At 63.3% G+C, this 87,505-nt stretch carries 95 protein-coding genes, 1 tRNA gene and 1 other RNA gene; 47 read left to right on the forward strand and 50 right to left on the reverse strand.

Going from position 1 to position 87,505, the window contains the following annotated elements; all coding sequences use genetic code 11:
• The coding region (locus ACGYK7_RS12020) for a hypothetical protein (RefSeq protein ID WP_394402465.1) at nt 1-191 on the forward strand (191 nt) is incomplete at its 5' end.
• Nucleotides 192-239: 48 nt separating this feature from the next.
• Here the strand turns inward: ACGYK7_RS12020 and ACGYK7_RS12025 are convergent.
• A complete protein-coding gene (locus tag ACGYK7_RS12025) occupies nt 240-818 on the reverse strand; it encodes a hypothetical protein (protein WP_394402467.1) in 579 nt (192 codons plus the stop codon).
• A gap of 127 nt (nt 819-945) precedes the next feature.
• Here ACGYK7_RS12025 and ACGYK7_RS12030 point away from each other — a divergent pair, with 127 nt between their 5' ends.
• A complete protein-coding gene (locus ACGYK7_RS12030; RefSeq protein WP_394402469.1) occupies nt 946-2,304 on the forward strand; it encodes a cytochrome P450 in 1,359 nt (452 codons plus the stop codon).
• A gap of 25 nt (nt 2,305-2,329) precedes the next feature.
• Here the strand turns inward: ACGYK7_RS12030 and ACGYK7_RS12035 are convergent, their stop codons facing one another.
• The gene (locus tag ACGYK7_RS12035) at nt 2,330-4,771 is read right to left on the reverse strand and encodes a DNA topoisomerase IV subunit A (RefSeq protein WP_394402472.1); all 2,442 of its coding nucleotides are present in this window, start codon (nt 4,769-4,771) and stop codon (nt 2,330-2,332) included.
• 212 nt (nt 4,772-4,983) lie between these two features.
• On the opposite strand from ACGYK7_RS12035, the gene ACGYK7_RS12040 reads away from it, so the two are divergent.
• The 6 genes from ACGYK7_RS12040 to ACGYK7_RS12065 all read left to right on the forward strand — a co-directional run bounded on the left by ACGYK7_RS12040 (nt 4,984) and on the right by ACGYK7_RS12065 (nt 9,252).
• Nucleotides 4,984-5,676, forward strand: coding sequence for an SH3 domain-containing protein (locus ACGYK7_RS12040; RefSeq protein ID WP_394402474.1), 693 nt, complete (start codon nt 4,984-4,986; stop codon nt 5,674-5,676).
• A gap of 57 nt (nt 5,677-5,733) precedes the next feature.
• Complete coding sequence (locus ACGYK7_RS12045; protein ID WP_394402476.1) at nt 5,734-6,567, forward strand: SDR family oxidoreductase; 834 nt, start codon at nt 5,734-5,736, stop codon at nt 6,565-6,567.
• 57 nt (nt 6,568-6,624) lie between these two features.
• Complete coding sequence (locus tag ACGYK7_RS12050) at nt 6,625-6,831, forward strand: twin transmembrane helix small protein (RefSeq protein ID WP_394402479.1); 207 nt, start codon at nt 6,625-6,627, stop codon at nt 6,829-6,831.
• A complete protein-coding gene (locus ACGYK7_RS12055) occupies nt 6,831-7,406 on the forward strand; it encodes a cob(I)yrinic acid a,c-diamide adenosyltransferase (protein ID WP_394402482.1) in 576 nt (191 codons plus the stop codon). The genes ACGYK7_RS12050 and ACGYK7_RS12055 overlap by 1 nt, the downstream gene beginning before the upstream one ends.
• Before the next feature lie 161 nt (nt 7,407-7,567).
• The gene (locus ACGYK7_RS12060; RefSeq protein ID WP_394402484.1) at nt 7,568-8,326 is read left to right on the forward strand and encodes an electron transfer flavoprotein subunit beta/FixA family protein; all 759 of its coding nucleotides are present in this window, start codon (nt 7,568-7,570) and stop codon (nt 8,324-8,326) included.
• The gene (locus ACGYK7_RS12065) at nt 8,326-9,252 is read left to right on the forward strand and encodes an electron transfer flavoprotein subunit alpha/FixB family protein (RefSeq protein ID WP_394402486.1); all 927 of its coding nucleotides are present in this window, start codon (nt 8,326-8,328) and stop codon (nt 9,250-9,252) included. Before ACGYK7_RS12060 ends, ACGYK7_RS12065 begins: the two co-directional genes overlap by 1 nt.
• A 72-nt stretch (nt 9,253-9,324) precedes the next feature.
• Here the strand turns inward: ACGYK7_RS12065 and ACGYK7_RS12070 are convergent, their stop codons facing one another.
• On the reverse strand, nt 9,325-10,158 hold the full coding sequence (locus ACGYK7_RS12070) for a DUF6473 family protein (protein ID WP_394402488.1): 834 nt from the start codon (nt 10,156-10,158) through the stop codon (nt 9,325-9,327).
• 156 nt (nt 10,159-10,314) lie between these two features.
• Here ACGYK7_RS12070 and ACGYK7_RS12075 point away from each other — a divergent pair, with 156 nt between their 5' ends.
• Nucleotides 10,315-11,190, forward strand: a complete 876-nt coding sequence (locus ACGYK7_RS12075; RefSeq protein WP_168612495.1) for a 3-hydroxybutyryl-CoA dehydrogenase — start codon at nt 10,315-10,317, stop codon at nt 11,188-11,190.
• A 79-nt stretch (nt 11,191-11,269) separates the two neighbouring features.
• Here the strand turns inward: ACGYK7_RS12075 and ACGYK7_RS12080 are convergent, their stop codons facing one another.
• From ACGYK7_RS12080 to ACGYK7_RS12110, 7 genes are read right to left on the reverse strand one after another with little or no spacing between them, the layout of a single operon-like run.
• Entirely contained in the window at nt 11,270-12,154 is an 885-nt protein-coding gene (locus tag ACGYK7_RS12080; RefSeq protein WP_394402490.1) for a lysophospholipid acyltransferase family protein, read from the reverse strand.
• 34 nt (nt 12,155-12,188) lie between these two features.
• Nucleotides 12,189-12,458 carry an HPr family phosphocarrier protein gene (locus tag ACGYK7_RS12085; RefSeq protein WP_067260603.1) on the reverse strand — a complete coding sequence of 90 codons (270 nt, stop codon included), beginning with the start codon at nt 12,456-12,458 and terminating at the stop codon, nt 12,189-12,191.
• 16 nt (nt 12,459-12,474) lie between these two features.
• Nucleotides 12,475-12,867 carry a PTS sugar transporter subunit IIA gene (locus ACGYK7_RS12090; RefSeq protein ID WP_271692396.1) on the reverse strand — a complete coding sequence of 131 codons (393 nt, stop codon included), beginning with the start codon at nt 12,865-12,867 and terminating at the stop codon, nt 12,475-12,477.
• Nucleotides 12,864-13,727 carry an RNase adapter RapZ gene (gene rapZ / locus ACGYK7_RS12095; protein ID WP_394402491.1) on the reverse strand — a complete coding sequence of 288 codons (864 nt, stop codon included), beginning with the start codon at nt 13,725-13,727 and terminating at the stop codon, nt 12,864-12,866. Before rapZ ends, ACGYK7_RS12090 begins: the two co-directional genes overlap by 4 nt.
• Nucleotides 13,728-13,765: 38 nt before the next feature.
• A complete protein-coding gene (locus tag ACGYK7_RS12100) occupies nt 13,766-14,194 on the reverse strand; it encodes an HPr kinase/phosphorylase (RefSeq protein ID WP_394402493.1) in 429 nt (142 codons plus the stop codon).
• A 21-nt stretch (nt 14,195-14,215) separates the two neighbouring features.
• On the reverse strand, nt 14,216-15,904 hold the full coding sequence (locus ACGYK7_RS12105) for a sensor N-terminal transmembrane domain-containing protein (RefSeq protein ID WP_394402495.1): 1,689 nt from the start codon (nt 15,902-15,904) through the stop codon (nt 14,216-14,218).
• Between the two features lie 42 nt (nt 15,905-15,946).
• Nucleotides 15,947-16,648, reverse strand: a complete 702-nt coding sequence (locus ACGYK7_RS12110; RefSeq protein ID WP_067260621.1) for a response regulator transcription factor — start codon at nt 16,646-16,648, stop codon at nt 15,947-15,949.
• 379 nt (nt 16,649-17,027) lie between these two features.
• Between ACGYK7_RS12110 and ACGYK7_RS12115 the strand changes: the two genes are divergently transcribed.
• Nucleotides 17,028-18,626, forward strand: coding sequence for a phosphoenolpyruvate carboxykinase (locus tag ACGYK7_RS12115; RefSeq protein WP_394402496.1), 1,599 nt, complete (start codon nt 17,028-17,030; stop codon nt 18,624-18,626).
• A 76-nt stretch (nt 18,627-18,702) separates the two neighbouring features.
• Here ACGYK7_RS12115 and ACGYK7_RS12120 read toward each other — a convergent pair whose 3' ends face one another.
• On the reverse strand, nt 18,703-19,611 hold the full coding sequence (locus ACGYK7_RS12120) for a LysR family transcriptional regulator (protein ID WP_394402498.1): 909 nt from the start codon (nt 19,609-19,611) through the stop codon (nt 18,703-18,705).
• Nucleotides 19,612-19,775: 164 nt separating this feature from the next.
• On the opposite strand from ACGYK7_RS12120, the gene ACGYK7_RS12125 reads away from it, so the two are divergent.
• Complete coding sequence (locus tag ACGYK7_RS12125; protein WP_394402500.1) at nt 19,776-20,132, forward strand: helix-turn-helix domain-containing protein; 357 nt, start codon at nt 19,776-19,778, stop codon at nt 20,130-20,132.
• A gap of 136 nt (nt 20,133-20,268) precedes the next feature.
• On the opposite strand, the gene smc is transcribed toward ACGYK7_RS12125, so the two are convergent.
• From smc to ACGYK7_RS12160, 7 genes are all read right to left on the reverse strand, one after another.
• Entirely contained in the window at nt 20,269-23,724 is a 3,456-nt protein-coding gene (smc, locus tag ACGYK7_RS12130) for a chromosome segregation protein SMC (RefSeq protein ID WP_394402502.1), read from the reverse strand.
• 235 nt (nt 23,725-23,959) lie between these two features.
• Complete coding sequence (locus ACGYK7_RS12135) at nt 23,960-24,250, reverse strand: hypothetical protein (protein ID WP_394402503.1); 291 nt, start codon at nt 24,248-24,250, stop codon at nt 23,960-23,962.
• Nucleotides 24,251-24,345: 95 nt separating this feature from the next.
• Nucleotides 24,346-24,906 carry a F0F1 ATP synthase subunit B gene (locus ACGYK7_RS12140; RefSeq protein ID WP_168613456.1) on the reverse strand — a complete coding sequence of 187 codons (561 nt, stop codon included), beginning with the start codon at nt 24,904-24,906 and terminating at the stop codon, nt 24,346-24,348.
• 15 nt (nt 24,907-24,921) lie between these two features.
• Complete coding sequence (locus ACGYK7_RS12145) at nt 24,922-25,479, reverse strand: F0F1 ATP synthase subunit B' (protein WP_136720208.1); 558 nt, start codon at nt 25,477-25,479, stop codon at nt 24,922-24,924.
• 90 nt (nt 25,480-25,569) lie between these two features.
• Complete coding sequence (locus tag ACGYK7_RS12150) at nt 25,570-25,794, reverse strand: F0F1 ATP synthase subunit C (protein WP_007118046.1); 225 nt, start codon at nt 25,792-25,794, stop codon at nt 25,570-25,572.
• 64 nt (nt 25,795-25,858) lie between these two features.
• Nucleotides 25,859-26,620, reverse strand: coding sequence for a F0F1 ATP synthase subunit A (locus ACGYK7_RS12155; protein WP_394402505.1), 762 nt, complete (start codon nt 26,618-26,620; stop codon nt 25,859-25,861).
• Nucleotide 26,621: 1 nt separating this feature from the next.
• Nucleotides 26,622-26,972, reverse strand: coding sequence for an AtpZ/AtpI family protein (locus tag ACGYK7_RS12160; RefSeq protein WP_394402507.1), 351 nt, complete (start codon nt 26,970-26,972; stop codon nt 26,622-26,624).
• Between the two features lie 240 nt (nt 26,973-27,212).
• On the opposite strand from ACGYK7_RS12160, the gene ACGYK7_RS12165 reads away from it, so the two are divergent.
• A complete protein-coding gene (locus ACGYK7_RS12165; protein WP_394402509.1) occupies nt 27,213-27,569 on the forward strand; it encodes an ArsR/SmtB family transcription factor in 357 nt (118 codons plus the stop codon).
• A gap of 58 nt (nt 27,570-27,627) precedes the next feature.
• On the opposite strand, the gene ACGYK7_RS12170 is transcribed toward ACGYK7_RS12165, so the two are convergent.
• Genes ACGYK7_RS12170 through ACGYK7_RS12180 form a run of 3 tightly spaced genes read right to left on the reverse strand, consistent with a single transcriptional unit; the run spans nt 27,628 to nt 29,565 of the window.
• Complete coding sequence (locus ACGYK7_RS12170) at nt 27,628-27,807, reverse strand: hypothetical protein (RefSeq protein ID WP_394402511.1); 180 nt, start codon at nt 27,805-27,807, stop codon at nt 27,628-27,630.
• Nucleotides 27,788-28,690 carry a DMT family transporter gene (locus ACGYK7_RS12175; protein WP_394402512.1) on the reverse strand — a complete coding sequence of 301 codons (903 nt, stop codon included), beginning with the start codon at nt 28,688-28,690 and terminating at the stop codon, nt 27,788-27,790. The genes ACGYK7_RS12170 and ACGYK7_RS12175 overlap by 20 nt, the downstream gene beginning before the upstream one ends.
• Entirely contained in the window at nt 28,678-29,565 is an 888-nt protein-coding gene (locus tag ACGYK7_RS12180; protein WP_394402514.1) for a LysR family transcriptional regulator, read from the reverse strand. Before ACGYK7_RS12180 ends, ACGYK7_RS12175 begins: the two co-directional genes overlap by 13 nt.
• A 126-nt stretch (nt 29,566-29,691) precedes the next feature.
• Here ACGYK7_RS12180 and ACGYK7_RS12185 point away from each other — a divergent pair, with 126 nt between their 5' ends.
• The 12 genes from ACGYK7_RS12185 to rpmE all read left to right on the forward strand — a co-directional run bounded on the left by ACGYK7_RS12185 (nt 29,692) and on the right by rpmE (nt 36,839).
• Nucleotides 29,692-30,276, forward strand: coding sequence for an FMN-dependent NADH-azoreductase (locus ACGYK7_RS12185; RefSeq protein WP_394402515.1), 585 nt, complete (start codon nt 29,692-29,694; stop codon nt 30,274-30,276).
• Between the two features lie 269 nt (nt 30,277-30,545).
• On the forward strand, nt 30,546-32,066 hold the full coding sequence (gene ffh, locus ACGYK7_RS12190) for a signal recognition particle protein (protein WP_394402517.1): 1,521 nt from the start codon (nt 30,546-30,548) through the stop codon (nt 32,064-32,066).
• The gene (locus ACGYK7_RS12195) at nt 32,063-32,374 is read left to right on the forward strand and encodes a chorismate mutase (RefSeq protein WP_339819109.1); all 312 of its coding nucleotides are present in this window, start codon (nt 32,063-32,065) and stop codon (nt 32,372-32,374) included. The genes ffh and ACGYK7_RS12195 overlap by 4 nt, the downstream gene beginning before the upstream one ends.
• A 44-nt stretch (nt 32,375-32,418) precedes the next feature.
• A complete protein-coding gene (gene rpsP / locus ACGYK7_RS12200; RefSeq protein WP_394402518.1) occupies nt 32,419-32,805 on the forward strand; it encodes a 30S ribosomal protein S16 in 387 nt (128 codons plus the stop codon).
• Nucleotides 32,806-32,821: 16 nt separating this feature from the next.
• Nucleotides 32,822-33,451: a 5,6-dimethylbenzimidazole synthase gene (gene bluB, locus ACGYK7_RS12205; RefSeq protein WP_394402519.1), complete on the forward strand. Its 630-nt coding sequence runs from the start codon at nt 32,822-32,824 to the stop codon at nt 33,449-33,451.
• On the forward strand, nt 33,451-33,600 hold the full coding sequence (locus ACGYK7_RS12210) for a hypothetical protein (protein ID WP_169306052.1): 150 nt from the start codon (nt 33,451-33,453) through the stop codon (nt 33,598-33,600). Before bluB ends, ACGYK7_RS12210 begins: the two co-directional genes overlap by 1 nt.
• On the forward strand, nt 33,597-34,124 hold the full coding sequence (gene rimM, locus ACGYK7_RS12215) for a ribosome maturation factor RimM (protein WP_394402520.1): 528 nt from the start codon (nt 33,597-33,599) through the stop codon (nt 34,122-34,124). Before ACGYK7_RS12210 ends, rimM begins: the two co-directional genes overlap by 4 nt.
• A 15-nt stretch (nt 34,125-34,139) precedes the next feature.
• On the forward strand, nt 34,140-34,931 hold the full coding sequence (locus tag ACGYK7_RS12220) for a hypothetical protein (protein WP_394402522.1): 792 nt from the start codon (nt 34,140-34,142) through the stop codon (nt 34,929-34,931).
• Nucleotides 34,928-35,716 carry a tRNA (guanosine(37)-N1)-methyltransferase TrmD gene (trmD, locus tag ACGYK7_RS12225; protein WP_394402524.1) on the forward strand — a complete coding sequence of 263 codons (789 nt, stop codon included), beginning with the start codon at nt 34,928-34,930 and terminating at the stop codon, nt 35,714-35,716. Before ACGYK7_RS12220 ends, trmD begins: the two co-directional genes overlap by 4 nt.
• 70 nt (nt 35,717-35,786) lie before the next feature.
• Nucleotides 35,787-35,948, forward strand: coding sequence for a DUF1328 family protein (locus ACGYK7_RS12230; protein ID WP_082849512.1), 162 nt, complete (start codon nt 35,787-35,789; stop codon nt 35,946-35,948).
• Between the two features lie 274 nt (nt 35,949-36,222).
• Nucleotides 36,223-36,606 (forward strand): 50S ribosomal protein L19, encoded by a 384-nt coding sequence (rplS, locus tag ACGYK7_RS12235; protein ID WP_067262249.1) that lies wholly within the window; start codon nt 36,223-36,225, stop codon nt 36,604-36,606.
• 11 nt (nt 36,607-36,617) lie between these two features.
• Nucleotides 36,618-36,839, forward strand: a complete 222-nt coding sequence (gene rpmE / locus ACGYK7_RS12240; RefSeq protein WP_067262252.1) for a 50S ribosomal protein L31 — start codon at nt 36,618-36,620, stop codon at nt 36,837-36,839.
• Between the two features lie 184 nt (nt 36,840-37,023).
• Here the strand turns inward: rpmE and ACGYK7_RS12245 are convergent, their stop codons facing one another.
• Nucleotides 37,024-37,698 carry a hypothetical protein gene (locus ACGYK7_RS12245; protein WP_394402526.1) on the reverse strand — a complete coding sequence of 225 codons (675 nt, stop codon included), beginning with the start codon at nt 37,696-37,698 and terminating at the stop codon, nt 37,024-37,026.
• Nucleotides 37,699-37,933: 235 nt separating this feature from the next.
• On the opposite strand from ACGYK7_RS12245, the gene ACGYK7_RS12250 reads away from it, so the two are divergent.
• Nucleotides 37,934-38,743: a division plane positioning ATPase MipZ gene (locus ACGYK7_RS12250; RefSeq protein ID WP_271688345.1), complete on the forward strand. Its 810-nt coding sequence runs from the start codon at nt 37,934-37,936 to the stop codon at nt 38,741-38,743.
• Nucleotides 38,744-38,745: 2 nt separating this feature from the next.
• On the opposite strand, the gene ACGYK7_RS12255 is transcribed toward ACGYK7_RS12250, so the two are convergent.
• Both ACGYK7_RS12255 and ACGYK7_RS12260 read right to left on the reverse strand, forming a co-directional pair.
• Nucleotides 38,746-39,630 carry a DMT family transporter gene (locus ACGYK7_RS12255; protein ID WP_394402527.1) on the reverse strand — a complete coding sequence of 295 codons (885 nt, stop codon included), beginning with the start codon at nt 39,628-39,630 and terminating at the stop codon, nt 38,746-38,748.
• Nucleotides 39,631-39,656: 26 nt separating this feature from the next.
• Nucleotides 39,657-40,106, reverse strand: a complete 450-nt coding sequence (locus tag ACGYK7_RS12260) for a MarR family winged helix-turn-helix transcriptional regulator (RefSeq protein WP_394402529.1) — start codon at nt 40,104-40,106, stop codon at nt 39,657-39,659.
• Between the two features lie 66 nt (nt 40,107-40,172).
• On the opposite strand from ACGYK7_RS12260, the gene hmgA reads away from it, so the two are divergent.
• The 7 genes from hmgA (at nt 40,173) to ACGYK7_RS12295 (ending at nt 47,777) form a co-directional block, all read left to right on the forward strand.
• Nucleotides 40,173-41,534: a homogentisate 1,2-dioxygenase gene (gene hmgA / locus ACGYK7_RS12265; protein WP_394402530.1), complete on the forward strand. Its 1,362-nt coding sequence runs from the start codon at nt 40,173-40,175 to the stop codon at nt 41,532-41,534.
• Nucleotides 41,535-41,554: 20 nt separating this feature from the next.
• Entirely contained in the window at nt 41,555-42,808 is a 1,254-nt protein-coding gene (gene fahA / locus ACGYK7_RS12270; RefSeq protein WP_394402532.1) for a fumarylacetoacetase, read from the forward strand.
• Between the two features lie 46 nt (nt 42,809-42,854).
• Entirely contained in the window at nt 42,855-43,805 is a 951-nt protein-coding gene (locus ACGYK7_RS12275; protein ID WP_394402533.1) for an MBL fold metallo-hydrolase, read from the forward strand.
• Nucleotides 43,805-44,059: a hypothetical protein gene (locus tag ACGYK7_RS12280; protein ID WP_394402535.1), complete on the forward strand. Its 255-nt coding sequence runs from the start codon at nt 43,805-43,807 to the stop codon at nt 44,057-44,059. Before ACGYK7_RS12275 ends, ACGYK7_RS12280 begins: the two co-directional genes overlap by 1 nt.
• A gap of 10 nt (nt 44,060-44,069) precedes the next feature.
• Entirely contained in the window at nt 44,070-45,677 is a 1,608-nt protein-coding gene (locus tag ACGYK7_RS12285) for an FAD-dependent oxidoreductase (protein WP_394402537.1), read from the forward strand.
• Nucleotides 45,674-45,862 (forward strand): DUF2783 domain-containing protein, encoded by a 189-nt coding sequence (locus ACGYK7_RS12290; RefSeq protein ID WP_394402539.1) that lies wholly within the window; start codon nt 45,674-45,676, stop codon nt 45,860-45,862. The genes ACGYK7_RS12285 and ACGYK7_RS12290 overlap by 4 nt, the downstream gene beginning before the upstream one ends.
• Before the next feature lie 235 nt (nt 45,863-46,097).
• Nucleotides 46,098-47,777, forward strand: a complete 1,680-nt coding sequence (locus ACGYK7_RS12295; protein WP_394402540.1) for an ABC transporter substrate-binding protein — start codon at nt 46,098-46,100, stop codon at nt 47,775-47,777.
• A gap of 68 nt (nt 47,778-47,845) precedes the next feature.
• Here the strand turns inward: ACGYK7_RS12295 and ACGYK7_RS12300 are convergent, their stop codons facing one another.
• The 7 genes from ACGYK7_RS12300 to clpS all read right to left on the reverse strand — a co-directional run bounded on the left by ACGYK7_RS12300 (nt 47,846) and on the right by clpS (nt 52,702).
• Nucleotides 47,846-48,781, reverse strand: a complete 936-nt coding sequence (locus ACGYK7_RS12300; RefSeq protein WP_394402542.1) for an acetamidase/formamidase family protein — start codon at nt 48,779-48,781, stop codon at nt 47,846-47,848.
• Nucleotides 48,778-49,746 carry a Gfo/Idh/MocA family protein gene (locus tag ACGYK7_RS12305; RefSeq protein WP_394402543.1) on the reverse strand — a complete coding sequence of 323 codons (969 nt, stop codon included), beginning with the start codon at nt 49,744-49,746 and terminating at the stop codon, nt 48,778-48,780. The genes ACGYK7_RS12300 and ACGYK7_RS12305 overlap by 4 nt, the downstream gene beginning before the upstream one ends.
• A gap of 75 nt (nt 49,747-49,821) precedes the next feature.
• Nucleotides 49,822-50,253, reverse strand: a complete 432-nt coding sequence (locus ACGYK7_RS12310; protein WP_067268618.1) for a thioesterase family protein — start codon at nt 50,251-50,253, stop codon at nt 49,822-49,824.
• Nucleotides 50,254-50,396: 143 nt separating this feature from the next.
• Nucleotides 50,397-50,473, reverse strand: a tRNA-Met gene (locus ACGYK7_RS12315).
• Nucleotides 50,474-50,562: 89 nt separating this feature from the next.
• Nucleotides 50,563-51,363: an SDR family NAD(P)-dependent oxidoreductase gene (locus tag ACGYK7_RS12320; protein ID WP_394402545.1), complete on the reverse strand. Its 801-nt coding sequence runs from the start codon at nt 51,361-51,363 to the stop codon at nt 50,563-50,565.
• 19 nt (nt 51,364-51,382) lie between these two features.
• A complete protein-coding gene (locus ACGYK7_RS12325) occupies nt 51,383-52,375 on the reverse strand; it encodes a class I SAM-dependent methyltransferase (protein ID WP_394402546.1) in 993 nt (330 codons plus the stop codon).
• A 3-nt stretch (nt 52,376-52,378) separates the two neighbouring features.
• Entirely contained in the window at nt 52,379-52,702 is a 324-nt protein-coding gene (gene clpS / locus ACGYK7_RS12330) for an ATP-dependent Clp protease adapter ClpS (RefSeq protein ID WP_394402596.1), read from the reverse strand.
• 156 nt (nt 52,703-52,858) lie between these two features.
• Between clpS and ACGYK7_RS12335 the strand changes: the two genes are divergently transcribed.
• On the forward strand, nt 52,859-53,566 hold the full coding sequence (locus tag ACGYK7_RS12335; protein ID WP_394402548.1) for an HAD family hydrolase: 708 nt from the start codon (nt 52,859-52,861) through the stop codon (nt 53,564-53,566).
• A 263-nt stretch (nt 53,567-53,829) separates the two neighbouring features.
• Nucleotides 53,830-55,299 carry a serine hydrolase gene (locus tag ACGYK7_RS12340; protein WP_394402550.1) on the forward strand — a complete coding sequence of 490 codons (1,470 nt, stop codon included), beginning with the start codon at nt 53,830-53,832 and terminating at the stop codon, nt 55,297-55,299.
• 126 nt (nt 55,300-55,425) lie between these two features.
• Here ACGYK7_RS12340 and ACGYK7_RS12345 read toward each other — a convergent pair whose 3' ends face one another.
• The 4 genes from ACGYK7_RS12345 to ACGYK7_RS12360 are packed head-to-tail and all read right to left on the reverse strand — an operon-like array spanning nt 55,426 to nt 61,141.
• Nucleotides 55,426-57,006: an ABC transporter ATP-binding protein gene (locus tag ACGYK7_RS12345; RefSeq protein ID WP_394402552.1), complete on the reverse strand. Its 1,581-nt coding sequence runs from the start codon at nt 57,004-57,006 to the stop codon at nt 55,426-55,428.
• The gene (locus ACGYK7_RS12350; protein WP_394402554.1) at nt 57,003-58,109 is read right to left on the reverse strand and encodes an ABC transporter permease; all 1,107 of its coding nucleotides are present in this window, start codon (nt 58,107-58,109) and stop codon (nt 57,003-57,005) included. The genes ACGYK7_RS12345 and ACGYK7_RS12350 overlap by 4 nt, the downstream gene beginning before the upstream one ends.
• A complete protein-coding gene (locus tag ACGYK7_RS12355; protein ID WP_067268603.1) occupies nt 58,109-59,200 on the reverse strand; it encodes a microcin C ABC transporter permease YejB in 1,092 nt (363 codons plus the stop codon). The genes ACGYK7_RS12350 and ACGYK7_RS12355 overlap by 1 nt, the downstream gene beginning before the upstream one ends.
• 9 nt (nt 59,201-59,209) lie before the next feature.
• A complete protein-coding gene (locus tag ACGYK7_RS12360) occupies nt 59,210-61,141 on the reverse strand; it encodes an extracellular solute-binding protein (protein ID WP_394402556.1) in 1,932 nt (643 codons plus the stop codon).
• A gap of 267 nt (nt 61,142-61,408) precedes the next feature.
• Here ACGYK7_RS12360 and ACGYK7_RS12365 point away from each other — a divergent pair, with 267 nt between their 5' ends.
• Nucleotides 61,409-62,662, forward strand: a complete 1,254-nt coding sequence (locus ACGYK7_RS12365) for a GAF domain-containing protein (protein ID WP_394402558.1) — start codon at nt 61,409-61,411, stop codon at nt 62,660-62,662.
• Nucleotides 62,663-63,319: 657 nt separating this feature from the next.
• Here ACGYK7_RS12365 and ACGYK7_RS12370 read toward each other — a convergent pair.
• Complete coding sequence (locus tag ACGYK7_RS12370; RefSeq protein ID WP_394402560.1) at nt 63,320-63,820, reverse strand: c-type cytochrome; 501 nt, start codon at nt 63,818-63,820, stop codon at nt 63,320-63,322.
• Nucleotides 63,821-63,974: 154 nt separating this feature from the next.
• Between ACGYK7_RS12370 and ACGYK7_RS12375 the strand changes: the two genes are divergently transcribed.
• Nucleotides 63,975-64,832, forward strand: coding sequence for a prephenate dehydratase (locus tag ACGYK7_RS12375; protein WP_209216552.1), 858 nt, complete (start codon nt 63,975-63,977; stop codon nt 64,830-64,832).
• 16 nt (nt 64,833-64,848) lie between these two features.
• On the opposite strand, the gene ACGYK7_RS12380 is transcribed toward ACGYK7_RS12375, so the two are convergent.
• Entirely contained in the window at nt 64,849-65,322 is a 474-nt protein-coding gene (locus ACGYK7_RS12380; RefSeq protein ID WP_394402562.1) for an SRPBCC family protein, read from the reverse strand.
• A 72-nt stretch (nt 65,323-65,394) separates the two neighbouring features.
• Complete coding sequence (gene nudC / locus ACGYK7_RS12385) at nt 65,395-66,363, reverse strand: NAD(+) diphosphatase (protein ID WP_394402564.1); 969 nt, start codon at nt 66,361-66,363, stop codon at nt 65,395-65,397.
• Between the two features lie 164 nt (nt 66,364-66,527).
• On the opposite strand from nudC, the gene ACGYK7_RS12390 reads away from it, so the two are divergent.
• Together ACGYK7_RS12390 and ffs are read left to right on the forward strand one after the other, a co-directional pair.
• Entirely contained in the window at nt 66,528-68,372 is a 1,845-nt protein-coding gene (locus tag ACGYK7_RS12390) for a 5'-nucleotidase C-terminal domain-containing protein (protein WP_394402566.1), read from the forward strand.
• 37 nt (nt 68,373-68,409) lie between these two features.
• Nucleotides 68,410-68,507, forward strand: an RNA gene (ffs, locus tag ACGYK7_RS12395) — signal recognition particle sRNA small type.
• A 283-nt stretch (nt 68,508-68,790) separates the two neighbouring features.
• On the opposite strand, the gene ACGYK7_RS12400 is transcribed toward ffs, so the two are convergent.
• Complete coding sequence (locus ACGYK7_RS12400) at nt 68,791-69,624, reverse strand: neutral zinc metallopeptidase (protein ID WP_394402568.1); 834 nt, start codon at nt 69,622-69,624, stop codon at nt 68,791-68,793.
• A 63-nt stretch (nt 69,625-69,687) separates the two neighbouring features.
• On the opposite strand from ACGYK7_RS12400, the gene ACGYK7_RS12405 reads away from it, so the two are divergent.
• The 4 genes from ACGYK7_RS12405 (at nt 69,688) to recR (ending at nt 72,930) form a co-directional block, all read left to right on the forward strand.
• A complete protein-coding gene (locus ACGYK7_RS12405; RefSeq protein ID WP_394402570.1) occupies nt 69,688-70,050 on the forward strand; it encodes a YidH family protein in 363 nt (120 codons plus the stop codon).
• Nucleotides 70,051-70,127: 77 nt separating this feature from the next.
• A complete protein-coding gene (locus ACGYK7_RS12410; protein WP_394402571.1) occupies nt 70,128-71,885 on the forward strand; it encodes a DNA polymerase III subunit gamma/tau in 1,758 nt (585 codons plus the stop codon).
• A 51-nt stretch (nt 71,886-71,936) separates the two neighbouring features.
• Nucleotides 71,937-72,281 (forward strand): YbaB/EbfC family nucleoid-associated protein, encoded by a 345-nt coding sequence (locus tag ACGYK7_RS12415; RefSeq protein ID WP_007118099.1) that lies wholly within the window; start codon nt 71,937-71,939, stop codon nt 72,279-72,281.
• 55 nt (nt 72,282-72,336) lie between these two features.
• Nucleotides 72,337-72,930 (forward strand): recombination mediator RecR, encoded by a 594-nt coding sequence (recR, locus tag ACGYK7_RS12420; protein WP_174860611.1) that lies wholly within the window; start codon nt 72,337-72,339, stop codon nt 72,928-72,930.
• A gap of 78 nt (nt 72,931-73,008) precedes the next feature.
• Here recR and ACGYK7_RS12425 read toward each other — a convergent pair whose 3' ends face one another.
• The 3 genes from ACGYK7_RS12425 to ACGYK7_RS12435 all read right to left on the reverse strand — a co-directional run bounded on the left by ACGYK7_RS12425 (nt 73,009) and on the right by ACGYK7_RS12435 (nt 76,406).
• The gene (locus ACGYK7_RS12425) at nt 73,009-74,187 is read right to left on the reverse strand and encodes a type III PLP-dependent enzyme (protein ID WP_394402574.1); all 1,179 of its coding nucleotides are present in this window, start codon (nt 74,185-74,187) and stop codon (nt 73,009-73,011) included.
• A 186-nt stretch (nt 74,188-74,373) separates the two neighbouring features.
• On the reverse strand, nt 74,374-75,495 hold the full coding sequence (locus tag ACGYK7_RS12430) for an endonuclease/exonuclease/phosphatase family protein (RefSeq protein ID WP_394402575.1): 1,122 nt from the start codon (nt 75,493-75,495) through the stop codon (nt 74,374-74,376).
• Between the two features lie 131 nt (nt 75,496-75,626).
• Nucleotides 75,627-76,406, reverse strand: coding sequence for a DUF1013 domain-containing protein (locus ACGYK7_RS12435; protein ID WP_394402576.1), 780 nt, complete (start codon nt 76,404-76,406; stop codon nt 75,627-75,629).
• Between the two features lie 123 nt (nt 76,407-76,529).
• Here ACGYK7_RS12435 and ACGYK7_RS12440 point away from each other — a divergent pair, with 123 nt between their 5' ends.
• Entirely contained in the window at nt 76,530-77,174 is a 645-nt protein-coding gene (locus tag ACGYK7_RS12440) for a ribonuclease T (protein WP_394402578.1), read from the forward strand.
• A 162-nt stretch (nt 77,175-77,336) separates the two neighbouring features.
• Here ACGYK7_RS12440 and ACGYK7_RS12445 read toward each other — a convergent pair whose 3' ends face one another.
• Nucleotides 77,337-78,347 carry an NAD(P)H-quinone oxidoreductase gene (locus ACGYK7_RS12445; protein ID WP_394402579.1) on the reverse strand — a complete coding sequence of 337 codons (1,011 nt, stop codon included), beginning with the start codon at nt 78,345-78,347 and terminating at the stop codon, nt 77,337-77,339.
• Nucleotides 78,348-78,444: 97 nt separating this feature from the next.
• Here ACGYK7_RS12445 and ACGYK7_RS12450 point away from each other — a divergent pair, with 97 nt between their 5' ends.
• Both ACGYK7_RS12450 and ACGYK7_RS12455 read left to right on the forward strand, forming a co-directional pair.
• Nucleotides 78,445-79,674, forward strand: a complete 1,230-nt coding sequence (locus ACGYK7_RS12450; protein ID WP_394402581.1) for a class I adenylate-forming enzyme family protein — start codon at nt 78,445-78,447, stop codon at nt 79,672-79,674.
• Complete coding sequence (locus ACGYK7_RS12455; RefSeq protein WP_394402583.1) at nt 79,671-80,777, forward strand: acetyl-CoA C-acyltransferase; 1,107 nt, start codon at nt 79,671-79,673, stop codon at nt 80,775-80,777. The genes ACGYK7_RS12450 and ACGYK7_RS12455 overlap by 4 nt, the downstream gene beginning before the upstream one ends.
• A 32-nt stretch (nt 80,778-80,809) precedes the next feature.
• On the opposite strand, the gene ACGYK7_RS12460 is transcribed toward ACGYK7_RS12455, so the two are convergent.
• The 4 genes from ACGYK7_RS12460 to ACGYK7_RS12475 form a co-directional block, all read right to left on the reverse strand.
• Nucleotides 80,810-81,355, reverse strand: coding sequence for a biotin transporter BioY (locus ACGYK7_RS12460; protein ID WP_394402585.1), 546 nt, complete (start codon nt 81,353-81,355; stop codon nt 80,810-80,812).
• Nucleotides 81,356-81,416: 61 nt separating this feature from the next.
• Nucleotides 81,417-82,013: an energy-coupling factor transporter transmembrane protein EcfT gene (locus ACGYK7_RS12465; protein WP_394402586.1), complete on the reverse strand. Its 597-nt coding sequence runs from the start codon at nt 82,011-82,013 to the stop codon at nt 81,417-81,419.
• Nucleotides 81,988-82,722 carry an energy-coupling factor ABC transporter ATP-binding protein gene (locus tag ACGYK7_RS12470; RefSeq protein ID WP_394402587.1) on the reverse strand — a complete coding sequence of 245 codons (735 nt, stop codon included), beginning with the start codon at nt 82,720-82,722 and terminating at the stop codon, nt 81,988-81,990. Before ACGYK7_RS12470 ends, ACGYK7_RS12465 begins: the two co-directional genes overlap by 26 nt.
• 72 nt (nt 82,723-82,794) lie before the next feature.
• Nucleotides 82,795-83,487, reverse strand: coding sequence for a COQ9 family protein (locus ACGYK7_RS12475; protein WP_394402590.1), 693 nt, complete (start codon nt 83,485-83,487; stop codon nt 82,795-82,797).
• A 110-nt stretch (nt 83,488-83,597) separates the two neighbouring features.
• On the opposite strand from ACGYK7_RS12475, the gene rpsU reads away from it, so the two are divergent.
• On the forward strand, nt 83,598-83,804 hold the full coding sequence (gene rpsU, locus ACGYK7_RS12480; RefSeq protein WP_007118112.1) for a 30S ribosomal protein S21: 207 nt from the start codon (nt 83,598-83,600) through the stop codon (nt 83,802-83,804).
• Between the two features lie 255 nt (nt 83,805-84,059).
• Here the strand turns inward: rpsU and ACGYK7_RS12485 are convergent, their stop codons facing one another.
• Nucleotides 84,060-84,518 (reverse strand): Lrp/AsnC family transcriptional regulator, encoded by a 459-nt coding sequence (locus ACGYK7_RS12485; protein ID WP_394402591.1) that lies wholly within the window; start codon nt 84,516-84,518, stop codon nt 84,060-84,062.
• A 138-nt stretch (nt 84,519-84,656) separates the two neighbouring features.
• Here ACGYK7_RS12485 and ald point away from each other — a divergent pair, with 138 nt between their 5' ends.
• The gene (ald, locus tag ACGYK7_RS12490) at nt 84,657-85,775 is read left to right on the forward strand and encodes an alanine dehydrogenase (protein WP_394402593.1); all 1,119 of its coding nucleotides are present in this window, start codon (nt 84,657-84,659) and stop codon (nt 85,773-85,775) included.
• A gap of 62 nt (nt 85,776-85,837) precedes the next feature.
• Here ald and mscL read toward each other — a convergent pair whose 3' ends face one another.
• On the reverse strand, nt 85,838-86,269 hold the full coding sequence (gene mscL, locus ACGYK7_RS12495; RefSeq protein WP_394402595.1) for a large conductance mechanosensitive channel protein MscL: 432 nt from the start codon (nt 86,267-86,269) through the stop codon (nt 85,838-85,840).
• Nucleotides 86,270-86,374: 105 nt separating this feature from the next.
• Nucleotides 86,375-87,424 (reverse strand): histidine kinase dimerization/phosphoacceptor domain -containing protein, encoded by a 1,050-nt coding sequence (locus ACGYK7_RS12500; protein ID WP_394402598.1) that lies wholly within the window; start codon nt 87,422-87,424, stop codon nt 86,375-86,377.
• Nucleotides 87,425-87,505: the final 81 nt, after the last annotated feature.

Genomic DNA, 87,505 nt, shown 5'->3' on the forward strand with positions numbered 1-87,505 from the left:
GTTTTACCGTGGTCAACGTGGCCGATCGTGCCGATATTGACGTGCGGTTTGGTGCGTTCAAACTTTGCCTTTGCCATGGTGGCGCCCTTTTAATTGAGGGGCCCCAACGGGGACCCGAACCCTATCTGGCGGGCGATGTATTGGGTTCGGGCGGTAAAATCAAGCGGGACTTGCGTCTTGGCGCCACTTAAAGCCCGACGTGGGCTTGTGGCATCGGTTGGGGTCGCCCCGGCTGAGGGCTATTTATCCTCCGGCTCCCCGGCGGGGGACAGGGCCGTGCCGCCGTTGAACCAACCCTCTTCGCGGTTTTGCTTTACCAGATAGGTCTCGATCGCCTTGGCGGCGTTCTGGCTGAGGTTCTTGAGTTGCTCTTCGGCGGATTTGGTATAGCCCGAGCCCACCACCGGCCCCTGATCGAAGGATTCGAAGACGGTGACCTGATGCGGCTCGGGGTTCAGCTTCTTGTTCTTGGCGTCGTCCCAAACCGTGAGGTTGAGGATCAAGATTGATTTCGGTGCAAAGACCAGCGGGATGCCCGGCTGCGCCAGCACATAGCCCTCGACGCTGATTCCAAAGTGGTAGAGGCGCTCGCCCTCGTAGCGGTCAAAGCGTTCGGCGGTGGCGGCGCGCACGGCCTCGGCCAGTTCGTCCTTGCTGACCTCGCGGCTCAGCGGCCCCTTCTGGGCTTTGGGCGCCACCACGATATTGTGGTGCAGGTTGAAATCCCCCAGCGGGGTCGGCGCCTTGTCGAGGTCGGATGCCCCGTTGCAGGCGGCCAGCGTCGCGACGAAGGTCAACAGGGCAAGAACTCTCAGCATGGGCGATCCCTCAGGGGTGTTAAGGTTTCGAAAAGGGGTAGCCGATGGGCCCAAGGGGCGCAATCATTTGCCGCAGTTGCGCAGCCCCCCGGCCGGTCTATCTTGGACTGTGAGTGAGGAGAGCAACATGACCCAAGCCCGCCCCCTGCCCGTTCGCGTGCCACTCGTTACCGAGCCTGTCGGCATGCTCGGCAGTCTTCAGATGGCGCGGCGCAATGTGCTCAGCATCATCCCCAAGATCGCCACGACCCAGCCCATGGTCTCGGGCAAGACCGGCAAGCGCTGGCATATGGTGATGGACCCCGGCGCGATCCGGCAGATCCTGCTCGACCGGCTGGAGGATTACCCAAAGTCCGACGTCACCAAGAACCTGCTGCGCCCCGCGATCGGCGAGTCGCTCTTTATCGCCGAAGGCGCGCATTGGCGCTGGCAGCGCCGCACCGCCGCGCCCGTATTTTCGCAACGCAATGTGCGCAACCTCGCCCCGGTGATGAGCGCCGCCGCCACCCGCTCGGCCGAGCGCATCGCCGCCGCCGGGCCACGCGCGGTCAACATGCTCGACGAGATGGTGACCACGACCTTCGAGGTGATCGGCGACGTGACTTTCTCGGGCGACAGCACCTTCGACCGTGACAAGGTGCATGGCGCCATCGACGATTATATTGCCGAGGCCGGCAAGATCAGCCTGTTCGACATTCTCGGCCTGCCCGACTGGCTGCCGCGCCCGGGGCGGATGATGTCCGGCCAAGCGCTCAAGCAGATGAAGGCGATGGCCGATCAGGCGATCGAGGCGCGGGTGGCGCGCGGCCATGACGGCACGCCCGATCTCTTGGACCTGCTTTTGGAAGGCGAAGACCCCAAGACCAAGCGCCAGATGAACACCGGCGAGTTGCGCGACAACCTGTTGACCTTCATTGTCGCGGGCCATGAGACCACGGCCCTGACGCTGGCGTGGTCGATGTATCTGATGGGCTTCGACCCCGAGATGCAGACCCGGGCTCGGGCGGAAGTGCGCGATGTGCTGCAAGGCCGTGCCTGCACCGGCGAGGACGTGGACAAGCTGCCGCTGGTGCGGATGATCATCGACGAGGCGCTGCGCCTCTACCCCGCCGCCGGGATCATTTCGCGCACGGCGCAGAAACACGACAGGCTCTGCGACCGCGAAATACGCCCCGGCGACACGGTGATGATCCCGATCTACGCGCTTGGCCGCAACGAAATGCTCTGGGAGGAACCCGATGCCTTCCGGCCTGAGCGTTTCGCCGACCGCAAGGCGATCGACCGCTACGCCTATCTGCCCTTCGGGGACGGGCCGCGCATCTGCATCGGGGCGAGTTTCGCCTTGCAGGAGGCGGTGATCATTCTCGCCACGCTGCTGGGACGGTTCAAGTTCACCCCGGTGCCAGGGCGCGACCCCAGGCCGGTAATGATCCTGACCCTGCGCCCCGAAGGCGGCGTCTGGATGACCGCCGAGCCGCTGGACTGACCGCGCCCCGAGGGGCGCGGGTGTTTCACGTGAACTTGTTGTCGCGCGGGAAGCCGCGGGGGGCCATGCGGCCCGAGCTTGCGCGCTTGCCGGTCCATTCGGCCAGATCGGCCTCGGTCCGGGTGCGACCCGCCGGATCCTGCCAGCTGAGGCCTGCCTCGCGCGTGAAGGTGATGGCGTCCGACAACCCGCCGTCCTTGAACTTCTGCAGGCGCACGCCCTTGCCCCGGCCCATCTCGGGCAACTCATCAAGGCCGAAGACCAGCACCTTGCGGTTCTCGCCCACAGTGGCGACGCTGTCGCCCGACACGGGGTGACAGACCAGCGCAGTGACCCCCTCACCGCGCACGTTCAGCACCTGTTTGCCGCTGCGGGTCTGGGCCACAACGTCATCCTCGGGCACGACAAAACCATCGCCTGCCGTGGAGGCCACCAGCAGCTTGCGCCCCGGCTGGTGAATAAAGAGCGAGACGATCTGCACCTCGTTGGGCAGGTCGACCATCAGACGCAGGGGCTCGCCCATGCCGCGCCCGCCCGGCAGGTTGGCGGCAGAGACGGTGTAGAACCGCCCGTTCGAGCCGAAAACCAAAAGCCGATCCGTCGTCTCGGCATGGAAGATGAAGCGCGGGCCGTCGCCGTCCTTGAACTTCAACTCGCGGCCGAGGTCGATATGGCCGGTCATGGCTCGAATCCAGCCCATCTGGGAGCAGACCACGGTGATCGGCTCGCGGTCAATCATCGCCTCGATCGGCACCTCCTCGACCTCTCCGGCGGTGTCGAACTCGGTCAGTCGCTGGCCGCGTTTGACGCCATCGATCACCCAATCCTTGCCGAACTGCTTTTTCGTCGCGCGCAACTGCTCGGCGATGGTGGACCATTGCAGGTCCTCGCTTTCGAGCAGGTCTTCGAGCCCCGCACGCTCGGTCATCAGCGCGTCGCGCTCGGCCACCAGCGCGTCTTCCTCCAGACGCCGCAAAGACCGCAGGCGCATGTTGAGAATCGCCTCGGCCTGCACGTCCGACAACCCGTTCTCGCGGCCGGCAAAGCTGTGCGGCACGGCGCGGGTCTCGCCGCTCTCGGCCAGCACGCCGATGGCCTGCGCCTCGGCATCGGCGATCACCGCAAGCTTCGAGACATCGACCCCGGCCAGCGGCGAGACGTAAGCCGCCTCGTCCATGGCGCGGCTGAGGGTGTCCTGATGCGCGCGGCTCCAGTCCTCGTACATCAGCGCGGCCTTGGGGTCCTCGTCGTAGCGGATGATCTCGATCACCCGGTCGAGATTCAGAAACGCCGTGATCAGCCCCTGCAGCACTTCGAGCCGGTGGTCGATCTTGTCCATCCGGTGCCGCGAGCGGCGTTGCAGCACCTCGCGCCGGTGGTCGAGGAAGGCGCGCAGCACTTCCTTGAGCGAGCAGACCTTGGGCGTCTGCCCGTCGATCAGCACGTTCATATTGAGCGAGAATCGCACCTCGAGATCCGAGTTACGGAACAGCATGCCCATGAGCACGTTCGGATCGACGTTTTTGGACCGCGGTTCAATGATCATGCGAATGTCTTCGGCAGATTCGTCGCGGATGTCGGCGAGAATCGGGATCTTTTTGGTCTGGATCAGCTCGGCGATCTTCTCGATCAGCTTGGACTTCTGGACCTGATAGGGAATCTCGGTGACGACGATCTGCCACGCGCCACGACCCAGATCCTCGACCTCCCAGCGGCAGCGCAGCCGGAAGGAGCCGCGACCGGTGCGATAGGCGTTGGCGATGTTCTCGGGCGGTTCGACGATGACGCCGCCGGTGGGGAAATCCGGGCCGGGCACGTAGTTCAACAGCGTGTCATCGCGGGCGTCAGGCTTCTTGATCAGGTGGATACAGGCGTCGCAAAGCTCGGCGATGTTATGCGGCGGAATGTTGGTGGCCATGCCCACGGCGATGCCAGAGGAGCCATTGGCCAGAAGGTTCGGGAACTGCGCCGGCAGCACGACAGGCTCGGTCAGCGTGCCGTCGTAGTTCTCGCGGAAGTCGACGGCGTTCTCGTTCAACCCTTCCAGCATGGCCTCGGCCACGGCGGTCATCCGCGCCTCGGTGTAGCGCGAGGCGGCGGGGTTGTCGCCGTCGATATTGCCGAAGTTGCCCTGCCCGTCGACCAGCGGGTAGCGCACGTTGAAATCCTGCGCCAGACGCGCCATCGCGTCGTAGATCGCGGCATCGCCATGCGGGTGGTAGTTACCCATCACGTCGCCCGAGATCTTGGCCGACTTACGGAAACCGCCCGTCGAGGACAGGCGCAGTTCGCGCATGGCATAGAGAATGCGGCGGTGCACCGGCTTCAGCCCGTCACGCGCATCGGGCAGCGCCCGGTGCATGATCGTGCTCAGCGCATAGGTCAGGTAACGATCCCCCAAGGCGCGGCGCAGCGGCTCGGACAGGTCATTCGGGTCGAGTTCTGGGGGTGTGCTTGTGTCTGACATGACGGGTCTTTTAGCCAAGCACGCCAGAGCGGGCAAGCGACAGATTACCCGCAAACGACTCGGCAAAATCGCCGCTGTCACGGTTTCAAGTGAGAAAAAAGCAATACTTTTCGGCTATGCGAATTCTTGCCAATCGGAAATGAACCATTCGCGAAGTTTCGCGTTGGTCTCTCACAGCAACATGGTTTGACACGGGACGAGGAACGGCGAAAATGAAACGGTTCATCTTTTTGACATTTGGTTTCATGGGCTGGGCATTCTACGAGATGAGCGGCGGCGCGGATTTCGTGCCTGCAGGACCGCAAATGGCCAGCGCCGAAGCCGCAGAATCGGCTCTGATCGCCAATGAGAACCCCTCTTCAAACCTTGTCACTGCCACCGCGGCAAACGCGGCCCGCAAGGCGGAGAGCCCGATCACCCCCTTCGCCGAACGCACACCCGCCCGTGATACCACAGCCACCCGCGTGGCACTGAACCTCACAACGCTCAGCGACCTGCCGCAGGTCAATGACGGGATGGTGCAAAAGGCCGTGGCAACCCCTGCGGACCGCGCCGGGGCGAAGGTGGTCAAGGCCAAGGCTGTCAGCGCCCCTGCCCCTCAGGTTGAGAAAGCCGCCTACACGACGACAACCGCCAGCGCGCCCGTCGTGATCCCAAGCCTGATTGACGGTGCTGAAAGCGACGCAACCTATGTCAGCACGACGCAGGCCGACATCCGCAAGGTAAACGGCACCCGCGTCAACGTTCGCGGCGGTCCGGGCACTAACTTCGGCGTGGTGGGCAAGCTCGGCAAAGGCGATGCCGTCGAAGTGATCGAAGACAACGGCGCAGGCTGGGTGCGTTTCCGCAGCGTCGACGGCAGCGAATCCGGCTGGATGGCCGACTTCCTGCTCAACAACGGCTAACTTGCCAATCCCATAGCATCGCGCGATGAAGGGCCTTTCAAACGAAGGGCCCTTTGCATGTCTGCGACCCGCTCCATCCTCGTCACCGGCTGTTCCAGCGGCATCGGCTATGCCGCCGCGCACGGTATGCGCGCCCGTGGATGGCGCGTTTTTGCCGCCTGCCGCCAACAAGCGGATTGCGACCGGTTACAGGCCGAAGGCTTCGACGCGCCGCGCCTTGATTACACCGACGAGGCCAGCATCGAAGCGGCGCTCGCCCATGTGCTGGACCAAACCGGCGGCACGCTCGACGCGCTGTTCAACAACGGTGCCCACGCCACGCCCGGATTGGTCGAAGACCTGCCCACCGATGCCCTGCGTGAGATATTCGAGGCGAATTTCTTTGGTTGGCACAGCCTGACCCGCGCGGTGATCCCGGTGATGCGCAGGCAGGGGCATGGGCGGATCGTGCAATGCTCTTCGGTGCTTGGCATGGTGGCGATGCCGTGGCGCGGCGCGTATAATTCCACGAAATTCGCCCTTGAGGGGCTGACCGATACCCTACGGCTTGAAATGCGCGGCACCGGGGTCGCGGTGATCCTGATCGAGCCCGGCCCCGTCACCTCGAAACTGCGGACCAAGGCCATTCCGCGTTTCGAGCGCTGGATCGACTGGCAAAACAGCCCCCGCGCGGCGGAGTATGAAAGCACCATGCGCCCCCGGCTTTATGACGACAGCGGCAAGAAAGACCGCTTCGAACTCCCGCCCGAGGCGGTGGTCGAGAAACTGGCGCACGCCGTCGAATCCCCCCGGCCCCGCCCGCGCTATTTCGTCACAACCCCAACGCATATCGGCGGTATTTTACGGCGTATCCTGCCGACGCGCGCGTTGGACTGGGTCACCAGCCGTTGATTTTGGTTGCGCGGCTGCCCGCTGCCGCTACATCTCAGGCCAACGAAAGGACAGCCCATGCCAAATGATCCGTTTTTCGTGATCGTCCTGATTTCTGTCGTGGTGGTCGCCGTTGTGCTCCTGATGGGGCTGGGCGGCTTTGCTACCGGCGGCAAATTCAACAAACGCAACGCCAACAAGCTGATGCGCTGGCGGATCATCGCGCAGTTCATCGCCGTGCTGCTGATCCTTGCCTATGTCTATTTCCGAGGGGGCACGATCTGATGGTAGTACTGAACAAGATTTACACCCGCACCGGGGACAAGGGCACGACCGCGCTTGGCAATGGCGACCGCGTGGCGAAACACGACGCGCGGGTCGAGGCCTATGGCACGGCGGATGAGCTCAACTGCTTCGTCGGCGTGGCGCGGTTGGAGGCCACGGATGCGACGGACGAGGCGCTGGCGCGCATTCAGAACGACCTCTTCGATCTGGGCGCCGACCTTTGCCGCCCCGATATGGAAGCCGATAAGGATGCGGAATACCCGCCCCTGCGGGTCACCCAAGCACAGGTCGACCGGCTGGAGCGTGAGATTGACGTGATGAACTCCGAGTTGGAGCCGTTGCGCAGCTTCATCCTGCCGGGGGGCCGTGCCTTGGCGGCGCATCTGCACGTCTGCCGCACCGTGGCGCGCCGCGCCGAGCGGCTGGCGGTGCTGCTGGCCGAGCAAACGGCAGTGAACCCTGCCTGCGTGACCTATCTGAACCGGCTCAGCGATTGGTTCTTCGTCGCCGCGCGGATGGCTAATAACGCGGGCAAGGAAGACGTGCTTTGGGTGCCGGGGGCAAACCGGGCGTAAAATAGCGCTAACAGACGAAAAACCGGGAAAACGCCGCGTTCAAAACTGCCAACCTGCCGATTTTGGCCTGTTTTGATCCGATCCGCTTCGTTACACCCGTGTGGAGAATTAGGGAGACCGGGCCACCAGCCCGCGTCGCAAACTGAGGAGAGAGACCGCTCATGAAGGTACTGGTGCCTGTCAAACGCGTGATCGACTATAACGTGAAAGTTCGTGTCAAAGCGGACGGATCGGGTGTTGATCTTGCCAATGTGAAAATGTCGATGAACCCCTTCGACGAAATCGCCGTCGAACAGGCGATTCGTCTGAAGGAAGCCGGTCAGGCTGAAGAGGTCGTCGCCGTCTCCATCGGTGTGAAGCAAGCGCAGGAAACGCTGCGCACCGCCCTCGCCATGGGCGCGGACCGCGCAATCCTCGTGGTGGCCTCGGACGATGTGCACAAGGACATCGAACCGCTGGCCGTGGCCAAGATCCTCAAAGCCGTGGTCGACGAAGAGCAGCCGAGCCTCGTGCTCTGCGGCAAGCAGGCGATCGACAACGACATGAACGCCACCGGGCAGATGCTCTCGGCGCTGATGGGCTGGTCGCAAGCGACCTTTGCTTCCGAGATCGCTATCGAAGGCGACAAGGCGAAAGTCACCCGCGAAGTCGACGGCGGCCTGCAGACCATCGAGGTCACCATGCCGACAGTCGTCACCGTGGACCTGCGCCTCAACGAACCGCGCTATGCCTCACTGCCCAACATCATGAAGGCCAAGAAAAAGCCGCTGGATGAGAAGACCGCCGAGGACTACGGCGTCGATGTCTCCAACCGGCTGGAAATCGTGAAGACCGAAGAGCCCGCGGAACGCGCCGCCGGCATCAAGGTCGGCTCGGTCGACGAGCTTGTGGCGAAACTCAAAGAAGCGGGGGCTGTGTAATGGCTGTTCTTCTGATTGCAGAGATTTCCGACGGCGAACTGTCGATGGACGCAACCGCCAAGGCGGTAAGCGCGGCCAAGCAACTGGGCGACGTAACCATTCTGGCGGCAGGCAGCTCGGCTGCGGCGGCAGGCGAAGCGGCGGCCAAGATCGACGGCGTTTCCAAGGTGCTGGTCGCCGAGGACGAGATGCTGGGCCACCGTCTGGCCGAGGCCACCGCGGCGCTGATCGTCAGCCTTGCCGGTGACTACGACCACATCGTCGCGCCCGCCACCACGGACGCCAAGAACATCATGCCCCGCGTCGCGGCGCTGCTCGATGTCATGGTGATCTCGGATGCCTCCGGCGTGGTCGATGCCGACACTTTCGAGCGTCCGATCTACGCGGGCAACGCGGTGCAGACCGTGAAGTCGAACGACGCCAAGAAAGTCATCACCTTCCGCACATCGACCTTCGATGCCGCCGGTGAAGGCGGCTCCGCCTCGGTCGAGACCATTTCGGCAGCCGAGAACCCCGGCCTGTCCACATGGGTCGAAGACAAGGTCGCCGAATCGGACCGCCCCGAGCTGACAAGCGCGGGCGTGGTGGTGTCCGGTGGTCGCGGTGTCGGCTCCGAAGAGGACTTCGCCCTGATCGAGAAACTGGCCGACAAGCTGGGCGCCGCCGTTGGCGCCTCCCGTGCGGCGGTCGATTCGGGCTATGCTCCGAACGACTGGCAGGTGGGCCAGACCGGCAAAGTGGTCGCCCCCGACCTCTATATCGCCGTCGGCATCTCGGGTGCGATTCAGCACCTTGCCGGGATGAAGGACTCCAAGATCATCGTCGCGATCAACAAAGACGAAGAATCGCCGATCTTCCAAGTTGCCGACTACGGTCTCGTGGCAGACCTCTTCGACGCGGTGCCGGAACTGATCGAAAAGCTGTAAAGCACTCACATGAAACACCAAAGGCCCGCCGTTCTCGGCGGGCCTTTTTTATGCATGCCCCTACCGGGAGCGTCAGGACATGCTTTGCAGCGCATCGGTCAAAGCGGCGGCGGCAGTGGCATGGGCCATCGGGCCCAGCATTTCCGACGCGGCCTGCGCCTCGAACTCACTGACGACCATTCCAGCCGTCGGCCCGGCAGAGGGGTCTTTTGGCGTGACGACCTCGATCTTGGCCGTGGCGTGCTGGGCCACCGCGTCCAACATTTCGCGCGTTACGAACAGCGGATCATGGCCCAACTCCCCCACCGGCTGCGCTGCCGCTGCGACCGGCGGGCGGTCGGCCAGCCAAAGCAAAAGCGTGCGCCCCTGTATTTGCCCCAACATCAAACGCATGCGTGCCATCCACGCCTGCTGAAGCTCCGCGCGCACCGCCTCAAACCGTTCGGGCGAGACCTGCATGAGATGGGTCAGCATGTGCCGGTTGAAGTGGAATTGCGAGAAATCGACCTCGCGGTAGATCGTCTGCAACAGCGCTGAGGCCCCGACGAAGCGGTCGTTTCGACGCCGGTGCACGGAATAGAAACGGTTGGTCATATTCTGCGCCCCCATGATCTGAACCACTGTCACATCCGCCTGCGAGGCAGCCTGCGCGACGAAAGGGTCATGGGCAAAAGCGTCAATCCCCGCATTCGGGAAGCCGAAGTTCACACAGGTTTTGCCAATCTCGGCCTCGACCCGCGCGGGAAACGGCTCTTCAATGAATTTGCCATAGGTCTCTGTCCCGCCGAGAAAGGCGATATAGGGGGCCTCCAGCCTGCGGCGCGGGCCGCGAAACATCAGTTTTGACGTGCCATAGCGACATGGCAAATAGTCCAGGGGCGCTGGCCCCACTGCATCATAGGTCATCGAACCCACCTTTTTGTTCACCCAAAGCCAGATTGCACAGCAGGGGCTGCGATTCTGTTAACGGGCGAATTTGTCGTGAGATTTCGTAAACAGCTGCCCTTGCGGCACCCCCGCCACGCGCCCTATTGTGCGCCGAACTCAAGCAAAGGACAGGCCATGGACATCCAGACAATCGGTATCGTGGGAGCGGGGCAAATGGGCAATGGGATCGCCCATGTCATGGCGCTGGCAGGCTACGATGTGCTGCTGAACGATGTCAGCGCCGATGCGCTGGCCAAAGCGATGAAAACCGTGACCGGCAATATGGACCGCCAAGTCAGCCGCGAGAAGATCACCGCCGCCGACCGGGACGCCGCCATGGCGCGCATCACCACGACGCAGACGCTAAGCGATCTGGGCCAAAGCGATCTGGTGATCGAAGCCGCAACCGAGCGCGAAACGGTGAAACAAGCAATTTTCGAAGACCTGATCCCGCATCTAAAGCCGACGACGATCCTGACCTCGAACACCTCCTCGATCTCGATCACCCGCCTTGCCAGCCGCACCGACCGACCCGAAAAATTCATGGGTTTCCACTTCATGAACCCCGTGCCGGTGATGCAACTGGTCGAATTGATCCGCGGCATCGCCACGGACAGCGAGACCTATGACGCTTGCAAAGCCGTGGTCGACCGTCTGGGCAAGACCGCCGCCTCGGCCGAGGATTTCCCCGCCTTCATCGTGAACCGCATCCTGATGCCGATGATCAACGAGGCGGTCTATACGCTCTACGAAGGGGTCGGCAATGTCGAGTCGATCGACAGTTCGATGAAGCTGGGTGCGAACCACCCCATGGGGCCGCTGGAGCTTGCGGACTTTATCGGTCTGGACACATGTCTCGCCATCATGAACGTCCTGCATGACGGGCTGGCGGATACGAAGTATCGCCCCTGCCCGCTACTGACCAAATATGTCGAAGCCGGGTGGTTGGGCCGCAAGACGCAGCGCGGCTTCTATGATTACCGGGGGGAAAAACCGGTTCCGACGCGCTGAGTTGCGAGGGTGTTGGGGGCGCTGCCCCCATCGCGCCAGAGGCGCGATTCCCCCGAGGGTATTTTCAAAAGGATGAAGCCTAGTTGGTCAGCGCCAGAGTATGCGCGCGCAGCCAGGCCATGAAGCCGCGCGGGTCGTCTGCCCAGCGGTCGATCTCTTCGCGGGCGAGCGGGTGGCCGACGATGGGGCCTTGGGGCCTGTCGCAGGCGTGGGCGATTTCATGCAGCAAGAGCCCTTGGCGCAGCATCGGGCTGAGCCTGTTGGCGATCTGATAGGCGCGGCTGTTCTGGCCCGGGAAGCGCATCGGCACCACCTGCGCGCCGGAGCGGCGGATCATTTTGGCAGTAAAGACGTTCCATTCCGCTTCGACCGCCGGGCCCCACCAGCTTTCCGAAGCAGCAACGACGCCTGAGGGGAAGAGCGCCACGACGCCCCCCTCCTTGAGGTGGGCCATGGCCTTGGCGCGCATTTCCACACCTTTGCGCTGCGCATCCGGGTCATGTGGGAAGGGCACCGGGATCATGTAGCTGCCCGCCACCTCGTCGATGGAGGTGAGCAGCGACCGGGTGAGGATACGGTAATCGGGGCGCACGCGGCCGATGAGGTCGGCGAAGATCATGCCGTCGACCATGCCGTGGGGGTGGTTTGCCACGACCACGACTGGCCCCTCTTTTGGGATGCGGTCCAGTTGCGTTTGCGGGGTGGTGAGGTCGATGCCCATCGTGTCGAGCGCCGCGCGCCAGAAGGCCTGGCCCGAGGGGGTGCCGCGTTGTTCGAACTTGCGGATCAGACGCAGGATTTTGAGCTTGCCGGTGAAAAGCTCCATCGCGGAGATCACCCGCGCTTTCCATGGGTCATCGAAGGTCGAGGCATAGGACAGGCTGCGGCGGTCGTATTTGGTGAAGGTCACCGTGCCGTCGCCTGTCTGGGCCGGCTCGGCCGCGATGTTTTGCAGGTCATCCATGGGGTCGGCGGATCCTTTTTCCCGCTTGGCGGGCCTAAAACCCTTCGCCGAACTTATCCGCCACGAGGGCGGTCAAAGCTTCGGCCAAGGCCTCGGCATCGGGGCCGGAGGTTTGGACATCGATGGTGGTGCCGCGCGATGCGCCGAGCATCAAGAGCCCCATAATACTGTCGCCGGAGGCCGACATGCCATCCTTGCTGACTTCGGCGCGGGCATCAAACGCCTCGACCACTTCGACCAATTTGGCGGAGGCGCGCGCGTGCAGGCCTTTTTCGTTTACAATCTTTAAAGAAAATTCGGGCATGACGTCTTGGGGCCTTCTAACCTGCGCTGACATTCTGGCTGTCGATATACTTCTTACCAGCTTCGAGCGCGGCACGCACGGCATCGGGCACATCCATATGCCGCGATTTGGCGAGTTTGATCAGCATTGGCAGGTTCGCGCCGTAGATGATCCGGCGGTTTTCCGGGCGGCAGGCCAATAGGCTGAGGTTCGAGGGGGAACCGCCGAAAAGGTCGGTGACCACCACCACACCGGCGCCTTGGTCCACCGCATCGGCGGCGCTGCAGATCTCGCGTTCCTTGTCGGCGCGGTCGTGGTCGGCTTCGATCGCGATGGCGCGCACGCCGAATTGGGATCCCACGACATGTTCGATGGCGGCAAGATATTCTTGCGCCAGCCCCCCATGTGCGACGATGACGATCCCGATCACGGCTTGTTTCCTTCACGATGCTGACGGTCCAGCTCTCGGTGCCTAATTGACACCTGCCAGCCCTGCTCTGCAAGGCGCAAAGCGTGGTCTTCGGCCATGGCGACAGAGCGGTGTTGGCCGCCCGTGCAACCAAAGGCGATGGAGATATGCGACTTGCCCTCTTCGCGGTACGCGGGCAGCAGCAGCAGGCTAAGGTCGAGCACCTTGTCGGCGAAATCGGCGTAGCGTTTGTCCCCGGCCACATGGGCCGCAACCGAAGGATCGCGCCCGTCGCCGCTGCGCAGTGCGGGCACCCAATAGGGGTTTCTAAGGAACCGACAGTCATGCACCACATCGACGCCACGCGGGAGGCCCCGTTTATAGGAAAAGCTCTGAACCGAGACCGTAAGGTGGCGCTGGCCGCCGGGGGCGAACCACTGTTCGACCTCTGCGCGCAACTCGTGGACGTTGAGGGTTGTCGTGTCGATCAACACATCGGCGCGGGCGCGGATCGGGTGGAGCAGTTCCTGCTCGCGCGCGATCCCGTCGACGGGGCGGTCAGCCGGGGCCAGCGGGTGGCGGCGGCGGGTTTCGGAAAAGCGTTGCAGCAGCACATCGGGGGCGCAGTCGAGATAGAGCAGTTCCGCGCGCCACCCCGGTTCAGCCGTCAGGCGACCCATCAGTTCGAGCACGCCTTCGGTGGAAAAGTCCCGGTTGCGGGCGTCGATCCCCAGAGCCACCGATTGCGCATCGCCGGGGCGGTCAAGCAGCGCGGGCAGCAGCCGCAGCGGCAGGTTGTCGATTGCCTCGAACCCCGCATCCTCCAGCACGTTGAGCGCAGAGGACCGCCCGGCGCCCGAAGGGCCGGTGACAAGGACCAACCGCCGGGGGGCGGGGTCTGTTGATGAGGTCTGACTGATCAATTCGGTTTTTCCACACCTGACATATACAGATGAATTGCTGCCGCAAAATGAGCGCTATCGCATTTGTGAAAACAGGGCAACGTGACATCCCGCAGCAGATGGTTGTGCGGTTCGGGAAGGCGCTGGTCTTCGGTACGGGACAGATCGACGACGAGGGCCAAGGGCACGGGGCCGTGATCCTCGGCCCGCAGAATGCCGACATAGCGCGCCTCGATCAGGCCGCGGATCGGTTCGGGGACGCTGGCGATCACCTGATCCCCCGAACGCATGACATCGGTGCGATCATCGGCCACCAGCGTGGCACCAAGGGCGATCAGTTGCAGGGCGAGGGCCGATTTGCCTGCACCCGAGGGGCCAAGGATCAGCACCCCGCGCCCATGGATCGCCACGCAGCTGGCGTGGAGGTTTTCGCGCTCGATAGTCATATCAGGCCCCGCGCCCGGGATTTAGGTGGGCAACCCCACGACAAAACGCGCGCCCAAGGGTTCGGAGGTGATGTCAGCCTCGGTCGGGCGGATGTTCTCGGCCCAGATCACGCCGCCATGGGCTTCGACAATCTGCTTCGAGATCGCGAGGCCGAGACCGGAGTTATTGCCGAAATGCTCTTCCGGGCGTTGCGAGTAGAAGCGTTTGAAGATCTTGCCAAGTGCCTGTTCGGGGATGCCGGGGCCAGTGTCTTCGACCACGATCAAAACGCGGTTGGCCCGTTTGCGGGCCCAGACCCGGATCGCGTCGCCGTCTTCGCAAAAGGAGATTGCGTTGGTGATCAGATTCACGAAAACCTGCGCCAAACGGGCTTCCAGCCCATGCACGGTGATCGGCGCGGCGGGGAGATCGGTGATGAAATCAATGCCTTTGGATTTCGCGTCTTCGCCAAGGTATTGGCCCAGATTGCCCAGCATTTGCAGCAGGTCGAAGGGCTCTTCCTCTTCCTTGACCAGCTCGGAGTCGAGCCGCGAGGCATTGGAGATGTCGCTCACCAGCCGGTCGAGGCGGCGCACGTCATGTTCGATCACATCCAGCAGTTTCTCACGCTGATCGTCACGCTTGACCATGCGCAGCGTGCCCACGGCAGACCGGAGCGAAGCGAGCGGGTTCTTGATCTCATGCGCCACATCGGCGGCGAATTGTTCGTTGCCGTCGATCCGGTTGTAAAGCGCCGAGACCATGCCGCGCAGCGCGCCCGAGAGGCGGCCAATCTCATCGGGGCGCGCGGTCAGATCGGGGATGCGGATGCGGCCGGGGTTCATCTTGCGCGCGTCCTTGTCGCGGCCCAGTTCGGCGGCGGCAGAGAGGTCGGCGAGCGGATTGGCGATGGTCGAGGCCAGAACGAGGCTGAGGCCGATGGAGACGAGGGTCGCGATGACGAAAATCTGCAAGACGCGCTCACGTTCGCTGCGCACAAGGCGGTCGATCTCTCCCGCCGCGCTGGCCACGGCGACCACGCCAACGGGGGTCTCGCCCTGCATGATGGGGGTCACCACGCTGAAAAGCGTGCCGCCTTCGATGGCAAGCGTGCCTTCCAGACGGGTGCCGCTGGTCACGCTGGTGCCGACCATGCCGCGCAATTGCTCTTCGAGCGGCGGGGTCACGGTGATCTCATCGGTGCTGAAGGGGGCCGAAACCCGGTCCCAAAGCCAATTCAACCCGTCGTTCAGCAAGGTCCGCTCACCCGCCTCGGAAGCGGCGAGAGCCTCGGCCACGGTGAGGCTGCCGGCGGTGCGGGCGACCAAGGTTTCCGCCGGATCATAGACAAAGACTTCGATGCCGCCGCGCAGGTCCAGCCCGTCGAGCGTGGCAGCCACATCGACGCCATCGCCGGTGGTCAGGTTCACCGGCGCGCCCGCGGGCAGTTGCGCTTCGATCACATCGGCGATCAGCTCGGTCTCAGACACCAGCGCCGCGGCGCGTTGCAGCGCCAGACTGTCGCGCGAGGAATTGAGGTAGAGGATCCCCGCCACCAGAACGCTCAGCGCGATCAGGTTAAAGGTAATGATCTTGCGCGTTAGCGGCGAGGAGCGGAGCGAGAACAGCCCCCGCCGTTCGCGCTTGACCCGAATTTCACCCGGCGCGGCACTCTCGGGGGTGACCCAATCGTCCCCCAGTACAACGTCACCGTCCCTGCCAGCAGCCATGTCCCGCACAAGCTTCCTTTCGACCCACGTTAACCGCCGGGTTTACTCTTCGTTATATCTATAGCCGATGCCGTAAAGAGTCTCGATCGCCGAGAATTCATCATCTGCGCTGCGCATCTTCTTACGCAGCCGCTTGATGTGGCTGTCGATGGTGCGGTCATCCACATAGACCTGATCATCATAGGCCACGTCCATCAATTGGTCGCGCGATTTCACGAAACCGGGGCGCTGCGCGAGCGCTTGCAGCAGCAGGAATTCGGTCACGGTCAGCGACACATCCTTGCCCTTCCAGCTCACCGCGTGGCGCAGCGGATCCATCCGCAGATCGCCGCGTTCCATCACCTTGGTCTCTTCGGTATCGCCGACCTCATTGGTCTCAACCGCGTCTTGGCGGCGCAGAAGCGCACGGATACGTTCGACCAAAAGGCGCTGGCTGAAGGGCTTTTTGACGTAATCGTCAGCCCCCATGCGCAGGCCCAACACCTCGTCGATCTCATCGTCCTTGGAGGTCAGAAAGATCACCGGCATCGCGGTTTTCTGGCGCAGACGTTGCAGCAGATCCATGCCGTCCATACGAGGCATCTTGATGTCCAGCACCGCCATATCGGGCAGTTTCTTGTTGAAGGCGTCCAAGGCCGCTTGGCCATCGTTATAGGTTTCCACTTCGAAACCTTCAGCTTCAAGAGTCATCGAAACGGATGTCAGGATGTTCCTGTCATCGTCTACCAATGCGATCTTTGACATTGCCTGCTTCCTTATGCTGCTCAATTCGTTCTTATTTTTGGAGTCAGTGATCTCCAATATTAAAGATCGAATCAATCCTTAAGTGCGAATCGTGCCTCTGAGATGCACCAATTCCGTCATAATTTGGTTAGGAATGGCTAAATTGCCGCACTTTGAGCGGGCTGATCCGAGAGGAAGCCGGTGTCGTGCGCGCCGCATCGGTCCGGGATCTAAGCGCTCAGAAACAAAGTTTTAGATGATGGCGCTAACTGTGACAAAGCTGCCTGTTCAACCTGAAAACGCCCGTGTTAAGAGGCTCTCAAGGCCCCCGACGCCCAGGGCAATTGCGCCCGCTCGGACACGTTCTGCGCTGCTCACGCGCTACCACAGGAGACATCATATGACATTTGGACGGGTAAACCCGCAGTTCAGCCTTGAGGATCAAAAGATCAGCGGGCTTGGCGATGTCTATTACAACCTGACCGAGCCTGCGCTGGTCGAGGCGGCATTGAAACGGGGCGAAGGCAGCCTTGGCAAAGGCGGGGCCTTCCTTGTGACCACCGGCAAGTTCACGGGCCGCTCGCCCAAGGACAAACATGTGGTCAAGACCGACAGCGTGGCCGACAGCATCTGGTGGGAAAACAACGCCGAGATGTCGCCCGAGGGCTTCGACGCGCTCTACGAAGACATGATCGCCCATATGCAAGGCAAGGACTACTTCGTCCAAGACCTCGTCGGCGGGGCGGACCCCAAACATGCGATCAACGTGCGCATGGTCACCGAACTGGCTTGGCACGGGCTTTTCATCCGCACCATGCTGCGCCGCCCCGATGCCGAGGCGCTGCAGGATTTCACCGCCGATTTCACCGTCATCAACTGCCCCAGCTTCCAGGCCGATCCGGCCAAGCATGACTGCCGCAGCGAGACCGTGATCGCGATGAACTTCGACCGCAAGATGATCCTCATCGGCGGCACCGAATACGCGGGCGAGAACAAGAAATCGGTCTTCACCCTGCTGAACTACCTGCTGCCGGAAAAAGGCATCATGCCGATGCACTGCTCGGCCAACCACGCCAACGGCAACCCGGTCGACACCGCCGTCTTCTTCGGCCTGTCGGGCACCGGCAAGACCACCCTCTCCGCCGATCCGGAGCGTACGCTGATCGGCGATGACGAACACGGCTGGTCCGACAATGGCACCTTCAACTTCGAAGGCGGCTGCTATGCCAAGACCATCAACCTCAACCCCGAGGCGGAGCCGGAGATCTACGCGACGACCTCCAAATTCGGCACGGTGATCGAGAATATGGTCTTCGATCCCGACACCTTCGAGCTCGACTTTGACGACGACTCGCTCACCGCGAACATGCGCGCCGCCTATCCGCTGCACTACATCTCGAACGCCAGCGAGAAGGCCGTTGGTGGCCATCCGAAGAACATCATCATGCTGACCTGCGACGCCTTCGGCGTGCTGCCCCCGATCGCGCGGCTCAGCCCGGCGCAGGCGATGTACCACTTCCTGTCGGGCTTCACCTCCAAAGTGGCGGGCACCGAGCGTGGCGTGACCGAGCCTGAGCCCACCTTCTCCACCTGTTTCGGCGCCCCCTTCATGCCGCGCCGGCCCGAGGTTTACGGCAACCTCTTGCGCGAAAAGATCGCCCAGCATGGCGCAACCTGCTGGCTCGTGAACACCGGCTGGACCGGCGGCGCCTATGGCACCGGCTCGCGGATGCCGATCAAGGCGACCCGCGCCCTGCTTAGCGCCGCGCTCGAAGGCCGTCTGGCGGATGCGGAGTTCCGCAAAGATCCGAACTTCGGCTTCGATGTCCCTGTCGAGGTGAACGGCGTCGCCGACATCCTGCTTGACCCGCGCCGCACATGGGACGACCCCGAGGCCTATGACCGTCAGGCGGCAAAACTGGTCAAGATGTTCTCGGACAACTTCGAGCAGTACCTGCCCCATATCGACGACGACGTGAAAGCCGCGGCGATCAGCTAAGCCTTTCGCCAAGGACGAAACAGAAAGGGCCGCCCCTGTTGGGGCGGCCCTTTTCGCATCTCACACCCCGTGGCCCTTAGCCCGCGAAAGTCACCTTCGCATCCAAAGGCATCTCGCGCAGGAAACTGTCATCGACGCCGACGATATTCACCGAACTCGACCGGTCGACCGCCGCGATCAGGGCAAAACTCTTGTCTGGATAGCGCCCGGCCATCAGCAACCGTTTATAGGCCAAGGGCACCGGCGCGCCCCCCTCCTCTCGCGGGATCTCGGTGACAACCTCGTCCAAGCGAACGCCACAGGTCGCCTCCACCTCCCGAAAGGGGTAGTTCAGCATATTCTCGAACTCAGGCCCGCCCGGGAAGAGTTTGATGGGCCGCCCGATGCTGCTGCGCGCATTGGACCAGCCCCACCATTGCGTGTAAAAGGATTTCTCCCCCACCTCGGTACAGATCCACCCATTGGGCGAGTCGCGGTACACCAGCACATAGGGACGCATGGCGCGGAAGGCCTCGCTCTCCAACTCGCCGCGGCTCAGGCTCCACGCCTGTAGCACGGCCTGAAGCATGGCAGAGCCGCCATCCCAAATCAACGACAGGGGCTGCTGTTGTTGGTGAAAGCACCAGCCGCTCGGCTCTTCATAGGAAAGGCGCAGCATACCATCGGCATGGCGCGTCTTGCCATCCAGCCACAGCTTGCCCCGGTCGAGGATATCGCGCGCTTCGGGCAGGGCTTCGGTGCCTGCTTTGGTCAGGGAATAGCGGCGGTTCTCAATCGTGAACAGCGGCGCGCCCATCGCCTCTTCCAGCTGCTGGATATGCCGCCGGACCGTCTGCCGGGTGCTGGCCAATTCGGCCACCGCATGGCTCAGGTTCAAAGTATGCGCCAGAGTCACGAAAGAGCGCATCATCTCAAACAAAAGGGCCGGGGCGGGGTCCTTTTGCAGGGTCTGGGGCACGGGGGCGACCGGCTCAATATCGGACATATGCTGGTTCATAGGCAAGGTATGGTACATGAATCACCCGGTAACGCAACATAATCCATACATCCACGGTGCATTGGTTACCGCAAAGAGGCCAGATCTAGGCAATTGATCCTCAATACATTGCGGGTAGTGAATATATGGTACTCAACCAGAGGTATTGAACCATGTCCCACCCCGTAGACGTTCACGTCGGTCGTCGGCTCAAGCAGGCTCGCACCCTGCGCCGGCAATCTCAGACCGATGTGGCACGCGAACTCAAACTGTCGTTTCAGCAGATTCAGAAGTATGAAATCGGCTCCAACCGGATCGCCGCCAGCCGCTTGCATGAGCTGGCCCGGATACTCAACGTGACCCCCGGCTATTTCTTCGAAGGGCTGGATGACGACAACCCCGAGACCAACAACGACCCCTCCCTCGACATCGTGAACGCCATCGGTTCCATCAAGGATGAAGCGGTAAAAGCCCGTATTCTAACGTTTATCGAGGATGTTGCCGGCGTCACCGTCGCGCGCAAAGGCTGATAACAGCCCGTCGTTCACGCGAAACTCCACCCGGGCCATAGGGCTCACACCACCTGCCCAAGGGCCACGAAAGCCCGCGGCAAACCGATGCGCACCCGCTTTAAGGGCCGGTCCAAATTACCGGCGTCTCCCACCTTCACGCGACCAGCGTTTCCGCCTTTTTCAGATCGACAGAGACCAACTGGCTCACCCCCTGCTCCGCCATGGTGACGCCAAAGAGCCGGTCCATCCGCGCCATCGTCACCGCATGGTGCGTGATGATCAGAAAGCGCGTGTCGGTCTGACGGCACATCTCATCCAGCAGATCGCAGAACCTGGTCACATTTGCGTCATCAAGCGGCGCGTCGACCTCATCCAGCACACAGATCGGCGCCGGATTGGCGAGGAAGACGGCAAAGATCAGCGCCATCGCGGTCAATGTCTGCTCTCCGCCCGACAGCAGGCTGAGGGTGCTCAGCTTCTTGCCCGGCGGCTGGCACATGATCTCCAACCCGGCTTCCAAGGGATCGTCGCTTTCGACCATCACAAGGTTCGCCTCACCGCCGCCGAAGAGATGGGTGAACAGCATCGAGAAGTTCGCGTTCACCTGATCAAAGGCCGTCAACAGCCGCTCCCGCCCCTCGCGGTTGAGGCCCGCAATGCCACTGCGCAGGGTCTTGATCGCCTCTTCCAGATCGGCCTTCTCGGTCAGCAGCGCTTCGTGCTCTTCGCGTATCTCTTTCGCATCGTCCTCGGCGCGCAGGTTCACCGCGCCCAAGGAATCCCGCTGCCGCTTGTACCGGTTTACGTCTTCTTCAAGCCTTTCCACAGGCGAGATCTGATCCGGCTCGACATCGAGCGCCTCGCGCAGCGCCTCGGGCGCGCACTGCCGTTCGTCCTGAATCCGCTCTGCCGCATGGGTCACCGTTTCGCGGGCGGCATCGCTGCGGGCCTCGGCCCGGGCACGGGCCTCCCGCGCGTCCGAGGCTTGCCGCTCTGCATCGCGCTCGGCATCCGTCGCGGCTTTCAAGGCGGCCTCGGCGGCGGCCAGCGTTTCCGTGGCATGGGCGCGGCGCGCCTCGGCGGAGGTGATCGCGCCCGACAGGTCTTCCCGCTTCGCCGCGATCTCCGCCGGAACGGCGCTCGCCTCGGCCAATTCGGCTTCGGATGCGCCCTTGCGCTCGACCAATTCAGCGCTGCGCTTACCCGCCGTTTCCAACCGATTGCGCCAGCCGCTGACCTCTTTGGCAACCTCTTGCAGCCGCCGTCTGCGCGCTTCCCCCTCACGGCGCAACTCGTCATGGGCCGAGCGGCGCGACATCATGGTGATCCGTGACGCCTCGACCGTCATGCGGACATCCTCGACCGTCGCACGGGCAGCGGAGAGGTCATCCAACCCCGCCAGCGTGCGCTCGGCGTCCATCACCTCGGCCCGCGCGGTAATCGCGGCCTCCTCATGGCGTTTCACGGCTAGGCCGAGGGATTCCAACCGGCTTTGGGCCAGATTGCGATCTGCCTCTGCCCGGCTCAACGCGCGGCCTGCTTCGGCGACTTGCCTGTCGGCATCACGCCGCGCCTCGCGGGCCCGTTTGTCGGCCTCGGCCTGTTCGGCCAATTGCTGCTGGAGGGTCTCATGCGCCGCCCGCGCGGCATCGGCACGGGTGCTCGCCTGTTCCAGCGTCTGTTTCAGGACTTCCAACCGGTTCAACTGCTGCAAACGCAGCGCGGCCGCCGAGGGCGCATCTTCGGCCATGGCGCGGAAACCGTCCCACCGCCAGAGATCGCCTTCCTTCGACACCAAGCGCTGCCCCGGCTGCAACTGTGCCTGAAGCTCTGCGCCCGCTTCGGCGTCAACAAGCCCCACTTGAGCCATCCGGCGCTCTAGCACCTGCGGCACGGTGACATGCTGCGTAAGCGGGGTCACCCCGGCGGGCAGTGGCTGCGGCGCCGGGTAGCTTGGCAAATGCGCCCAGCCCGAGGGGCGACCGGCCTCGACCTCAGGTGCACGCAGGTCGTCGGCCAAGGCCGCGCCGAGCGCTTTCTCAAAGCCCTGTTCCACCTGCAACCGGTCGAGGATCTGTCCGCCGTCGGCGCTATCACGCTCCACCAATTTTGCCAGCGCGCCGACCTCGGCCTGCAGTGCCTTGGCCTCGCCCTCCGCCTCAGAGCGCTCCGCGCGGGCCTCGGCCTCGCGCGATTGCGTGTCGGCACGGGTCTCTTCCGCGGCCAGAAGGGCGGTATCCGCCGCTGTCGAGGCGGTTACGGCAGCCGCTTCGGCCTTCTCAGCCGCCGCGAAATCCCGCCCGGCCTTGTCGAGGGTCGCTTGGCTTTGCGCCACCGCATCGCGCGCCTTGCGGGCCTCGGCTTCCGACTTCTCCAAGGTTTTGCGGCTGTCCTGAAGCAACCGTTCCGCCGAACTGTGGCGCGCCGCCAAACGGGCCACGTCTTCGGTTTGCTGCGAAAGATCCGCCTCGCGGGTTTGCAAGACTTCGGCGGCTTCCCGTGCGGCCTGTTCCGCCGCCTTAACCGCGGCGTCGTGACCCTTATCCGCCTTGGTGAGGTCTGCCGCTTCCTCTTCGAGGCGCGCGATCGTTTCTTCGGCGTCGCGGTTCAGCCCGCCTTCGCGGTCGATATCGCGGGTCAGCTGGGCAATGCGGCCTGTCAGGGTTTCGATCAGCGACGCCGCCCGCGCCTCTTCCTCGGTCAGCGTGTCGCGCTGCGTGGTGAGGCGTTGCAGGATCGCAGTCCCAATCGCCTCTTCCTCGCGCAGGGGTGGCAAGGCGGCTTCGGCCTCTGCCCGCCCTTCGGCCACACGGCGCACCTGCGCTTCGGCCTCTGCCGTGGCGGCGACGCGGGCCCGCAGTTCCCCCTCGGCCTTCGCACGCGCCTCATCGGCTTCGCGCCAGCGGCGATACAGCAACAAGCCCTCGGCATGGCGCAATGCTTCGCCAATCTCACGATACCGGGCCGCCTGCCGGGCTTGCCGGGCCAGCGTGGCCAATTGCGCGGCCAGTTGTTCGACAACATCATCCACGCGGGCGAGGTTTTGCTCGGCCCCGTTGAGTTTCAACTCGGCCTCATGGCGGCGCTGATACAGGCCCGAGATGCCAGCGGCCTCTTCCAGAATGCGGCGGCGGCTTTTTGGCTTGGCGTTGATCAACTCGGCAATCTGTCCCTGCCGGACCAAGGCGGGGCTATGCGCCCCGGTCGAGGCATCGGCGAAAAGCATCTGCACGTCGCGGGCACGTACATCCTTGCCGTTCACCTTATAGGCGCTGCCCACGTCGCGGGTGATCCGGCGGACGATTTCAAGCGCGTCTTGTTCGTTGAACCCTGCGGGCGCAAGCCGGTCGCTGTTGTCGAGGTGCAGCGCCACTTCGGCGAAGTTGCGTGCGGGCCGGGAGGCGGCCCCGGCGAAGATCACATCTTCCATGCCGCCGCCGCGCATGGCGGTCGGGCGGTTCTCCCCCATGACCCATCGCAGCGCTTCGAGCAGGTTGGATTTGCCACAGCCATTCGGCCCTACGACCCCGGTCAACCCGTCGGAAATGACGAGGTCGGTCGGGTCCACAAAGCTTTTGAAGCCGGTTAATCTGAGTTTTGAAAAGCGCAAGTTAGCCCTGCCGTGATTGATTCTCGCCTGAGCGGCGAACTTGCCGTTTGGCATGGGTCTGAGTCAATCAAAAGCCCCAAGGGAGAGGGGGCGGTCGGCGGTTATCCACAAGATATTGTCCTGCTTGGCGGCTGTGCCCTCCCCTGCACTCGTTTGGCGCGGGTCGATAGCGCACCTCGCCTATTCCCCGCCCCTCGTCTCGCGCCGCAAGCGGGGCCGCAAGACAAAGCCCAGCCTAATCACAGTCCAACACCCCAAGCGCCAGCGCCTGATCGCCCAGAACCTCCTTCACCTCACAGCCGCTAACCAGTGCCATCGCGCGCCCGGCCCGCCCGCGAATGGGCCCAAAGCGCGGGGCGTATTGGGTATTCACGCGCACCGCCTCCGCCCGCTCGCCCCTTACGCGGACATCGAACACCGACCCCTCCACCGTGATCCGTTGCGCCGGCAGCCCCCGGAACTCCCGACTGGGCGCCGTACAGGCCGCAAGGCTGAACAAGACGGCAATGATAACGAGCAAGCGCATGGCGCAACCCTGCCCTTACAGAGTTAACAAAAGCCTAACGCAAAAGAAAAAGCCCCGGCGAGGCCGGGGCTTTCAAAATTCTTTCAAACGCTCGTTCAGTGCAGCTTGGCTTCGACTTGGGCGATGCCCTCGTCGATCAGCTTATTGCCCTGAGCGGCGGTCATCTGCTTGGCGATCACGTCGCGCGCGGCGGCCACGGCGATGGTCACGGCTTGGTCGCGAACTTCCTTCACAGCGGCGGCCTCGGCCGAGCTGATCTGGTCTTTCGCGGCGGCCATGCGACGCTCAAGCGACTTGGCCATATCCGCCCGCGCCTGTTCGGCGGCAAGACGGGCATCTTCCTTGGCGGAAGATACGATCCGGTCCGCTTGGTCCTGCACCTCTTTCTGCTTGCGCTCGTAAGAGGCCAGCAGGGTTTGCGCTTCTTCACGCAGGGCGCGGGCTTCTTCCAGCTCGGTCTTGATGCCGTCGGCGCGTTTGTCGAGCATGCCGATCAAAAGCGTTGGCACCTTGAAGTAAATCAGGATCCCAAGGAACAGCAGAAAGGCCAGCAACACGATGAAATCGGTGTTGCGCAGCGAAAAGAATGGCCCCGTGGCGGCAAGCGCCGGCGAAGCGGCGAGACCGGCGAGCAGGGTCGAAAGTGTCAGGCGCATGGATTTGGTCATGGCTTATCCTTTCATCCGCGCGTCGACGGCAGCGCTGACGGTTGCGGTATCGGCCGTGCCACCCAGAGCGGCGACGAGGGCCTCGGCGGTGTCCTTGGCAACGGCTTGTACGTTGTCCATGGCGCCCGCGCGAATTTCGGCGATGGCTTTTTCCGATTCTGCCACTTGCGCGGCAATCTCGGCATCGGCCTTGGCCATTTCGGCATCCAGATCAGCCTGCATGTCCGCTTTTGCCTGAGCCACGATCTGCTGTGCCTCGGCACGGGCGTCGATCAGGGCCTTGTCATAGGCGGCTTCGGCTTCCTGCGCCTTGACCTTGAGGTCTTCGGCAGCCGCGATGTCATTGGTGATGGTCCCTTGGCGCTCCGCCAGAACCGCACCGATACGGGGCAGAGCCACGCGCGACAGGATCAGGTAGGTGGCGATCAGCGCCAGGATCAGCCAGAAAATCTGGTTGCCCCAGTGATCGAAGTTCAGCTGCGGCATGCCCGGCGTTTCGGCAGCATGGGTCGCAATGCCGGTCGCGTCGGCCAGCCCGTCGCTGGTTGTTACAGTTGCCATCGTGGCTTCTCCTTGGAAACTTTGCCGTTACAGCCGGGCAGACACGGCGCTGCGCGCCTGCCCGCTCGTAAGGATTACAGTTCCGAGAGCTTAGACAGCGAACATCAGCAGCAGAGCGACGAGGAACGAGAAGATCCCCAGAGCTTCTGCGAAGGCGATGCCGATGAACAGCGTTGCTGTCTGGCTTGCGGCTGCCGAGGGGTTGCGCAGTGCGCCGGACAGGAAGTTGGCGGCAACGTTGCCGACACCCAGGGCTGCGATGCCTGTGCCGAGACCTGCGATGCCTGCGCCGATATGTGCGAGTTGACCTTCCATTGGGGTATCTCCTTACGATTGGAAGTTAAAACTTTGACGGGAAACCCCGCCGTTGTTGGGGTTGTTAGTGTGCCGGGTGCAGCGCGTCCTTGAGGTACACGCATGTCAGGATGGTGAAGACATAGGCCTGAATGAAGGCCACCAGCACTTCGAGACCGTACATCGCGGTGATCGCGACGACCGAAACGGGCGAGATGACGGCGATGGCGGCGAAACCGGCGAAAACCTTGATCACCGCGTGGCCCGCCATGACGTTGCCCGCCAGACGAATGGAGTGGCTGACCGGGCGCACGAAGTAGCTGATCAGCTCGATGATCGCCAGCACCGGGCGGAGGGCCAGAGGCGCCGAGGACACCCAGAAAAGGCTCAGGAACGCCGCGCCGTTCTTGATGAAGCCCACGACAGTCACGGTGATGAACACCGCCAGCGCCAGCACCACGGTCACCGAGAAATGCGCGGTGGGGGTGAAGGCTGTCGGGATCAGGCCGAGGAAGTTGGCCATGACGATGAACATGAACAGCGTCATGATATAGGGAAAGAACTTCAGCCCCTCTTTGCCGCAGATGTCTTCGACCATCTTGTGGATGAAGCCATAGGCCAGTTCGGCCACCGACTGCATACGGCCCGGAACGACCGAGCGGCGCGCGCTGCCCAGAACGAGCATTGCGAAAGTGGCCAGAACCGCGAGCGCCATCCAGAAGGTCGCGTTGGTGATGGTGTACCAAGCAACGGAAGCATCGTCGCCAAAGAGCGGCGATACGATGAACTGGTCCATCGGGTGGAATTCCAGACCGCCTGTTTCAGCGCCGTTCGTCTCTGTTGCCATCTCAGGCTCCCTCGTCCTTGCCCGAATGGGGCGTATCCTGTTCGGCCGGTTCGGCCTGTCGTTTACCCTGGATTTCCTCAGCGGTGCGGAGCATCGTTTTCACCCCCGCCGCAAGGCCCAGCATTACAAAGAGCACCATGAAGATGGGCAGCGTGCCAAAGAGCACATCAAGCCCGTATCCGATGCCGAAACCGATCCCAAGACCGGCCACAAGTTCGATCACCATCCGCCATGCCATATTGGCCTGCGAATAATGTTCATCCGCCCGGGGCTTGGGTGCGCCGCGTTCTTTCGCAGCCGCCAGTCTGGCCTCAAGCTGCTCCATTTGCTGCCGTTGGTCCGGGCTGGTCACACCAAAATCCCCTTAGGAATATCTGCTGCGGTGCTACTGTCAGGGCGGGTTAGAGTCAACAACCTTGGCTGCCGCATGTTTTTGAACATTTACAATGACTTAAGGAACTCACAGCCTGCCAACTCTTGAAACAGGTCCGGCAAATCCCAAGGAAATCGCGCAGAATGGTTATTCAACTCAGCGGTTAAGTTAGCTGCAATGCCCGCTTTCGCCTACGCGCGCTCCGCGCTATTCAAGCCTATGACCCAAGACCTAGATCAGGTGTTTGCCGCCCTCGCCGACCCCACGCGCCGTGCCATCCTCGCTATGCTGCTGGAGGATGATATGGCCGTGACCGATGTCGCAGACCCCTTCGAGATGTCGCTCGCCGCGATCTCGAAACATTTGGGCGTGCTGACAGCGGCGGGGCTGATCAGTCAGGAAAAGCGGGGGCGGGTGAAATGGTGCAAACTGGAACCGGATGCGCTGCGGGATGCGTCGGTCTGGATGCAGGGGTTCGGGCAATTCGAGCCGGTGAACCTAGATGCCTTCGAGCGTTTTTTGGAAATAGAGCTGCCTGAGGGTGGCGAAGGCGAGAGGCGCTCAGGGTCGGAATAAAGAGAGTGATCCCCCCTTGCCGCGAGGTAAATAAGACAAGGGGAGGATCAATCGACGGTCAGATGACGCCGAATGCGAAACGCAAAATAGCCAAAACCACGACGATCAACCCGATCAGGTAAATAATACTACGCATGGTGGTGTCCTTCACTGTTAATTCACGCCCCAACGCAGGGCGTCGCGCTAAGGTTCCACCGATTCCGCAACTTTCTGAATTTTTATGATTTTTCTTCGCCATCCGCGCGCAGCAGCAGCGAAAGCGCCAGGATCGTCATCAGCACCCCGCCCCAGACCAGCGCCCCCGGCAGGGCATTGCCAAAGCCCAATTCCCACAGGATTACCCAGCTGGGCGTGAGATAGGTATAGGCCATGACCTTGGCCGAGGGCAGCCGGAGCGTCGCGAATTGCAGCAGAACCACCGTGGCCGCCGTGGCGAAGACCGCGACATATAGAATAGTGATCCAGACCAAGGGGCGCAGCCCGCTCCAATCGGTCGCGCGGAGGTCTTGCCAGCCGTAAAGCCCCAAGAGCACCGTGCCCGCCAGCAAGGTGCCAAAGGTGAACATCACCGCACTTTCGCCCCGGTTCAGCCGCCGTACCATCGGGGTGTAAAGCGCATGGCTGATGCAGCCGACGAAATAGATCGCCTCCCCCCGCCCGATGTCGAAGGCCAGAAGCGCCGAAAGGTCGCCGCGAAAGATCACCCAAAGCGCCCCGGCCCCGCCGATGGCCAGCGCCAGCGCCATGCGCGGCGTCATGACCTGCCGCATCAACAGCCACGCGAACCCCGCCGCCATCACCGGCACAAGGGTAAAGACCGCCGCCGCAGCCACCGGGGGCGCGGTCTTCAACCCTTCGAACATCAAAACGAAGTAGAGCGTGAACAGCCCCGCCAGCACGAGATAGCGCCAAGGTGCTGCAAAGCCCGCCCGGCTGATATCGCCTCGCCCCCAGGCCAAAACCCCGACCAAGACCGTCGCCAAGGCGAAACGCAGGGCGTTCAGCGCTGTCGGCGTGATCTCATTCGCCACCTGCGCCCCGAGCGAGAATGACCCGGCCACCAAGGCCGAGAAGCAAAGCATCGCCAGATGCCCCTGCGCCGCGGCGCTTATTCGGGACATGTGACCGCATCCTCGGCGTGTTCCTTAAGGAACCGCAGCACCGCCTGCACCTTACTGGTGCGGTGCAGATCGACATGGGTGACCAGCCAAAGCGCACTGCCCCATTCGGGACGCGGCGCGTGAATCTCGACCAATTGCGGATCGTTGCGCCCCATTGCGGCGGGCAGGCCGCCGATCCCGGCCCCGGCCCGCAGCGCCGCCTCCATCGCCGTGCCGCTGGTGCTGCGCCATGTCACGCTTTCCTCCGGCACCGTGGTCCAGAGCCACTTGTGATAGGGCGCGCGGCTGTCGCGGTTGTCGGCGGCGATGAAACGGTGCTTGTGGTAATCCTCCGGCCCCTGCGGGATGCCGTACTGCGCCACATAGTCCCGGCTGGCATAGGCACCCACCGCCAACTGCGCATAGGGCTGCACCACATTGTCGGGCTGATCCGGCACGGCCCCGGCGCGAATGGCGACATGCGCCTCGCCATATTCGAGCCGGAACAGGCGCTCTCCGATTAGATAGCGCACCACCAGTTCCGGGTTCTGGCGCTGGAACTCGGTCAGCAAAGGCGCAAGCTGCGGGGCGAGGAAATCGAGCGAGGTGATCACCAACTCCCCTGAAACATCGCTGCCGCGCCCCTTGATCCGCCCGGCCAATTGGCTGAACTGATCGTCGGTCGCCCGCGCCACCCGCAGCAGGTCTTCCCCCGCTTCTGTCGCCGTGTAGCCGCGTGCATGGCGCTGAAACAGCTTCACCCCAAGTCGCCCCTCAAGCGCGTCGATATGACGGATTACTGTGGCATGATGCACGCCCAGCACCTCTGCCGCGCCGCTCACGGTGCCAAGCTGGGCGACCTGATAGGCGGTTCTGATTTCGTCCCAATTGTCCATTGTTCACCTCGCCTTCCCGCCTTGTGCATTTACGAACATGGTCACGCTCATTCTGGCAGTTGCGTTCGCGAGCACAATGGCCAATTCCATGCCATCAGATTTACCCTTGGAACAAGGATCAACACCATGGCCACATTGCGCATCGAAACCTCGGTGAACCGCGAAAACTCCGTCACCCGCAAATTGACGGATCGGATCATCGCGACCCTGGGCGACAGCGACGTCGTCACCCGTGACATCGCCAGCGAACCCCTGCCGCTGATAGATTCGACATGGGCCAGCGCCCGGGTGAAACCCGCCGAAGAGCGTTCAGAGTTGGATCAAGAAGCCCTCGCTCTCTCCGACGCGCTGGTCGCCGAAGTGCAGGCCGCCGATACGATCGTCATCGGCGCGCCCATCTATAACTTCACTATTCCCGCCTCGCTGAAAGCGTGGATTGACCTGATCGCCCGCGTCGGCGTGACCTTCCGCTACACCGAAGACGGCCCCAAAGGGCTGCTGGAAGACAAACGCGTGATCGTCGCCTTCGCCTCGGGCGGGACGGGCATCGATTCTGCCGCCGATTTCGCCAGCGGCTACCTGCGCTTCGTGCTGGGCTTTCTGGGCATTACCGATGTGACCTTTGTCGCGGCGGACCAACTGGCCATGGACGCTGAAGGCACCATCGCCCGCGCCCATGCACAGATCGACGCGCTGCGCGACGCGGCCTAAGCGCCCCGCCCTCCCCTCCAAATCAGCCGCGTCCCCACACCGGGGCGCGGCTTTTGCGTGGTAGCCCTTCGCCACCCAGCCCACCCGGCTTGACTCGCGGCCCCGCAGCGCGTAAACGCCAACCGATCTCCGGAAGCATTGCCTTCCGGTCCCGACCTGTCGTCGGGATCGCCCCCAGTCAGCGCGTTGCGCCCACTGGGGCGTTTGTGCATTTTCGCGCGCGTCCTTAAATAGGGGCAAGTGCAACCGACCCGAAAGGCCCTGTGCCCATGTTTGAGAATCTAAGCGAACGGCTCTCTGGTGTCTTTGACCGCCTGACCAAACAAGGCGCGCTCAGCGACGAGGACGTCAAGACCGCCCTGCGCGAAGTGCGCGTCGCCCTGTTGGAAGCGGACGTTTCGCTGCCCGTGGCGCGTGAATTCGTCAAGACGGTGCAGGAAAAGGCGACGGGCCAAGCGGTGACCAAATCGGTGACGCCGGGCCAGCAGGTCGTCAAGATTGTCCATGATGCGCTGATTGACGTGCTGAAAGGCGAAGGCGAACCCGGCTCGCTAAAGATCGACAGCCCGCCCGCGCCGATCCTGATGGTCGGCCTGCAGGGCGGCGGTAAGACCACCACCACCGCGAAACTCGCCAAGCGCATGAAAGACCGCGATGGCAAGCGCGTGTTGATGGCCTCGCTCGACGTGAACCGCCCCGCCGCGATGGAGCAACTGGCGATCCTCGGCACCCAGATCGGCGTCGACACGCTGCCGATCGTCAAAGGCGAAAGCCCCGTTCAGATCGCCAAACGCGCCAAGACGCAGGCGGGCTTGGGCGGCTATGACGTCTATATGCTCGACACCGCGGGCCGCCTGTCCATCGACGAAGAGTTGATGAGCCAAGTCGAAGCCGTGCGCGACGTGGCCAATCCACGTGAAACATTGCTGGTCGTCGACGGCCTGACCGGCCAAGACGCCGTGCATACGGCCGAGAACTTTGACGCGCGCATCGGCATCACCGGCGTGGTGCTGACCCGGATGGACGGCGACGGCCGCGGCGGTGCTGCGCTCTCGATGCGGGCCGTGACCGGCAAGCCGATCAAGTTCGTCGGTCTGGGCGAAAAGATGGACGCGCTCGAAACCTTCGAGCCTGAGCGCATCGCGGGCCGCATCCTCGGCATGGGCGATATTGTCGCGTTGGTGGAGAAGGCCCAAGAAACCATCGAGGCCGAACAGGCCGAAAAGATGATGAAGCGCATGGCCAAGGGTCAGTTCAATATGAACGACCTGAAGATGCAGCTTGAACAGATGATCAAGATGGGCGGGATGCAGGGCATGATGGGCATGATGCCCGGTATGGGGAAAATGGCGAAACAGGTCGAGGACGCCGGTTTTGACGACAAGATCCTCAAGCAGCAGATCGCCCTCATCCAGTCCATGACCAAGAAAGAGCGCGCCAACCCTGCCCTGCTGCAGGCCAGCCGTAAGAAGCGTATCGCCAAGGGTGCCGGCATGGAGGTCTCCGACCTCAACAAGCTGATGAAGATGCACCGCCAGATGTCCGACATGATGAAGAAGATGGGCAAGATGGGCAAAGGCGGCATGCTCAAGCAGGCCATGAAGGGCATGATGGGCAAGGGCGGCATGCCCGGCGGCATGGACCCCAGCCAGATGGACCCCAAGGCGCTGGAAGCGGCGGCCAAGCAGATGGGCGGCAAGCTGCCCGGCGGTCTGGGCGGCATGGGGGGCGGCCTCGGCGGCGGCATGGGCCTGCCCGGCGGCCTCAGCGGTTTCGGAAAGAAGAAATGACCGATACCGTCACAGATACCGCCGCCCGCGCCGCCGAGCTGTTGAAAGAGCACCGCGCCTCGATCGACCGGCTCGACGCGATCCTCGTCTATACGCTGGGCGAGCGGTTCAAACACACGCAGGCCGTGGGGAAACTCAAGGCCACGCACGACCTTCCCCCCTCCGATCCGGCCCGCGAAGCGGCCCAGATCGAGCGGCTCGAAGATTTGGCGGAAGCGGCGGACCTCGACCCCGTCTTCGCCAAGAAGTTCTTGAACTTCATCATCGCCGAAGTCATTCGGCACCACAAAACCCACCAAGAAGAATAGGACGGCCTCCCGTCCCCCCCAACCAACCTAAAGGATCAAACACCATGGCAATGAAAATTCGTCTCGCCCGCGGCGGCTCCAAAAAGCGCCCCTTCTACCGTATCGTGGCTGCCGACAGCCGCATGCCGCGCGATGGCCGCTTCATCGAGAAGCTGGGCACCTACAACCCGCTGCTGCCGAAAGACAGCGAAGACCGCGTGAAAATGGACGTGGAAAAGGTGCAGGAATGGATCGCCAAAGGCGCCCAGCCGACCGAGCGCGTTGTTCGCATGCTGGAAGCCGCTGGCGTCCGCGAAAAGACCGAGCGTAACAACCCCAAAAAGGGCACACCGGGCAAGAAAGCCCAAGAGCGCGTGCAAGAGAAGGCCGACAAGGCCGCTGCCGCTGCCGAGGCCGCCAACGCCCCTGCCGAAGAAGCTTCCGCAGAATAAGCTTCGAGCGCCCGGCATGGATACATTCTCTGATGACTTCCGTGCCGGGCTGCACGACCTGATGCGATGGCGGCGCGACGTGCGCCGCTTTCGCACAGACCCGCTGGACGAGGCGCTGGTGCAAAGCTGCCTCGACAGTTTCAACCTCGCCCCCTCCGTGGGCCTGTCGGAACCCTGGCGGATCATCCGCGTCGCCTCCGACACCGCGCGGCAAGCTGCGCTTGAGAATTTCCAATCCGCCAATGCCCGCGCCCTCGCCGGATACGAGGGTGAGAAGGCCGCGCTCTATGCCGGGCTCAAACTCTCGGGGATGAGCGACGCGCCCGAGCAATTGGCGATCTACTGTGATGAGAGCCCCCAGAAGGGCAGCGGCCTTGGCGCGGGCACCATGCCCGAGATGCGGCGCTATTCGGTGGTGGGGGCGATCACCCACCTATGGCTCACCGCCCGCGCCCATGGCCTTGGGCTGGGCTGGGTTTCGGTGCTCGACCCCGCGCGGCTGAACCGTGACCTCGCGGTGCCAGAGGACTGGTCGCTGGTGGCCTATCTCTGCATGGGCTGGCCCGAGGAAAACAGCCTGACGCCGGAACTGGAAACCAAGGGTTGGGAGACCCGCGCCCCCCGCCTCAAGGTCGAGACCCGCTGATGAGAAAGCTGCTGTTCCTTCTGTCCGTGCTCGTGCTCGGCTTTGTCCTTGGCATTCGCTATGATCGGCAGTTAATGCAGGATGAATGCAAAGCCGGGGCCGGTGAATGGACCGGGACGATCTGCGTGAATTCGGAGTTGTTGCAATGAGTGACCAAGACCTGATCTGCGTCGGCGCCATCGCGGGCGCCTATGGCGTGCGCGGCGAAGTGCGGGTGAAAAGCTACTGCGCCGTGCCCGAAGACATCGAAAATTACCGCCCGCTAAGCACCGAGGATGGCAGCCGCCAGTTCACCCTCGCCCTGCTGCACCCGGTCAAAAACGGCTTTGCCGCGCGCATCGCCGAAATCACCACCAAGGAAGAGGCCGACGATCTGCGCGGTGTCTCGCTCTTTGCCGCGCGGGATCAATTGCCGGGCCTGCCGGACGACGAATTCTACCACGCCGATCTCATCGGGCTTGAGGTCTATGACACCGGCGGCGTCCTGCTGGGGCGCGTGAAGACGGTGCAGAACCACGGGGCGGACGATCTGTTGGAACTGCACCTTGCAGGCAGTTCGGCCACCACCTTCCTGCCCTTCACCAAAGCCGCCGTGCCCACGGTCGACCTCGCCTCGGGCCGGATCATCGCCGACCCGCCTTTGGGCGTGCTGCCCGAGGGCAAGGATGGCTGAGACCGGAGCCGGATGATGCCTCGCCGGATCATCCTGCATCCCGGCTTTCACAAGACCGGAACCAGTTCCGTTCAAGCCACCCTGCGCGCCAACCGCGCCCTGCTGAAACCCCATGTTGCCCTGCGCCTGCGCTGGCAGATGAAAGACCTGCTGCATGCCGCGCGCGGCTATTCCACATGGCGCGACCCGCTCACCTTGCTCAAGGCCGAATACCGCTTCGACGCCCTTCTCGATGCCCTGCCCCGGATGCCACGCCGCACGCTGGTCCTCTCGGCTGAGGAACTGGCCGGTCACATGCCCGGACGGGGCGAACTGGCCGATTACAGCGCCGCGCCCGACCTGCTGGAGACCTTTACCCGCAGCCTGCGCCGCCGTTTCCCCCGGGCGGAGATCGTGGTCTACCTCTCCACCCGCGACCCGGCGGATTGGATCGCTTCGGCCTATTGGGAGCATGTCAAAGCCTCCTCCATGACGCTCGACCTTGCACAGTTCACATCCCGCTACGCCCCAGCGGCAGATTTGGATGCGGTGGCCGAAACGATGGCCCGCCGCCTGCCCTGCCCGGTGCATCACGCGCGGCTGGAGGCCTGCCGTGATCTGCCGCTTGGCCCCGCGACGCCACTTTTGGACCTCTGCGCATTGCCGCCTGAGGTCATGGCGCAGATGACCGTGCCCCCGCCCGCGAACAGGCGCTTGCCTGCAGAGCTTTTGCAGGCTCTGCTTGACGCCAACCGCCAACACGCCGATGACCCCGAGGCGCGCCGCCGCGCCAAGACCGCCCTATTGCAACAGGCAGGAACCGCATGAAACCCACCCGCTCTCACGGACGTCAAAGCGCACGGCCCAGCCTCACCCCCCGCGCCCTGATGCAGGACACGCCCGATTACGCCGATGTCTGGCAAGCCCGGATCGTCACGCTGTTTCCCGATCTCTTCCCCGGTGTGCTGGGGGCGAGCCTGACCGGAAAAGCGCTGCACGAAGGGCGTTGGCAGTTGCACACTCATGATCTGCGCGATTTCGGCATCGGCAAGCACCGCAATGTCGATGACACCCCCGCAGGCGGCGGGGCGGGCATGGTCATGCGCGCCGATGTGGTCGGCCCGGCGCTGGCGCGCGCGCAAAGCCATGCCCATGGGCGCTGGCCGATCCTCTACATGTCGCCGCGCGGGCGGCGGTTCGATCAGGCCATGGCGCGCGATCTGGCAAGCTGCGCGGGGGTGACGATGCTCTGCGGGCGGTTCGAGGGCGTCGACGAGCGGGTGATCGAGCATTTCGGGATAACCGAGGTCAGTCTGGGCGATTTCGTCATGACGGGGGGCGAGTTGGCCGCCCAAGCGATGATCGACGCCACCGTGCGCCTCTTGCCCGGCGTACTGGGCAATGCTGAGAGCATCGAAGAAGAAAGCCACGCCTCGGGCCTGCTGGAACATCCGCAATATACCCGCCCCGCCGAATGGCAAGGGCGTGAGATTCCACCCGTGTTGATGTCGGGCAACCATGGCGAGATCGCGAAATGGCGGCAGGCGCAGGCCGAAGAGCTGACCCGCAAGCGCCGCCCCGACATGTGGGCCGCGTTCGAGAGCAAGGACTGACCCCGCGCCTTCGGTACGGAACCCGCCCCTGCGCGGCGCGTTGATCCTCCATATCGGAGGGAGAATCCAAATGCTTGAACTTATTCTTATTCTGTTGATCGTCGCCGCCGTTGCAGCGCTCTTGGGCTTTGGCCGCGTGTCGGGCGCCGCGATGACCGGGGCGAAAGTGCTGATCGGCATCGTATTGGTGCTGTTTCTGCTCGTTGTCTTGGGCGTGATCGCGCTGGCCTGACGCGCCAGCGCACAGAGGTTTGAAACACTGAGGATCAAGGCGGCCACAGCCCCCCTTGATCCTATCGCTTCTGCCCCCTATACCCCGCGCATCCGGAATCGCTTTGGCGGCTCCGGTGCTTTGCGTTTTACGCAAAAAACTAAGCAATGACGACGATACCTCCGGCGGGGGGGCCATGATCGGAAACGATCCCGGCGCTGCCCGATAGAACCCGAAGCTCTGGGTCGCGACATAATTTCGTGGAATACCGCGAACATCATAGGAGAATGGTCAGATGAACCTGATCGCAGAGATCGAGGCGGAACAAGTCGCCGAACTGGGGAAAGAGATCCCCGACTTCCGTGCCGGTGATACCGTTCGTGTTGGCTTTAAAGTCACCGAAGGCACCCGCACCCGTGTGCAGAACTACGAAGGCGTCTGCATTTCGCGCAAGAATGGCCACGGCATCGCCGGGTCCTTCACCGTGCGCAAAATTTCCTTTGGCGAAGGCGTGGAGCGTGTGTTCCCGCTGCATTCGACCAACATCGACAGCATCACCGTCGTGCGCCGTGGCCGCGTCCGTCGTGCCAAGCTGTACTACCTGCGCAGCCGTCGCGGCAAATCCGCACGGATCGCCGAAAACGTCCACTACAAGCCGCTTTCCGGCGCGAACGCATAAAGGACTGGTCGATGAAAACCGATACACATCCCGAATACCACATCATCAACGTCAAGATGACCGACGGCACCGTTGTGGAAATGAAATCGACATGGGGCAAAGAAGGCGACCAGCTGTCGCTCGACATCGACCCCTCCGTGCACCCTGCCTGGACCGGCGGCACGGGCCGCATCATGGACACCGGCGGCCGCGTGTCGAAGTTCAAAAACAAATACGCAGGTCTGGGCTTCTAAGCCTTACCGACATTGCGAAACAAAGGCGCGGCCCCTTATGGGTCGCGCCTTTTGCGTTTGGGGATGGGGCAGTGAATGGGGCCGAGACCGGGTGGTTGCGGCAAGCGCTGTGGAGGTATTTTTAAAAGGATGAAGTTAAGGGGGAGGCGTGCCGCTGGAGGCCGGGGCGCATGGGGAGGCCGGGCTAGAGGCGACGCTCTTGTAGGGCGGCTTGGGCGCCGTAGCCGTGCAGGTGGGACAGCACCGCGCCATAGGCGATCAGCAGATAGGCGAGCAGTTCCGTGCCTTCTTGGACGGTGGTTTTGATTTGCGGGTCATAGGCTGTGCCCATGACGGCCTCCCACAGGGCGCCGGTGCCGAAAATCCGTGAGAAGAAGAGCAGCAGCACCACGCCGATATAGACGAAAGTGGCGGAGCGGGTTTGCAGATGGTGCAGCATGGGCAGCAGCGTGGTGCCGCGGTTGCGCCATGCGATGAAGCTGCCCACCGCCAGTGTCACGAGGGCGGGGTAGATCCAGAACCCGTGTTGGATACGGTCGAGCGCGGCGTCATATTCGCGCAGGAACATGCAAGCGAAGAGCGTGGCCGCCAGCGTCAGATACCCCCGCATACCCACATGTTGATAAGCGCCCAACATGAAAATTGCAGCCGCGATGGCCAGCAGGGTGTTGTGCATATGTTCGGTCAGCGAATCTTCGGTGACGCCATCGCCCAGAACGGCCGTATCGAGGTAGACCGTCACCGGCACCAGCGCCACCAGCAGGCAAACCAGCGCGAACTCCGCGATCACCATGGCCAGAGACGGCAGCACGCCACGGGCTGTTGTCGGCTTTGATCTGGTGGGGTGGTGATCTGGCATGAGGAAGGCCTTGCTTAAGCGGTTCTTTGGGGTGCATTGGCGCGCGGTAAGGCGCCGTGTTACAACCTGTCTTGGGCAGTGAAAATAGTGCAAATATCCGTGATGTCCAAAAGCGGCAGGGCTGCCACGGTCGGGCCGAACAAGCGGCCTCGCCACTTTCCAAAGGCGTGAACCCTACATATAGTGCGGCTCAACAATATCCTGCCTTGAAGGGCAGGCGCGAAGGGACAGCAGTATGGCGCATATTATCGTCGTCGGTAACGAAAAAGGCGGCGCGGGCAAATCGACCGTTTCCATGCATGTGGCGACGGCCTTGGCGCGGCTTGGCCATAAGGTCAGCGGGCTGGACCTCGACCTGCGGCAGCGGACCTTTGGGCGCTATATCGAAAACCGCCGGGCCTTCATGCGCGAGTCCGGCCTGACGCTGGCCAGTCCGACGCTGTGCGAATTGCCGGATGTGGAGGCCAGCAGCCTGCGCCCCGGCGAGAATATGTATGACCATCGCTTGAGCGCCGCCGTGGCCGCGCTGGAGCCGGACAATGATTTCATTCTGATCGACTGCCCCGGCTCGCACACGCGGCTCAGTCAGGTGGCCCATTCGCTGGCGGACACTTTGATCACGCCACTGAACGACAGTTTCATCGACTTTGATCTTTTGGCCCATATCGACGCCAATGGCGAGAAGATCACCGGCCCCTCCGTCTATTCCGAGATGGTTTGGAACGCGCGGCAGCTCAGGGCGCAGGCCGGGCTGTCGGCCATCGACTGGATCGTGGTACGCAACCGTTTGGGGGCGCAGCGCATGGTCAATAAGGAAAAGATGGAGCGCGCGATCAACAACCTCAGCAAGCGGATCGGCTTTCGCACCGCGCCGGGGTTCAATGAGCGGGTGATCTTTCGGGAGCTTTTCCCGCGCGGTCTGACCTTGCTGGACCTCAAGGATATCGGGGTAAAACAGCTCAATATCTCGAATATCGCCGCGCGGCAGGAGCTGCGTGAGTTGATCAAAGCGCTGGAGTTGCCGGGCGTCAGCCCCGACTTTTGATCCTAGTGGCGCGGCAGCGGCGGAACGACCCGGCGGCGGCGCGACAGGGCGACGAGGTTCGACAAGAACAGCGCGCCCACGACGATCGCCCCGCCGATCAGCGCATAGATGCCCGGGTCTTCGCCCAGCACCGCCCAGACCAGCAGCGGCGCCAAAACGGATTCCAACAGGACGAGAAGGCCTACTTCGGCGCTTGAGATATAGCGCGGGCCGAGCGCGATGAGCCCGGCGCTGGCGGCCATGAATGCCGCGTAGAGCAGCATTTGCGGCAGTTCTGCGGTGGGCATCTGCAGCGGCTGCGCCACAGGCAGCAACACCGCCCCGGCCAGCAGATAGGCCAATGCCACCGCCGGCACCATCGACACCGCGCGCGCGTGGCGCGCCGCTGTCAGCGCCCCGGCGAAGATGGCCGAGATCGAAAGAGCCAGCAGATCGCCCGCGCGCGAGGCATTCTCGGTCTCGCCCGAGCCGAAGGCGATCACGGCCAATCCGGCAAGCACCGCCGCGATGGTAAAGAACATGCGTCGGCTGATCGGCTCGCCCAGAAAGACCCGGCTATAGATCGCGGCAAAGACCGGCAGCGAGGCAAGGATAAAGACCACATTCGCGACGGAGGTCAGGCGCACGGCCAGCACGAAGCCGACCCCGGCGCAGGCCACGCCGCCGATGTAGATGGCGCTCGCCCATCCGGCGCGGCGGAGGGCGCGGAAGGGGGCGGTGCCCTGGGCCATTAGCAGGCCCGTGCCGATGGTTATGCCCACGAGGGTCACCTTCCAAAAGGCGAGCGTCAGCATCGGCGCGTCGATGACGCGCACGAAAAGCGCTTCGGGAACGATGCACATCACCCCGAGAAAGGTGAGCAGGAGGCCTTTGGTCTGATCTGTCATGCGCCATCGGTGGCGGTTTCCACGGGCTAAGTAAAGCCCCCCTGCCCCACATCCGACAGCTTGAGCAGCGCCCGCCGCAGCACCGCCGCCTCGGCAGGGTCCAGCGCATCCATCAGCGCGGCATTGTAGCGCTGCGCCACGGCGCGCAGATCGTCATAGGCCGCCTGGCCCTGCCGGGTCAGCGACAGATGCTCCACCCGCCGATCCTCTGGGTCACGGCTGCGGGTCACGAAGCGCCGCTCGGTCAGGCGGTGCACGGCGCGGCTGATCTTGGTCTTATGCATCCGCGCGCGCTGGCCGATCTCGCTTGCCGTGAGTTGCCCATAGAGGCCGAGGTGGAACAAGACCCGCCATTCGGTGCGCAGCATGCCGTAGCGGCTTTTGTAGATCTGCTGAAACTCAAGCGATGACGCCTCTGCCGCTTGGTTCAGCAGGTAGGGCAGAAAATACTGAAGCTGAAACTCACCGTCCGCCATGCTGCGCCGCTTGTTAGTTACAAATCCAACTATTACGCTTGTAACAGATTCTGCAAGGGGGCACAGATGACCAGCCAGTCCAAGCCATCGACGATGACAACCGCGGCCACCACATCGGGCACGCATCCGGGCTATATGCCCGGCTTCGGCAATGATTTCGAAACCGAAGCCCTGCCCGGTGCCCTGCCGCAGGGCATGAACTCCCCGCAGAAATGCAACTACGGGCTCTATGGCGAGCAGCTTTCCGGCACGGCCTTTACCGCGCCTTCTCATCAGAACGAGCGGACGTGGTGTTACCGCATCCGGCCTTCGGTCAAACATTCCTCGCGCTACACGCGGATCGACCTGCCCTATTGGAAGTCCGCACCGCATATGCCTGCGGATGTGACCAGCCTTGGCCAATACCGCTGGGATCCTGTGCCGCATAGCGACACGCCGCTGACGTGGCTCACCGGCATGCGCACGATGACCACCGCCGGGGACGTGAACACCCAAGTTGGCATGGCGAGCCATATCTACCTCGTGACCGAGAGCATGGTGGACAGCTATTTCTACTCTGCCGACAGCGAACTGCTGATCGTCCCGCAGGAGGGCAGCTTGCGCTTTTGCACCGAGTTGGGCGTCATGGACATCGCCCCGCAGGAGATCGCCATCATTCCGCGCGGGCTGGTCTACCGGGTCGAGGTGCTCGACGGCCCCGCGCGCGGCTTTGTCTGCGAGAACTACGGCCAGAAGTTCCACCTGCCAGCCCGCGGCCCGATCGGCGCCAACTGCATGGCGAACCGGCGCGATTTCAAGACCCCGGTGGCGGCTTTCGAGGACCGCGAGGTGCCCTCGACCGTCACCATCAAGTGGTGCGGTCAGTTCCACGAGACCCGGATCGGGCATTCGCCGCTCGACGTGGTGGCATGGCACGGCAACTACGCGCCGGTGAAATACGACCTCAACACCTATTGCCCGGTTGGCGCGGTGCTCTTTGACCACCCGGACCCGTCGATCTTCACCGTGCTGACCGCGCCCTCGGGCGTGGAGGGCACCGCCAATATCGACTTCGTGCTGTTCCGCGACCGCTGGATGGTGGCCGAGGATACCTTCCGCCCGCCATGGTATCACAAGAACATCATGTCCGAGCTGATGGGCAATATCCACGGCCAGTATGACGCCAAGCCCAAGGGCTTCGTCCCCGGGGGCATGAGCCTGCACAATATGATGCTGCCGCATGGGCCGGACCGGAACGCTTTCGAGGGCGCGTCGAATGCCGAGTTGGCGCCCCATAAGCTCGACAACACGATGTCCTTCATGTTCGAGACCCGCTTCCCGCAGCACCTCACGGAGTTCGCCGCCCGCGAGGCGCCCTTGCAGGACGATTACATCGACTGCTGGGAAAGCCTTGAGAAAAAGTTCGACGGCACCCCGGGCAAGAAGTGACCGCCCTCGAAAGGACCGCAATGACCCTGATGACCTCTTGGGTGGAAAGCGCCAATTCGGCCACCACCGATTTCCCGCTGAACAACCTGCCCTACGGCGTCTTTTCGACCAATCAGCTTGAGGCGCGCTGCGGCGTGGCCATCGGGGACATGATCCTCGACATGGCCGCGCTGGAGGAAGAGGGGCTGATCGCCCTCGCCGAGGAGCCGCTGTTCGATGTGCCCTATTGGAACGATGTGATGGACCTTGGCCCCACGGCTTGGGCCTCTTTGCGGTCCCGGCTGATCGAATTGCTCAGCGCCGATGCGCCGGATCAAGCCGCCGTTGCCCCTCATCTGGTGCCGATGGAGGCCGCGCAGTTGCACATGCCGATGATGGTTTCCGAATATACGGATTTCTACGCGGGCAAGCATCACGCCACGAATGTCGGCACCATGTTTCGCGGAGCCGAGAACGCGCTGCCGCCGAATTGGCTGCACATCCCCATCGGCTATAATGGCCGCGCCTCCACCGTCGTCGTCTCGGGGACCGAGATCACGCGGCCCAATGGCCAGTTGAAAGCCCCCGAAGCCGAAGCGCCGCATTTCGGCCCCTGTCAAAAACTCGACATCGAGTTGGAGATGGGCGCGATCGTCGGCACCTCGACCGAGATGGGCCAGCCGATCCGCATCATTGAGGCTGATGAGATGATCTTTGGCTATGTCTTGCTGAACGACTGGTCGGCGCGGGACATTCAGGCGTGGGAATACCAACCGCTCGGCCCCTTTCAGGCGAAAGCCTTCGCCACCTCGATCTCCCCTTGGATCGTGACCCGTGACGCGTTGGAGCCCTTTCGCACCCCGACGCCCGCGCGGGAAAAAGACCTGCTGCCCTACCTGCGCGAGAGCAAACCCGGCCTTTATGACATCGAGCTTTCCGTGATGCTCCAGCCCGAGGGCGGCGAGGCCGAGGAAATCGCCCGCACCAACTACCGCGAGATGTATTACTCCGCCGCGCAGCAGTTGACGCATCATGCCTCTTCGGGCTGCGCGATGAACGCGGGCGATCTTTTGGGTTCCGGCACGATCTCCGGCCCCGAGAAATCGCAACGCGGGTCGCTCTTGGAACTGTCATGGGGCGGCAAGGAGCCGATCACCCTCGCAGACGGCAGCACCCGCAGCTTTGTCGAAGACGGCGACACGCTGACCCTCACCGGCCACGCACAGGGCGATGGCTATCGCGTGGGCTTTGGCAATTGCACCGGCAAGGTCCGCCCGGCACTCGACTTTTCCTGAACAGACCGCGCAACCGCGCCGGCGAAGCAAGACAGAAGGACAACATATGGCCAAGCAATTCGCATCCCAAGGCGACATGACCGAGAAAGAAATCTCCTTTACGCAAGTGGGCGAGGGTCTCTACGCCTTCACCGCCGAGGGCGATCCGAACTCCGGCGTGATCATTGGCGACGACAGCGTGATGATCATCGAAGCACAGGCGACGCCGCGTCTGGCGAACAAGGTCATCGACTGCGTCCGCTCGGTCACCGACAAGCCGATCAGCCATCTGGTGCTGACCCATTACCACGCTGTGCGCGTACTCGGGGCATCTGCCTTCGGTGCCTCGCAGATCATCATGTCCGAGAAGGCCCGCGCCATGGTCGCCGAACGCGGCCAGGAGGATTGGGACAGTGAATTCGAGCGTTTTCCACGTCTTTTCGAAGGTCATGAGAGCATCCCCGGGCTCACCTGGCCCACCACCACCTTCAATGGGCGGATGAGCGTTTATCTCGGCAAGCGCCGGGTCGATATCATGCAGTTGGGTCGCGCCCATACGGCGGGTGACGCGGTGGTCTATGTGCCCGACCAAAACGTCATGTTCACCGGCGATATCGTGGAATACCATTCCGCCTGCTACTGCGGCGACGGGCATTTCCACGACTGGCCCGAGACGCTGGAACGGATCCGCGCCTTCGACCTCGACGCGATCGCGCCGGGCCGGGGCGACGCGCTGGTAGGGCGCGAGATGGTAAATGCCGCGATCGACAGCACCGCAGAATTCGTGCGCTCCACCTACCGCCCTGCGGCCCGCGTGGCCCTGCGCGGCGGCACCTTGAAAGAGGCATGGAACGCCGTGCGCGCCGAATGCGACCCCAAGTTCGGCGATTATGCCATCTACGAGCACTGCCTGCCCTTCAACGTCGCCCGCGCCTATGACGAGGCGCTGGACATCGACACGCCGCGCATCTGGACGGCGGCGCGCGACAAAGAGATGTGGGAGGCGCTGTCGGACTGATGTCCCTGCCCGCGCTTCTTCCTGCCCTGATCGTGCTGGCGCTGGCGCTTTGGTTCTATCTGGTCTTCGCGCTGGTGATGGAGCACCGCCGCCACGCGGCACACCGCAGCGGGCAGCCCTACGCGGGGCTGCGCGACACGGCGCAGGTTTGGTCAAAGATGCTGCGCGCGCCCGAATACCGCGGTGCGCGCCGCCGGGTGGCGCTGGTGACGCTGGCCTTGCTGGCCCTGCTGCTCCTGCGCGCCTTTCTCTAAGGATACCGCCATGGCCTATGCCTACACCCCCTTCCCCTACAGCCCCCCGCCCGGCTTGACCGCGCCCGAGCCGCGGCACCCGGTTGTGATCGTAGGCGCTGGCCCTATCGGGCTGTCGATGGCAGTGGACTTGGCCCTGCGCGGGGTCAAATCGGTCGTGCTGGATGACAACAATGTCGTCTCCCTCGGCTCCCGCGCGATCTGCTGGGCGAAACGGACGCTGGAGATTTTCGACAGGCTCGGCATCGGGGAGCGGATGTTGGAAAAGGGCGTGACATGGAAAGTGGGCCGCCAGTTTCACGGGGAACAGGAAGTCTATAACTTCGACCTGCTGCCCGAGCCGGGGCATAAATATCCGGCTTTCGTGAACCTTCAGCAGTATTACGTCGAAGAGTATCTCATCGAACGCGCGCAAGAATTCCCCGACCTGATCGACCTGCGCTTTCTCAACAAGGTCACCGATCACAAAGGCCACGCGGATCATGTCGAGCTGACGGTCGAGACGCCGGATGGCCCCTACCAGCTGGAAACCGACTGGTACATCGCCTGCGATGGGGCAGGCTCGGCCACGCGCAGACGGATGAACCTGCCCTTCGAGGGGCAGACCTTTGACGAACATTTCCTCATTGCCGATGTGGAGATGGAGACCTCCCCCTTCGGCGACCATGACACGCCCGAGCGGTGGTTCTGGTTCGCCCCGCCCTTTCACAACGGCCAATCCGCGCTGCTGCACAAACAGCCCGACAACATCTACCGCATCGACCTGCAACTGGGGCCAGAGACCGACCCAAAAGCCGAAGCGACCGAAGAGAAGGTCGTCCCCCGCCTGAAACAGATGCTGGGCGATGCGCCGTTCCGGCTGGATTGGATGAGCGTCTATAAGTTTCGCTGCGCACGGCTGGAGAATTTTGTGCATGATCGGGTCGTCTTTGTCGGCGACAGCGCCCATGTGGTCAGCCCTTTTGGGGCGCGGGGCGGCAATGGCGGGGTGCAGGATGTTGACAACCTCGGCTGGAAACTGGCCGCTGTGGTGCAGGGCGATGCGCCGCCAAGCCTGATTGAGAGCTATGACATCGAACGCGGCCATGGCGCGGACGAGAACATGCGCAACTCCGCCCGCGCGACCAATTTTATGACGCCCAAATCCCCCATCGAGACCCTGTTTCGCAACGAGGTGCTGACGCTCGCAGCAAAGCACCCTTTCGCGCGCAAACTGATTAACTCAGGCCGGTTGTCGCAGCCCTGCACGCTGGCCCAAAGCCCGCTGCAAACCGCAGGCGACGCGCCCCTGCGCCCCGGCAGCGCATTGATCGACGCGCCGTTGGTCGGGCCTGCGGGGGATTGCTGGCTGTTGGATGCGGTTCAAGGCCGGTTCACCCTGCTCGCCGTGGGCGAGATCACCGCCCCCGACCTTCCCGGCCTTGCCCGGATCGGCATAGATCAATCCCATGATGCCTACCCCTGTTTTCAGGGCAAGGACGGCCACGCGCAAAGGCGCTATGGCAGCGGATTCCTCTATCTGCTGCGCCCCGATGGCCATGTTTGCGCCGTCTTCGACCGGCCCGACAGCGCCGCGATTGCCCGCGCCTTTGACCGTGCGAAAGGAGCTACCGCATGATCCTCGAAGACAACCTCGGCGCCGAGGGCGACAGCGTCTATGCCGCCCTCATGGCCGCCCATGAAGGGCTGAGCGCGGCGGAAAGCCACGCTCTCAACGCCCGGTTGGTTCTGATGCTGGCCAATGAACTCGGCGATCCCGCCCGGCTTGCGGCGCTTTTCAAAGCCGCGCGCGAACTGGCTTAACCCGCCAGCCTCACAGCACTTTTCCCCCATGCCCGCGCTTGCCGGGCCGCTTTCCTGCGCTAGCTTGCTGCTCAACTTCCCGCGACAGGCTTGACGCAACGCGCCTGATCGGCAGACTAAACACCCCGCGCCCACCTCAAGAGGCGACAAAAGCAGGTCAACTGCATCACCTGCCCCACCGTGAAAAGTGGGGATCCGCGATGGCCCGGCCAACGCACCAACGGAGAGGAAAATCATGGAATTTTTGACACGCACCGGAAAACCGCTGCCGCAATCCGTGCTGAGATCAGCCGAGAACGCCAAGAAAGACCCCGTCAGCAGACGCGAGTTTCTGGCGATTGCGAGCGCCTTCGGGGCCACGTCCGCCACCGCTTATGGGATGCTTGGCATGGCCGCGCCCGCCCGTGCGGCGGCCCATGCCAACCTCAAGGAAGGCGGCACCGTGCGGATGCAGATGGAGGTGCGTGCCCTGAAAGACCCGCGCACTTATGACTGGTCGCAAATCGCCAACTTCAGCCGCGGCTGGCTGGAATATCTCGCCATCTGGGAGAATGACGGCACCTTCACCCCCGGCCTGCTGGAAAGCTGGGAGATCAACGACGACGCCACCGAATACACGCTGAACGTCCGCAAGGGCGTGACATGGAACGACGGCACCGCCTTCACCGCGCAGGACGTGGCGCGCAACATCGAAGGCTGGTGCGACAAGTCGCTCGAAGGCAACTCCATGGCGGGCCGTTTCGCGACGCTGGTGGATGAGGAAAGCGGCAAGGCCATCGAGGGCGCGATCGAGGTGGTGGACGACCACACCGTGAAGCTCACGCTGCCCAAATCCGACATCACGCTGATCCCCGGCATGGCCGACTATCCCGCCGCGATCACGCCCGAAGGGTTCGACCCCGACACGATGCTGGAAAACCCCAAGGGCACCGGCCCCTACCTACCGGAATCGCTTGAAGTGGGTGTGAAAAGCGTGCTGGTCAAGAACCCCGATCACATATGGTGGGGCACGGAGGTCTTTGGCGGGCCGTACATTGATCGCTTGGAGTATATCGACTACGGCACCGACCCTTCCGCATGGATCGCCGCGGCCGAGGCCGAAGAGGTCGATGCTTTCTACTCCATGGAGGGCGAATATATCGACGTGATGAGCACGCTTGACGGCTGGGTCGAGAATGAGATCGCCACGGCGGCGACCATCGTGATCCGCCCCAACCAATTGGCCGAAATCGACGGCATGAAACCCTACGAGGACAAGCGCGTGCGCAACGCGCTGCAACTTGCCGTCGACAATGCCGTGCTGCTGGAACTGGGCTACGCCGGGCGCGGGATCGTGGCCGAGAACCACCACGTCGGCCCGATGCATCCCGAATATGCCGAGATCGAGCCGCCCAAGACCGACCCCGAAGCCGCCCGCGCGCTGATGGAAGAAGCCGGTATGGCGGATTACGAACACGAGCTTTTCTCGATCGACGATGCCTGGCGCAAGGACACGACCGATGCCGTGGCCGCGCAGCTGCGCGATGCGGGCATCAAGGTCAAACGCACCATCCTGCCCGGCTCGACCTTTTGGAACGACTGGGTGAAATACCCCTTCTCCTCGACCAACTGGAACGCGCGGCCTCTGGGCGTGCAGATCTGGGCGCTGGCCTACCGCTCGGGCGAGGCGTGGAACGAGTTTGGCTATGCCAACCCCGAGTTCGACGCCCTGCTGTCAGAGGCGCTGGCCACGGCGGATGTCGAAGCCCGTCGCGAGATCATGGCGAAGGGTGAGAAGATGCTGCAGGACGATGGTGTCACGATCCAGCCCTACTGGCGCTCGCTCTACAACCACACCCGCGAGGGGCTGGTGGGTGCCGCGCATCACATCGGTTTCGAATACCACCCGGCGCGGATGGCATGGGCGGAAGAGTGATCTGCCGCTAAGTCGAGACGCGAAAGGGCCGCAGCGATGCGGCCCTTTTTCTCTGCGCGGCGGCACAGTTACCCGCCAATCAACTCTTTCGCCATCATCATATGCACGCCTTTCTCGCGGTTCACCGTCTGGGTGATCCGCAGATCACCGGCCAGCGAACAGAGCACATAGGCATCCTCGCGGCTGATCCCCGCGCGTTCGGAGACAAGCGCGATCATGTCCCGCAGGGCCATCTCCGCGCAGCGATCGAGGTCGGGGGCCATGCCCATGGTGATCACATGGCTCGGCGTCTCGGCCTGCGGATAGCTAAGTGTGCGGTCCTTCAACACGGTCAAACGGAAGCGCCCCTGTAGCGCCGTCTCAATCGCCGTGACGCAGACCTCTCCATCGCCCTGCGCGCCATGCCCGTCCCCGCAGGAAAACAGCGCCCCTTCATTGAAGACCGGCAGGTAGAGCGTGCTGCCCGCCACCAGCTCTTTGTTGTCCAGATTGCCTCCATGTTTGCGCGGCTCGATGGTGGCGATCCGGCCCCATTCGGGCGGCGGGGCCACGGCCATCACGCCAAAGAACGGGGCCAAGGGCAGTTCCAGCCCCCAAGGCAGCCGGGCGACGCCCCGCTCTGCGTCCAGCGGGATGTTGCTGTGATAGGTCTCGGGGAAATCCTGCGGCAGCGTGCCCGCCAAGGGGCGGATAAAGTTATACCCCCAGTCCTGCCGCAGCGCGACATCGAGGATTTCGACCTTCAGCACATCGCCGGGCATCGCGCCTTCGACGGCGACCGGCCCGGTCAGGATATGGCCCGGCATCGGCGGCGGCCCTGCCTTGTGGATGTCGTAAAGTTCGGGCGGCACATGGAAGCCTTCGGGCGGCAGGCAATTGGGCGCGCCTGAGACGGTGTTGATAATCACCTCCTCGCCGCTTTGGATGGTCAGCGCGGGCGGGCGGCTGGCCTCGAAATAGCCCCAATGGCAGGTCTCGGGCGAAGACTGCAGCGTGGCGGTCATGACTGCGCCCCCCGATTGGCCAAGATGCCTTCGATCAGTTCCTGCACCCGCAGCGCTTCCTCTGGCGTCGCCAGTCGGCTGGCCTTGCCCGCCATCAGCAGCGCCATGTCATCAAGCTGCGCCTTGAGGCTGGTGGCGCGGGTGTCGGCGGGGGCGTCGCTGGTCGGCGCGAAATCCTCCCCGGTCGAGACGGTGTCGATAGAGAATTCCGAGATGCGGCGGCTGGCTTTCGCGCCTTTCACCGTCACCTCCTGCCGGTCCGGCTGCGCGCCACCGACAGAGCCGAGGATCGAAACCGGCAAGCCCTCTGCATTGACCAAGCGCGCTGCCACATGGGTCTCGCAGAGCTTGTCGTCGGGGTATTCCGCATGGGCCCACTGCAGGGTCAGCGGCCCCAACACCCGCTCGCTCAGGAAGAGGAAATGCGAGATCACCTCGCGCGTCATGCCCCCCTCAGCGGCAAAGCGCAGCCAATCGGCATCGACCTGCCACGCGCGGGGCCAAGCCGGATAGGTCACGATGATGTCGATGCCGCAAAGATCACCGAGCGCGCCCTCACGGATCGACCGTGTGAGATCGGTCAGCGCCGCCCCCGCCGCTTGTGTGAAATTCACCGCCGCCGGAACGCCCGCGGCCTGCAACGCGGCCACCAAGGCGCGGCTCTCTGCAATGTCCACGCCTAGCGGCTTTTCGAGGAAAATCGCCTTGTCCGCCGCTGCGGCCTCAAGCGCATAGGCTTTGCGCGGCACGGGTGGGCAGGCGAGGTAAACGAGATCGACATCGGCCATCGCCTCGGACGCCGTGGCAGAGACCACCGCCTCCGGCGCGACCTTTTGCGCGGCGGCGCAGGCCGCGGGGTCGGGATCCCACATGGTGGTGACCGTGAAGCCGGGGTGCAGCACCATGTTCTCGGCCATGCGCCGCCCCATGATCCCCAATCCGATTACCGCAGTCCTGATCGTCATCTTCGTCTCCCTCAATGTGCTGCGCGATAAGACGCTGCAATCGGGAGAACTTCAACTGCGCGCGGCGCAATTGCCTCAGGCAAGGTCGGCGCGGACCAAAGGTTTGATCACGCGAGCCAATTCTTCGGGCGCGGATTGGCTTTTGAACACATCCGCGATAGTGAAAACACAGGTGAAAGACCCTTCGAAACACAGCACCCCATTCTGCCGCGCCTTCATGCCGAAGGTGATGGATTTATTGCCAAGCCGTGTCGGATAGGTCTCGCACATCAGCTTGTGCCGCGGCGTGACCGGGCTGCGAAAATCCATCGACAGGTTGACAAAAGGCGTGCCGATATTGCGGTCGATCTGAAGTTGAAACCAACCGTCACCGTCGAAATGCGCCTCCCACCACGCGTTGATCGCATCCAGCGCGAAATAGGGCAGCCGCGCGGTATAGGCGATCTGCGCCGGGTCACAATCGCCCCAAGTGACATTGATCTCGTGAACGAAGTTTTCCGTGGTCATAACGCTGCTTTCATCTGCTCAAACCCGCGTGGGGCATGGGCAATCTTCTATCCCTTCCTGCCCGACGCGCAACCCAAGCGCGGAGCGCGCACAGCAAGGCGGACGCGGCATGTTCAACTGAAACGAGAAGAGGGGGGGGAGGATGGTGGCGTTACCTGGATTTGAACCAGGGACCTAACGATTATGAGTCGTTCGCTCTAACCAACTGAGCTATAACGCCGTGGCGCGTCGGATAAGGCAGCTTGGCATTGGGGTCAAGGGCGAAAACCGGATGATTTCACTTTTGCCCCAGAAAACTGCCGCCTGCCCTCAATGCGCGGGGGCCGAGACCACATCAAGCAGCGTGCGCCCGCCGTCGATGGTCATGATCTCACCCGTCATGAAGCCCGAACTTTCAGCGGCGAGGAATTGCACCGCCTCGCAAAGCTCATTCGGCCCGGCGATCCGACCAAGCGGCGTATGCGCGCGGATGTCGTCGCGCCAATCGCGGTTTTCGGCCACTGCAGCGCGGAGGGACGCGCTCATCACCGAGCCAAAGGAGATCGCATTCACCCGTATCCGGTGCTCTGCCAGCACCAGCGCCAGAGAGCGGGTCATCTGCTGCACCGCCGCCGAGGCGATGGCATAGCCCATCATATCCGGCTGGTGACGCTGTGCCGCGATGGAGCTGAGGTTGATGATCGACCCCACCTGCCCCTCGGTCTGGCCTTCGGCCTGTTTGATCATCCGCCGCGCCACCTGCTGTGACAGTTGCAGCGCCGTCATCAGGTTCTGCTGCAACAACGTCTCGACCGAGCCATCCTCCACATCGAGCGGATCGGTCGGCATCACCTGCCGCGAGGCATTCACAAGGATATCGACCTGATCATAGGCGTCGATCGTGGCCGAGACGAGGTTGGCGATGGTCAGCCGCTGGCGCAGATCACCGGCAAAGACGCGGATATTGCCGTCGTCCGGCGTGTCGCCCAACTCTTCCATCAGCTTTTTTTCGTTGGAATCGGCGCACATGACATTGGCGCCCCGGTCGGCCAGATGCCGCGCGATGGCAAGGCCGATCCCGTCCGCCGCGCCGGTGATGATGGCTGTTTTACCAGAGATCGAGAATGACATCGGGATACCCCCTTAAGGCTCAGCGGCGCCGGGTCAGCGGGCGTGTGGCGTGGAACAGTTTGAACCGCGCATCGCCTCCAAGCTCGGCCACCTGAGCAAAGCGTTTCTTCAGTTCCGCCTCATAGGGCAGATGCCGGTTGGCCACCATCCACAGATCGCCCTGCCCCGAGAGGATCCGCGCGGCAGCGGCCACAAAGGCCTGACCGATCTGCGGCTCGGCAGCGCGGCCTGTGTGGAAGGGCGGGTTCATCACCACGGTATCCATCCGGTGCGGCGGCTGCCACTGGGTGGCATCCTCCCAATGGAACACGGCGCGATCGTCGGTGACATTATGGCGCGCGCATTCCAGCGCCATATGCCCGGCCTCGACCAGATGCACCGTCTTCACCTTGGGCCGCGTCAGAACATGCGCCGAAAGGAACCCCCAGCCCGCGCCCAGATCGGCCACTTCGGCCCCGAGGTTGTCGGGCAGCACATCCACCAAGAGCGCCGAAGCCAGATCGACCCCATCGGCAGAGAACACCCCCGGCGCGGTCCAAAAGCCGCCGTCGGTCTGGGCCGGACCGACCTCCCAATCAGCGAAAAAATCGCTCGCGCTGGCTTCGATCCAGTAAAGCTTGCCATGCGCCTTGGAGATCGGCCCCTGCACCGTCACCCGCGCCCGCATCTCGCGCAGAATGGAATCCGCGCCATCGGTCTTTTGCCCGTCGACCACCACCGGCCCGTCGCTCACGGCACAGGCCTGGGCGACCAAAGCGCGGGCCTCATGTTTGGCCCGCGGCAGACAGACGATGGCCGCGGCATAGCGCCCCTCGACCGAATGCGCCGCCTCATAGCCCCGCGCGGTCCATGCGTCATAAGCAGGCTTGAAATCGTGAATGATCTTGCACCGCTCCGGCGGCAGACCGGCCAGATCCGCATCCACGGGGGGCTGAAACACAGCGATCGCCCCAGTTTCAGGCAGGTCCAGCCCACCGCCGTTCAGGGCCAGTTCCAGTCGCGGATCAATCACGTGTTATTCTTCTTTTTCCATGGTGCATTGCAGCGGATGCTGGTGACGCCGTGCGAAATCCATCACCTGCGCCACTTTCGTCTCCGCGATCTCGTGGCTGAAAACGCCAACCACGGCCAGCCCCTTCTTGTGAACCGTCAACATGATCTCGAACGCCTGCGCGTGGTTCAGGCCAAAGAAACGTTCCAAGACGTGCACCACGAATTCCATCGGGGTGAAATCGTCGTTCAGCAGCATCACCTTGTAGAGCGGCGGGCGTTTGGTCTTGGGACGGGTCTTGGTCAACAGCTCGCTGTCGCCGTCATCCTTGGGGCCGTCCGCCATCATCCACGCGCCCGATGCGGACCGGCCTGCGGGCTGGATCGTCCAATCTGATTTCACGTCGTCACGGTGCATTGCTGCTCCTGCGGCTGGGGGTAGAGCTTGTTCGTCGTGCAGCCGTCTATATAACCCCTGAACCAATTTAGGAAAGAGGCAGCACATATGGGCGGGGCACTCACAACCATCGGTTTCGATGCGGATGACACATTGTGGCATAATGAGCGCTACTTTGCACTCTCTCATGACCGTTTTGCAGCCCTTCTGGCCGAACATAGTGAACGCGATCACCTCATGGCACGATTGCTGGAGGCCGAGCGGCGCAATCTGCCGCATTACGGCTATGGGATCAAAGGCTTCACCCTGTCGATGATCGAAACCGCGATCGAGGTGACCGAGGGCAAAGTCCCCGCCGAGGTGATCAGCGATCTGCTCGCCGCCGGGCGCGAGATGCTGGACCACCCCATCGAACTGCTGCCCCATGTCGAGGACGTGCTGGAAAACCTGCGCGGCGACTACCGGCTCATCGTGGTGACCAAAGGCGACCTGCTCGATCAAGAGCGCAAACTGGCGCAATCGGGCCTGCGCGACAGGTTCGATGCGGTCGAAATCGTCTCTCACAAGACCGAAGCCGCCTATCGCCACATTTTCAAGCAGCACGGGCAGGGCGCCGAACGGGGGCTGATGGTCGGCAACTCGATGGCCTCGGATGTGCGCCCGATGATCGCCGCAGGCGGCTGGGGCGTCTATGTGCCGCATGACCTCACATGGGCGATGGAACATGCCGAAGCGCCAACCAATTCCCCCCGTTTCGCCGAGATCAGCGACCTCTCAGGCCTCCCAGAAACGATCGAAAAGATCGTGTCGGGGTGACTCGCCCCCGCGCCTGAGTCGTTCTGGAACATCGCCGAAAATGCCGCACTGCGGGCCAATTTCCGCCCAATTCTTGCCTTATTCGCGCTTATAGTGGGTAGATGTGTGCAAGCCTCTACATATTGGAGGAGAGATCCGCCCCTTTTTCCCCTGTTCACTGGATTCGACGGCTTCCGCGATGCGGCGTCCTATGCTAGCGTTGAACCAATTAATAAATGGTCAGCCAGAAATCGGCGGCCTGAGGCAGTAAAAGGCAGGCAAATATGAAGGCTCGGCGCATTCAGCCGGCCCGGTACGGGCTATTTCTATTCGCGGCACTCTGGGTTCTGGTTGTCCTACCCCTCAGCGCGATCGCTGCCCCCTACGCCGCCTATGTCATCGACGCCCGCACCGGCAAAGAAATCCACGCCGAGAATGCCGATACCCGCCTGCATCCGGCTTCCCTGACCAAGATGATGACCCTCTACATCGCCTTCCAAGCGGTCGAACAGGGGGAAATCTCTCTCGATACCCAAGTGACGATCTCGAAAAATGCGGCATCCGAGCCGCCCAGCAAATTGGGCATGCGCCCGGGCCAAAAGATCGCTCTGCGCTACCTCATCCGCGCCGCCGCCGTGAAATCCGCCAATGATGCCGCCACCGCGATCGGCGAGGCCATCGGCGGTTCTGAGGCCGCCTTCGCCCGCCGGATGAACCGCACCGCCAAACAGCTTGGCATGACGCGCACGACTTTCAAGAACATGCACGGTCTGACCGAGAGCGGCCACCTCTCCACCGCGCGGGACATGACCCGCATGGGCCGTCACCTGCTCTATGATTACCCGCAATACTACAACCTGTTCTCGCGCATCACCGCCGATGCGGGCGTGCGCAAGGTCTCCCATACGAATCGCCGGTTTCTGGGGTCCTACAAAGGGGCGGACGGCATCAAGACAGGCTACACCCGCGCCGCCGGTTTCAACCTCACCGCCTCGGCCGAACGGGGCAACGAGCGCATCATCGTGACCGTCTTCGGCGGCAAATCCACCGCCTCACGCAACGCCAAAGTGGCCGAACTTATGGACCTCGGCTTCCGCCGCGCGCCCTCCTCCGCGCCGCTGCGCAAACCGGTCCCGCCGGTCTATGCCGATGTCGAAGACACACCCGCCCCCGGCGCCGCAGGCAAAACGATTCGCCTCGTGGGCGCTGTCACCACCTCCAAACGCCCGCAACTGCGCCCCCGCAGCGACGTCGTGGTCGTGGCCACCGCCGCCGCGCCCGAGGCAACCAGCGTGGTATCCAACAGCGATATCACCGCAGCGCTGCGCGAAGCGGTTGAAACGGCCCCAACCCCGCCCGCCGCCACGCCCACACCAGAGGCTAAGGAGGCAGAGGTCGTTCTCGCCACCGCCAAAGCCTCCCCCCGCCCCGAACCGCGCCCCAAGGACGTGACACTGGCCGTCCAGCAAGCGGTAGAACAGGAAATCGTGACCCGCGTCTCCACCTCCGGTGGGCGCCACTGGGGCGTGAACGTGGGCCGCTTCCCCAGCCGCTACGCCGCCGAGAAAGTCCTGCTGAAAACCGCATTGGCCGAAATGTCGACCCTCGATGGCACGCTGCGCAAGGTGGTTCAGCGCCCGCAAGGGTTCGACGCGAACTTCCTCGGCATGTCCCGCGAAAGCGCCGACCTCGCCTGCCGCCGTCTGGCCGCGCGCAACGTCAGCTGTTTCATGATCGGCCCCAGCGAAGGCTGAACCACCACTGGGCGGCCAAGCGCCACCAAACCAACTTCATTCTTTCAAAAATACCGCGGGGGAATCGCGCCCCCGGCGCGATGGGGGCAGCGCCCCCCCTTCCCTCTCCGCAAACGCGACGCCCGCTTATCCTGCCGCCTGCAACAGGTTCCGCGTGTATTCCGTCTGCGGATCGTCATAAAGCGCATCGACGTCACCGTATTCCACCACGTCGCCGCGCTTCATCACCATCACCTTATGCGACATCGCGCGCACCACCTTCAGGTCGTGGCTGATGAAGAGGTAGGCCAGCCCGTATTTCGCCTGCAAATCCCGCAGCAGATCGACGATCTGCACCTGCACGGTCATGTCCAGCGCCGAGGTCGGCTCGTCCAGCACCAGCAGTTTCGGCCGCAGCACCATGGCGCGGGCGATGGCGATGCGCTGGCGCTGGCCACCTGAGAATTCATGTGGGTAACGGTCCATCGAGGCAGGGTCGAGTCCCACTTCGGTCATGACCTCGGCGACCAGCTCGCGCTTGTCGCGGCCCTTGTCGATCTTGTGGATCGCAAGCCCTTCGCTGATGATCTGAAAACAGGTCATCCGCGGGCTGAGCGAGCCGAAGGGGTCTTGGAAGACGATCTGCATGTCGGCCCGCAACCGGCGCAGTTTCTTGGTCGACCATTTGCGCAGGTCCTCGCCGCGGAAGGTCACCTCCCCTTCCGAGCCGATGAGCCGCATGATCGCCAGTGCCGCCGTGGTCTTGCCCGAGCCGCTTTCGCCGACGATGCCCAGCGTCTCGCCCGCGCGGACCGAGAGGCTGGTGTCGTTCACCGCCTTCACATGGCCCACAGTGCGGCGCAACAGACCCTTCTGGATCGGGAACCAGACCTTAAGGTTGTCGGTGCGCAGCACCTCGGGCGCATCCTCGGCGACGGGCGCAGGCGCGCCGGTGGGTTCGGCGGCCAGAAGCTTCTGGGTGTAGGGGTGCTGCGGGTTGTCGAAAATCTCGCCCGTTGGGCCTTCCTCGACCACCAGCCCCTTCTGCATCACGAAGACCCGGTCGGCGATGCGGCGCACGATGCCGAGGTCATGGGTGATGAACAAAAGCCCCATGCCCATTTCGTCTTTCAGATCCTTCAACAAGTCGAGGATCTGCGCCTGAATTGTCACGTCGAGCGCGGTCGTCGGCTCATCCGCGATCAGGATGTCGGGCTTGTTGGCCAGCGCCATGGCGATCATCACGCGCTGCCGCTGCCCGCCTGACAACTGGTGCGGATAGGCCCCCATGCGGCTTTCCGCGTCGTTGATGCCGACTTGTTGCAGCAGGCTCAGCACCCGCGCCCGCGCCGCCGCCCCCTGCAACCCCTGATGCAGCGCCAGCGATTCCGCCAGCTGCTTCTCGATCGTATGCAGCGGGTTGAGTGAGGTCATCGGCTCCTGAAAGATAAAGGAGATGTCGTTGCCGCGCACGTCGCGCAACAGCTTGTCGTCGGCGCCGATCATCTGCTGTCCGTTATAGGTGACCGAGCCGCTGACCTCCGCACTCTCGCCCAGCAGCGACACGGTCGACAGCGCCGAAACCGACTTGCCCGAGCCGCTTTCGCCCACCAGCGCCACCGTCTCGCCACGGTTGACGGCAAAGCTCACGCCGCGCACCGCCGGGATCAACTGCCCGTCCTGCCGGAAGGAAACTTTCAGGTCTTTGACGTCCAACAATGCAGTCACGAGAAGGTCTTTCTGGGGTCGAAGGCGTCGCGAATGCCCTCGAAGATGAAGACCAGAAGCGACAGCATGATGGCAAAGGTGAAGAAGGCCGAGAAGGCGAGCCAAGGCGCCTGCAGGTTCTGCTTGGCTTGCAGGGTCAACTCGCCCAACGAAGGCGCCGAGGAGGGCAGACCGAAGCCGAGGAAATCGAGCGTCGCCAGCGTGGAGATCGTGCCGGTGATGATGAAGGGCAGCATCGTCAGCGTCGCCACCATGGCGTTGGGCAACATGTGCCGCAGCATGATCGTGCCGTTACCGACGCCGAGCGCCCGGGCCGCGCGGACGTATTCGAGGTTGCGCGCACGCAGGAACTCGGCCCGCACCACGCCCACAAGCGCCGTCCATGAAAACAGAACCAGAAGGATCACCAGAAGCCAAAAACTTCGGCCAAGAATGGCGAACATGATGATGATGACGTAGAGCGACGGGGTCGAGGACCAGATCTCGATGATGCGCTGGAAGATCAGGTCGAGCCAGCCGCCGAAGAAGCCCTGCACCGCGCCGGCGAGGATGCCGATCAGCGACGCCGCGCCTGTCACGATCAGGGTGAAGACAACCGACAGGCGGAAGCCGTGGATCACGCGGGCCATGACGTCGCGCTTGGTGCCATCGGTCCCGAGCCAGTTCTGCCCGTTGGGCGGCAGCGGGGCGGCGCCGGGACGGTCGACGGCGGTGTCGTAGGAATAGGGAATGACAGGCCAGATCGACCAACCCTTGTCGATCGCCTCGCCTTCCACCTCGCCATCCTCGGCGTCGAGAATATAGCCTTCGGGATCGTCGAAACAGGCGTCCAGCCCGCCGGTGGCGATGAGGCATTGCACCTCGGGATCGCGGTAGGCGGCCTCGGTCTGGAAATCGCCGCCAAAGGCGGTCTCGGGGTAGAAGTTGAAGATCGGCGTATAGTACTCGCCGCGGTAGCTGACGAGGATCGGCTTGTCGTTGGCAACGAACTCGGCCAGCAGCGAAATGCCGAACAGGATCGCGAAGATCCACAGCGACCAATAGGCGCGGCGGTTCGCAGTGAAATTGCGCCAGCGGCGCTGGTTCAGCGGCGACAGCGCCATCAGCCTTCCCTCTTCTCGAAGTCGATGCGCGGGTCCACCAGCACATACATCAGGTCAGACAGGATGCCGACGACAAGGCCGATGAGGCCGAAGATGAAAAGCGTGCCGAAGACGATCGGATAGTCGCGCGCCACTGCGGCCTCGAAGCCCAAGCGGCCCAGACCGTCGAGGCTGAAGATCGTTTCGATGATGATCGACCCGCCGAAGAAGACCGAGATGAAGACCGCCGGAAAACTGGCGATCACGATCAGCATCGCGTTGCGGAAGACATGGCCATAGAGAACCTTGCTCTCCGACAGGCCCTTGGCGCGGGCGGTGATGACATACTGCTTCTTGATCTCGTCGAGAAAGCTGTTTTTCGTCAGCAGGGTCAGCGTGGCGAAAGCCGAGATCGTGGAGGCCAGCACCGGCAGGGTGATATGCCAGAAATAATCGGCCACCTTGCCCAAGGGGCTGAGACTGTCGAAATTATCCGACGTCAGACCGCGCAGCGGGAAGATCTGCCAATAAGAGCCACCGGCGAAAAGCACCAGCAGCAGGATCGCGAAGAGAAACCCGGGGATCGCATAGGCCGCGATGATCGCGCCCGAGGTCCATGTGTCGAACCGGCTGCCGTCGCGCACCGCCTTGCGGATGCCCAAGGGGATCGAGACCAGATGCGCAATCAGCGTGGACCATAGCCCCAGCGTGATCGACACCGGCAGCTTTTCCTTGATCAGGTCAATCACGCTGATGGCGCGGAAGTAGCTCTCCCCGAAGTCCAGTCGCATGTAATTCCACAGCATGTGAAAGAACCGCTCCACGGGCGGTTTGTCGAAGCCGAATTCCTTCTCCAACTCCTCGATCAACTCCGGCGGCAGACCGCGCGCGCCGACATAGGTGCTGTCGGAGCCGCGCGCCATGGTGTCGACCCCGGCATCGTTGTTGCCCCCGGCAAAGCCGCCGAAAACATCCCCGCCGCCCTGAATCCGGGCGATGGCCTGTTCCACCGGCCCGCCGGGCACGAATTGCACCAGCGCGAAGTTGACCAACATGATGCCGAACAACGTCGGGATCACCAGCAAAAGCCGTCTGAGAATATAGGCACCCATGTGGTCGCCTTACCGCAAGGCGCCCGAGGCGCGCAACTGCTGCGCGGCCTCTTCGTCGTACCACCAGAAATCGAGGTAGCCCAAGGCATAGGGCGGGATGTTCTCGGGGTGCTCATACTGGTCGTAATAGGCGACCCAATAGCTGTCGTTGTACCAGGTCGGGATCATGAAGAACTCGTGCCGCAGCGCCCGGTCGAGCGCCATGAGGGCGGCGGATTCCTCCTCCGAGGTCTCGGCGTCGAGCGAGGCGTCGATGATCGCGTCCACCAGCGGGCTCGCGAGCCCTGCGGGGTTGAAGAGCGAGAATTCGGCGGCCTCTGAGCCGTAGCGCTGCGCCAGACCGGTGCCGGTGCCGAGGAAGGCGGCATAGGCGTCGTAGATCATGTCGTAGTCGCGGTCGCGCTCGCGGGCAGTGTATTGCGAGCTGTCCACCTTCTCGAGCCGGGCGTCGATGCCGATGGAAGTGAGATTGTTCACGAAGTTCTCGATCACCGCCGAGATCGTCGGCGACCCGGCGGAGTTCATCAGGAAGTTCAGCCGCAGGGGCTCGCCCGCCTCGTTCACGCGCATGCCGTTCTGCACGGTCCAGCCCGCTTCTTCGAGCAGCTTGGAGGCCCGGCGCGCGTTGCGTCGGTCCAGCAGCCGCGAAGGGTCAGAGGTATGCGGCACCACGGCGGGTTCGGTCAGCAGTTCCTCCGGCACCAGATCGCCGAGGCTTTCCAGAAGCGCCAGTTCCGCCCCCTCGGGCGCGCCCTGCGCCATCAGCGGCGTGTCCTGCGTGAAAGAGGCACGGTGGTTGAACAGCCCATATTGCAGCGACTCGTTGGTCCACTCGAAGTTGAACATCAAAGCCACGGCCTCGCGCACGCGGCGGTCCTGCAGCGTCTCGCGGCCAAGGTTAAAGATGATGCCCGAGGGTGTGGGCGGAGAGCCGTCCGGCAGTTCGGCCTTGACGATGTCGCCATCGGTCACTTTGGAGAAGTCATAGCCAGTCGCCCATTTCTTGGAATCCCCCTCGGCGCGGAAGGTGTATTCACCGGCCTTGAAGGCCTCGAAGGCAGAGGTGTCGTCGCTGAAGATCTCCAGCCGGATGCGGTCGAAGTTCATGCGGCCGCGGTTGATCGGCAGGTCGCGGCCCCAGTAGTCGGGGTTGCGTTTCAACACAATGCGCTTGGTCAGATCGACGCTCTCGACCATATAGGCGCCCGATCCGGGTGGCGGGTCCATCCAGCTATCTTTCAGGGTGTTGCCGGTCTCCTCGAACCAGTGTTTCGGCCATGCGGGCACGCCGCCCACCGTCTCGATCAGGCTGCGGCGCGAGATGCCATCGGCGAAGTGGAATTTGACCGTGTGATCATCCAGCGCCTCGACCTTGGGAATGCGCTTGCGCACCGCATCGGCGTAGGACTTCAGCCCCTCGTCCAGCAGCAGGTTGTGCGAAAACACGATGTCATGCGCTGTCACCGGCGTGCCGTCCGAGAACGTCGCCTCGGGGCGCATGTGGAAGGTCACCCAAGACTTGTCCTCGGGGTATTCAAGGCTCTCGCAGAGCAGGCAGTAACTCTCGCCATAGACATCCGAAGGCAGCGCCTCGCCCGAGGGGGCTTCGCCCAGCAGGCTCTCGAAACCGAAGATCGAGAAGAGATGCGCGCGGCCCTTGCCGGAATAGGGGTTCATCGAATCCAATGTGCCGACGAAGGGGATCGAGATTTCCCCGCCCTTGGGGGCATCGGGGTTCACATAGTCGAAATGCTCATAATCCGCCGGATAGGTCAGATCGCCGTAGAAGGAATAGCCGTGGCTTTTGATGACCTTCTGCTCCTGTGCCACGGCGGCACCGGCCAGCAGGGCCGCCACCATCAGCGTCAGCGTCGCGCGCCAGAGCGGCAGGTCATCAAAGACCGAAGGACGGGTCGCGGCGCGGGTCTGGGCACGGGGCATGGGTCACTCCTTGGCGTGGCGTAGTCCGGATAGGCGTCATCTAGGCTAACGCTGTGCGACGCCAAGATACAAGTTGCGAATATGTAAGGTTGCCCCGCACGGGCGGTCCACCGCAAAGCCTGTCCCCGTGGATTGGCGGTTTCCCCCGCTCCCACTCGCGACAATGTGTAGCCCGCTGCCCCCGTATCTTCGCGGCCCGGCCCGTTTCTCGCCCTAAAGTTAACAGATTCTTCATGCAGGTTAACGATGCGTAAACTGGAGCTATACATGAGAACCTACCCGATTCCCTTTAATGAAGAAGCCCGTCTGCGCGCCGTTTTCGATGTGCCCGGCCTTACAGTCGAGAACGAAGCACTGTTCGACACCATTTGCGAGGCCACCCGCCGCCTGCTTGACTGTCCGATCGCGCATATCAGCGTCGTGGAAGCAGATACCCAATGGTACAAATCCGTGGTCGGCTACCCGCTGGAGCCGATGCCAAAAGATACCGGGTTTTGCAGCCATACGATCATGTCGGACGCGCCGCTGGTGGTGCCGGACCTCAGCAAAGACCCCCGGTTCGCGCGTCATCCCATGGTCGCCAAGGGCGGCCCCGAGGCGCGTTATTACTGCGGTGTGCCGCTGATCCTGTCGTCGGGCCACCGCTTTGGCAGCCTTTGCGCGCTGGACCTGCAACCGCATGAGGCACCGTCTGATAAGCAGATCGCCCTTTTGGAAGATATGGGCCGCATGGTGGTCGCGGCCCTTGAACGCCGCCAGCCGGATGCGGCCGAGCAAGAGGCCGACAACAGCGCCGAAGCCACCTTCCTGACGCTGGTGGGCCATGAACTCCGCACCCCGCTGACGGTTCTCTTCGGCAGTCTGCGCATGTTGGAGGCCAAGGCCGAACAGGGGGTCAATCCGCTGCTGATCCGCTCGGCCCGCCGGTCCGTCGACCATCTGAGCGCCTTGATCGAAACGATCATTTCCTACAGCAATGTCAGCACCGGGGAGCTGCGCCTGAACGAGCGGAAATGCAATCTGAGCGACCTTTTGCAATCGGTCTCGGCCCTGCATTTTGCCACCTTGGACGCGACGGCCAAGACCATCACGCTGCGCGATAGTTTCCCGCTTGAAGAGATGCACATCGACGGCGACCAGATCGAATTGGCAGTCACGGCACTTGTGTTGAACTCCGTCCTGCATGGCGGCAGCGAGATCGCCTTGGAGACGTTCAAGGACGCCGAGGGCAATATCGAGATTTCGATTGTCGACAACGGCTCTTTCGACGATCACGTCGATCTGGCCGAGCTTTATAAACCCTTCGTCGTCGGCGGCATGATGGAGCACCGTAGCACCAAGGGCGGGCTCGGCCTTGGCCTGCCGCTAACCCGCAAGCTGATCGAAATGCATGGTGGGGATTTCGAGGTGCATGTGGAAGCGGGCCAAAGCCGCGCCGTGATCCGCCTGCCCGCTTGGCGTTGCGATATCGGCGGAATTGCTGCTGCAAATGTCACCGCCCCGGTGATCGCCGCGCAGTAAAGTCGGAACGGGGCGCGCGCGATGTCGCGCCCCGCGTCCTATCACTGGCCGTCGACCCTTCTGATCAAGGCGTTGATCTCATCCGCCAGCACCCCGGGATGATCCTCGGGCGTGAAATGCTTGCCCCTTCGATCCGGCGCAGCGGCGCGTTCAGGTCTTTCGCCAACCGCTCCCCATATTCGATCTTTTGGAAATCATCCGCAGCACCCCCAGACGATCCGCGCGGGGATGTTGAGGGGGGGGGGGCAGCTTGCCTGCGATAGGCTTGGTATCTTCCAGGTCCAGCGCCTGCGCCAGCCCGGACAAAGGCTTCGGCCTCCCCCGTGCTGCGCGTAATGCGGAGCGTGGGCGTTAAAAGCCGCCTTGCCGGCGGCGCCGGACCAATGCGATCAGCTATGATTCGTTGCCCCTTCCGCTGGTCAGCGCGGTGGCCAAGACCGGCGGCGTGGCAAAACATGCGCCCGATGGCTCATTCCACCCATTGCTGAAGATGATCTTCTCGAAAGGCCGACCGTGGTTTTGTGGCTTTGCATGGCGCGTCGCCTTTCGGTGTGGACGTTTCATGGCCCAACCTCTGCATGGATAAGACGTTCCGCCCCGCCCAAACGCAAAAGCCGCCCCGGAGGGCGGCTCTCTCTCACGCGATGGCGCGGGGTATCAGTTGGAGACGCTTTGCAAGTAAGCGATCACGTCGGCACGGTCTTCGACCTTGCGCAGACCGGCGAAGCCCATGGTGGTGCCGGGCGCGTAGCCTTTGGGGCTTGCAAGGAAGGCGCTCAGCTCTGCCGGGGTCCAAGAACCTTCGAGCGAGGTCAGCGCGCCGGAATAGCCGAAACCGTCAACCGAGGCGATATCGCGGTCGACCACACCGTCAAGGTGCGGACCAACGGCGTTGGACCCGTCGACCTTGTGGCAGGCAGCGCATTTGCGGAACACTTTCGACCCGCTGTCGGCATCGGCTTCGGCCATCACGGCGGCAAAATCGATCTCTTCGCCGCCTTCGTCACCACCGGCGTCGGCCACTTCGATGACATAGGACGCTTCCCCATGTGCATCGGCGTGGTAAATCTCTTCACCCGCCCATTTGCCCAGCAGAAGTACCAACCAGGCGCCGAATACGCCGGCTGCGATTTTGGTCAGGGTCATTGTATCGAACATGCGTCAGGGTCCATCACTTGGTATTGGCACCATGGGCGGGCCATGGTTCTTGGCATCGTTGCCCGCGTATCTATTGCTTTCCCTTGGCGCAGGCAAGGTGTAGTTACCGCGACCAATTGCCCTTCTCCGCGCCTTTTGCAGCAGGATACGATCCATGACCGCCCAGACCACGCCGCGCATCGCCTTCCAAGGGGCCCTTGGCGCCTATAGTCACGAGGCCTGTCTTCAGGCCTGCCCCGACATGGAACCGGTGCCCTGCCAATCGTTCGAAGGCGTGATCCGGGCCGTAAACGAAGGCCGCGCCGAATTGGCCATGCTGCCGGTCGAGAACACGACCTATGGCCGGGTGGCCGACATCCACCGCCTGCTGCCGGAAAGCGGCCTGCACATCATCGGCGAAGCCTTCGTCCGGGTGCGCATTGCCCTGATGGCCCGCCCCGGCGTGGCACTGGAAGACATCAAACATGTCCGCGCGCATCTGGTGCTTTTGCCACAGGCGCGCAGCTTTTTGCAGCAACACGGCATCACTTCTGAACCCGCCGCCGATTCCGCCGGGGCCGCCGCCGAACTGGCCGCAACAGAAGGCAGCACCGATGGCGTTTTGGCAGGCGAGGTCGCGGCAGAGATCAACGGCCTCACCGTGCTGGCCCGCGATATCGAGGATATGGACCATAACACCACCCGCTTCTTGCTGATGGCGCCCAAGATCGACCTCTCGCGCCGGGCCGAGCGGATGCTGACCACCTTTGTCTTCGAGGTGCGCAACATTCCCGCCGCGCTTTACAAGGCGATGGGAGGCTTTGCGACCAATGGCGTCAACATGACCAAGCTGGAAAGCTATATGGTCGGCGGCTCCTTCACCGCGACGCAGTTCTACGCCGATATCGAAGGCCACCCTGAAGACCCGGCGGTGAAACGCGCGCTGGATGAACTGGGGTATTTCACCAACAAGCTGGAAATTCTCGGCGCCTACCCCGCCCATCCCGGCCGGGGCGCGCCGACCGGGATGTGAGACTGGCCGCGCAGGCTCAGACCTTGACGCCGCTGGCGTAGCGCTTTTCCATCCCGCGGGCATATTCCGCCACGCGGTCCTTGTACTTCTGGGTCAGGGTGGTCTTGGCCAGTTTGAGCGATTGCACCCAAAGCCGCGTCGACAGGGTCAGCGGCTTGACCTCAAGAGCGACCAAAACCCGCGTGCTGTTGCGCGACAGGGGCATCAATTCAAAGGACATCTGCCCCGCCAACCCCTGCGACATGCTGTCGATCACCATCTCGTTGGGCCGGTCGAAGGTCACCATCTCAAGCGTCAACTCGCGCCGCTTGCCGCGCAGGGGGAAGACCGCCTTCCATGTCATCCCGACGCCGGGCTGATGCAGGGCATCGGCGCGCTGCACCTCCGCCCCGCGCCGCATCGCCGCCCGCTCAAAGCTCTCAAAATCGCACAACATGTCAAAGACCGCCTCGATCGGCGCTTCGACGTCTTCTTTGGTGGAGAATTTCATTCGGTCCGTTCCAATTCTTCTGCTCGCATTTGCCACCCCCGCCGCTTCGTCCGGGCCTGTCAGCGCGGTGTGTCAGGTGAGTGTATCCGCAAGCCAGTTTTCCAGCAAGAAATGCGCGATGGCCCCGCGGCGGGCGGGCAGAAGGCGCGGATGGCTTCCGGCAAAGACCTCCATCATCTCTTCGCGGGTGACCCAAAGCGCGTCTTCGATCTCAACCGGGTCGATGGTCAACTCCCGGCTCAGCGCCTCGCCGGCGCAACCCAACATCAGCGAGGCCGGAAAGGGCCATGGCTGGCTGGAGAGATAGCGCACCGCGCCGACCTGCACGCCGGCCTCTTCAAAGACCTCCCGCCGCACGGCGGCCTCTACCGTCTCTCCCGGTTCGACAAAACCCGCCAACAGGGAATACATCCCCTCGGGCCAACCAGGGGAGCGCCCCATGAGGACCGAGTTGCCGTGGGTGATCAGCATGATGACCACCGGATCGGTGCGCGGGAAATGCGCGCCGCCGCAGTCAGGGCAGACCCGTTGCCAGCCGCCCTGTGCCAGATCGGTGGCGCTGCCGCAGCGCGCGCAATGGCAGTGGCTGTCGTGCCAGCCGAGGATCGCCTTGCCGCTGGCGGCCAGTTCGGCATCGCGCGGATCAAGCCATGTCATCACCCTGCGCAATTCGGCAAAGGCCATGTCATCGCCCAGAAGCGGATGGCGCTGTTCGCTGGGGTCAAGGAACGCGCCCAGTTGCGATTGATCCAGATCGGCGGGTTCCCAGCCGGAGATATCCACGGCAAAGCGCGGCGCCCCATCCTCGCGCCCCAGCAAGATCGCTGTGCCTTCGGCCTCTTGCAAGACGGGGTGATCCATCGCCAAGCGCACCAAAGCGGCGGGGCGTTCGGGCGCGATCAGCGGCTTGCCGCGCCAAAAGACCACCGCCCGGGCCGCCGGGTCGGCGCGCAGCTGCGCCAAGGCTTCCGGATTGCCGCGTATCTCTCCCGCCCGATCAAGGGCCGAGCCTCCAAAGGTTACCGTCTCCGCGTGGCGCATGGCGCTCTCCCGATACAGGCCCGATACAGGCTTTTGGCGTTTTGCCCAGCCTTGCCACGGCACATGCGAGATTGGCAATCCCAAGCCCCTTGCCAGAGCGGTTGAAATCTGGTCATATCAAAACATCTTAAAGTTGCAAAATTTAACGAGTACTTACCTTTTCGGTGAACAGGCGCAGCACATATGCCTCGACCGGTGTCGTTCCCTCTGAGGGTGGCATCCCGGCCGAGGCACGTCTGCGCATTCTGGCCACCACGGACCTGCATATGCAGATCGTGGGGCATGACTATGTGGGCGACCGTTCGGTGGGCCATCACGGGCTGGCCGGAATCGCCACCTTGATCCGCACCGCCCGGGCAGAGGCGGCGGAACAGGGGGCTGCCTGTATCCTGCTCGACAATGGCGATCTGTTGCAGGGCAATGCTTTGGGCGATCAACTGGCGCAGATGGCGGTCACCCATACGCATCCGCTCGTCGCCTGTGTGAACCATCTGCATTATGACGGTCTGGGTTTGGGCAATCACGACCTCGACCATGGGTTGCCCTATCTGCGCGCCGTGGCCGGGGCACTCGACATGCCGCTGATCTCGACCAATCTGCATCTGACCGACCCCGGCCCGCTGCGCCGCTGGGCCGTCGTCTCTTGCCTGCTGCCTGCCACGGCCCGGCATCCCGCGTCTGAACTGCGGGTTGGCCTGCTTTCCGTCCTGCCGGGCCGAACCGCGATCTGGAACCGCGAGGTTTTGGAGAATGAGGCCGAGATCACCGGCCCCCTCGAAAGCCTGCGCAGCGCCGTGCTGGCCTTGCGTGCGAAGGGGGCCGATCTGACCGTGCTACTGGCCCATATGGGCATCGCCCAGAAAGGAGAGATCACCGCCGAGGAGGACATCTGCGCCCTTGCCCAGATCGACGGAATCGACGCGGTGATCACCGGCCACACCCACCTGCGCTTTCCCGGAGAGGACCACGGCCCGCGCGAGGGGGTCGATACGCAGGCGGGCACGCTGTCCGACCGTCCGGCGGCGATGCCGGGCTTTGGCGGGTCCGATTTGGCCGTGCTGGATCTGACCCTTGTACGGGATGCGCAGGGAGGGTGGACGGTGTCGGGCCATCAAAGCCACCTGCGCGACAACAACACAGGAACGCTGGCCGATCCCACGGTGCTGAGCGCGGCCCGGGTCAGCCACATTGGCGTGCGTAGGCATCTGGAAGAGGTGGTCGGCCATACCGATACCGCGCTGCACAACTACTTCGCCCTTGCCATGCCCACCCCCATCGACGCGCTGAGCGCCCGCGCGCAGGCCGAGGTGATCCGCCGAGGCGTCGCGGGCACGGCGGACAGCGCACTCCCGATCCTTGCCGCCACGGCGGCACATACGGCAGGCGGGCGCGGCGGGCCGGGGCATTTCCTGCATATCCCGCCGGGCGCGGTGCAACGCCGGCATATCGCCGGGCTGCTTCCCTATCAAAACGCGGTCTGGGCGCTGCGCCTCACCGGTGTCGACCTGCGGCGGCGTTTGGAAAAGGCGGCAGAGGTGTTTGCCCCGCTCGGCAGCACCCCGGGCCCGCTTCTCGACCCCTGCCGCCCGCCATTTCACTGCGACACAATCTTCGGCATCACCTATGCGATTGACCCCTGCCGCCCGCGCGGCAGACGGATCACCGGTCTGTCATGGCAGGGCGCGCCGGTGCGGCCAGACCAGAAGTTCCTACTTGCGACCAACCAGTTCCGCGCGGCGGGCGGCGGCGGGTTTGACCGCGCGGCGAAGGATGACATCGCCCTGCGCAGCCCGCTTCCGTTGGCCGACGCGCTGATCGCTGCTCTCGCCGCGCCGCAGGAGCGCCCGTGGTCCGACGCACCGCCATGGCGCTTCGATGCGGCGGGGGCGCAGGCGGTTCTGTATACCTCGCCCGAGGCCCTGCCCTTCCTGCACGACATCGCGCATCTCTCGCCCGCCCCCCGCGGCATGACCGCATCGGGCTTTGCCCAAATCGCGATCCGCTTGTGAGGCTTGCACTTCGATCCATGCCCTCCTATATGGGCCTTGAGAGGTTGGTGCGGGCAAGCGCCTCGCCAACCCGGTCAGATCCGGAAGGAAGCAGCCGTAACGAGCCCCGCTTGGGTCGTTATCAGCCTCTCACCACCCTTGCATTGCTCGGCAATGCAACGCCCCGGCAGTCGCTGCGCAGAAGCGGTGAGAGGGGCAGCTTCTTCTAAATCAGATGCATTTGAGATCTAAGGCGCCCCGCCCGGCGGCACGCCGAGCATAGCTCGTAAGGCAAGGCGCCACCCTAACCACAGACACGCCTCCATCCTTCATGCTACACGCATTTTCGATAGTGGCTTGGAGCCTTGCCCTCATGATGCGCCCGCCCGTGGGCACCACGGGCATCGCCCCCCCCAGGGAGGCCGCTGCCCTCACCGCCTTATAGCCGATCCGCCTCAAACGTATCGCAAGCCGCAATCTGGCCGCTCTCAAATCCCCGCTCGAACCACCGCGCGCGCTGCTCTGACGTACCATGGGTGAAAGTATGCGGTTGCGGCACCTGTCCGGCCTGCCGCTGCAGATGATCGTCCCCGATCATCCGCGCCGCATTGAGGGCTTCCTGAAGGTCGCCCTTTTCCATCAGCCCTTCGACATTCGACGCCCAAATGCCCGAAAAACAATCGGCCATCAGTTCAAGCCGCACGGTCAGGGCATTCGCCTCAACCTCGGAAGACTGCTGCCGCATCCGGGCCACCTGCGGCAGAACGCCGATCTCATTTTGCACATGATGCGCAACCTCATGGGCGATCACATAGGCCGCAGCGAAATCGCCTCCGGCGCCAAGGCGCTGGTCCAACGTGCGGAAAAACGCGGTGTCGAGATAGGCCATATTGTCCGCCGGGCAATAGAACGGCCCCGTCGCGCCCGAAGCCCCGCCGCAGGCGCTTTGGGTCACATTCTCAAAAACCACAAGTTGGGGCGGTGTATAGGTCTCGCCAAGTTGCTCTTGGAAAATTCGGCTCCAAACCTGTTCGGTCGTGGTGAGCACGCGGGCAGCGAAATCGACTTGCGGGTCTTCGCTATCGCTCAGCGGGCGGGACTGCTGGACCTGTCCGCCGCCTTGGCCGGTCAACAGCGGCGTCACGTCGATCCCGGTGAAATAACCGATGGCCAAAACCGCCAGCACACCGACCAGACCTAGCCCCCCCGCCTTGCCAGCCCCACCGCTGCGGCGGATGACATTCTTGCTCCGCCCAATTCCACCCAACCGCATGAACCGTCCCTCGTTATGTGAAAGCCTATTGCCACATGAACGCGCAGGGCGCAGTTTGGTTCAATGAGTGATAAGACTGACTTGGCCGAAAGCCGGACCGACTGGGCAGAGGATCGCACGATCCTTGCCAATGAACGCACCTTTGCGGGCTGGATGCGTACCGGCATGGCCGCTGTTGCCGTGGCGATCGGCCTGCGCGCCGTTTTCGGTCAGTTCGAGCCGACATGGGTGGCGAAAGCCGTGGCCTCGGTCTTCATCTTTGCCGCGCTCTACGTCTATTGGGCCGCGCAGGCCTCGGCGGCGAAAACCCAAAGGCGGCTGAGCGACCATCACGCCCATGCCCAATCCAACAGCCGGATGAAAGTCTTGGCAATCCTGCTCGCCTTCGCCTCTGCTGGGGTCGGGGCGATCCTTTGGATGCTCTGAGCCTTTCGCAAGCACGGTAGACGCCACGGCGCGGAGCGCATAGTTTACGGCCTTGACCGAATCCGATCTGGGGCACCATGACAGATACATCCGCCTACCGCGTTCTGGCCCGCAAATACCGGCCCGAAACCTTTGCCGATCTCGTCGGCCAAGACGCCATGGTGCGCACGCTGAAAAACGCTTTTGCCGCCGATCGGATCGCGCAGGCCTTTGTGATGACTGGCATTCGCGGCACCGGCAAGACGACGACGGCGCGGATCATCGCCAAGGGGATGAACTGCATCGGGCCGGACGGCAACGGCGGGCCGACGACCGACCCCTGCGGCGTTTGCGAACATTGCACCGCCATCATGGAAGGCCGCCATGTCGACGTGATGGAGATGGACGCGGCATCGAACACCGGCGTCGCCAACATCCGCGAGATCATCGATAGCGTGCATTATCGCGCCGCCTCGGCCCGGTACAAAGTCTATATCATCGACGAAGTGCACATGCTCTCGACCGGCGCCTTCAACGCGCTGCTGAAGACGCTGGAAGAGCCGCCGGAACACGTCAAATTCATCTTCGCCACCACCGAGATCCGCAAGGTGCCGGTGACGGTGCTTTCGCGCTGCCAGCGGTTCGACCTGCGCCGGATCGAGCCCGAGGTGATGATCGCGCTTTTGCGCAAGATCGCCACCGCCGAGAATGCCGAGATCACCGATGACGCGCTGGCGCTCATTACGCGCGCTGCCGAAGGCTCGGCCCGTGACGCCACCTCGCTCTTGGATCAGGCAATCAGCCACGGCGCGGGCGAGACCGGGGCCGAACAGGTGCGCGCCATGCTGGGGCTGGCCGACCGTGGCCGGGTGCTGGACCTTTTTGACATGGTGCTGCGCGGTGATGCGGGGGCGGCGCTGACCGAACTTTCGGCGCAATATGCCGATGGGGCCGACCCGATGGCCGTGCTGCGCGATCTGGCCGAAATCACCCATTGGGTGTCGGTCGTGAAGATCACGCCCGATGCCGCCGAAGACCCTACCATCGCCCCCGAGGAACGCGCCCGCGGCCAGCAGATGGCCGAGACCCTACCGATGCGCGTGTTGACGCGGCTCTGGCAGATGCTGCTCAAGGCGTTGGACGAGGTCGCAGCCGCGCCCAACGCGATGATGGCCGCCGAAATGGCCGTGATCCGCCTCACCCATGTGGCCGACCTGCCCTCGCCCGAGGAACTGGTGCGCAAGCTGCAAAACAGCAGCCCGCCGCCCGCGCCGAACGGCGGCGGCGGCGGTGGTGGCAATGGTGCCGCCCAGGGCAGCACTGGCGCGCAGGCCGTGCAACAGGCGCAGCAGCGCATGGCCTCCAACCCAGGCCCGCAGGGGCAGACCACGGCACTGGCGCAAGACCTCAACGCCGCGCTGGCCCGTTTCCCGACATTCGAACATGTAGTCGAGTTGATCCGCGTGAACCGCGACGTGAAACTGTTGGTCGAAGTGGAAACCTGCCTGCAGCTTGCCGCCTATCAGCCGGGCCGGATCGAGTTTGTCCCCACCGACGACGCGCCGCGCGATCTGGCGCAGCGGCTGGGGCAGAAACTCCAACTCTGGACCGGCAACCGCTGGGCCGTCTCACTGGTAAACGAGGGCGGGGCCGAGACCATCGCGCAGGTCCGCGACGCGCGTGAACTGGCGTTGAAGAAACAGGCGCAGGACCATCCGATGATGCAGGCGGTGCTGGCACAGTTTCCCAAGGCCCGGATCACCGCGATCCGCACCCCCGAAGACATCGCCGCCGCCGCCACGGCAGAGGCGCTGCCCGAAGTCGAAGACGAATGGGATCCGTTCGAGGACGGTTGATCCCCCGGCCCCCGCGCCACATATAAACGACAACGCAACAAGGAGACCCAGATGCTCAAGGGATTAGGCGGCCTCGGTGATATGGCCGGGATGATGAAAAAAGCGCAGGAAATGCAGGGCAAGATGGCCGAGCTGCAAGAGGAGATGCACAACATCACCGTCGAAGGTGAATCCGGTGCGGGCCTCGTCAAAGCGACCTGTAGCGCCAAGGGTGAGTTGAAGGGGCTCGATATCGACCCGTCGATCTTCAACAAGGACGAAAAGGAAGTGGTCGAAGACCTGATCCTCGCCGCGATCAAGGATGCGCAGAGCAAAGCCTCGGAACGCGCCCAGGCCGAGATGAGCAAGCTGACCGAAGGCATGGGCCTTCCCGCGGGCATGAAACTGCCCTTCTGATCCCGGTGGGGCGGGCCGGTCCCGCCCCTCTTTCAACGCCCATAGGTGCCATTCATTGAGCTCTACCCGCGATATTGACGCCCTGATCGAGCTGATGGCGAAACTGCCCGGCCTTGGCCCCCGCTCGGCCCGGCGCGCGGTACTGCACCTGATCCGCAAACGCGCGCTTTTGCTGACGCCCCTGTCCGACCTGATGCAGACCGTCGCCGCCACGGCACGCGAATGTCTGAACTGCGGCAACGTCGGCACCGCCGACATCTGCGACATCTGCACCTCCGAAAAACGCGCGAACGGAGAGCTTTGCGTGGTCGAAGACGTGGCCGATCTCTGGGCGATGGAGCGCTCGGGCGTGTTCAAGGGGCGCTATCATGTGCTGGGCGGCACGCTCTCGGCGCTCGATGCCATCGGCCCGCAGGAATTGCGCATCCCGCGTCTCGTGGACCGGATCGATACCGAAGGGGTGACGGAGGTGATCCTCGCGCTCAACGCCACGATCGACGGGCAGACCACGGCACATTACATCGCGGATCAATTGGAGGGCCGCGTGCGGCTAACGTCGCTCGCCCAAGGTGTACCGATCGGCGGGGAGTTGGACTACCTCGACGACGGGACGATCACCGCCGCGATGCAGGCGCGCAAGTCGCTATAGCCCCTCTCAGAATCAAAGCGGGCCGCCCGCTCCTCCCAAAGCAGACGGCCCTTTTCCGGGGCGACGCAGATCGTGCTGTCAGAGCACGATCGAATCAAGCGGCGGAAATCCATTGAACCCAACCGAACTGTAAGAGCTTGTGTAGGCTCCGCAAGCACGAATCATCACTTTATCGCCATCGCGCAGGGCCAAAGGCAGGTGGATCGGGCGTTTTTCATAGAGAATATCCGCCGAATCGCAGGATGGGCCGGCCAAAACGCAGGGGCCGGTCTCTTCGCCGTCATGCGGTGTGACGATCTGATAGCGAATCGCTTCGCCCTCAGTTTCCGCCAGACCCGAAAAGCGGCCGATATCCAGATAGACCCAGCGGTGCAGATCGTCCGCGGATTTACGGCTGACCAGCATGACTTCGGCAGCGATATGCCCCGCCTCGGCCACCAGACCACGGCCCGGCTCTGCCATCACCTGCGCGACATCGCCAAAGCGGGCTTTGACGGCGCGCATCACGGCGGCGGCATAGGCGCGGGGCGCTTCGATGTTTTCGCCATAGAAAGCCGGAAAACCGCCGCCGAGGTTCAGCAGTTGCAGGTCATGGCCATCCGCACGGGCGGCGTGCCACAGCGGGGCCACCTGATCCAGCACCGGGTTCCAGAACTCCGCCTTGCGGGTTTGCGAGCCGACGTGAAAGGACAGGCCAAAGGGCACGAGGCCCACGGCAACCGCATGGTTCAGCAGCGCAGGCAGCGCCGAACCGGCACAGCCGAATTTGCGGCTGAGCGGCCAATCGGCCATGGAGTTTTCGACGATCAAGCGCAGGTAAACCCGCGCGCCCGGCGCATGGGCGGCGATCTTGTCCAATTCGGCTTCGCTATCCGCCGCAAACAGGGTCACCCCCGCCGAATGGGCAAAAGCGATGTCCGAGGCACGTTTGATGGTGTTGCCGAAAGAGATATTCTCAGGCTTGGCCCCTTGGCTCAGGCACAGTTCGATCTCGGCCCGCGAGGCCGCATCAAAGCCAGAGCCTTTGTTGACCAGCAGACGAATGATTTCCGGCGCCGGGTTCGCCTTCACCGCGTAATGGATATGCGCCTCGCCCAGACCTTTGTGCAGCGCGTCATATTGCGCGGCCACGCGGTCACGGCTGATCACAAGCGTCGGCTTGTCAAAGCTGTTGGCGGCGATATAAGCCGCAGCCGGGTCGGCGTGAAAGGACGGTGCGGCGCGCAGAGCGCCGGGGACTGTAGCATTCATGGTCATCTCCAAAGAGCAGGTGGGGCTGGTTCCCCGCGTGTCGTTTCAAGAGACGTTACCGTCGCTACATAAACGCGGGTCAGTCAGAGTAGGAACTGACCGGCCAGAGGCGCGTGCGTTGGCGTCTGTAACGCGCCACATACGCCGTTTTTGGATTCGTACAAGGGGTAAAATTGCCCCTAGGGCAAATTGTTAGTTTTCCTCATCCTCCCAATCGCTGCCGATCGGTTCGCGGTCTCTTTTCTGTTCTTCTTTGATCATATTCACGGCCTCTTGCTCTTCATCCGGGTTGGTTTCTTCGGGGTCGCTTTCGGCGGCTTCGGTCTCGGCCATGGCAAGGACGAACCACATCGGGAAGTGGTCCGATCCGATCTTGTCCAAACGGTCCATCTCTAGCAAACGGAACTGCGGATCGTGGAAAAGGTGATCCAAAGGCCAGCGCATCCAAGGCATCGTCGCGCTGAAAGTGTTGTACATGCCCCGCCCCACCCGCGGGTCCAAGAGCCCCGAGAGCCGCTGAAAGCGCCGCGTCGTGGTCGACCAAGCGACATCGTTCAAATCGCCCGAGACCACGGCGGGCAGCGGATCTTTCTCGGCCTCGATACCGACCAAGGCGATCTCACTGTCGCGCCCCTTGGTGTCATGTTCGATCACAGGCGGTTCGGGATGGACGACGTAGAGGCGGAAATCCTCCCCCACCGGCAGATGCACACGGGCGCGGATGGAGGGCACTTCTTTGGTGACCAACTCGCGCACTTCAACCTCCGACAGCGGCAGTTTCGACCTGAGGCAGAGCCCATAGCCATTGTCGAGCGGCACGTCGACGCGGTGCCCGTAGTTCTTGCCCAAACCGTCATCCAGCGCGTCGATCCAGGCCTGGTCCACCTCGATCGCCATGAAGATATCCGGCACCCGCGCCTCGACCAATGCGATCAGTTTGCCGTAATCGCGGTTGGACTTTTTGACATTGGCGGCCAGCAGGCTGAACTGCCGGTCCGTCGCGCGGCGCAACGCGGGCGAGGCCGCCAAAGACTGTTTGCGCCACAGCGGGGTGAACTTGGTGATGTAAAGCGCCTGAAGCGCTGCGACACCCAGCATCAGCGCAATCCCGGCGATGCCCGAAGGTGTTGTCACCCCCTGCGACAGGGCGAAACCGATTGCCAGCACCAGCGCCAGACCGAGGAACTGTTCCCGAGGAAAGGCCAGCCCGCGGATCGCCCCGAAGGGCAGCTTGCTCAGCGGCAGCAGGCTGCCCAGTATCAGCAAGCCCGCCAGCCCCCAGATCACCCAGTCCAATGCCGTTTCCAATTCCATCCCCCGGCGCGATGCACCCTTTCTTGCAAAGTAAAACAGGGCGTCGGAAATCCCGACGCCCTGTCAATTCAACACATCTTTACGGCGAAAGTTCCTTTCACCACACCGGCCTGAGCGGGGCCTAAGAGGGCTTAGCCCTTGGCTTTGTCTTCGTCCTCATCGTCTTCGTCACTGCTGTCGGGCAGCGAGAAGAAGCTGTCGGCATCGGAGTAATCGCCCTTGGTGTGGCTCTCTTCTTCCTCGTCATCCGCGCTGTTGCCCGACAGGGTGAAGGTTTCCAGCCCTTCGATGGCCGTGGGGATTTTCGGCTCGCTCTCCATGCCGAGGCTCTGCTCGGTCGAGACCAGCTTGCGGCGTTCGTCGTCGTTCATCACCTCGCCCGCAGCGGCCTTCTTCGCGGCGGCCTTTTGCACGGCGGCGTCAAGCTCGGACTGTTTGCACAGGCCAAGGGCAACCGGGTCAATCGGCTGGATGTTGGCGATGTTCCAATGTGTGCGCTCGCGAATCGCTTGGATCGTCGGCTTGGTGGTGCCCACCAGTTTGCTGACCTGACCATCGGAAAGCTCGGGGTGGAACTTGACCAGCCACAGGATCGACGCCGGACGGTCCTGACGTTTGCTGAGCGGGGTATAGCGCGGGCCGCGGCGTTTCTCTTCGCCCTCGGCGGCGGCGTTGAACTTGAGCTTCAGCTTATGCAGTGGGTTGTCCTGCGCCGCGTCGATCTCTTCCTGCGTCAGCTGGTTGTTGGCAACCGGATCAAACCCCTTCACGCCCTGCGCCACGTCGCCATCGGCAATGCCCTGCACTTCGAGTTCATGCATGCCGACGAAATCGGCGATCTGCTTGAAGCTGATGGTGGTATTGTCCACGAGCCAAACGGCGGTGGCTTTGGCCATAATCGGTTTTGCCATGTCACTCTCCTAAAAACGCAATTTTCCCGTCGCCTGAAAGGCTGTCCTGCTGGGCAGAACGGTCTCCATTGTCGGGGAAGTTGGCGGCTGTATACTGGCTCAAACGTCATAAGGGAAGACCCAATGCGGCCACTGCGCGCCTGTCTGCTGATCCTCGGGCTGATCGCCCCCGCTGTCACGCTGGCTGAAGGGGAGCGTTCGGGCGAATTCGACTACTACGTCATGTCCCTGTCATGGTCGCCCAATTGGTGCGAATTGACCGGCGACGCGCGGCAATCTCCGCAATGCGATGCCGCGAAAGACCACGGTTGGACCCTACATGGCCTCTGGCCCCAGTTCGCACGGGGATACCCCTCCTATTGCCAAAGCGGCCGCCGCCCGCCCAGCCGCGCCCAAACCGGAGCGATGGCCGATATCATGGGCACCGGCGGCTTGGCATGGCACCAGTGGAAGAAGCACGGCTCTTGCAGCGGTTTGGCCCCAGCGGATTATTTCGCACTCTCGCGGGAGGCCTACGCCCGCATCAAGCGCCCCGAGGTCTTTCGCAAGCTAGACCGTACCGTGTCCCTCCCCGCGGCGGTGGTGGAGGAGGCCTTCCTCAAAGCGAACCCGGACCTGACCGCGCAGGGGATCACCATCACCTGCAAGCAAGGGCACATCCAAGAGGCGCGCATTTGCCTGTCCCGCGACCTTGAGTTCATCCCCTGCGGACCGGACGTTCGGCGGGACTGCACGCTTGATAACGCGCTGTTCACCCCTCTGCGCTAGGCCCAACCGGGCCGATATTCTGGCGAAAACGGGAGAGGCGTAATTTCCTCTCCCGCATTCAATGCCTTTCGGCTCTCTCTCCAACACGGGTGGTCAGCGTCCCGGCCACCCGTGCCTACAGTAAACGAATTGCTGGTTAACAATTCGTTACTGTCTCAACTTTTACTGATCTTCTTCACCTTGCAGTTCACCGCCCACCTTCAGGACGATCTTGCCGATATGGCCGCTTGCCTCCATCCGGCGATGCGCGTCATTCGCCTCGGACAGGTCATAGGTGCTGTCCATCACCGGCGCGACGCGGCCCTGTTCCAACAGGGGCCAGACGTTCTGCAAAAGCTCCTGAGCAATCCGCGCCTTGGCCAGATCGCTCTGCGGGCGCAGGGTCGATCCGGTCATGGTCAGGCGGCGGGTCATCAGCGTAACGAAGTTCACCTCCTGCTTGGCCCCTTGCAGGAAGGCGATCTGCACCAGTCTGCCGTCCTCGGCCAAGGCTTTGAGGTTGCGGTTGATATAGCTGCCGCCCACCATGTCAAGGATCACATCCGCGCCGCCCTCGGCCTGCATGACATCGACGAAATCCGTGTCCCGGTAGTTGATCGCCACCTCGGCCCCCAGCTTCATACAGGCCGCGCATTTGCTATCGGTGCCCGCGGTCACGAAGACCCGCGCGCCCATGATGCGCGCCAGTTGGATCGCCGTGGTGCCGATGCCGGAAGAGCCACCGTGAATCAGCACTTTCTCTCCGGCCTTCAGCCCACCGCGCATGAAAAGGTTCGACCAGACGGTGAAGAAGGTCTCAGGCAGGCAAGCGGCTTCTTTCAGCCCCATGCCTTCGGGAATGGGCAGGCAATGCGCTGCGGGGGTGGCCACATATTCGGCATAGCCGCCGCCGGGCAGCAGGGCGCAAACCAGATCGCCCGGGGCCAGCGTCGTCACCCCCGGCCCGACTTCGACCACCTCGCCCGATGCCTCCAACCCCGGCAGATCGCTGGCGGTGGCGGGCGGCGCGTAGCGGCCCGCGCGCTGCAGCGCATCGGGGCGGTTCACCCCGGCATAGGCGACTTTGATGATGACCTGACCGTGTTTCGGCTGGGGCCGCGGGCGGGTGGTGCCTTGCAGAACGTCCGGACCGCCGGGTTCGGTGATTTCGATTGCACGCATGGTCTCTGTCATGTCTGAAGTATCCTCGGGTCTGGTTTCGCCGCAGCCTAACGGGCGGCCCCGGGGCGTGCACCCGGAATCTGAGACCCGACAAAAGAGGGAGAGGCGGATGCGCGCGCGAGGCAGGTTCAATTGGCATGAGGCCGCACGGCTGTATGCGGGGGAGCGGGAACTGCGCCGTGCGCCCACGCGCCAGTGCGACAGCTTCCGCGCCCTGCCCGCAACGCCCGCCTTCGATGCGCTGGCGGCCCTAGCCACAGCGATCATCCAGCAAGCCCCCTTTTGCCTCAGCGACCGCCCCCTGCCCGATGACATCGCCTGCCCGCCCGCTGCCTTTCTCACCCTCACGGGCGGCGCGTCGGGGCGGCCCAAGGCGGTCCGCCGCAGCCAAGCCTCGTGGACCGCCAGTTTTGAGGTCAATGCCGACCGGTTCGCCCTTACCCCCCGCGACAGCGTGGCCGTGTTGGGGCAGCTCAGCCATTCCCTATCGCTCTATGCGGTGCTGGAAGCGCTGCATCTTGGCCTCGACGCGCATGTACTGGCCGACCACGCCCCCCGGCGGCAGGCGGCTCACATTGCCGAGGCCCGGGCGACGATCCTCTATGCCACGCCCACGCAACTCCGCTTGCTTGCCCGCGCTGCCGCTGCCCCGCTGCCCTCGCTGCGCTTGGTTCTTTGCGGCGGCGGCGCGCTTGATACGGCAACACGGGTGGCGGTGGCGCGGCTCTGCCCCCATGCGGCAGTGCATGTCTTCTACGGCGCGGCAGAGACGAGTTTTATCACGCTGGCCGATGCCGATACGCCCGAGGGCGCGGTGGGCCGCCCCTATCCCGGCGTCGAGCTGCGGCTTTTGAATGCAGAGGGTGAACCCGCTACTGATGTTGGCGAGATCTGGGTGCGCAGCCCCTACCTCTTCGACGGCTACGCCCTCGGCCACAGCGAAGAGACCCGCTGTCAGGAGGGCTTCGTGACCGTGGGTGAGATGGGCGCGCTGGATGCAAGGGGCAACCTCTGGATCAAGGGGCGGCGGCAGCGCATGGTGCAGATCGCCGACCAGTTGGTTTTCCCCGAAACGGTAGAGGCCGTGATCAGCGCCCAAACCGGCCTGCCCTGCGCGGTTCTGCCCCGAGACGATGCGCTGCGAGGGCAGCAGCTGGTCGCGGTGGTCGAGGCCGCGGCAGGAGACCCGCCCGCCGAAAAAATCATCGCCCACTGCCGCGCGACGCTCGGGCCGCTCGCCTCCCCCCGGCGGGTCTATTTCCGCCCCGACCTGCCCCTGCTGCCCTCGGGCAAGCCCGACCTGCGCGCGCTTTCGGACTGGGTGGAGGGGCAAAGGTGACCCGCGCCTATATCGTCTCGGCCTGCCGCAGCCCGGTCGTCCCGCGCGGCGGGGCGCTAGCCCATCTCTCGCTACCCGCGCTTGCCGCGCCGGTCCTTACTGCTGCCCTCAGCCGCGCGGGGCTGGGCCCTGTGCAGGTCGACGAAGTGATCTGTAGCACCGCCCTCGGCCCCGGCGGCAACCCCGCCCGCAGCATCGCCTTGGCTGCGGGGCTGCCCGAACATGTCGCGGGCCTGAGCATCGACCGGCAATGCGCGGGGGGACTGGACGCGCTGGCGCTGGCGCGGCAAATGGTCCTTTCCGGCGCCGCCGAAATCGTCGTGGCGGGCGGGGCCGAAAGCTATTCCCGCCAGCCACTCCGCTACCGCACCTTCGCCGATGGCCGCCCGGCTGAGGCCTATAGCCAAGCGCCCTTCACCCCATGGCCCGAACGCGACCCCGACATGGCGGAAGCCGCCGCGGCGCTAGGTTGGTCCCAAGGCATTTCCCGCGCCGCACAGGATGACTGGGCCGTGGAAAGCCACGCGAAGGCCCGCGCGCATCCCCCAACCGAAGCGGAACTGGTGCCGCTCGCGGGCGTCTTAACCGATGCCTTCACTCGCCGCCTCACCCCCGCGCTTTGCAGCCGCGCCAAGGTGCTTTCCGGCGACATCACCGCCGCCAATGCCGCCGTCGCCGCCGATGCAGCGGCCTTTTGCGTCGTCGTGTCAGAGCGGGTGGCGGCGCCCCTCGCCCTGCCGAAAGTCGAACTCATCGCGGCGGCGACGAAGGGCAGCCGCCCCGAAGAGCCGGGGCTGGCCCCTTTGGTGGCCATCGGGGACGTCTTTCGCCGCACCGGATTGCAAGCCAGCGACCTGAACCGCGCCGAGATCATGGAGGCCTATGCCGTGCAGGCCATCGCCTGCGTCACCGGCGCAGGGATCGCGCCGCGGATCGTCAACAGGAGCGGCGGCGCCTTGGCGCGCGGGCATCCGATTGGCGCCTCAGGCGCGATCAATGCGGTGCGGCTGTGGCATGAGTTGGTGGCGCGGGGATCGGGCACCGGCTTGGCAGCGATTGCCGCCGCCGGGGGGATCGGCTCTGCCGCGCTGATGCGGCTGTAGCGGCCCGCCCCCATGGGGAGCGGGCCAATCGTTTAGCTGCGCGACAGCACGCTTGCGGGGCGCGCCTTGGCCAGACCGGAGGTGATGAACCCCGCCAGCACGGCTTTGATCAGGTCACCGGGGATGAAAGCTTGGACCAGCAGGGTTGCCTCGACCAGCGTTTTGTTCAGCGTCATCATCATCCCGAAGATGCCAAAGGCATAGACCACGAGGATGCCGCCCAAGACCGCCGACACCCCAGCCGCGAGGCCCACCGGCGCACTGCGCCACTGGTCCATGATAAAGCCGGTCACGAAAGCCCCGATTGGGAAGCCGATGAGGAAACCCACGGTCGGCGAGGCAAAGACACCCAGACCGCCACGGCCCCCGGCCAGAAGCGGCAGACCCAGCGCCACCAGCGCCACGAACAGCAGTGCCGCAAGGCCACCGCGCCATGCGCCCAGCACCGTGCCACAAAGCATGACACCCAGCGACTGCGCCGTGATCGGCACGCCGAAGCCGAGCGTGAATTTCGGAATCAGGCCCAGCGCCGCGATCAACGCGGCAAAGAGGGCGATCATGGTCAGATTGCGTTCCATTGGGAGTATCCTTGGGTTGAATTTTCCATTGCCTAGGCCACCCCCCTGCCCCGGTCAAGCATTACAGCCCGCCCCGCGCGCGCAGCGCCTCGGCCACATGTTCGGCGTCATCAATGGCCAGAACCGTAAAGGGCATCACCACGCGCCAGCCCGCCCGCCTGCGCGACCGCGCCCGCCATGCCAGCGACAGCATCTGCCCCTTGGCCGCCAGCACCGGGGTGAAACGCACCACCAGCGCCACGGCCAACTCAAGGCTGCGCGTGCGCAGCCCGAAACGGCGCAGCGGGGCGGCGAGCCAATGCACAACCCCCATCATATCGCTGAGTTTCGTGGTCATGGTGACAAGGTTCGCCAACCCCACGGCGGTGACCATCCGCAGCGCGATCACGAGCCCCGCCTCCGCATCGTCGGTCAAGACATGCCACAGCAGGATCAGCCCGACGAAAGGCCAGAGCATCCACAGACGCCCCACCCCGGCCCGCAGGAAGGCCCGCCCCGGCAAGGCATAGAGCAGCAGCATCCCCGCACAGAAGAAGATTTGCCAAACCGGCTCCTCCACCCCGAAAAGCAGCAGGGTGGCCGCGCAGAGCGCCCCCAGCTTGGCCCCGGCGGGCCAGCCATGGGCGCGGGTCTCAACCGGCGAGGTCAGAGAGATCATCGCTCGCCCCCAATTCCTTCATCCGCGTTTCAAAGGCGCGCAGCACCGGGCGGGCGCTGCCTTGCTGGACGACCTCGCCGCGCTCCAGCCAAAGGGCGTGATCGTATGCCGCCACCGCCGCCGGATCGTGGGTGATATGGACCAGGGTCAGGTCCAGCCCCGCCAAAACCCGTTCAAGGTGCAACCGCGTGGGGATGTCGAGCCCGGCAAAGGGTTCGTCCAACACAACCACCCGCGGCTGCATCGCCAAAACCGCCATCAGGCAAACCAACTGCCGCTGCCCTTGGGAGAGTTGGTGGATCGACGCCTGCGCCCAATGGCGCTTGTCGAATTGACCAAGGATCGCCGCCACCCCCCGCGCGGCCTCGGCCTTGGATTGGCCCATTTGCCGCAGACCAAAGGCGAGTTCCTCTTCCACGGTGGGAAAGATGATCTGATGGTCCGGGTTCTGAAACAGGATACCCACCGCCCCGATCGCGCGGCGGCGGTCCCGGGCCACATCGACCCCGGCAATCCGCACTTGCCCCTCATCGGCGGCCACCAGCCCCGACAGAACCCGCGCAAAAGAAGTCTTGCCCGAGCCGTTGCGGCCCAGGATTGCAATCCGCGCGGCATCGGACCTCAAGCTCACATCCCGCAGCACCGGCGTGCCGCCGGGGGTGTAGCTGATGCTGTCGATATCAATGAGCGGAAGGGTCGGGTTGGTCATCGGGCGCCTGTGGTAAAACCGGATGCCCCGCCCTACCACCTGCCGCCCGAGCGGGGAAGCCCGCAGCGCGCCTTAGCTCGGCGGCGTCCAACGGCCCGGCAGATCGGGATCCCGTTGCCCGCGCGGCGCCTTGATATGGCTCAACAGCCAGTTCGGCCCGGCCATCAGACGGCTCAGCGTCGGGCTTTCACGCACATTGGATTTGAGCTTTTCGATCTGCATCACATCGTCGATGCGCCGGTCAAGGAAAGACCATGTTGCCTGATGCCCTTCGCTGGCGTCGCCCAGCCAGTAGAGCAGCGTGGCCGAATAGACCCCCGATAGCGTGGCCCGCTTGCTGTACCAATTCACATCTTCCGAAGTATCGCCAAGGGCGGTCCAAATCTTATCGCTGGTCTCCCAAATCAGCCCGGCCCCTTCGGGCGCGTGATGCGGCAGGGCAAAGAGCGTGCTGCCCCGCCGGATCGCTTCACGATCCCCGGCTTCGAGTCGCAGGCGCACCGCCTTGGCGATACGATCCCTAAACCGCAACTCCGACAGATCGGCCTGCGCCAAACCTTCGACCATCTTGACGTCACCGCGCCGGTGATAGGCCACGGCGAGATCGACCGCCCCGCGCGGGCAGACCGCACGGGCCAGCGCCGGGTCCAGACCGCTGTCTTTGATCGCGGCATTGAAGGTCGCGGGCGACCAGCCGTCAAACGGCACATGCATCAATGCGGCATCAAGCAATTGGTCCTTTGGGTCGGCCTTGGGCGGTGTCATGGCGGGCTCCTATCGGGGCGTGATGGGGTGGACAAACGTGATATAGGCTGTTATAGGCCCATTTCCTGCAATTCCTTGCAACTTTATCCTAGAAAGGTGGTGACAACCACATGCAGGTTAGTGTTCGCGACAACAACGTCGATCAGGCCCTCCGGGCTCTGAAGAAAAAGCTCCAGCGCGAAGGCGTTTTCCGTGAAATGAAGCTCAAGCAACATTTCGAGAAACCGTCCGAGAAAAAAGCGCGCGAGAAAGCTGAAGCGATCCGCCGTGCCCGTAAGCTGGCACGCAAAAAAGCGCAACGCGAAGGTATGATGTAAATCATCCCCGCGACACGCGACAGATATAGAACCCCCGGTGCCCTTGGCAGCGGGGGTTTTGTTTTGTGGGGAAGCGCAGCGGAGCCGGGCAGCGCCAGACCGCGGGATGGCGCTCGAAGGCCTTCCAAATAGGCAGTTTATGGGGGCAACCCATGTGAAGGGCTTCGGGCCAGCACTCCGATTGCAAAAGCGCCAGCCCGTTCGGGCGGTCTGACGCTGCCCGGCGGCCTTCGGCCTTGATTCCGGGCTTTCCAACTACACCGGCAGCGCCGTGGTCTTGCACACCGTCCGCAGTGCAAAACTCGACTGCATCTGCGCCACGCCGGGCAGCCGCGCCAAATGCTGACGGTGAATCCGGGCGAAATCCTCGGTGTTCTCGGCCACGATCTTCAACAGGTAATCCGCCGTTCCCGCCATCAGGTGACATTCCAAGACATCGGGAATGCGCGAGACCGACTTCTCGAAAGCCTCCAACACCTCTTCGGCCTGCGCCTGCAAAGTGATCTCGACAAAGACCGTCGTCGGCATATCCAGCTTGCGCGGGTCCAAGAGGGCCACATAATCGCGGATATACCCTTCCTTTTCCAACCGCTGCACACGGCGATGACAGGCCGAGGGCGACAGATGCACCACCTCCGACAATTCGGCATTGGACACCCGCCCATTGCGCTGCAAAGCCCGCAGAACACGCCGATCAATCTCATCCAAGGCCATATGCGCAATACTTTCGCGTAAAGAGGTAGTTGAGCGCGATTATATTCGAAGGATGCGCCCCTTGGCGACCCCAATTTCGCAGCGATATGCAAGGTGGATGTGATAATCCTGTCCCACTACGGAGGAGGAGTGACCCCCATGAAAATCGGATGCCCGACAGAAATCAAACCGCAGGAATTCCGCGTCGGCCTGACGCCCAATGCCGCACAAGAAGCCATTGCCCATGGGCATGAGGTTATCGTGCAGGCGGGGGCCGGGGTCGGCGCGGGTTTTGAGGATGCGGATTACACCGCCGCCGGGGCGCGCATCATCGACACGGCCGAGGAAATTTTTGCCACGGCGGACATGATCGTCAAGGTGAAGGAGCCGCAGGCGGGCGAACGCAAGATGCTACGCGAGGGGCAATTGCTCTTTACCTATCTGCACCTCGCGCCCGACCCGGATCAAACCCATGATCTGCTGGCCTCGGGCTGTACGGCGATTGCCTATGAGACGGTGACCGACCGCAATGGCGGCCTGCCCCTGCTGGCCCCGATGTCCGAGGTCGCAGGCCGTTTGGCCCCGCAGGTCGGCGCATGGACGCTGCAGAAGGCCAATGGCGGGCGCGGCGTGCTGATGGGCGGCGTGCCCGGTGTCGGCCCGGCTAAGGTTATGGTCATCGGCGGCGGCGTCGTCGGCACCCATGCGGCCCGCATCGCCGCGGGCATGGGCGCGGATGTGACCGTGCTCGACCGCTCCCTGCCCCGGATGCGCTATCTCGATGACATCTATGGCGGCACCTTCAAAACCGCCTATGCCAGCGCGGGCAACACCATCGAACTGGCGCGTCAGGCCGATATGATCATCGGCGCGGTGCTGATCCCCGGGGCGGCGGCCCCCAAGCTGATCAGCCGCGCGCAACTGTCTGAACTCAAACCCGGCGCGGCGCTGGTCGACGTGGCAATCGACCAAGGCGGCTGTTTCGAGACTTCCAAGCCAACAACGCACCAAGACCCGGTTTATGAGGTCGACGGCATCATGCACTACTGCGTTGCCAATATGCCCGGCGCCGTGGCGCGCACCTCGACGATCGCGCTTGGCAACGCCACCATGCCCTTCATGCTGGCACTGGCCGACAAGGGTTGGAAACAAGCCTGCGCGGATGACCCGCACCTCAAAGCCGGGCTAAACGTCCACGCGGGCAAGCTGACCTATGCCGCCGTGGGCGACGCGCTTGGGATCGACAGCATCACCGCGGATCAAGCCATCGCGGGCTGAACGACAGCGGCCAAACAAAAGGCCCGCCAGATTGGCGGGCCTTTCCATTCCAAAAGCAGTGCTCAGCGCGTTTTCAAAGCGTCGCGAATTTCCAGCAATACATCGAGTTGCGACGGGCCGGTCTTGACCTCTGGTGCCACCTCATCCGGCTTTTCCGCTGCCGCCTTCACCCGGTTCACCATCTTCACCAAGATGAAGACCACGAAGGAGATGATGAAAAAGTTGATCACGGCCATCAGGAACGAGCCATAGGCAAAGACCGAAGCCCCCGCCTCCCGTGCCTGCTCAAGCGAAGCATTGGCAGGCACATCGCCCGACAGCACCGCGTAGTTGTTGGTGAAATCCACCCCACCGGTGAAAAGCCCGACAATCGGGTTGATCATATCGGCCACCAACGACGACACGATCGCCGTGAAGGCCGCGCCGACGATGATGCCGACGGCCATGTCCATGACATTGCCCTTGGCGATGAAATCTTTGAATTCTTGAATCACGGTTCTGTCCCTATTTTGCTGCGCGCCGATGGCCCCGCTGTCTCACATGATAGTGCGGACTGCCGCCTAGAGCGGTCAATAAAGTTTTCCGATAAATCGCCCGTTTTACGGCTCTCGGGCCGCTTGATCCCGAAAACAGACCCGCAAAAGCGCGCCTTCGCTGGTAAACTCGGTGGTCAGACGCCCGTTCAACTGTTCGGCGGCCGTGGCCATCAGCATCCGCCCAAGCCCCGTGCTATCGGCCCCCGGAACGTCACCGTCATGGCCGCAGCCATTGTCGCGACATTCCAAAAGCCAGCCCAAAGCCCCCTCCTGCCGCCGGAGAGAGATTTTGATCTCCCCTGCCCGGTCCCCGGCAAAGGCGTGTTTGATTGAATTGGCCACGAATTCGCTCACGATCATGCCAAGAGCCGATGCCTGCGCGGCCTGCAACTCCCCCGGCGCGGCCTCGCAAAAGATGGCGACGTGATCCGGCGCGCCGGCAGAGAGGAGCTTGTTCAGCTGTTCGAGGTAGGACTTGGTTTGCACCTTGCTTCGGCCACCCTGCCCCATCAACTCATTATGCAGCGATGCCACCGCGCCGAAACGGCGCTCGACAAGGGCAAGCACATCCCTGGCGTCGGGGTCTTGCACCTTGCGTGTCGCCATACGCAGCAGGGAGGCGATTGTCTGGAACGAGTTCTTTACCCGGTGGTCCATCTCAGCGCGCAAAGCGGCTTCGATGCGGATCTTCTTGCGCAGTTCCAACTGCATCATCACATGACGCGACAGGGTTTGCAGCGCTTGGCGCTGGAAATCGGTCAAGGTCCGCGGCTTGGTATCCAGCACGCAGAGCGTGCCAATCGGCTGGCCATTCGGCGCGACAAGGTTTGCGCCGGCGTAGAATTTCACCCGAGGGTCGCCAACATAAAGCGGATTGTCCGAGGTGCGCGGATCCGCCCCCATATCCGCAATCTCGGTATAGCCCTCATCGAGAATGGCATGAGAGCAGACCGATTGATCAAGGGTCGTCTCATGCGGTTCGAACCCGACGCGCGCCTTGAACCATTGGCGCTTTTCATCCACCAGACTGATCAGAGAGACGGGCGTTTCGCAGATTTTGGACGCAAGCTCGACGATGTCGTCGAAGTCAGCTTCGGCTTCGGTATCGAGAATATCGTAGGCTCAGGACTCATAGCCAGTAGATGACAGTGGCGGCGAGAGCGATGGCTGAGAGGAAGACCTTTGGGCATCGGT

Source organism: Sulfitobacter sp. 1A15299 (genome assembly GCF_043556915.1).
Classification (GTDB): Bacteria; Pseudomonadota; Alphaproteobacteria; order Rhodobacterales; family Rhodobacteraceae; genus Sulfitobacter.

Excerpts from the sequence above, each read along its gene's own strand:
- ACGYK7_RS12320 (WP_394402545.1), bottom strand. The coding sequence starts at position 51,363 with ATGTCATTCTCGATCTCTGGTAAAACAGCCATCATCACCGGCGCGGCG.
- ACGYK7_RS12045 (WP_394402476.1), top strand. The coding sequence starts at position 5,734 with ATGTCTGCGACCCGCTCCATCCTCGTCACCGGCTGTTCCAGCGGCATC.
- ACGYK7_RS12145 (WP_136720208.1), bottom strand. The coding sequence starts at position 25,479 with ATGGCAACTGTAACAACCAGCGACGGGCTGGCCGACGCGACCGGCATT.
- ACGYK7_RS12485 (WP_394402591.1), bottom strand. The coding sequence starts at position 84,518 with ATGGCCTTGGATGAGATTGATCGGCGTGTTCTGCGGGCTTTGCAGCGC.
- ACGYK7_RS12435 (WP_394402576.1), bottom strand. The coding sequence starts at position 76,406 with ATGGCAAAACCGATTATGGCCAAAGCCACCGCCGTTTGGCTCGTGGAC.
- ACGYK7_RS12285 (WP_394402537.1), top strand. The coding sequence starts at position 44,070 with ATGGCCTATGCCTACACCCCCTTCCCCTACAGCCCCCCGCCCGGCTTG.
- ACGYK7_RS12135 (WP_394402503.1), bottom strand. The coding sequence starts at position 24,250 with ATGCGCTTGCTCGTTATCATTGCCGTCTTGTTCAGCCTTGCGGCCTGT.
- ald (WP_394402593.1), top strand. The coding sequence starts at position 84,657 with ATGAAAATCGGATGCCCGACAGAAATCAAACCGCAGGAATTCCGCGTC.
- ACGYK7_RS12245 (WP_394402526.1), bottom strand. The coding sequence starts at position 37,698 with ATGCCAGATCACCACCCCACCAGATCAAAGCCGACAACAGCCCGTGGC.
- ACGYK7_RS12175 (WP_394402512.1), bottom strand. The coding sequence starts at position 28,690 with ATGTCCCGAATAAGCGCCGCGGCGCAGGGGCATCTGGCGATGCTTTGC.
- ACGYK7_RS12115 (WP_394402496.1), top strand. The coding sequence starts at position 17,028 with ATGACATTTGGACGGGTAAACCCGCAGTTCAGCCTTGAGGATCAAAAG.
- ACGYK7_RS12120 (WP_394402498.1), bottom strand. The coding sequence starts at position 19,611 with ATGTCCGATATTGAGCCGGTCGCCCCCGTGCCCCAGACCCTGCAAAAG.
- ACGYK7_RS12290 (WP_394402539.1), top strand. The coding sequence starts at position 45,674 with ATGATCCTCGAAGACAACCTCGGCGCCGAGGGCGACAGCGTCTATGCC.
- bluB (WP_394402519.1), top strand. The coding sequence starts at position 32,822 with ATGGATACATTCTCTGATGACTTCCGTGCCGGGCTGCACGACCTGATG.
- ACGYK7_RS12275 (WP_394402533.1), top strand. The coding sequence starts at position 42,855 with ATGGCCAAGCAATTCGCATCCCAAGGCGACATGACCGAGAAAGAAATC.
- rplS (WP_067262249.1), top strand. The coding sequence starts at position 36,223 with ATGAACCTGATCGCAGAGATCGAGGCGGAACAAGTCGCCGAACTGGGG.
- ACGYK7_RS12210 (WP_169306052.1), top strand. The coding sequence starts at position 33,451 with ATGAGAAAGCTGCTGTTCCTTCTGTCCGTGCTCGTGCTCGGCTTTGTC.
- ffh (WP_394402517.1), top strand. The coding sequence starts at position 30,546 with ATGTTTGAGAATCTAAGCGAACGGCTCTCTGGTGTCTTTGACCGCCTG.
- ACGYK7_RS12230 (WP_082849512.1), top strand. The coding sequence starts at position 35,787 with ATGCTTGAACTTATTCTTATTCTGTTGATCGTCGCCGCCGTTGCAGCG.
- ACGYK7_RS12025 (WP_394402467.1), bottom strand. The coding sequence starts at position 818 with ATGCTGAGAGTTCTTGCCCTGTTGACCTTCGTCGCGACGCTGGCCGCC.
- ACGYK7_RS12075 (WP_168612495.1), top strand. The coding sequence starts at position 10,315 with ATGGACATCCAGACAATCGGTATCGTGGGAGCGGGGCAAATGGGCAAT.
- rpmE (WP_067262252.1), top strand. The coding sequence starts at position 36,618 with ATGAAAACCGATACACATCCCGAATACCACATCATCAACGTCAAGATG.
- ACGYK7_RS12295 (WP_394402540.1), top strand. The coding sequence starts at position 46,098 with ATGGAATTTTTGACACGCACCGGAAAACCGCTGCCGCAATCCGTGCTG.
- ACGYK7_RS12195 (WP_339819109.1), top strand. The coding sequence starts at position 32,063 with ATGACCGATACCGTCACAGATACCGCCGCCCGCGCCGCCGAGCTGTTG.
- ACGYK7_RS12445 (WP_394402579.1), bottom strand. The coding sequence starts at position 78,347 with ATGACAGAGACCATGCGTGCAATCGAAATCACCGAACCCGGCGGTCCG.
- ACGYK7_RS12170 (WP_394402511.1), bottom strand. The coding sequence starts at position 27,807 with ATGGCGAAGAAAAATCATAAAAATTCAGAAAGTTGCGGAATCGGTGGA.
- ACGYK7_RS12430 (WP_394402575.1), bottom strand. The coding sequence starts at position 75,495 with ATGGAATTGGAAACGGCATTGGACTGGGTGATCTGGGGGCTGGCGGGC.
- ACGYK7_RS12340 (WP_394402550.1), top strand. The coding sequence starts at position 53,830 with ATGAAGGCTCGGCGCATTCAGCCGGCCCGGTACGGGCTATTTCTATTC.
- hmgA (WP_394402530.1), top strand. The coding sequence starts at position 40,173 with ATGACCAGCCAGTCCAAGCCATCGACGATGACAACCGCGGCCACCACA.
- rpsU (WP_007118112.1), top strand. The coding sequence starts at position 83,598 with ATGCAGGTTAGTGTTCGCGACAACAACGTCGATCAGGCCCTCCGGGCT.
- ACGYK7_RS12100 (WP_394402493.1), bottom strand. The coding sequence starts at position 14,194 with ATGACTATCGAGCGCGAAAACCTCCACGCCAGCTGCGTGGCGATCCAT.
- ACGYK7_RS12220 (WP_394402522.1), top strand. The coding sequence starts at position 34,140 with ATGCCTCGCCGGATCATCCTGCATCCCGGCTTTCACAAGACCGGAACC.
- rpsP (WP_394402518.1), top strand. The coding sequence starts at position 32,419 with ATGGCAATGAAAATTCGTCTCGCCCGCGGCGGCTCCAAAAAGCGCCCC.
- ACGYK7_RS12185 (WP_394402515.1), top strand. The coding sequence starts at position 29,692 with ATGGCCACATTGCGCATCGAAACCTCGGTGAACCGCGAAAACTCCGTC.
- ACGYK7_RS12365 (WP_394402558.1), top strand. The coding sequence starts at position 61,409 with ATGAGAACCTACCCGATTCCCTTTAATGAAGAAGCCCGTCTGCGCGCC.
- ACGYK7_RS12360 (WP_394402556.1), bottom strand. The coding sequence starts at position 61,141 with ATGCCCCGTGCCCAGACCCGCGCCGCGACCCGTCCTTCGGTCTTTGAT.
- ACGYK7_RS12370 (WP_394402560.1), bottom strand. The coding sequence starts at position 63,820 with ATGTTCGATACAATGACCCTGACCAAAATCGCAGCCGGCGTATTCGGC.
- ACGYK7_RS12375 (WP_209216552.1), top strand. The coding sequence starts at position 63,975 with ATGACCGCCCAGACCACGCCGCGCATCGCCTTCCAAGGGGCCCTTGGC.
- ACGYK7_RS12030 (WP_394402469.1), top strand. The coding sequence starts at position 946 with ATGACCCAAGCCCGCCCCCTGCCCGTTCGCGTGCCACTCGTTACCGAG.
- ACGYK7_RS12460 (WP_394402585.1), bottom strand. The coding sequence starts at position 81,355 with ATGGAACGCAATCTGACCATGATCGCCCTCTTTGCCGCGTTGATCGCG.
- ACGYK7_RS12125 (WP_394402500.1), top strand. The coding sequence starts at position 19,776 with ATGTCCCACCCCGTAGACGTTCACGTCGGTCGTCGGCTCAAGCAGGCT.
- ACGYK7_RS12060 (WP_394402484.1), top strand. The coding sequence starts at position 7,568 with ATGAAGGTACTGGTGCCTGTCAAACGCGTGATCGACTATAACGTGAAA.
- ACGYK7_RS12380 (WP_394402562.1), bottom strand. The coding sequence starts at position 65,322 with ATGAAATTCTCCACCAAAGAAGACGTCGAAGCGCCGATCGAGGCGGTC.
- ACGYK7_RS12080 (WP_394402490.1), bottom strand. The coding sequence starts at position 12,154 with ATGGATGACCTGCAAAACATCGCGGCCGAGCCGGCCCAGACAGGCGAC.
- ACGYK7_RS12440 (WP_394402578.1), top strand. The coding sequence starts at position 76,530 with ATGCGGCCACTGCGCGCCTGTCTGCTGATCCTCGGGCTGATCGCCCCC.
- ACGYK7_RS12165 (WP_394402509.1), top strand. The coding sequence starts at position 27,213 with ATGACCCAAGACCTAGATCAGGTGTTTGCCGCCCTCGCCGACCCCACG.
- rimM (WP_394402520.1), top strand. The coding sequence starts at position 33,597 with ATGAGTGACCAAGACCTGATCTGCGTCGGCGCCATCGCGGGCGCCTAT.
- ACGYK7_RS12415 (WP_007118099.1), top strand. The coding sequence starts at position 71,937 with ATGCTCAAGGGATTAGGCGGCCTCGGTGATATGGCCGGGATGATGAAA.
- ACGYK7_RS12105 (WP_394402495.1), bottom strand. The coding sequence starts at position 15,904 with ATGGCTGCTGGCAGGGACGGTGACGTTGTACTGGGGGACGATTGGGTC.
- trmD (WP_394402524.1), top strand. The coding sequence starts at position 34,928 with ATGAAACCCACCCGCTCTCACGGACGTCAAAGCGCACGGCCCAGCCTC.
- ACGYK7_RS12255 (WP_394402527.1), bottom strand. The coding sequence starts at position 39,630 with ATGACAGATCAGACCAAAGGCCTCCTGCTCACCTTTCTCGGGGTGATG.
- ACGYK7_RS12475 (WP_394402590.1), bottom strand. The coding sequence starts at position 83,487 with ATGACACCGCCCAAGGCCGACCCAAAGGACCAATTGCTTGATGCCGCA.
- ACGYK7_RS12310 (WP_067268618.1), bottom strand. The coding sequence starts at position 50,253 with ATGACCACGGAAAACTTCGTTCACGAGATCAATGTCACTTGGGGCGAT.
- ACGYK7_RS12155 (WP_394402505.1), bottom strand. The coding sequence starts at position 26,620 with ATGGCAACAGAGACGAACGGCGCTGAAACAGGCGGTCTGGAATTCCAC.
- ACGYK7_RS12450 (WP_394402581.1), top strand. The coding sequence starts at position 78,445 with ATGCGCGCGCGAGGCAGGTTCAATTGGCATGAGGCCGCACGGCTGTAT.
- ACGYK7_RS12405 (WP_394402570.1), top strand. The coding sequence starts at position 69,688 with ATGAGTGATAAGACTGACTTGGCCGAAAGCCGGACCGACTGGGCAGAG.
- ACGYK7_RS12425 (WP_394402574.1), bottom strand. The coding sequence starts at position 74,187 with ATGACCATGAATGCTACAGTCCCCGGCGCTCTGCGCGCCGCACCGTCC.
- ACGYK7_RS12040 (WP_394402474.1), top strand. The coding sequence starts at position 4,984 with ATGAAACGGTTCATCTTTTTGACATTTGGTTTCATGGGCTGGGCATTC.
- fahA (WP_394402532.1), top strand. The coding sequence starts at position 41,555 with ATGACCCTGATGACCTCTTGGGTGGAAAGCGCCAATTCGGCCACCACC.
- ACGYK7_RS12410 (WP_394402571.1), top strand. The coding sequence starts at position 70,128 with ATGACAGATACATCCGCCTACCGCGTTCTGGCCCGCAAATACCGGCCC.
- ACGYK7_RS12110 (WP_067260621.1), bottom strand. The coding sequence starts at position 16,648 with ATGTCAAAGATCGCATTGGTAGACGATGACAGGAACATCCTGACATCC.
- nudC (WP_394402564.1), bottom strand. The coding sequence starts at position 66,363 with ATGCGCCACGCGGAGACGGTAACCTTTGGAGGCTCGGCCCTTGATCGG.
- ACGYK7_RS12150 (WP_007118046.1), bottom strand. The coding sequence starts at position 25,794 with ATGGAAGGTCAACTCGCACATATCGGCGCAGGCATCGCAGGTCTCGGC.
- ACGYK7_RS12065 (WP_394402486.1), top strand. The coding sequence starts at position 8,326 with ATGGCTGTTCTTCTGATTGCAGAGATTTCCGACGGCGAACTGTCGATG.
- ACGYK7_RS12300 (WP_394402542.1), bottom strand. The coding sequence starts at position 48,781 with ATGACCGCCACGCTGCAGTCTTCGCCCGAGACCTGCCATTGGGGCTAT.
- ACGYK7_RS12355 (WP_067268603.1), bottom strand. The coding sequence starts at position 59,200 with ATGGGTGCCTATATTCTCAGACGGCTTTTGCTGGTGATCCCGACGTTG.
- ACGYK7_RS12140 (WP_168613456.1), bottom strand. The coding sequence starts at position 24,906 with ATGCGCCTGACACTTTCGACCCTGCTCGCCGGTCTCGCCGCTTCGCCG.
- ACGYK7_RS12070 (WP_394402488.1), bottom strand. The coding sequence starts at position 10,158 with ATGACCTATGATGCAGTGGGGCCAGCGCCCCTGGACTATTTGCCATGT.
- ACGYK7_RS12465 (WP_394402586.1), bottom strand. The coding sequence starts at position 82,013 with ATGATCTCTCTGACCTCGCCGGTTGAGACCCGCGCCCATGGCTGGCCC.
- ACGYK7_RS12085 (WP_067260603.1), bottom strand. The coding sequence starts at position 12,458 with ATGCCCGAATTTTCTTTAAAGATTGTAAACGAAAAAGGCCTGCACGCG.
- ACGYK7_RS12335 (WP_394402548.1), top strand. The coding sequence starts at position 52,859 with ATGGGCGGGGCACTCACAACCATCGGTTTCGATGCGGATGACACATTG.
- ACGYK7_RS12180 (WP_394402514.1), bottom strand. The coding sequence starts at position 29,565 with ATGGACAATTGGGACGAAATCAGAACCGCCTATCAGGTCGCCCAGCTT.
- ACGYK7_RS12280 (WP_394402535.1), top strand. The coding sequence starts at position 43,805 with ATGTCCCTGCCCGCGCTTCTTCCTGCCCTGATCGTGCTGGCGCTGGCG.
- ACGYK7_RS12350 (WP_394402554.1), bottom strand. The coding sequence starts at position 58,109 with ATGGCGCTGTCGCCGCTGAACCAGCGCCGCTGGCGCAATTTCACTGCG.
- ACGYK7_RS12400 (WP_394402568.1), bottom strand. The coding sequence starts at position 69,624 with ATGCGGTTGGGTGGAATTGGGCGGAGCAAGAATGTCATCCGCCGCAGC.
- ACGYK7_RS12250 (WP_271688345.1), top strand. The coding sequence starts at position 37,934 with ATGGCGCATATTATCGTCGTCGGTAACGAAAAAGGCGGCGCGGGCAAA.
- ACGYK7_RS12055 (WP_394402482.1), top strand. The coding sequence starts at position 6,831 with ATGGTAGTACTGAACAAGATTTACACCCGCACCGGGGACAAGGGCACG.
- ACGYK7_RS12050 (WP_394402479.1), top strand. The coding sequence starts at position 6,625 with ATGCCAAATGATCCGTTTTTCGTGATCGTCCTGATTTCTGTCGTGGTG.
- ACGYK7_RS12470 (WP_394402587.1), bottom strand. The coding sequence starts at position 82,722 with ATGACCAACCCGACCCTTCCGCTCATTGATATCGACAGCATCAGCTAC.
- ACGYK7_RS12035 (WP_394402472.1), bottom strand. The coding sequence starts at position 4,771 with ATGTCAGACACAAGCACACCCCCAGAACTCGACCCGAATGACCTGTCC.
- ACGYK7_RS12260 (WP_394402529.1), bottom strand. The coding sequence starts at position 40,106 with ATGGCGGACGGTGAGTTTCAGCTTCAGTATTTTCTGCCCTACCTGCTG.
- clpS (WP_394402596.1), bottom strand. The coding sequence starts at position 52,702 with ATGATGGCGGACGGCCCCAAGGATGACGGCGACAGCGAGCTGTTGACC.
- ACGYK7_RS12305 (WP_394402543.1), bottom strand. The coding sequence starts at position 49,746 with ATGACGATCAGGACTGCGGTAATCGGATTGGGGATCATGGGGCGGCGC.